The sequence below is a fragment of the Terrimonas pollutisoli genome (assembly GCF_029360765.1).
In the GTDB taxonomy this organism is placed as follows: Bacteria; Bacteroidota; Bacteroidia; order Chitinophagales; family Chitinophagaceae; genus Terrimonas_B; species Terrimonas_B pollutisoli.
Genome location: NZ_JARKNA010000005.1, coordinates 229708 through 345050, shown reverse-complemented (window position 1 = coordinate 345050; position 115343 = coordinate 229708). Strand labels below are relative to the sequence as shown.

At 41.0% G+C, this 115343-nt stretch carries 97 protein-coding genes and 1 other RNA gene (2 of these 98 only partly in view); 58 read left to right on the top strand and 40 right to left on the bottom strand.

The window, feature by feature from the left end; genetic code table 11:
• A protein-coding gene (locus tag P2W73_RS12095) for a M20/M25/M40 family metallo-hydrolase (protein WP_276502304.1) crosses the window boundary here: on the bottom strand, positions 1–328 show its start. The gene continues 1229 nt to the left of window position 1, outside the view; only the first 328 of its 1557 coding nucleotides appear in the window; it begins with the start codon at positions 326–328; the stop codon falls past the left edge of the window.
• 215 nt (positions 329–543) lie between these two features.
• Between P2W73_RS12095 and P2W73_RS12090 the strand changes: the two genes are divergently transcribed.
• Positions 544–2481: a T9SS type B sorting domain-containing protein gene (locus tag P2W73_RS12090; protein WP_276502303.1), complete on the top strand. Its 1938-nt coding sequence runs from the start codon at positions 544–546 to the stop codon at positions 2479–2481.
• 7 nt (positions 2482–2488) lie between these two features.
• Here the strand turns inward: P2W73_RS12090 and P2W73_RS12085 are convergent, their stop codons facing one another.
• Positions 2489–2734 (bottom strand): YneF family protein, encoded by a 246-nt coding sequence (locus P2W73_RS12085; protein ID WP_276502302.1) that lies wholly within the window; start codon positions 2732–2734, stop codon positions 2489–2491.
• Between the two features lie 93 nt (positions 2735–2827).
• A complete protein-coding gene (locus P2W73_RS12080; RefSeq protein ID WP_276502301.1) occupies positions 2828–3301 on the bottom strand; it encodes an LEA/WHy family protein in 474 nt (157 codons plus the stop codon).
• Between the two features lie 326 nt (positions 3302–3627).
• Between P2W73_RS12080 and P2W73_RS12075 the strand changes: the two genes are divergently transcribed.
• A complete protein-coding gene (locus tag P2W73_RS12075; RefSeq protein WP_276502300.1) occupies positions 3628–4020 on the top strand; it encodes an AraC family ligand binding domain-containing protein in 393 nt (130 codons plus the stop codon).
• 45 nt (positions 4021–4065) lie between these two features.
• Here P2W73_RS12075 and P2W73_RS12070 read toward each other — a convergent pair whose 3' ends face one another.
• The gene (locus tag P2W73_RS12070) at positions 4066–4551 is read right to left on the bottom strand and encodes a YbhB/YbcL family Raf kinase inhibitor-like protein (protein ID WP_276502299.1); all 486 of its coding nucleotides are present in this window, start codon (positions 4549–4551) and stop codon (positions 4066–4068) included.
• 222 nt (positions 4552–4773) lie between these two features.
• On the opposite strand from P2W73_RS12070, the gene P2W73_RS12065 reads away from it, so the two are divergent.
• Positions 4774–5541, top strand: a complete 768-nt coding sequence (locus P2W73_RS12065) for a LytR/AlgR family response regulator transcription factor (RefSeq protein WP_276502298.1) — start codon at positions 4774–4776, stop codon at positions 5539–5541.
• Between the two features lie 14 nt (positions 5542–5555).
• Here P2W73_RS12065 and P2W73_RS12060 read toward each other — a convergent pair whose 3' ends face one another.
• The 9 genes from P2W73_RS12060 to rbp all read right to left on the bottom strand — a co-directional run bounded on the left by P2W73_RS12060 (position 5556) and on the right by rbp (position 12787).
• Positions 5556–6077, bottom strand: a complete 522-nt coding sequence (locus tag P2W73_RS12060) for a dihydrofolate reductase family protein (protein ID WP_276502297.1) — start codon at positions 6075–6077, stop codon at positions 5556–5558.
• A gap of 122 nt (positions 6078–6199) precedes the next feature.
• Entirely contained in the window at positions 6200–6388 is a 189-nt protein-coding gene (locus P2W73_RS12055) for a hypothetical protein (RefSeq protein ID WP_276502296.1), read from the bottom strand.
• A gap of 352 nt (positions 6389–6740) precedes the next feature.
• A complete protein-coding gene (locus P2W73_RS12050) occupies positions 6741–6947 on the bottom strand; it encodes a hypothetical protein (protein ID WP_276502295.1) in 207 nt (68 codons plus the stop codon).
• 265 nt (positions 6948–7212) lie between these two features.
• The gene (locus P2W73_RS12045; protein ID WP_276502294.1) at positions 7213–9156 is read right to left on the bottom strand and encodes a T9SS type A sorting domain-containing protein; all 1944 of its coding nucleotides are present in this window, start codon (positions 9154–9156) and stop codon (positions 7213–7215) included.
• Positions 9157–9645: 489 nt separating this feature from the next.
• The gene (locus tag P2W73_RS12040; protein ID WP_276502293.1) at positions 9646–10092 is read right to left on the bottom strand and encodes a cold-shock protein; all 447 of its coding nucleotides are present in this window, start codon (positions 10090–10092) and stop codon (positions 9646–9648) included.
• A gap of 57 nt (positions 10093–10149) precedes the next feature.
• Positions 10150–11223 carry a 3-oxoacyl-ACP synthase III family protein gene (locus tag P2W73_RS12035; protein WP_276502292.1) on the bottom strand — a complete coding sequence of 358 codons (1074 nt, stop codon included), beginning with the start codon at positions 11221–11223 and terminating at the stop codon, positions 10150–10152.
• 71 nt (positions 11224–11294) lie between these two features.
• Positions 11295–11555 (bottom strand): short-chain dehydrogenase, encoded by a 261-nt coding sequence (locus P2W73_RS12030; RefSeq protein ID WP_276502291.1) that lies wholly within the window; start codon positions 11553–11555, stop codon positions 11295–11297.
• 293 nt (positions 11556–11848) lie between these two features.
• Positions 11849–12394 (bottom strand): hypothetical protein, encoded by a 546-nt coding sequence (locus P2W73_RS12025; RefSeq protein WP_276502290.1) that lies wholly within the window; start codon positions 12392–12394, stop codon positions 11849–11851.
• A 123-nt stretch (positions 12395–12517) separates the two neighbouring features.
• Positions 12518–12787 (bottom strand): RNA-binding regulator, encoded by a 270-nt coding sequence (rbp, locus tag P2W73_RS12020; protein WP_276502289.1) that lies wholly within the window; start codon positions 12785–12787, stop codon positions 12518–12520.
• Positions 12788–13122: 335 nt separating this feature from the next.
• Here rbp and P2W73_RS12015 point away from each other — a divergent pair, with 335 nt between their 5' ends.
• The 5 genes from P2W73_RS12015 (at position 13123) to P2W73_RS11995 (ending at position 19905) form a co-directional block, all read left to right on the top strand.
• Positions 13123–13821: a 3-keto-disaccharide hydrolase gene (locus tag P2W73_RS12015; protein WP_276502288.1), complete on the top strand. Its 699-nt coding sequence runs from the start codon at positions 13123–13125 to the stop codon at positions 13819–13821.
• Positions 13822–13973: 152 nt separating this feature from the next.
• Positions 13974–14558, top strand: a complete 585-nt coding sequence (locus tag P2W73_RS12010) for a hypothetical protein (protein WP_276502287.1) — start codon at positions 13974–13976, stop codon at positions 14556–14558.
• A 260-nt stretch (positions 14559–14818) separates the two neighbouring features.
• On the top strand, positions 14819–18358 hold the full coding sequence (gene smc / locus P2W73_RS12005; protein WP_276502286.1) for a chromosome segregation protein SMC: 3540 nt from the start codon (positions 14819–14821) through the stop codon (positions 18356–18358).
• Between the two features lie 538 nt (positions 18359–18896).
• Complete coding sequence (locus tag P2W73_RS12000) at positions 18897–19469, top strand: pentapeptide repeat-containing protein (protein ID WP_276502285.1); 573 nt, start codon at positions 18897–18899, stop codon at positions 19467–19469.
• A gap of 25 nt (positions 19470–19494) precedes the next feature.
• Complete coding sequence (locus P2W73_RS11995) at positions 19495–19905, top strand: DUF1801 domain-containing protein (protein ID WP_276502284.1); 411 nt, start codon at positions 19495–19497, stop codon at positions 19903–19905.
• 4 nt (positions 19906–19909) lie between these two features.
• On the opposite strand, the gene P2W73_RS11990 is transcribed toward P2W73_RS11995, so the two are convergent.
• Positions 19910–20734: a hypothetical protein gene (locus tag P2W73_RS11990; protein WP_276502283.1), complete on the bottom strand. Its 825-nt coding sequence runs from the start codon at positions 20732–20734 to the stop codon at positions 19910–19912.
• 134 nt (positions 20735–20868) lie between these two features.
• Positions 20869–21960, bottom strand: coding sequence for a hypothetical protein (locus P2W73_RS11985; protein ID WP_276502282.1), 1092 nt, complete (start codon positions 21958–21960; stop codon positions 20869–20871).
• Between the two features lie 205 nt (positions 21961–22165).
• Here P2W73_RS11985 and thrS point away from each other — a divergent pair, with 205 nt between their 5' ends.
• The 6 genes from thrS (at position 22166) to P2W73_RS11955 (ending at position 30086) form a co-directional block, all read left to right on the top strand.
• A complete protein-coding gene (gene thrS, locus P2W73_RS11980; RefSeq protein WP_276502281.1) occupies positions 22166–24100 on the top strand; it encodes a threonine--tRNA ligase in 1935 nt (644 codons plus the stop codon).
• Positions 24101–24199: 99 nt separating this feature from the next.
• Positions 24200–24877, top strand: a complete 678-nt coding sequence (gene infC, locus P2W73_RS11975) for a translation initiation factor IF-3 (protein ID WP_276502280.1) — start codon at positions 24200–24202, stop codon at positions 24875–24877.
• A 196-nt stretch (positions 24878–25073) separates the two neighbouring features.
• Positions 25074–27602, top strand: a complete 2529-nt coding sequence (locus P2W73_RS11970; protein WP_276502279.1) for a zinc-dependent metalloprotease — start codon at positions 25074–25076, stop codon at positions 27600–27602.
• 225 nt (positions 27603–27827) lie between these two features.
• Positions 27828–28025, top strand: coding sequence for a 50S ribosomal protein L35 (gene rpmI / locus P2W73_RS11965; RefSeq protein ID WP_276502278.1), 198 nt, complete (start codon positions 27828–27830; stop codon positions 28023–28025).
• A gap of 110 nt (positions 28026–28135) precedes the next feature.
• Positions 28136–28480: a 50S ribosomal protein L20 gene (rplT, locus tag P2W73_RS11960; protein ID WP_276502277.1), complete on the top strand. Its 345-nt coding sequence runs from the start codon at positions 28136–28138 to the stop codon at positions 28478–28480.
• A 205-nt stretch (positions 28481–28685) separates the two neighbouring features.
• A complete protein-coding gene (locus P2W73_RS11955) occupies positions 28686–30086 on the top strand; it encodes a type III PLP-dependent enzyme domain-containing protein (RefSeq protein WP_276502276.1) in 1401 nt (466 codons plus the stop codon).
• Positions 30087–30145: 59 nt separating this feature from the next.
• Here P2W73_RS11955 and P2W73_RS11950 read toward each other — a convergent pair whose 3' ends face one another.
• Positions 30146–30490, bottom strand: coding sequence for a hypothetical protein (locus P2W73_RS11950; protein ID WP_276502275.1), 345 nt, complete (start codon positions 30488–30490; stop codon positions 30146–30148).
• 183 nt (positions 30491–30673) lie between these two features.
• Between P2W73_RS11950 and P2W73_RS11945 the strand changes: the two genes are divergently transcribed.
• The gene (locus P2W73_RS11945) at positions 30674–31129 is read left to right on the top strand and encodes a nuclear transport factor 2 family protein (protein ID WP_276502274.1); all 456 of its coding nucleotides are present in this window, start codon (positions 30674–30676) and stop codon (positions 31127–31129) included.
• A gap of 13 nt (positions 31130–31142) precedes the next feature.
• Here the strand turns inward: P2W73_RS11945 and P2W73_RS11940 are convergent, their stop codons facing one another.
• Positions 31143–32408 (bottom strand): hypothetical protein, encoded by a 1266-nt coding sequence (locus P2W73_RS11940; RefSeq protein WP_276502273.1) that lies wholly within the window; start codon positions 32406–32408, stop codon positions 31143–31145.
• A gap of 165 nt (positions 32409–32573) precedes the next feature.
• Positions 32574–33017: an Hsp20/alpha crystallin family protein gene (locus P2W73_RS11935; protein WP_276502272.1), complete on the bottom strand. Its 444-nt coding sequence runs from the start codon at positions 33015–33017 to the stop codon at positions 32574–32576.
• 220 nt (positions 33018–33237) lie between these two features.
• Here P2W73_RS11935 and P2W73_RS11930 point away from each other — a divergent pair, with 220 nt between their 5' ends.
• From P2W73_RS11930 to folB, 8 genes are all read left to right on the top strand, one after another.
• Entirely contained in the window at positions 33238–33654 is a 417-nt protein-coding gene (locus P2W73_RS11930) for a BrxA/BrxB family bacilliredoxin (protein WP_276502271.1), read from the top strand.
• 113 nt (positions 33655–33767) lie between these two features.
• Positions 33768–34934, top strand: coding sequence for a prolipoprotein diacylglyceryl transferase (locus P2W73_RS11925; RefSeq protein WP_276502270.1), 1167 nt, complete (start codon positions 33768–33770; stop codon positions 34932–34934).
• Between the two features lie 272 nt (positions 34935–35206).
• On the top strand, positions 35207–36064 hold the full coding sequence (locus P2W73_RS11920; RefSeq protein ID WP_038107151.1) for a sigma-70 family RNA polymerase sigma factor: 858 nt from the start codon (positions 35207–35209) through the stop codon (positions 36062–36064).
• A 266-nt stretch (positions 36065–36330) separates the two neighbouring features.
• Positions 36331–37677 (top strand): TolC family protein, encoded by a 1347-nt coding sequence (locus P2W73_RS11915; protein ID WP_276502269.1) that lies wholly within the window; start codon positions 36331–36333, stop codon positions 37675–37677.
• 39 nt (positions 37678–37716) lie between these two features.
• Positions 37717–38838 carry an efflux RND transporter periplasmic adaptor subunit gene (locus P2W73_RS11910; RefSeq protein ID WP_276502268.1) on the top strand — a complete coding sequence of 374 codons (1122 nt, stop codon included), beginning with the start codon at positions 37717–37719 and terminating at the stop codon, positions 38836–38838.
• Positions 38839–38922: 84 nt separating this feature from the next.
• Positions 38923–42117, top strand: coding sequence for an efflux RND transporter permease subunit (locus P2W73_RS11905; protein WP_276502267.1), 3195 nt, complete (start codon positions 38923–38925; stop codon positions 42115–42117).
• A 151-nt stretch (positions 42118–42268) separates the two neighbouring features.
• Entirely contained in the window at positions 42269–43216 is a 948-nt protein-coding gene (trxB, locus tag P2W73_RS11900; RefSeq protein ID WP_276502266.1) for a thioredoxin-disulfide reductase, read from the top strand.
• 142 nt (positions 43217–43358) lie between these two features.
• The gene (gene folB / locus P2W73_RS11895) at positions 43359–43721 is read left to right on the top strand and encodes a dihydroneopterin aldolase (RefSeq protein ID WP_276502265.1); all 363 of its coding nucleotides are present in this window, start codon (positions 43359–43361) and stop codon (positions 43719–43721) included.
• Between the two features lie 11 nt (positions 43722–43732).
• Here the strand turns inward: folB and P2W73_RS11890 are convergent, their stop codons facing one another.
• Together P2W73_RS11890 and P2W73_RS11885 are read right to left on the bottom strand one after the other, a co-directional pair.
• On the bottom strand, positions 43733–44542 hold the full coding sequence (locus P2W73_RS11890; RefSeq protein ID WP_276502264.1) for a glutaminyl-peptide cyclotransferase: 810 nt from the start codon (positions 44540–44542) through the stop codon (positions 43733–43735).
• Between the two features lie 366 nt (positions 44543–44908).
• Entirely contained in the window at positions 44909–46267 is a 1359-nt protein-coding gene (locus tag P2W73_RS11885; RefSeq protein ID WP_276502263.1) for an MATE family efflux transporter, read from the bottom strand.
• Positions 46268–46351: 84 nt separating this feature from the next.
• Here P2W73_RS11885 and P2W73_RS11880 point away from each other — a divergent pair, with 84 nt between their 5' ends.
• From P2W73_RS11880 to P2W73_RS11850, 7 genes are all read left to right on the top strand, one after another.
• Positions 46352–47176 (top strand): DUF3822 family protein, encoded by an 825-nt coding sequence (locus tag P2W73_RS11880; protein ID WP_276502262.1) that lies wholly within the window; start codon positions 46352–46354, stop codon positions 47174–47176.
• Positions 47164–47703: an RsmD family RNA methyltransferase gene (locus P2W73_RS11875; protein ID WP_276502261.1), complete on the top strand. Its 540-nt coding sequence runs from the start codon at positions 47164–47166 to the stop codon at positions 47701–47703. Before P2W73_RS11880 ends, P2W73_RS11875 begins: the two co-directional genes overlap by 13 nt.
• Before the next feature lie 3 nt (positions 47704–47706).
• Complete coding sequence (locus P2W73_RS11870; RefSeq protein WP_276502260.1) at positions 47707–48276, top strand: 5-formyltetrahydrofolate cyclo-ligase; 570 nt, start codon at positions 47707–47709, stop codon at positions 48274–48276.
• Positions 48266–49342, top strand: coding sequence for a tetraacyldisaccharide 4'-kinase (gene lpxK, locus P2W73_RS11865; RefSeq protein WP_276502259.1), 1077 nt, complete (start codon positions 48266–48268; stop codon positions 49340–49342). Before P2W73_RS11870 ends, lpxK begins: the two co-directional genes overlap by 11 nt.
• A 3-nt stretch (positions 49343–49345) precedes the next feature.
• A complete protein-coding gene (gene rnr / locus P2W73_RS11860; RefSeq protein WP_276502258.1) occupies positions 49346–51364 on the top strand; it encodes a ribonuclease R in 2019 nt (672 codons plus the stop codon).
• A 203-nt stretch (positions 51365–51567) separates the two neighbouring features.
• Positions 51568–51954, top strand: coding sequence for a hypothetical protein (locus tag P2W73_RS11855; protein ID WP_276502257.1), 387 nt, complete (start codon positions 51568–51570; stop codon positions 51952–51954).
• Between the two features lie 107 nt (positions 51955–52061).
• The gene (locus tag P2W73_RS11850) at positions 52062–52469 is read left to right on the top strand and encodes a hypothetical protein (protein WP_276502256.1); all 408 of its coding nucleotides are present in this window, start codon (positions 52062–52064) and stop codon (positions 52467–52469) included.
• A gap of 196 nt (positions 52470–52665) precedes the next feature.
• Here P2W73_RS11850 and P2W73_RS11845 read toward each other — a convergent pair whose 3' ends face one another.
• Positions 52666–53850: an outer membrane protein assembly factor BamB family protein gene (locus P2W73_RS11845; protein ID WP_276502255.1), complete on the bottom strand. Its 1185-nt coding sequence runs from the start codon at positions 53848–53850 to the stop codon at positions 52666–52668.
• A 94-nt stretch (positions 53851–53944) separates the two neighbouring features.
• Here P2W73_RS11845 and P2W73_RS11840 point away from each other — a divergent pair, with 94 nt between their 5' ends.
• The 6 genes from P2W73_RS11840 (at position 53945) to rnpB (ending at position 58951) form a co-directional block, all read left to right on the top strand.
• The gene (locus P2W73_RS11840; protein ID WP_276502254.1) at positions 53945–54910 is read left to right on the top strand and encodes a polyprenyl synthetase family protein; all 966 of its coding nucleotides are present in this window, start codon (positions 53945–53947) and stop codon (positions 54908–54910) included.
• Between the two features lie 65 nt (positions 54911–54975).
• Positions 54976–55212, top strand: a complete 237-nt coding sequence (locus P2W73_RS11835; protein WP_276502253.1) for a DUF433 domain-containing protein — start codon at positions 54976–54978, stop codon at positions 55210–55212.
• The gene (locus tag P2W73_RS11830; protein WP_276502252.1) at positions 55209–55550 is read left to right on the top strand and encodes a DUF5615 family PIN-like protein; all 342 of its coding nucleotides are present in this window, start codon (positions 55209–55211) and stop codon (positions 55548–55550) included. Before P2W73_RS11835 ends, P2W73_RS11830 begins: the two co-directional genes overlap by 4 nt.
• A 51-nt stretch (positions 55551–55601) precedes the next feature.
• Complete coding sequence (locus tag P2W73_RS11825; protein ID WP_276502251.1) at positions 55602–57359, top strand: amino acid permease; 1758 nt, start codon at positions 55602–55604, stop codon at positions 57357–57359.
• A 92-nt stretch (positions 57360–57451) separates the two neighbouring features.
• Positions 57452–58471, top strand: a complete 1020-nt coding sequence (locus P2W73_RS11820; protein ID WP_276502250.1) for a Smr/MutS family protein — start codon at positions 57452–57454, stop codon at positions 58469–58471.
• 71 nt (positions 58472–58542) lie between these two features.
• Positions 58543–58951: RNase P RNA component class A (gene rnpB / locus P2W73_RS11815), an RNA gene on the top strand.
• Positions 58952–59042: 91 nt separating this feature from the next.
• On the opposite strand, the gene P2W73_RS11810 is transcribed toward rnpB, so the two are convergent.
• Positions 59043–59963, bottom strand: coding sequence for a CPBP family intramembrane glutamic endopeptidase (locus P2W73_RS11810; protein WP_276502249.1), 921 nt, complete (start codon positions 59961–59963; stop codon positions 59043–59045).
• Positions 59964–60062: 99 nt separating this feature from the next.
• On the opposite strand from P2W73_RS11810, the gene P2W73_RS11805 reads away from it, so the two are divergent.
• On the top strand, positions 60063–60953 hold the full coding sequence (locus P2W73_RS11805; protein ID WP_276502248.1) for a hypothetical protein: 891 nt from the start codon (positions 60063–60065) through the stop codon (positions 60951–60953).
• A 91-nt stretch (positions 60954–61044) separates the two neighbouring features.
• Here P2W73_RS11805 and P2W73_RS11800 read toward each other — a convergent pair whose 3' ends face one another.
• The gene (locus P2W73_RS11800) at positions 61045–61614 is read right to left on the bottom strand and encodes a DNA alkylation repair protein (protein ID WP_276502247.1); all 570 of its coding nucleotides are present in this window, start codon (positions 61612–61614) and stop codon (positions 61045–61047) included.
• A gap of 99 nt (positions 61615–61713) precedes the next feature.
• Here P2W73_RS11800 and P2W73_RS11795 point away from each other — a divergent pair, with 99 nt between their 5' ends.
• The 5 genes from P2W73_RS11795 to trhO all read left to right on the top strand — a co-directional run bounded on the left by P2W73_RS11795 (position 61714) and on the right by trhO (position 69541).
• Positions 61714–62862, top strand: a complete 1149-nt coding sequence (locus tag P2W73_RS11795) for an esterase-like activity of phytase family protein (protein WP_276502246.1) — start codon at positions 61714–61716, stop codon at positions 62860–62862.
• Positions 62863–62932: 70 nt separating this feature from the next.
• A complete protein-coding gene (locus P2W73_RS11790) occupies positions 62933–65374 on the top strand; it encodes a penicillin acylase family protein (RefSeq protein WP_276502245.1) in 2442 nt (813 codons plus the stop codon).
• A 50-nt stretch (positions 65375–65424) separates the two neighbouring features.
• Positions 65425–65787 carry a hypothetical protein gene (locus P2W73_RS11785; RefSeq protein ID WP_276502244.1) on the top strand — a complete coding sequence of 121 codons (363 nt, stop codon included), beginning with the start codon at positions 65425–65427 and terminating at the stop codon, positions 65785–65787.
• A gap of 75 nt (positions 65788–65862) precedes the next feature.
• On the top strand, positions 65863–68358 hold the full coding sequence (locus P2W73_RS11780) for a DUF5686 and carboxypeptidase regulatory-like domain-containing protein (RefSeq protein WP_276502243.1): 2496 nt from the start codon (positions 65863–65865) through the stop codon (positions 68356–68358).
• Between the two features lie 148 nt (positions 68359–68506).
• A complete protein-coding gene (trhO, locus tag P2W73_RS11775; protein WP_276502242.1) occupies positions 68507–69541 on the top strand; it encodes an oxygen-dependent tRNA uridine(34) hydroxylase TrhO in 1035 nt (344 codons plus the stop codon).
• 55 nt (positions 69542–69596) lie between these two features.
• On the opposite strand, the gene P2W73_RS11770 is transcribed toward trhO, so the two are convergent.
• Entirely contained in the window at positions 69597–70718 is a 1122-nt protein-coding gene (locus P2W73_RS11770; protein WP_276502241.1) for a lactonase family protein, read from the bottom strand.
• Between the two features lie 185 nt (positions 70719–70903).
• Here P2W73_RS11770 and P2W73_RS11765 point away from each other — a divergent pair, with 185 nt between their 5' ends.
• Positions 70904–71266 (top strand): hypothetical protein, encoded by a 363-nt coding sequence (locus P2W73_RS11765; RefSeq protein WP_276502240.1) that lies wholly within the window; start codon positions 70904–70906, stop codon positions 71264–71266.
• Between the two features lie 131 nt (positions 71267–71397).
• Here P2W73_RS11765 and ychF read toward each other — a convergent pair whose 3' ends face one another.
• Positions 71398–72495, bottom strand: a complete 1098-nt coding sequence (gene ychF / locus P2W73_RS11760; protein ID WP_276502239.1) for a redox-regulated ATPase YchF — start codon at positions 72493–72495, stop codon at positions 71398–71400.
• Between the two features lie 239 nt (positions 72496–72734).
• Between ychF and P2W73_RS11755 the strand changes: the two genes are divergently transcribed.
• The 11 genes from P2W73_RS11755 (at position 72735) to P2W73_RS11705 (ending at position 90424) form a co-directional block, all read left to right on the top strand.
• On the top strand, positions 72735–74222 hold the full coding sequence (locus tag P2W73_RS11755) for a nucleoside recognition domain-containing protein (RefSeq protein ID WP_276502238.1): 1488 nt from the start codon (positions 72735–72737) through the stop codon (positions 74220–74222).
• 93 nt (positions 74223–74315) lie between these two features.
• Entirely contained in the window at positions 74316–75335 is a 1020-nt protein-coding gene (locus tag P2W73_RS11750; RefSeq protein ID WP_276502237.1) for a LacI family DNA-binding transcriptional regulator, read from the top strand.
• A gap of 80 nt (positions 75336–75415) precedes the next feature.
• The gene (locus tag P2W73_RS11745; protein WP_276502236.1) at positions 75416–77737 is read left to right on the top strand and encodes a GH92 family glycosyl hydrolase; all 2322 of its coding nucleotides are present in this window, start codon (positions 75416–75418) and stop codon (positions 77735–77737) included.
• 119 nt (positions 77738–77856) lie between these two features.
• Positions 77857–78480 carry a Crp/Fnr family transcriptional regulator gene (locus P2W73_RS11740; RefSeq protein WP_276502235.1) on the top strand — a complete coding sequence of 208 codons (624 nt, stop codon included), beginning with the start codon at positions 77857–77859 and terminating at the stop codon, positions 78478–78480.
• Positions 78481–78523: 43 nt separating this feature from the next.
• A complete protein-coding gene (locus tag P2W73_RS11735) occupies positions 78524–79078 on the top strand; it encodes a dihydrofolate reductase family protein (protein WP_276502234.1) in 555 nt (184 codons plus the stop codon).
• 314 nt (positions 79079–79392) lie between these two features.
• Complete coding sequence (locus P2W73_RS11730; RefSeq protein ID WP_276502233.1) at positions 79393–82578, top strand: SusC/RagA family TonB-linked outer membrane protein; 3186 nt, start codon at positions 79393–79395, stop codon at positions 82576–82578.
• A gap of 24 nt (positions 82579–82602) precedes the next feature.
• Entirely contained in the window at positions 82603–84336 is a 1734-nt protein-coding gene (locus P2W73_RS11725) for a RagB/SusD family nutrient uptake outer membrane protein (RefSeq protein WP_276502232.1), read from the top strand.
• Between the two features lie 107 nt (positions 84337–84443).
• Positions 84444–88028, top strand: coding sequence for a VCBS repeat-containing protein (locus P2W73_RS11720; RefSeq protein ID WP_276502231.1), 3585 nt, complete (start codon positions 84444–84446; stop codon positions 88026–88028).
• A 176-nt stretch (positions 88029–88204) separates the two neighbouring features.
• On the top strand, positions 88205–88585 hold the full coding sequence (locus P2W73_RS11715) for a hypothetical protein (RefSeq protein WP_276502230.1): 381 nt from the start codon (positions 88205–88207) through the stop codon (positions 88583–88585).
• Positions 88586–88615: 30 nt separating this feature from the next.
• Entirely contained in the window at positions 88616–89482 is an 867-nt protein-coding gene (locus P2W73_RS11710) for a pirin family protein (RefSeq protein ID WP_276502229.1), read from the top strand.
• A gap of 87 nt (positions 89483–89569) precedes the next feature.
• On the top strand, positions 89570–90424 hold the full coding sequence (locus P2W73_RS11705; protein WP_276502228.1) for a pirin family protein: 855 nt from the start codon (positions 89570–89572) through the stop codon (positions 90422–90424).
• 96 nt (positions 90425–90520) lie between these two features.
• Here P2W73_RS11705 and P2W73_RS11700 read toward each other — a convergent pair whose 3' ends face one another.
• From P2W73_RS11700 to P2W73_RS11680, 5 genes are all read right to left on the bottom strand, one after another.
• Complete coding sequence (locus P2W73_RS11700; protein WP_276502227.1) at positions 90521–92371, bottom strand: outer membrane protein assembly factor BamB family protein; 1851 nt, start codon at positions 92369–92371, stop codon at positions 90521–90523.
• Positions 92372–92434: 63 nt separating this feature from the next.
• A complete protein-coding gene (locus P2W73_RS11695) occupies positions 92435–94123 on the bottom strand; it encodes a RagB/SusD family nutrient uptake outer membrane protein (RefSeq protein ID WP_276502226.1) in 1689 nt (562 codons plus the stop codon).
• An 11-nt stretch (positions 94124–94134) separates the two neighbouring features.
• Positions 94135–97395, bottom strand: coding sequence for a SusC/RagA family TonB-linked outer membrane protein (locus P2W73_RS11690; protein ID WP_276502225.1), 3261 nt, complete (start codon positions 97393–97395; stop codon positions 94135–94137).
• 49 nt (positions 97396–97444) lie between these two features.
• A complete protein-coding gene (locus tag P2W73_RS11685; RefSeq protein ID WP_276502224.1) occupies positions 97445–98194 on the bottom strand; it encodes a DeoR/GlpR family DNA-binding transcription regulator in 750 nt (249 codons plus the stop codon).
• Positions 98195–98389: 195 nt separating this feature from the next.
• Positions 98390–98872, bottom strand: coding sequence for a hypothetical protein (locus P2W73_RS11680; protein WP_276502223.1), 483 nt, complete (start codon positions 98870–98872; stop codon positions 98390–98392).
• Between the two features lie 155 nt (positions 98873–99027).
• On the opposite strand from P2W73_RS11680, the gene nhaA reads away from it, so the two are divergent.
• Positions 99028–100209 carry a Na+/H+ antiporter NhaA gene (gene nhaA, locus P2W73_RS11675; protein WP_276502222.1) on the top strand — a complete coding sequence of 394 codons (1182 nt, stop codon included), beginning with the start codon at positions 99028–99030 and terminating at the stop codon, positions 100207–100209.
• Between the two features lie 145 nt (positions 100210–100354).
• Here nhaA and P2W73_RS11670 read toward each other — a convergent pair whose 3' ends face one another.
• On the bottom strand, positions 100355–100861 hold the full coding sequence (locus tag P2W73_RS11670; protein WP_276502221.1) for a DinB family protein: 507 nt from the start codon (positions 100859–100861) through the stop codon (positions 100355–100357).
• 118 nt (positions 100862–100979) lie between these two features.
• On the opposite strand from P2W73_RS11670, the gene P2W73_RS11665 reads away from it, so the two are divergent.
• Entirely contained in the window at positions 100980–101465 is a 486-nt protein-coding gene (locus P2W73_RS11665; protein ID WP_276502220.1) for a DUF6141 family protein, read from the top strand.
• 95 nt (positions 101466–101560) lie between these two features.
• On the opposite strand, the gene P2W73_RS11660 is transcribed toward P2W73_RS11665, so the two are convergent.
• From P2W73_RS11660 to panC, 9 genes are all read right to left on the bottom strand, one after another.
• On the bottom strand, positions 101561–103234 hold the full coding sequence (locus P2W73_RS11660; RefSeq protein WP_276502219.1) for a S8 family peptidase: 1674 nt from the start codon (positions 103232–103234) through the stop codon (positions 101561–101563).
• 143 nt (positions 103235–103377) lie between these two features.
• Positions 103378–104946 carry an OmpA family protein gene (locus P2W73_RS11655; RefSeq protein ID WP_276502218.1) on the bottom strand — a complete coding sequence of 523 codons (1569 nt, stop codon included), beginning with the start codon at positions 104944–104946 and terminating at the stop codon, positions 103378–103380.
• Between the two features lie 130 nt (positions 104947–105076).
• Positions 105077–106600, bottom strand: coding sequence for an L-piperidine-6-carboxylate dehydrogenase (gene amaB, locus P2W73_RS11650; protein WP_276502217.1), 1524 nt, complete (start codon positions 106598–106600; stop codon positions 105077–105079).
• 130 nt (positions 106601–106730) lie between these two features.
• Positions 106731–107546, bottom strand: a complete 816-nt coding sequence (panB, locus tag P2W73_RS11645; protein WP_276502216.1) for a 3-methyl-2-oxobutanoate hydroxymethyltransferase — start codon at positions 107544–107546, stop codon at positions 106731–106733.
• A gap of 69 nt (positions 107547–107615) precedes the next feature.
• Positions 107616–108512: a Ppx/GppA phosphatase family protein gene (locus P2W73_RS11640; protein ID WP_276502215.1), complete on the bottom strand. Its 897-nt coding sequence runs from the start codon at positions 108510–108512 to the stop codon at positions 107616–107618.
• A complete protein-coding gene (gene ppk1 / locus P2W73_RS11635) occupies positions 108493–110580 on the bottom strand; it encodes a polyphosphate kinase 1 (RefSeq protein ID WP_276502214.1) in 2088 nt (695 codons plus the stop codon). The genes P2W73_RS11640 and ppk1 overlap by 20 nt, the downstream gene beginning before the upstream one ends.
• Before the next feature lie 93 nt (positions 110581–110673).
• On the bottom strand, positions 110674–111687 hold the full coding sequence (locus P2W73_RS11630; protein ID WP_276502213.1) for a lysylphosphatidylglycerol synthase transmembrane domain-containing protein: 1014 nt from the start codon (positions 111685–111687) through the stop codon (positions 110674–110676).
• Positions 111688–111750: 63 nt separating this feature from the next.
• On the bottom strand, positions 111751–112095 hold the full coding sequence (panD, locus tag P2W73_RS11625; protein ID WP_276502212.1) for an aspartate 1-decarboxylase: 345 nt from the start codon (positions 112093–112095) through the stop codon (positions 111751–111753).
• Positions 112096–112136: 41 nt separating this feature from the next.
• Positions 112137–112988, bottom strand: a complete 852-nt coding sequence (gene panC / locus P2W73_RS11620; protein ID WP_276502211.1) for a pantoate--beta-alanine ligase — start codon at positions 112986–112988, stop codon at positions 112137–112139.
• A gap of 106 nt (positions 112989–113094) precedes the next feature.
• On the opposite strand from panC, the gene P2W73_RS11615 reads away from it, so the two are divergent.
• Positions 113095–113910 carry a glycogen/starch synthase gene (locus P2W73_RS11615; protein WP_276502210.1) on the top strand — a complete coding sequence of 272 codons (816 nt, stop codon included), beginning with the start codon at positions 113095–113097 and terminating at the stop codon, positions 113908–113910.
• A gap of 29 nt (positions 113911–113939) precedes the next feature.
• Positions 113940–115343: the 5' portion of a DUF4270 domain-containing protein gene (locus P2W73_RS11610; protein ID WP_276502209.1), read on the top strand. Its footprint extends 60 nt past the window's final position; 1404 of the gene's 1464 nt are visible here — the first part of the coding sequence; it begins with the start codon at positions 113940–113942; its stop codon lies beyond the right edge, outside the window.

Sequence of the window (115343 nt, the reverse complement as noted above, 5' to 3'; positions counted from 1 at the left end):
CCAATGTCTTCACCCGTGGATAGACCATATCAATATGGGATACGCCTCTTTCCCAGCCACGCCATTCGCCCCATTTTTCGTTGCGGGCTGTTATTCCCCAGTCATTGTATTTGGCAATGGCCCAGTCGTGGGCTTGCTTCATTTGTGGTGAGCCCACTAATCTCGGTCCTATGCCATCCATCAACTCATGTCCTAATTTTTCCAATTGAGAATTTTCCGTTGCTTCCTTTACAATGGCCTCAATGATAACTGAGTCTTTATTTTGTGCTTTAACAATGCCTGTACTAAATGACAGGATGATAAGAAGTAAAAAGGCGAATTTCTTCATGCGTTGTTTTTTGAATCTTGCAATTTTTGTTTCGCCGAATTTAGATAATGATCAGTAAATAATCGCGGTAAGTAGGATGAACGCATTCCAGCAACGATAAGCGTTGGGGTGAATAACGGAAAAGATCGCAGCCCTTACGTTGACCTATTTAAAAGAGCACAATAAAAATTTTGGGATAAACTGGTTATATTAGTCAAATCTTTAAAGAGAAATTTGTGGTTACATTCAGGAGGACTTGTTTTTTATCTCTAATCATTTTACTAACTGTTTACAAAACCGGGGCACAGCTTTGCCAGGGCAGTTTGGGAGATCCTATCGTAAATGTTACGTTTGGATCGGGTTCCAATCCCGGCCCGGCTTTGGCAGCCGCTACTACTTCTTATCAATACATTTCAGGCGATTGTCCCAACGATGGATTTTATACCGTAAGAAATAATACGGCCAATTGTTTTGGAAACACCTGGCATTCGCTGAATGGCGATCACACCGGTAATGGAAACGGATATTTTATGTTGATCAATGCTTCCTTTCAGCCCAGCGCCTTTTATTTAGATACTGTGAGGGGATTATGCGGTGGTACAACTTATGAATTTGCCGCCTGGGTCATCAACGTATTGAAGCCAACCGCCTGTAACAACGCCGGCATTCAACCCAACCTTACGTTCACCATCGAACAGACGAACGGCACGGTATTGCAAACCTATAATACCAATAATATTTCGGCGGCAGCCACTCCGGCGTGGCAGCAATTTGGTTTTTTCTTCACCACACCAATGAACGTATCTGACGTTGTACTACGAATATTCAATAACTCACAAGGCGGCTGCGGTAACGATCTTGCATTGGATGACATTACATTCAGACCCTGCGGGCCTCAGCTTACTTCTTCGATTACAGGAAGCAATACTGATAAAGTAGTGATTTGCCACGGAGATACAAGATCTTTTACTTTCACGTCTATTGTCTCGCAAGGATTTAACAATCCGACATTTCAATGGCAAAAAAGTAACGATGGCATAAATTGGACGGATATACCCGGAGCTATAACCACCAGTTTGACACAAGACTTTACTCCCGCATCTCAAACAGGCAATTACAGTTTTCGGATGGCCGCGGCGGAAGCAGGTAACCTGGGCTCTGTTCAATGCCGGGTCGTATCAAAACAAGTTACCATACAAATAGCAGAGAACCCAACAATAACTACTTCAAACAATAGTCCTGTTTGTCAAAACACAACACTGAACCTGTCGGCTTCGGGTGGAATCCTGTATCAATGGAGCGGGGCCAATAATTTTTCAGCGACTGGTGAAAGCATTTCAATCAGTAACGTACAGGTAAATCAGTCGGGAAAATATTATATCCTTGTAACCAATGATGCAGGTTGTAAAAAGCTTGATTCCATAAATGTTATTGTCAATCCTTCACCGGTCGCAACCATTTCTCCTGAGGCATTTATTTGTGAAGGTGAAGATGTACAATTAGTGGCTGGTGGCGGAACTGGCTATCAGTGGATGCCAGTCACAGCCTTATCGTCTGACGTCATTGCTAACCCGGTGGCATCACCGGACACTACAGTGCAATATAATGTCATAGTTTCTAATAATTTTTCCTGTAAAGACACAGCTTCAGTTGTGGTAAATGTGTTAAAAAAGCCGGAAGCAAATGCAGGCCCCGATCGTTGGATGATAAAAGGTACCTCAGCACAGCTTTCGGCTACGGTGTCGGGGCAAAATATCAGTTACTCATGGACTCCTGTAACTAATATCGATAATCCCCAGTCATTACAACCTGTCATAAATCCACCGCGGGACACGGTGTATGTATTAACTGTTGTTTCCAATAATGGCTGTGGAACTGCTGCTGATTCAATGCATGTATTTATTTATGATGATGTATTTGTGCCAACAGCGTTTTCTCCCAATGGTGATGGCTTGAATGATACCTGGAATATACCGGCTTTGAATGCATATCCGGAATTTGAATTATCGGTATTCAACCGGCAAGGACAAATTGTATTTCAAAGTAAAAAAACTAATAGGGCCTGGAATGGGAAATTTAAAGGCGAGTTATTACCGGTAGGCGTCTACGTGTATATGATAGATCTGAAAGCCGGAGGAGGAATATTAAAGGGAACGGTGACTCTGTTGAGATAACGACGCCTCATTTACTGTTGTCAATTTTGCGACCAACGAAATAACCTGCTGCGGCTCCCGCTACAAGTCCAATAATAATCCAAAGAATAGAACCCTCACTACCGAAATAGCTTACAGCCAGACCAATTACTGCGCCAACAATAGCAAAAACTCCGGCCGCCTTACTGGTTGCTGTGGTTACTACTGTTTCCTCCTTGTGCTTGTATTGACGCAGATGTTCTTTATGCTTTTTTCGGTGATGTGACCTGGCCATTTTTTTTCTTTGAATTTACTAAATCCTATAGGATAAAAACGACTTATTTTCTTGTTTCAATAAGAAACCCCGGCTTTTCCGGGGTTTAGAAATTTACCTGGAGACCAGGGTTCGCAAACGCTCAATATTCTGCATGCTCTCGTGTTTGATGGCAATGTCCTTAGTAAAACCTGCTTTTTTAACCCTTGCGACTCCATCAATTCTTATCAGGGCTTCTTTTTTCTTTAAAAGATCACGTTGGTTTTTAATGGCGCCGATCATATCCAGTTTGATAACGGCTGGCACAATAAACTCTGACCTTTTTTTCACTTGAACTTTCTCGCCCAGCTCAAACCGGCCAAGGTAAGTATTGTCAACATACACGTCGCCTCTTGCTTCGGAAAGTTGCACCCCGAAATCGTTTGGATTATAGTAGATGAAGTCGACACCTGCCGTGGATTGCAGTATTCCCAACTCCAACATTTTTATATCCCGGATGTCCCGGTACTCGGGTTCCTTTACATTAGCAGTGCCACAAGACGATAGTAATACGACAGCCAGTGCAAGTGTAGAAATTATAGCTTTCATAATCTTTTATTTAGTTTAAATAAATTGTTTTTATGACTTCTGCTTTCATAAAAGGATTAGGCCAGTTTACGTTAAAAAGAACAAATGAATAGTTTTTAACAGCCCTTTAATTTTTTCCCGGATCATTCAAGGGAAGGAATTAGTGCCACTTTTGATGTAGAAAACCATTCACTTTTAGTTACAATAAGTTTTGACAGCGGTTTATTAGATTGCGCTCCTGTATTGATTTATATGGCAGAAAGACAGGTGAATTTGTAAATCACGTTTTCGGAATGATTTTTATGCATGTTTAGTTGAACCTATTAAACACATTTTAAAAATTGTTTATGGAAATAAAAAGAACAGAAGCCACACTTAATCGTCCCGAGGGGGCAAGAGCAATTGATGCTTCGTATATTTTTACGGACATAACTGCTACAATTAATCAGCTCAAAGACGAAAAAGCCTGGGATAAAAACGACCGGAATGGGATAACGGTTTTTAAGTCAGGTAATATACGCATCGTCATTTCAGCCTTAAAAGCCGGAGCCTTTATCAAGGAAAATGAAATAGAGGGTTATATGTCTATTCAAATGCTCCGAGGAAAGGCAGTGTTTACTACCAGTGAGGGGGACGTACAGCTGAAAGAAAATCAGTTGGTAACCCTTCATCCTCATGTCATTCATTCCTTCAAAGCTGTCTCAGACTGTATCGTATTATTGAGCACCTATGTTAAATAAGCCGGGTATCTCAAAAATTTTTCACAAGACACCCAGCTTTTAGATTTAGTCCTTCTGGCTTTCGCCTTCGGGTTGGGGAACTTTCTTTTTTTGATAGTATCCCATAAGTTCTCCCTGTGCCAGTATGTGGTCATGCATTCTTTCCAGCAATTCCTCTTTGGTTGCGCCAGCCATAAGGTCGAGCTTTTTATCCAGTGCATACACCCTGAAAAAATAGCGATGGGCCCCGGAAGGAGGGCAAGGTCCGCCATAGCCGGTGTGTCCAAAACTATTAGTGCCGCTTATCCCCGGAACGCTTTCCTCGGTAATAGCTTCGGTAGGAGAAATATTCCATACTACCCAGTGATCGAATGTTTGCCGCGGTGCATCCGGATCTTCCATAATCAGCGCCAGGGTTTTGGTTCCTTCCGGGATATTGTCCACCTCAATCGGAGGATTGATGTTCTTCCCGTCACAGGTATACTCCGGGGGAATGTGACCGTTGTGACTAAAGACGGTGCTGTATACTTTGAGTTTGTTTTCGCTTGTCATAATTAAAATCATTTAACAATTAGCAACTCATAAAATATGCCAGTCAGTTTTGCGTTGTTTTTTTATTCCTGCCTTTAATCTTTTGAACAACCGATAGCAAAAAGCAGCGGAGTTGTGTTGAAAATGTTGGAACTTTAATTGAGTGTTATCAGTGGCTTCATTGTAGCATTACCCTGGAAATAATGGGACGGAGTAAGTTTTCAAGCCAAAGAGTCTTTCACCATGGTAAAAGCTATTATTATTGATCAAAATGAACAGGCCTCGGCGCAATTAGCTGATGCTATTGGGAGTGTTGCTGTTGACGTAAACGTAGTCGCCTCCTTCCACAATATTGATGCGGCGATAACCTACCTCCATACCAGGCCTGCAGTCGATATTCTTTTCTGTGCAGTCAAGGTGGACAATGAATTTTCATTCAAGATTTTTGATCAGACAAATGCTTGCACGCCAGTCATTTTTGTGACTGATGAGCCGGAACATATGCTTAAAGCTTTTGAGTATAATTGCCTGGCCTATTTGTTAAAACCACTCGACCCGGACAGGCTTCACAAAGCCATCGCTAAGTACCGGATGCTATACACGCAGGATCAGGCAAATAATAGCTTACCAAGCAATCAGGGGAGTGACAAGCCGGCAACACATGTACGTCATCGTATGTTAGTGAAAAAGGGTAAAGAAAATATTTCATTGCCAATGAGCGATATTGTGCTTTTTCATACCGAGCACAGGACAGTGTATGTTATTGATAAAAGAGGCAGAGAGTACATCGTGGATAAAAACCTATGTGATATAGAGCTTGAGTTGGACAGGAGTAGTTTTTTTAGAGTCAACAGGCAATATATTGTCAATATCAATTTCATTCATGGATATAAAACACACGAAAAAGTGAAGCTGGTAATTGAGTTGACCGTGCCCAGGTTAAATCATCATTTCCTGGTAGTAAGCCAGGAAATGGCCCCCCAATTCAGGGAGTGGATGTACAATGCTTAACACACAAAATCAGGTTAAGTAGAAAGTTTGTAAGAGATCATTACAAGGCCGCTGGGATAGGTTTCGATTCCCGTTAAATTTAGCTTTTTTCGTTCCGTGATATTTTGAAATAAGGGTTTTCCGGCTCCCAAAACAATGGGATGAACAGCAAGCGACATTTCATCTACCAGGTTATTGTTTATAAAAAATGTTACAAGCTCAGCTCCTCCAAACAACCAAATGTCTTTGCCCGGAAGGTTCTTTATCTTATTAACTTCTGCAAGAAAATTACCACTAACAATAACCCGATCTCCTTCTATTTTTTTTAAAGAATTGGAGAAAACATACTCTTTTATGGACGGGAAACCAAGTGGGGCAGAGCCGCCCATGGAAAGTGCCAGCTCATAACTTTTGCGGCCGATAAAAATGGCGTCTATTTGTTGAAAGAATGCCGACATTCCGTAGTCATCATCTGTAAAACACCAATCAAATTCTCCCTTAGGCCCTTCAATATAGCCGTCAAGACTTACGGCTAACTGCAGAATTACTTTGCGCATGCCATAAATATATTATTGTAATCTAATCATTGTTGCTCACTACTCAACATAAGCAGCCAGTTGAGTGCTAGCACCGATCGGTTGCCGGGATAAAAGACTCCTTAAGTTTATATTACGGTCGGCTATAGCTCCAGGCGTTCCAACACCATCAGGGCTTCCTTCAGTTTGTTCCAGGCGGTTTGCCACTCTTCGCTGGCCTTAACTATTTTGAGATGCTCGTCCTGCTTCAATTCACCCTTGGATTTAAGATATTCTTCCAAATGCTTTAAAGATTCCCGGTTAAGTTCTTCCAGTTTTTGTTTAGTATCCATAAAAGTATTTTGAACATATACAAACAATAATGAGACCTGTTTTCCGGGCCGCGATTGGGGTGATTTATTTTCAAAAAAGATCGGGGTAGAAGAATTGCCAGATAGCTATCAAACCAGCCAATATGAGAATCAAAAGGACAATCCATTCAAGATTTCTTACAACAAACGATTTTTTCCTTTCCGGCGCCATACTCATAAGTTTCTGAGTGCTAATCAAAGATAGGATAGTACCGTGTTTTTGTCGGATTTATTTGAGACGAGCAGACCTTAAAATGAAATGACGGCGGGCAGGGTAGAGCGGCCAGTTAAAAGGCACAGTTTAAGAAAATCGATTGGCAAAAAACAGATTCGGTTAATTCTTACAAAATGCTTTTACCGAAAAGCTGGCAGCGGGGGTATCAAAAAATGTCGCTAATGCGTGGCGCCAAACATCATTAACCCGGCTCATGGAAATGATTTCCTGTAAGTACAAAGACCTCTTCCGATAATCAATATTTTCCATGATGAACCGAAGAAGTAATTTCTTGGAAGCTGTGGAGGAGGTATATGTATGCATCATAAGGTTGGTTTGCAAAAAATGGGGTAAAAATTGTGCCAGCTTTCCAACAAAAAATGGAAAGATATTAACAGGGGTGAATTATTGTTTTCAACAGATGGTTTACGTGATTTTTGGCTACCCCGGTGATCGTGTGAACAGGGCATTATAGCCTGGATGTGGCCCTATTATTATTTATTTTAATTCACTCTAACCTGGATAACAGGTGGCTGAATTAAAAAAGGAGCCATTCGGTAATGGCTCCTGTATGCAAATGGTGACAACTTTCTTATCGTGCTACCAATAATTTTTGCTGGGCTTTGAACGAACCATCGGCAGCAAAGGCCTGAATGATATAAATTCCTGGTGTCAATTGGCGGAGACTGATTTTTTCATTTTCATTCTTTAGCTGCAGGCTCCTGACTTCAGTTCCAAGATTATTGTAGATCTTCACTGACATTCCTGCCTTCATAATTTTTCTGAAACCAATTTGCAAATAATCACTTGCAGGGTTGGGTGTTATGGTGAAATCGGCCGCCAACCCGTTGTTGTTTTTTATGCTTATAGTTTGACTATAATTGACCAGGAAATTTGTGGAGGTGATCTTTAAACGATAGTAAATTTTGCCTGCATTTAGATGATTTATTTGGTCAATAGCCTGGTAGTTTTTTTCAGCTACGCTATTGCTGGTAGCGTTAATGCTACCAATGGTTTGAAAAGAGCGGTTATCAATGCTTCGTTCCACTTCATATTTGAGAACGTCTTTAGCAGTGGAGGTCCAGGTTAGTAAAACATCCGAATTATTACTTTTTGCATTCAGCTGTAAATCCTCTGCCGCCAATATCATACACCGGGTTAAGTCCTTAATAAGGACGATAGTGTCAGTTGAATAAGAGGAACATCCGCTAATCAAAGTTTGGTTAACTATATAAGTACCCGGCATATTGGCTACGATAGTTGTTCCCTCAGCAGGAGTGGTAACAATATTTCCATTTGGTGTTGACCAGGTATAAGTAGATGTTGAAAGAGGATTTGTTACTGATAACTGTGAAAATCCGGGTCCGCTGCCGCAGAAAAGGGATAGATTGCCGGTGACTGCCGCTGTTTCCGGACGGGCAATACTATAAGGGCCTACAAAGTCCTGCAGGGAAGATGTAAAAGAATTGGAGCTCCTGGTCTTTGCAAAAACTTTTCTAAATGAAAGATTGCAACTACTACCCAGAATGGTATAAGGATCCAAACCGAGTTTTGTCATATTTACCGCGATCTCCATAAAGTCAGGGCTGGCATAATTTGTAATAGATACATTGGTTACATCCACAAAGCCAAACGGACCTCCCCAGGTATTATTGGTGCACTGGTTGCCGCCATAAAAAATACCGCCGGTTTTGGGCTTGATACTCGCATATCCATATTGAGCTGATGTTCCATCTCCATCAAAGGCGCCGTTCCAGGAAAACGGTGCAGGTGTTAGTGACAGTGAGCTTTTGTCAATCCAAATGCGGGCTTCAAGCAGTTCCAGCCCTGCATTACTAAATTCAGCAGTGAAGATGACATCACCGGGTCTTGTTACATTACCCACTGCATCAAACTGCCAGGCCGTATGCCCGGCTTCTGCACCATAATTATAAAAACTGCTATCAGCTTTATTGAAAAAAATATCAGTCTGGTACAATTCAAAATCAAAATACCGGCTACCCGTACTCCCGTGTATTGATACACCTGCGAAAAACCATAATGAGTCTGTTAAAGCTGGTCCATCTCTTCTTACATGGACCATTACGTCATTAATATCATTTTTGACAGGAATCGGTGTTGTTGCGCCACTCCAAATTGCAGGGCTTTCACCGTTTTTATTACTACTGACAAAGGCTGTAGAATCGTTTTTATTATGATCCCTTACATAAAGGGCATCATACAACAATTTGCCGTTAACAGTGGAATACATGGGGTAGTTCATACCGCGGGTAAATGATTTTTTGCGCAATGTGGGATCAGCTATGTATTGGCTCATCATGGCTGCGGCACCGGTAGTATCAATAACAAACACGCCTGTGCCAGGTGTGCCGTCATTAAACCAGTCATCATTTCCGGGAGAAAGAGAACCATTAAAAAAATTGGCTTTCAGATCAGCGTCAACCCCAAAATTTGCTTTGATAAACGGAGTTACAATTTGGGCCTTAGAAAAGCAGGCCATTAATAAAAATGCGGTAAGGAGTACAGTTAGCTTCATAAGGTTAGGTATTTATACGGTATACTGCTCGTAAAAACCATCTGCGAATCAGTATTAAGCACAAAACAAGAAAAGAAAATCTACCAGTGCAAGTTTTTTACGATGAAAAATCCCTATACCAATTTCTTTTTAAACCAAGTTGAGATGTACTTGTTTGCATGTCAGTCTTTTAAGATTCATTTATTCGAATAATTTTTTTTTGGACTGATTATTTTAAGTGACAGGAGATTATGGGAAAATTACTAATGTTACTATCAGGGCCATTTAAATTATCCAGGAGATGGATCCAGCCTTTTTAACTAAATGATTACGACGGCTTGTATATTTTGGGGTAAATGCCCGGTTTATCCGGTTGTAGTTTTACTGTAATGGTGGGATTCGAAAAATGCCTTTCCAAAAACTGGAGAAGACTCTTAGGATTCATAGGAACGCTGTTGCGACAACATCAATTGAATAATTAATCTTGTCGCAACCCTAAATTGTTAAAGCTTAGCTACCGAGTTTTACGTTTACTGCCTGCAACCCTCTGGGACCTTTTTCTACTTCAAACAGGACGATACTATTTTCCTTTATTTCATCAATAGCAGAATTAACATGGACAAATATGCTTTCCATGGTTTGCTTGTCTTTAATAAATCCATATCCCTTTTCATTATTAAAAAAGGTGACAACGCCTTTTCGCAGTGAGTCGGCAGGATCTCTGTCTTTCAGCTTGGGTACTCCAATCTCAATATCTTCCGCATTGACAATAATTTTTTTACTTGGATCCGGAGGAGTAGAAGTTAGATTGCCGTTTTCGTCAAGGTATGCCATCATCTCATCGAGGCTTTTTCCTTTTTTAGCATTTTCTTTTCTCTCCAATTTTTTTTCGGCTTTATTCTTTTTGTCTAATTGTTTTTTCTTTTCTCTTTCCTTTTTATTCCAGGATGTTGCCATATTATTTTTTAAGTTTTTTAATTAAGTGAAAATTGATATCCGGTTAAAATTGGATTTTCAATACCTGTAACAAACCGCATTTATATTCATGCCTGCACCCACCGATGCAAATAAGATAACATCACCGGTTGCTAAACGATGAGAAGCCATTTCGTCCTTTCGTACCAGGTCAAACAGGGTAGGCACGGTAGCTACTGAACTGTTACCGAGCCAATGTATGCTCATCGGCATAATGTCGGTTGGTAGTTCATCGATGCCATAAAGCTGGTACAATCTTTTTATGATCCCGTCATCCATCTTTTCATTTGCCTGGTGAATAAACACTTTTTTTAATTCATGGATCGGCACGCCACATTTATCCAAACAATCTTTCATCGCAGCGGGTACGTACGTCATAGCATATTCATACACTTTACGCCCCTTCATTTTAATATACCGGATACGGGAATCACTATCGGGGTAATAGGAAGTACCAAGATTGATATAATCCAGTTCGTTCATCGAATGTGATTTTGCTGCCGACCCAAGTATTCCTGCACCATTTACACCTGTTTCCTGGTATTCCACAACAGCGGCACCCGCGCCGTCACTGAAGATCATGCTATCTCTGTCATACATGTCTATTACTCTCGACAAAGTTTCTGTTCCGATGACCAAAGCTTTTTTAGCAATGCCGGCTTTAAAAAAAGCGTCAGTTTGTATTAAACCCTGCACCCAACCGGGACAACCAAATAAGATATCATAAGCGACGCAGTCCGGATTCTGTATCCCCAGTAAATGCTTTATATGATTTGCTAAAGATGGTACAGCGTCGGTTTGTATTGTATCCTTAATTACATTGCCAAAGTTGTGTGCAACAATTATTTGGTCAATTGTTTCAGGGTCTGTTGCACTATCAGCAAGCGCCGCCTTGGCCGCGAGGCTTCCTATATCTGAAGCATTTAAGTCATCTGTTGTATAGCGTCTTTCCTCAATGCCGGTGATTTGCCTGAATTTTTCGATTACCTCAACAGGCGGCGTATTTAACGGCTGCCTGTTTTCAGTGTAAAAAAGGTGGCTGGCAAAATCAAGATTCGATTGGATATGTGGTGGAATATAAGAACCGGTTCCGGTAATAACAGATCGAAACATACTCAACACTTGATTTTATGTCACAAAAATATCAGCCGGCAGCAATCCCTGCTACTGGCGCCGGCTTCGTTTTACTTCGATTCGCTTTCTGACAGCCGGGTAAATGAAGCTCCATTGAACAAACGGGCCAGGTTCATATCCTTTGTTTGTTTCCACTGAGCAAGATTTTGATTATTGATAATCCGCCAGAAATTTTTTGATTTCAGCTCATCATAATCAACAGCGTGAATGAATAAGCCGGTCACAGTGTGCCGGTCTTTGAAGTGAATGTTAACCGATTCACCTTTTTTGATCTTGTTTGCTACAAATTTTTCAATCAATTCAACTGTCATTAACGTATTTATTTAATTAAAGTATATAAAACAAAAAAATCTACATCATGCTTAGTTTACAACTCATCCTCCGGTTTATTACCGGCTGAAAATCTTAATGGCAGGATTGGGTTTGGGCACCGGTGTATTTGAGAAGAATGCAGGTGTAATAGAATAATACGAGGTGGCAGGAAGCTATTGTTCGCTTACAAGAGCCATAAAACTCAAATTTTAGGTGCAAAGATAGGCTTAATTGGGCAAGTTGCAGCTCTCTTTTTAAGAGTAAGGTTCAATTACCTGGGAGTTTTTGGCTATCAGGCTACCACGCATGCCCGGTAGATGCCGGTTTCCGTATCCGGTAAATGTTTAAGCATTTGCTCCAATTCTTCGGCGTGTATGGCCGGTACAATAAATTCCATGATATGGCTGTAAAGACAGCTTTCATAGTAGGCTTTGTAAATATTGAGATGGAGGTATAAGGGAAGTCGGCGATAATGATCAAGGCCTGTGTCGTAGATATTTATGCAGGCAATCAACCGGACTTCTTCTTTTGTTTGCTTGTGTCCTTTTTTTAACTCAAGCGGAAGGTAGCCGCCGGCATTAATCACCCTTACGGCATGTTCGGGAAAGAACTCGGAAGTTCTTCCTTTCATGAAGCTAAAATAAAAATTGTCCTCGTCGCATTCATGTTGTGAAATATAGCGAAACCTGGTTATTGTTTTTGCCATTTTCTCCTGTAGCGCCGGCCTGAATTGCTCAACGACGAGTTTTTGAGCAAAATATTTCCACTTCGGTATAAACTCCGCTGCATCAAGATTGGTGACGAAACAAACAAACTGTACAATAGTATCATTGCTCATTTTTACCGCTTGCTGGAATTGGTGAAAAATATACCGGTTAAATCATATCAGGCTCCACGATCAAAGATTCACCGGCAAAAGAAAAGGAAATTTATAACCCTTCTTTTGCCGGCAGATGGTTGGTTACCATCTTTTATTATCTGGCCTTGAGCTTTTTTCTCTTGCGACAGAAACACTCATCGCCCTGCCATCGATTTCTTTATTATCAAGAGCTTTGATAGCTGTGTTTGCATGGGTATCTGATGGCATTTCGACAAAGCCAAAACCACGACTACGGCCGGTTTCCCTGTCTGTAATGACTTTTGCTGAAGAAACTTCACCAAATTGACTAAATAATTTTTTCAGGTCTGCATCTGATGTAGTAAAACTCAGGTTTGAAACGTACATGTTCATAAAACAAAAATTTAATAATACAATAAATTGAATGTGAAAAAGGACTACAGCAAAAAGTAGAGAGGAGAATAACTATTACTAAAGCGGAAGAGTAAAAATTGAGACTGATCCGGACTGAATGTTGGAAGAACTTTTTATCACGGAATGAAGATAGGCTTTAAATCCGGGAATGGGATAATTAATTTTTTCAGCGAAATACAAAGGCAGCAGGTTGATGAAAGGCAGATTAACAAATACAGCTCCGATTTTTATTCGAAGCTTATCTGAAGGTATTTACGAAAAATTAACTCATCTGCCTTTTCATTAACTTTCCTGCAATAAAAAAAATTTAATAAATGAAGAATGGCATTATAAAAATCCTGGCAGGCTTAGCAATTCTTTTTTGTACGTTCTCTTCTTTTGCACAATCGTATAGTCTTTTCAATGGCAAGGATCTAAGCGGCTGGCATATTGATATTCCCGAAATGGATACCAATGCTGCAGCCATCAACCCATTTATCGTTCGCAATGGTTTATTGGTGAGTCTTGGAAGGCCATTGGGACATCTTATCACCGATTCTGTATATGAAAATTTCCGGTTGGAAGTAGAATATCGGTTTGCTGCCAAACCTGGAAACTGCGGTGTGCTGGTGTTTGCTTCTACTCCACGGGTTCTTTATAAGATGTTTCCTAAATCAGTAGAGGTACAACTGATGCATACAAATGCAGGCGATTTTTGGTGCATTGGTGAAGACATTATGGTACCAGATATGGAAACCCGCCGTGGACCAAAAGCGAACTGGGGCGTTACCGAAGGCAAAGAACGGCGTGTAAAAAACCTTACGGATAGTTCTGAAAATCCGCTGGGAGAATGGAACAGGATGACCATTGAATGCGTTGGTAATTCTATTAAGGTTTGGGTTAATAAAGACCTGGTAAATTATGGTTTTAATGCTACTGCCAGCAAAGGCAATATTGCCTTGCAGGCCGAAGGCTCAGAAGTAGAGTTTCGTAAGGTGGTGTTTACATCTATAACAAAATTTACCGGAAAATAACAGCAACACCATTGTGAAGGCCAGCATTAATTTTGGAGCTGACAGTGCAAGCAATGATTTTGAAACAGACTGTTTCGTTGTTGTGAAAACAAGGTTGTATTCCCGAAAGGTTTATAATCATTCTTTGAAAGTTTATAGTATATTTTTACTGTATGGCTAAATATACAATGGAGAAAACAGCCGGCGTTTATCACCTGCAGGAAGTAAAGACAACCGCATCTGGTTTTAAGCTGAATCCTGATGGCAGCTTCCTGTTCTTTTTTAGCTATGGCGCTATTGACAGGTACGGTTCAGGCAACTGGACCATCGATAATGATCATGTTGTTTTGCAAAGCAGGCTCTGGAGCGGAAAAGATTTTGCATGGGTAGGAAGTAAAGAAAATAATCAAAATTTTATTACGGCAAAAATTGTGGGTGGTAATCCCGTATTGCTCCGGCATGTATTTTTTAGTTTAAAGAGCGGGGAGACCGGATCGTGGATAAAAACAAATGAAAGGGGAGAAGTGGCATTTCCTCTGCAGCCGGTAACTACAGTTTCTATGGTATTTGAATTTTGCCAGGAACGGTTTACACATTTTAGTATAACTAATCCTACGCATAACTATTTTGAATTCCGTTTTGAGCCATGGCTGATGGAAGTGTTCTTTAATAACTTTCAATTGAAAATATCGAAGTATACTTTATCAGGAAAACACCCGCTGATGAAAGGGGAGAAGTTTGTGTATGAGAAGGGGTGATGTTCGGGTCATACTGTAATAATCATATTTAATCAAGAGGCGGATCGGTATAAAAAACTTGCTGCCATGAAAACGGAACGTACAAGGGAGTGACACAGCAGTCGATGCCATGAAATACTATTGCTGGTAAACCAATCCTTCGTCAAGCTCAGGATTCTTCTCCCCATTTTTACCAATCCCTTGTGAATAAATGCTTGTTAGCTAAAACCTGTTTTACCCCTCTTTACCTTAAATTCGCCGCTACTTAAAACCTGAAAACAGTGAGATTAAAGAGCTTAGAAATCAAGGGATTTAAAAGTTTCGCCGATAAAACGATTGTCAATTTTGACGAAAATATCACCGGTATTGTAGGGCCGAACGGTTGTGGTAAGTCCAATATCGTGGACAGCATCCGATGGGTGATAGGGGAGCAAAAGATCAGTCAGTTGCGAAGTGAGAACCTCGATAGCCTTGTATTCAACGGCTCCAAAAGCCGTTCTGCTAGCGGTTTGGCCGAGGTGAGCCTGACATTTGAAAATACCAAGAACCTGCTGCCGACTGAGTTTAATACGGTGACGGTTACACGTAAGTTCTACAAAAGTGGCGAGAGCGAATATCGACTGAATGATGTGCAATGCCGGTTGAAAGATATCCAAAACCTTTTCATGGATACCGGGGTAAGCACCGACTCTTATGCCATCATAGCCCTCGACATGGTGGACGACCTGATCAAAGACAAAGACAATAGCCGCCGTCGCATGCTGGAGCAAGCCGCTGGAATTTCCATTTATAAAACAAGGAAGAAAGAAGCAAAGCAAAAGCTGGATGCTACCGAAATGGACCTGGCCCGTATCGAGGACCTTTTGTTTGAGATCAACAACCAGTTAAAATCACTGGAAAGCCAGGCGAAAAAGGCAGAAAAGTATCATGAGATCAAAAAAGATTACCGCGAAGTAAGCATCGAATTGGCAAAGGCGGCGCTGGAAGGCTTTAATCTCACTTATAAAGAGCTGAATGAGCAGCAGGAAATAGAAACAGATAAGAAAGTAAGACTGGAGGCTGAAGTGGCTACCGAAGAAGCTGCATTGGAGCAGGAGAAGCTGGCTTTTATTGAAAAAGAAAGAGCCCTGCAAAGTATGCAGCATGTGTTTAATGAACTAGTGCAAACCGTGCGGACCAAAGAAAATGAAAAGAATCTTTCTGCGCAGCGCCTCGAGTATTTAAAAGAAAGAGAAGGGAGCCTGAAAGAGTTTTTGCAAAAGGCCGAGGGACAGTTAAAGGGTATTGATGAAAGCATCGCCTTTACAAGCCTGCAGGTAGAAGAGGAGGAAAAATCACTGACCGGTTTAAGTGAGCGATTAGCACAATTGCGGGAAGAAGCGGATACCAAGAGAAATGTAGTGGATGAAAGAAGAGCTGCGGTTGATTCCTTCCGTACATCCTATCAGCAAATCCAGCGTAACCAGTTTGATGCAGAGAAAAAAGTAGCAGTAGCCGATACCTCGGTCCAAAACATCCAGAGAGCCATCACTCAAATAGAAGAAGAAAGAGCTCAGCGTGATGAGCAACGCCATCGCCTTGACCAGGAAAGAATGCTACATGAAAAAGAGCTGGAGATAAAAAAAGTAGACCTGGAACAGTTGCAACAGCACAATGAAAATACCAAGGAGCAAATATTACAAACCCAATCTATACTTGATTCATTGCGCAATGAATTGGCTGAGGAAACAAGAAAGCTGGATGCGAAGAAGAACGAACATGACCTGCTGAAAAGTATGATCGACTCGATGGAAGGTTACCCGGACAGTGTGAAGTTCCTGCATAATAATAGCAATTGGAGCCATGAGTCACCAATTCTGTCTGACGTATTATACGTAAAAGAAGAATACAGAACGGCACTGGAAAATGTATTGGAGCCTTACCTGAGTTATTACGTAGTGAATAATTTGCAGGAAGGTTTGCAAGCGGTGCACCTGCTGGATGAAAATAAAAAGGGGAAAGCCAATTTCTTTTTGTTGGATAAAGTGGCCGAAAAAGATTCTGCATCCGGAGATGGTCACCAACTGGAAGGCGGAATTCCTGCGATGAGTGTGATAGAAGTAGATGACAAATACAGGAAGTTGGCAGAGCATTTATTGGGTAATGTTTTTATCGCAGATAATGAAGATGCTTTGCAGAATAGCAATGGTTTTGTGATTATTGAAAAAGGCGGCAAGTATGTAAAAGGAAAATATTCCCTGACCGGCGGAAGTGTCGGACTCATTGAAGGGAAAAAGATCGGCCGTGCGAAGAACCTGGAGAAATTGCAGGATGATATTTCCGCACAGGATAAAGTGGTTGATTCGCTGCGTGCTGATATCCAGGCGAGACACAACGAAGTAATTGCTTTTAATGAAGATTTGCGTGAGTCAGCAATTCGAGAAACAGAAAAAGAAATTCAACACCTGACCAACCAGGTTTTTGCCCTGCATAATAAACTGGAGAACCTGCACTCATTGCAAGCCAGTAGTCAAAATCGTTGGGAAGAATTGACCCAGCAAATGGAGCAGACACAACTCTCCGTGGAAAGTGTTCGCTTGCAATTGGCAGAGTTGAATGAAGAATTACAAGCCAATTCATCCCGGCTGGCAGAAGCTGATGAAGCCTTTAAATCAGTAGAGGCAGAATACAGTGAAGCTACCCGCCAGTACAATGAGTTTAATCTGAATGTTACCCGACAGCAGAGTAAGATCAATGCGCTGAGACAGGAGTTGACTTTTAAAAGCAACCAATTAAATGATCTGAAACTGCAAATTGAAAACAATACAACTCAATTGGCTGATACCGGTAGTAATATCGGTCAGTCGGAAGAATCATTGAAGGCAATCGAGGAAGGATTGATTGAATTGATGCGCCGCAAAGAAGATGAGGAAAGGGCCTTGAATGAAGCCGACCAGGCCTACTATAATATACGTAACCAATTAAGTGAAAAAGAAAGTGAGTTGCGCCATAAGGTAAAAGACAAAGAGCAGATTGAACATTTACTGGCGGCAATTAAAGACAAACTGAATGAGTTGAAATTGCAACTGGCCGGAACAAAAGAAAGATTGAATGTGGAGTTCCGTATTCAACTGGAAGATATTCTTGACCAGGAGCGGAATACCGAGACTACTGTTGAAGAGCTGCAGGAGAAAGCCGACCGGATGAAAAAGCGTTTGGAAAACCTTGGTGAGGTAAACCCAACGGCAATCGAGGCGTTTACCGAAATGAAAAAACGGTATGAATTTATCGTAGAGCAAAAGAATGACCTCGTAACTGCCAAGGAAAGTTTGTTGAAAACAATTGAAGAAGTAGAGGCAACCGCCAATCAAAAATTCCTTGAAACATTTACGACGGTAAAAGAAAATTTCATCAAGGTATTCAAAACATTATTTACAGAGGATGATCAATGCGACCTGGTATTGGAAAATCCGGAGAATTTAGCGGAAACCGGTATTGACGTAATAGCCAGACCTAAAGGTAAACGGCCTACTTCTTTAACACAGTTGAGCGGAGGAGAAAGAACACTGACCGCGACGGCGCTGTTGTTTGCCATCTACCTGATCAAACCGGCACCATTCTGTATTTTGGATGAGGTGGATGCACCGTTGGATGACGCCAATGTGAGCAAGTTTACCAATATGATACGCCAGTTCAGTGATAATTCGCAATTTATCATTGTAACCCATAATAAAACGACGATGAGTACGGTAGATGTGATCTATGGTGTGACAATGCAGGAGCCGGGAGTGAGCAAACTGGTGAGTGTTGACTTTAGAAATTTGAATCAAAGCCAGAATTAGCGAGTGAGAAGTGAATAAGTTTTATAAATTAGTAAGTCCTGTTTTTACGGGACTTTTTTTATTACAGCCTGTTATTCTTTTAAATGTTCCAAAATAACCAAAACAATGGCAATAAGAAATGGGGAAAGAAATAATGCTGCCCCTATGTAGGTGTAAAAGGGATATTTAAATTTTTTTTGAATTAGCTTGAAGTCCTCTCTGGTGAGGCGATTAAATTTTAGAGAATTAATTCTGAAGTTGCAGTTACTGCAACTTGCAAAGCCATCTTTTTCAAACGGAAAGATGGGTACATACCAAAAATGATAGTACTCTCCATACAAAGCAAAATCCACGGTGTTCAATTGCTTACATTCCGGGCATTGAAAGGGAAATGGATCGTGGAGGCCCAGCATTATCTTTTTTGTTCCGTATTTATGAGGTACAAACATTTCTAAAAAAATGTAATAGAAAATACAAGAATAACATGTTTTTTTAGTTTTTCATATATCACAATTCTGATTATTTTAATTTATCGGCTTGGTAAAATGAAATAGCTATTATGGAAAAAAAATACATCGAAGACCAGATTTTTGATAAGATTGATTTTACAAAAGGTGAGTTTGGTGAAGGAGAATACGATACCTGCAAGTTTATAAATTGCAATTTATCAGGTGTTGACTTGTCGAGTTTTCATTTTTTTGAATGTGAATTCTCAGGCTGCAATTTGGGCGGAGCAAAGTTGGTTAAGACAGCTTTTAAGACGGTTCATTTTAAAGATTGCAAAATGACGGGGCTGCACTTCGATCTTTGTACCAGTTTCCTGTTTGCTGTGGGGTTTGATGATTGTATACTCGATCTGTCTTCTTTTTATAAAGTGAAATTAAAAAACACCCGGTTTAACAACTGCAGGCTTCATGAGGTAGATTTTGTCGGGGCGGATCTGACCCTTGCGGTATTTGATAATTGTGATTTGGCAAAGGCTGGTTTTGAAAACACCATATTAGAAAAAGCTGATTTCAGAACCGCTTATAATTATGCAATGGATCCCGCTATAAATAACTTGAGGAAGGCCCAATTTTCACTTCCTGCTGTAACAGGTCTTTTAAGTAAATACGAAATTGAAATAAGTTAAGGAGCGTAACCGAAAAAATTATTTCATGAAAACAAGTTCTTTTCCAAAAGTAAGAAGCATTGTTCAACTCTATGAGCTCGTTCCGGAGCATGAGAGAATAATTGTCGATATGCTAAGGCAAATTGTGAGTGAATCTTTGCCTGCTTATTGCAAAGAAAAAATAGCCTATAATGTTCCTTTTTTCTATGGCAACAGAAGTATTTGTATTATCTGGCCTGCAAGCATTCCAGGAGGAGGAATAAAAGAAGGAGTGTTATTAGGATTTTGGTATGGCAACAGGCTGGCCGATGATGATCATTATCTTGAGCATGGCACAAACAAACAGGTTTTTTATAAGATATTTAAATCCGCAGAGGATATTGATGAAAAGCCTATTGCCAAAATACTAGCAGAAGCTGCAGCACTGGATAAAACTTTTCCAGGTAAGAAAAAATAACCATTCATTTTGGTTTTTCATATATAAACCTGACCATCGCATTTTTTTTATTGTCTGAAGTCAGGTATACCTGGTATCTTTTTTCATTGGCATCGACGATCATCAGCGCTGTATTTGGCGGGATGGCGCCCAAATTTTCTCCCACCATCACCATTTCCTGCCGTTGTTTGTTCAATTCAATTTTTACATAGATCGTTATGGGTTTTGTCGCCAGCACCTGTCTTGAAACAACTGCTACATCATTTACATACACGGAAATTGTATCTCCATCAATGACGCCATTATCATAAAAATCAAGCCGGAGGGTTCCGGTGTCGCACTTGATTTCTTTTACAAGGTCTAATTTTCTTTCGATCAATACAGGGGGTACCTCTGGTTTGAAGGCTGATTTTTGTATACGGGTAAGCACAATGGTACCAGATGGGCAAATGCTCTTGCCATCCATGGTTTTGCCTGTCCACGATCCTCTTAATTGCTCTTCTTTTCCATCTGTATGGTAGGTAAGAGTATATTTTTTTATGCAGGGGATGCAATCAGCCGGGATGCGAAATACAGATACTTTTTGTTCGTCAATGCTTAATGCCTTACCTACAGAATCAAACAAACCTTCAAACTCTTCTTTAACATAGTTGGTGGTGTCGGAGTAGTGATAGGAATTCCCCCGTATTTTATTCCCCTCTATTTGTAATTGAAATTCGATATTATAAACGGGGAAGCAGCCACCAGGTTCCATTACCAGCATGCCTTTCCAAAAGCCATTTATCTGTTGTGATAAAACGGAACCGAAAGAGCAGGTGAAAAAGATAATTATTAACAGGTAACGTCGCATCGAAAATGAAAATAAATGAAAAACCGGAAGGTGAAATAAAATTTACAGAAACGGCAGAAAGGAAAAAGGTACAAGGCGCAAGAGCTAACCTGCCTTACTATTTCTCACTGTTCCAGCTTCTGCGAACTGTCAACTCAATTGGGTTTTTGATACTTAAACCGGACTACTGCATTTTTCTGTTCTGATGAAGTGATACGAACTTCGAACCGTTTATCACCTGCTTCCACTATCATAAGTGAAGTATTTGGGGGAATGCGTCCAAGATTTTCGGCTACCATTGTTAGCTCCTGGTCCTCGTCATCCTGCATGGATAAGCTTAATTTGATAGGAGCGGCTGACAATCTTTTATTGGATAGAATAAGTTTTTTATTGAGATAGACTGAGATAGTGTCATCATCGATCTCGCCGTTATCATACAGTTTAACAGTTACCTCGGGATCGCTTACAATGATAGACTGGGCTAATTTATTTTCCCTTGTTTTTAATACTGATGGGGTAATGACGATTGGTTTTGTTGTTGGTTTATTGATTTCCGGCGTCGACTTTTTAGTGCTGTCAACAAGGATTTTTGCCGGCGGAGTATCTGGTTTCTTGGTTATGACCGTCCTGGGGGTTGTTGTTTTTGGAGTTGTTTTTTTAACAACGGGTGGCGGAGTAAGTGGTTTTTCAATTGATTTTTTAACAACAGGAGGATTGCTTTTGGGTTGATTCTTTTTTGGTCGCAGCGAAGGTTCAATGTAAAATTCAGAAGTAGTCACTTTTCTAAGAAAAACTTTGCCACCTCCGCAATCACCCCAGTTAAAAGGATTTGGGCCTTCTTTTACTTCCTGTTTTCCCAGGTAGGTACCTTCTAAAAACTCCTCGTCACCAGATCGGGAATACTGCAGGTTGTAATTCATAATGCAGGTACCGCCGCCAAGTCCACCGGTTCTGACTTCGACTGTTTTTATTTCTCTTATTCTGAAATTTTGCGAAGAGCCGATATAGCTACCAGTCATAGTGGCCTTACCATAAAAACGAATATCATCCTGCCATGAGTAAGAAACTCCTGCTACCGCCGCACTAGGATTTTGCTTTACCTGGAACTCTAACTTGTATTGATAACCATTGTCGGCAATAAAATAGCCCCGCCAGATACCTGTAACGCCTTGCGAAAAGGAGGTGACAGAGAAACAAAAAACAGATAATAAAAGAATTAGCCGGCTCTTTTGTCGTACCAGTTTCATGGAGCATCAAAACTAACGAATTAGTTCGTATGCCCTGATTGTTCTGCGGCAATAGTTTGTTAATTTTGCCCACTCTAAAAAGCAGGTTACCAGTTTCCTGTTACTGGTATTCCAGTTTTTAAAAAGAAGTAACGTAGTTTTTTAATCAAGAAAAATTTCAGGTTTGAGACCGGCAACAGGTAACCGGGAACCTGTAACATAAAGAATGATCAATATTACATTTCCGGATGGTGCAGTACGTCAATATGAAAAAGGAGTGTCTGCATTGGATGTTGCAAAATCAATTTCAGAAGGGCTGGCAAGAAAAGTGTTGGCAGCAAATGTGAATGGCCAGGTTTGGGACGCCACAAGACCTATTAATGATGATGCAACAATAAACCTCCTGACCTGGAACGAAAAAGATGGTAAGAGCACTTTTTGGCATTCATCGGCACACCTGATGGCTGAAGCAGTTGAGTCCATGTTTCCCGGTGTAAAATTTTGGGTGGGCCCGCCGGTCGAGAATGGATTTTATTATGACATGGATCTTGGGGATAGAAAGATGACGGAGGAGGATTTAGCCAAGCTTGAAAAAAAGATGAATGAACTGGCGAAGCAAAATAATGTTTACATAAGGAAGGAAATTTCCAAACCCGAGGCCATTCAATATTTTACGCAAAAAGACGATGCTTACAAGCTTGATTTGTTGCAAAACCTCAATGATGGCGAAATAACTTTTTATACCCAGGGGAGTTTTACCGATCTCTGCCGTGGCCCCCATATTCCCAGTACCGGTTTGATAAAGGCGATAAAGCTCACCAGCATTGCCGGCGCTTACTGGAAAGGTGATGAGAAGAATAAGCAGCTTACCAGGGTGTATGGCGTTACATTTCCTTCTCAAAAAGAATTGGATGAACACCTTGCATTGTTGGAAGAAGCTAAAAAGCGGGATCACCGCAAACTGGGAAAGGAACTTGGCATTTACACCATGGATGATGATGTTGGCCAGGGCCTGATCATGTGGATGCCCAATGGTACTGTGGTAATTGAAGAGTTGGAAAAGTTGGCGAAGGAAACAGAAAACGCAGGCGGTTATAAAAGAGTGGTTACACCACATATTGCAAAGGAAAGCATGTACCTGACGAGCGGACACTTGCCATACTATGCTGACAGTATGTACCCGCCAATGGAGATGGAAGGAGAGAAATATTATCTCAAGTCCATGAACTGCCCGCACCATCACAAGATATTTGCAGCAGAGCCCAAGAGCTACCGGGATCTTCCTTATCGTATTGCAGAATATGGAACCGTATATCGCTATGAACAAAGCGGTGAGTTATTTGGTTTAATGAGAGTACGGTGTCTTCATATGAATGATGCCCATATCTATTGCACCAAAGAACAGTTCAACGACGAGTTCAGGGCAGTGAATGATATGTACCTGAAGTATTTTAAAATATTTGGGATAGAAAAATATGTGATGCGCTTATCATTGCATTCTCCTGAAAAACTTGGCGTGAAATATGTGAATGAACCTGAGCTTTGGAAGGAGACCGAGACAATGGTTAGGAATGTATTGACAGAATCCAATATACCTTTTGTAGAAGTGCAGGATGAGGCGGCATTTTATGGACCAAAAATTGACGTTCAGATTTTCAGTGCGATAGGCCGGGAGTTTACCCTGGCTACCAACCAGGTAGATTTTTCACAAGGGAGGAGTTTCAAACTGCAATACACCGGCCAGGACAATAAAGCCGAAACACCCCTGATCATTCACCGGGCGCCACTGGGAACACACGAACGTTTTATTGGCTTTTTGCTGGAGCAATATGCCGGTAAATTTCCAACCTGGCTTGCACCTTTACAGGTAAAAGTGTTGCCCATCAGCGACAAGTTTTTGGATTACGCCAAAACTGTTACGCAGAAGCTGAAAAATGCAGATATTCGTGCTGAGGTGGATGACCGTCAGGAAAAGATAGGAAAGAAGATCCGCGATACGGAAATGATGAAAGTACCCTATATGCTGGTAATTGGTGAAAAGGAAATGAACGAAGGAAAAGTAGCCGTCAGAAGGCAGGGTAAAGGAGATATCGGTGTAAAAGCAATTGAAGAATTTTTATCTGATATCACCATAGAAATAAAAGACAGAAAAGCAGAATAAAATTGTATTTTCAAGAGCCTCAAATCCTGTATGAGGTATTATTAATAAAGTAAGATTTAAGCCCCCCTTCAGGGGAGGGGGTTCACTCAAAAAACGTAAATGGCAGTACCACAAAAACCCGGAGGCGGGTTCAACAGACCACCCGGAGGCGGATTTAACAGGCCGGCCGGCGGTGGTGGTTTCAACAAAGGAGGCTTTAACAGGAACAAATTTGGTCCACGCAGAGAAGCCGAACATCGTATCAATCATTTTATCAGAGTTCCGCAGGTTCGCCTTGTTGGCGACAATGTAGAAGTAGGCATTTATCCCACCCAGGAAGCGCTGCGTATGGCACAGGATCAGCAATTGGATCTTGTTGAAATATCGCCGACCGTAGATCCGCCTGTGTGCAAAATCATCGATTACAATAAATTCCTTTACGATAAGAAGAAGAAGGAAAAAGAGATGAAAGCTAAAAGCAAAGTCTCTGAGGTAAAAGAAATCAGGTTCACGCCAAATACCGACGATCATGACTTTGATTTTAAGGCAAAGCATGCCGAAGGTTTTTTGAAGGATGGAAATAAAGTGAAAGCTTATGTTCAATTCAAGGGCCGTGCTATTCAGTTCCAGGACAGGGGTCAGTTATTACTACTAAAGTTTGCCGAACGTCTTTCCGAGATTGGCGTTTTGGAAAGCATGCCCAAACTGGAAGGAAGAAGAATGCTGGCTATGTTTGCTCCAAAAGGAAAAAAGAAGGCTGAGAAAACTGAGAAGCCGGATGCAAGTCCTGGCAAATAATAGCGTCTAAACGATGTTAACCCCGCTTAGGCGGGGTTTTTACTTTGGTTAAGATTAGTAGAGGTAACTCAATATTTTTTTTTGCTGCTCATATGAGTTGTTCGCCGCTGGTACAAAATCAGCAATGGCAAAATATCCCGATTCAACCTTTGCGTATCTTACACCGCTTTATTTAATTAAAAAATAATATCTCTGCATGCACCCATTTTTTTCCCGCCTGGCTGTAAGTTTTATTGCAGTTACAACCTGTGCTCTTGCCATCGCACAACCACGAACTGATACGACCAAATCGTCATTAGGCGGAGGCCCCCGTCAGCCGTCATCCGGACCGAAAGCTTATAAAGATGTAATTACTGCAAAAGCGATAACAGATGAGGGTTTGTTTAGTGTTCATAAATTAGATGATAAATACTTTTTTGAAATTGGTGACACCCTATTGGGACGGGACATACTGATAGTAAATCGTATTGCAAAAGCAGCTGCAGGAATGCGCAATGGTTTTTTTGGCTATGCGGGAGATCAGATCGGGCAAAACGTTATTCGATTTGAGAAGGGGCCAAATAATAAGATATTTCTCCGCAATGTTTCTTTTGCCGAGTACTCAAAGGATTCTACTTCACCCATGTTTACGGCTGTTAACAAATCAAACGTTCAGCCTATTGCTGCCGCATTTGATATTAAAGCATTTTCAAAAGATTCCATGGGAAGTGTGATTGATGTTACTGATTATGTCAATGGTGATAACGACGTGTTGTTTTTTAACAGCCAGCTAAAAACATCTATGCGAATCGGCTCGCAACAGTCTGATAAATCTTATATCGTTGGTATCAGGTCCTTTCCATTAAATATTGAACTCTCATCAGTAAAAACATACAGCAGAATGGCAGGACCTCCAACAGGGATAGGCGGAGGTACGCCAGGAGGCAACCTGACAATTGAAATGAATAGTTCATTTGTACTATTGCCAAAAGAGCCAATGCAGCCAAGACATTTTGATCCAAGGGTTGGTTATTTTGCCGTTGGCTATACCGATTTTGATGCGAACCCTCAAGGTGTGGAGACAGCCCGCCTGATAAAGAGATGGAGACTTGAACCAAAAGATGAAGACATCGAAAAATACAAGAAAGGTGAATTGGTAGAGCCTAAAAAACCGATCGTATTTTATATTGACCCGGCAACACCGAAAGTTTGGGTTCCATACCTGATACAAGGCATAAATGATTGGCAGGCTTCATTTGAAAAAGCTGGGTTTAAAAATGCCATTATTGGAAAAATAGCTCCTTCAAAAGAAGAAGATCCTGATTGGAGCCTCGAGGATGCCCGTTATTCTGCCATTGTTTACAAACCATCTGATGTGGCTAACGCCAGCGGCCCCAGCGTTAGTGATCCACGGAGTGGGGAGATCATGGAAAGCCATATCAATTGGTATCATAACGTAATGGAACTGATCCACCATTGGTATTTTGTACAATGCGCCCCTGTTGATACTGCTGCAAGAAAAATGATTTATGATAATGAGTTGATGGGGCAACTCATTCGCTTTGTTTCTTCGCACGAAGTAGGTCATACATTAGGACTTCGTCACAACTACGGTTCCAGTTCGTCGGTTCCGGTTGAAAAACTTCGGGATAAAGCGTGGGTGGAGAAGCATGGTCACACACCTTCCATTATGGATTATGCCCGGTTCAACTACGTAGCGCAACCTGAAGATAAAATAAGTCGGGCAGGTCTTTTCCCCCGCATCGGCGACTATGATCATTGGGCTATTGAGTGGGGCTATAAACTATTTCCACAGTTTAATGATGCTGAAGCTGAAAAAACTTATTTGAATAAATGGGTCATGGAAAAATTAAAGGATAATCGCCTGTGGTTTGGTACGGAAACAAACCCCGATGATCCGCGGTCGCAAAGAGAGCAGGTAGGAGATGACGGTATGAAGGGAGCAATGTATGGCATCAAAAACCTGCAGCGTATTGTTCCTAACCTGGAGGATTGGACAAAAATGCCCAATAAAGATTACAGCAATCTCAGGAGTATGTACAACCAGGTAACTAACCAGTTTTCAATGTACCTGAGTCATGTTGCCAAATATGTCGGTGGCATTATGGAAACTCCGAAAATGGTGGAAGAAAAAGGGCCGGTGTACGAAGTTGTTTCAAAAGCAAAGCAACGGGAAGCAGTCGATTTTTTAAATAAGCAACTATTTGCAACACCTTCATGGCTGATCAATAAAGATATTTTCGATAAGACAGGTATTAACGCCATAAGCACTGTCGGTAGTCTGCAGGATAATGTATTAAACCGCCTGTTAGCTACCCGCAGTCTTTCCAAATTGATTGATGCGGAGGCAGAACAAGGTTCCGCAGCATACACCATTACCGACCTTTTCAGCGACCTTAAAAAAGGTATTTGGACGGAACTGCCGGCTCGTTCAAAAATTGATGTCTATCGCCGAAACTTGCAAAAATCTTATGTCGGTATTTTGAGTGATCTGATCAATCCGCCAAAAAGCGGTAGCGGTTCTGGTATTGTTATCATGGTGCTCGGGGCCGGCTCTACTACCAATACTGAGAAGTCTGATATAATAAGTGTAACCCGGGCTCATCTTGCTGCGCTCCGTAGCGAAATCAAAGCCGCTTTAGGCGGAATTAATGATGTTATGAGCCGTTATCACTTGCAGGATCTTGTAACGAGAATTGACAACTCTTTGAATCCTAAACCATAGGAAGTAGGAATTATAGAAAACAGGATAAAAATGGGGGCTTATCCAAGTCTTCATTTTATTTTCGGGAAGCCTTTGCCACTATTAGTTACACCATTATCTTTGCAGCCCGAAAATAAAGTTCTTTCTTTTCCCTTGCCCGGCAAGGGCGGACATTTCCTGAAGAGGTTCGACAAGGATCCCCCGGTGGGGAACGCCTCAAGGGTATAATTATTAATACTGGGTAAAATGCCTAAAGTAAAAACAAATTCCAGTGCCAAAAAACGCTTCAAAGTAACGGCAACCGGAAAGATCATGCACCAAAAGAGTTTTAAACGTCACATCCTGACAAAGAAATCCAAAAAACGTAAACGCAGCCTGAGAATGGATGGAACTGTATCCAAGACTCACGTTGATTTTGTAAAACGTCTTTTGAGATTGAAGTAAGAAATCTGAAGTCAGCTGTCTGACCTTCAATTTCCCTTCAATATTTTCTAAAACACTTTTGATAACTCTGTCAGTTCGTACTTCGTACTTCTGACCTCAAACTTAAAAATATGCCTCGTTCAAAAAATGCAGTAGCTTCAAAAGCTCGCCGCAAAAAAATATTAAAACAAGCCAAAGGTTTCTATGGCAAACGTAAAAATGTATTAACCGTTGCCAAGAACGTAGTAGAAAAAGGTATGACCTATATGTTTGTAGGTCGTAAATTAAAGAAAAGAGAATACCGTAGCCTGTGGATTGCCCGGATCAATGCAGCAGTTCGTGCAGAAGGTTTGACTTATTCTGAATTCATCAATAAGCTGAATAAAAAAGGTATCACCCTTGACCGTAAGGTATTAGCTGACCTGGCTATGAATAATCCTGAAACTTTCAAAAGCCTGGTTGACCAGGTTAAATAAAGGTTAAGTGATCGATAGAATTTGACCGTTCCGCCTGTTTGGGCAGGACGGTTTTTTTATTTTCTGAGATTGAATAAACAAGTCGTTTTAACAGGCGGAATAATAGATTGAGCAGGCTAAATAATTTTAGTCTGAAATTTCTCCAAAATTCTACTTTTGTCCCGTTAAAAAAATTCGGTGATCAACAACTCCCATTAAGTTCTAAATGACAAACTCTTACCAGGACCTCGTACAACAGACATTTAATTTTCCGCAGGAAGGCTTTGAGGTGAAAAATGAGTATCTACAATACAATGGTGTGGATATAAAAGCGCTGATTGATAAGTATGGAACTCCTCTTAAGCTGAGTTTTTTACCTAAGATCGGCATGCAGATACAAAAGGCGAAAACTATGTTTGCCAACGCTTTTAAAAAACATAAATACGAGGGCAAGTATTTTTATTGTTATTGTACTAAGAGTTCGCACTTTTCTTTTGTGGTAGAGCAGGCGTTAAAGAATGATATCCACCTGGAAACTTCCTATGCTTACGATATTGAGATCATTAAAAAGCTATACGAAAAAAAGAAGATCACAAAAGATATTCATATCGTCTGCAATGGTTACAAGCAAAAGGAATATACACGACGGATTGCAAACCTTATCAACAGCGGCTTTACCAATGTGATCCCGGTTCTTGATAATAAAGAAGAATTGAAAGAGTATGCGAAGACGGTAAAGGCTCCCTTTAAATTAGGAATCAGGGTAGCCGCCGAAGAAGAGCCAAGTTTCCCTTTTTATACTTCCCGGTTAGGTATTCGGGCTAAAGATATTCTGGAGTTTTATGTAGACAGGATAGAAGGGTATGAGAGCAAATTTCAATTGAAAATGCTTCATATTTTTCTGAATAAAGGTATCAAAGACGATATCTATTATTGGAGTGAACTAAATAAGATCATCAACCTCTACTGCCAGTTGAAGAAGATATGCCCCGAGCTGGATTCCATTAATATCGGCGGTGGGTTTCCAATCAAGCACTCATTAGGCTTTGAATATGACTACCAGTTCATGATCAATGAAATTGTTCGCAACATTAAAGTTGCCTGCAAAAAAGCAAAGGTGCCGATGCCGAATATCTTTACTGAATTTGGAAGTTATACAGTGGGGGAGAGTATGGCACATATATACAGTGTGATTGGCGAAAAGGTTCAAAATGATAGAGAGACATGGTACATGATCGACTCTTCATTTATCACTACGCTTCCTGATACCTGGGGCATCGGTGAAAAATTCCTGATGCTGCCTGTCAATAAATGGGACCAGGATTACCAGCGGGTCGTATTAGGTGGTATCACCTGTGATAGTCATGATTATTATGATTCAGAAGAGCATATCAATGAAGTGTTTCTGCCTAAGATAAATAATGGCGAGCCTTTGTATGTTGGTTTTTTCCATACAGGTGCGTACCAGGATCAAATAAGCGGCTATGGTGGCATTAAGCATTGCCTGATACCTTCCCCAAAGCATGTACTTGTGGACTATGATAAAAATGGAAAGATAGTTGACTGGGTATACGCCAAGCAACAAACTGCTCAAAGCATGTTGAAGATATTAGGCTACATGAAATAGTTATCTGCAAAAATGATTTTAAAAGCCCTTTGCAATTGTCGCATCGGGCTTTTTAATTTCTACCGACGGTAATGTCCCCTTTTATAATACCTTTTTGATCCATGTTTCCAAGCATCATACTGTCGCCTGTCATAATGAACTCTTCGGATATATGATCTGTCAAGATAATACAGGTTATCGTATCCCCGCCAGTATGTATATCCATAGGGATTACGGTAATAATACCTTCCGTCATGATAGCGGTGGATGACCATTCCGGGGGAAGAACTAATGATCAAAGAAAAGTTTGCCTGCCGGGGTGGGTAAGGTTCTCCATAGGAGTTTCTGCGGCCTGAGCTGCAGCTTGCCAATAAGGCCACTGCCGCCACTAATAAAGCCGCTTGTACAATTCTCAGTTTTTTCATAACGAATTATTTTAGTTTAGAGACGTCATCGATTTTAAAACAAAACCTTAAGCATTGTTAATATGAAATGAGTCAAAAAAATTTCGAGCTATTTTAACAAGTGAGCGATGAAAATTTTATGGCGAACCTGTCTGCCAACAGGCAAGATTACATCTGGCAATTAAAAAAATAAAAAATATGCAGATGAAGCGTTTTTTACTATTGTTAACGTTTGGATTTTTTATCGGTAAACTGCAGGCACAAACGGCCGAAGATTCAATTAAGACGACCATCAATACGCTATTTGCGGCAATGAAAAATGGAAATGGCACTGCCTTTAAAGGTGTTTTTTCAGATAGTGCAATCCTCCAAACAATCACTCGCAATAAAGAAGGCAAGGCGCTGGTAAGAACAGAAAACGTAAGCGAGTTTGCGGCTTTTGTCAGTAAACTAAAAAGAGATTCGGCTGATGAGCGAATCAGTTTTGAAACAATAAAAATAGATGGACCTTTAGCTATTGCCTGGACTCCTTACAATTTTTTCTACAACGGTTCATTTAGCCATTGCGGCGTCAACTCTTTTCAATTGGTGCGATTTGAGGGAGTATGGAAAATACAGTACCTGATCGATACAAGAAGAAGGGCTGGATGCCAGCCCTGATTTTCGTAGTTGATTATTTTTTCTTGAACCGGTACTTCTTATTCACTCTTGAACTATTGAAGTAATCATTCAGTTCCTTTTCGGTCATATCGGGTGGTACCATTTCCAACGGCACATCTACCAATTGTATTTGTACCTGTCTCAGTTCTTCACGGAGCTTAGCGGTTTTCTTTGTGATATCCGGATCTCTTTCTCCGATGAGCATATTATCCGTCACCATGTACTGCAGGCGTTTGATGGCTGCACGAATTACCGTTGCCTGGTTTTGTTCAACTGATTTATTCGGCGCAGTCGCTTCTTTGATGGGTGTCAATGCTACGCCAACACTGGGTAATACTTTACCGGTATTTTGTGACGATTTGCTGGATGATGTATTCAATATAGTTCCCGTTAAGGCAGAGCTGGCTGCGGTAAGATCAAATCCTGTACGGGCTCCCTTGGTCTTTCTTACTTTTTTGTCAAGCTGAAAAAAAACATACTGCAACTGCATGACATAAAACCGTACATTATTTGACACGGCTGCATGCTCCTGCACCGCAAAGGGGTAATTCAACGCATCTTTCACACTTATTTTTATAACTGCCGTGTCCCTGACTTTAAAACGGGTAGTACCCACAAAATTGAGCAGAACAGTTTTCTGTTTACCGGTGTCTGTGTCGGAAACAAAATCAAACGGAGGTGTCCATGAAAACTGGTCATCGCAATGCTTGACAAGTTTATATCCGCTGATCGGGATGCTGCTGCTAAACAAAATATCTTCAATTGCGAAATTACCGGCTTCGCACACCACTCCAAATTCAACGGGCCTGCCTTCTTCAACGGTTAGATTATTAGATACGGTAAATTTTACTTTGGGTTGCACCACTTCGGTATTATAAAATACCAATGTAACACTGGTGTCAATTTTATCAGCAGGGTTGGACAAATTCTGAACTCCCAGCTTAATGGAATATTCTGTATCGTATTTTAGTTTACCTGAAAGAAAAAAAGATTTTTCTGCTTTAAAACTAAGCAAGCCATCCTTACTTATTTTCATGCCTGCTGGCGAGTTACGCAAATACCAATAATATTTATCCTCATCCTTATTTATAATTAGCTGGTAGGATAAGGTGGAATCTACCTGCACCGTGAAGTACGGGTTAAGATTTGTAATTCGGAGCGGTGTATCTACAATAGCAGGTGAAGTAATGGCTGGTATAGTATCAGGTACCTGGCTAAAGGCAAAGGCCTGTACGGATAATAGGGTAACAAGAAAAAAGCAGAACCTTAGTTTCCTCATCCTTAAAAATTTGATAGATAATGTACTAAAAGACGCAAATCTAAATCTTTTGGTTGTAAATATGGCTGCGGATAATGATGTGTAAATAAGAAACCCCATCGTAGAAACGACGGGGTGTAAACCAAAACCAACTGCTTATGAGAAAATCTTAATTTATTAAAGAACTTATTGAATAGTTATTTCTTTTACTGCTGGTTTGACTACTTCTTTTTTCGGAAGGTTTAATGTCAAAACACCATTAACATATTTTGCATCGATGTTGGTGCCATCAGTTTTGTCATCCAATGTAAAAGATCTTTTGAACGAACGATAGCTATACTCACGGCGAATATTCTTTTCGTTTTCTTCTTTCACTTCATCTTTCTTCTCAGCCGAAATAGTGAGCAACTGTTGATCAAGGCTTACCTTAAAATCTGTTTTTTCAAAACCAGGAGCAACTATTTCAATGCTATAGCTTTTTTCGTTTTCCTTAATGTTTGCCGGTACCGAACCAGTCCATTTAGGATAAGCTTCGTTTTTTGAAAAGACGGGGAACTCTGTAAAAAGGTCGTCTATTAAACTGTTAAAGGTTCCTTCAAATGGTTTGCGGTTAAATTTTACGAGTGTCATAGCTATTTATGTTTTTTGTTTTAAAAATTTACAGGAAGTGATTTTCAAACGCTGTACCACTAGCTTTTTCCCACCCTTTCTATGCCACCTGATCAGTTTTCAAATCTTACCTTGTGACATTGTTTCATATTTTTGATTTTCTTACTGACATAATTTCATTATTCAGCGGGAGATAAACTTTTTGTCTACTTTTGCGTTCTTTAAAAAAGACTCATAAAATATGTATCCAGAAGAAATAGTAATTCCAATGAAGGAAGAGTTAACTGATAATGGCTTTTCCGAATTATTGACGCCTGCCGATGTAGAAGCCCAGCTATCCAAAGAAGGGACAACTCTCGTTATGATCAATTCAGTTTGTGGCTGTTCGGCAGGATCAGCCCGGCCCGGCGTTTTAATGGCGGTTGCCAATGCGAAGGAAAAGCCGGATTATATAACTACAGCCTTTGCGGGTTATGATATTGAAGCGGTGAAAACTTTGCGTCAACATTTGGCGCCATATCCGCCCTCATCTCCGGCAATCGCTTTGTTCAAAAATGGTCAGTTGGTTCACTTTATCGAAAGACATCAAATCGAAGGCAGGTCGGCACAGGTTATAGCAAATAATCTGATTGGAGCATTTGCAGAATACTGTAATTAAGACTTTTATTATATTCATTCAGAATAGCTTCCCTATTAAGGAAGCTATTATTATTTGAGGACGACCGATTTTTCCATTGTATATTCGCCTGCTCAAAAAACAATCACCGGCAAATGTATCCTAATCTATATTTCGCTTTTAAAGACCTTTTTGGCGTAGAGTGGTCTTTTCTTCGTTTTGTGAATTCTTTCGGATTTTTCGTAGCTATATCATTTATCCTTGCCGCAATCGTATTGGCCGCCGAGTTGAAGAGAAAGAGCAGCGAAGGCCTATTGCACCCCACCGAAATGCAAGTAATGGTCGGTCGGCCCGCAACTGCCGGTGAATTAATATTAAACTTCCTGTTGGGCTTTTTATTGGGGTTTAAAATTATCGCTCTATTCATCATGGACAGCTCCGCTACGGAGGATCCGCAGGCCTTTATTTTTTCAGGAATAGGGAGCTGGCCCGCCGGTATAATCGTGGGTTTGCTTTTCGCGGGGTTGAAGTGGTATGAGAAGAATAAACAAAAATTGCCGAAGCCAGAAAAAAGGACCGTGAGAATCTGGCCACAGGATAGAGTGGGAGAAATGACAATCCTGGCCCTTGTGTTTGGGCTTATCGGCGCTAAGCTGTTTGATATTTTTGAAAATTGGAGTGATTTTTTAGAACATCCGTCTTCGTACCTGCTTTCTCCATCCGGGCTTACTTTCTACGGTGGACTGATCTGTGCTGCCATTGCTATCTGGATTTATGCTAAAAAGCATAATATCGGCTTTTGGCATCTTAACGATGCTGCCGCTCCGGCTTTGATGCTCGCTTATGGAGTAGGTAGGGTAGGTTGCCAGGTTGCCGGGGACGGTGACTGGGGAATCGTAAATACAAGCCCAAAGCCCTTTTCGTGGTTGCCGGATTGGATGTGGACCTATACTTACCCTCACAACGTGAATGAAGCCGGGGTGAAAATGGCCGGCTGTACCGAAGCAAAATATTGTTATGAATTGCCTGCAGGGGTTTATCCTACTCCGCTTTATGAGATCGTCGTTTGTTTAGTCCTTTTCGGCTTGCTATGGGCCGTAAGAAAAAAATTGAAGACACCTGGAACCCTTTTTGCCTTATATCTCATGCTAAATGGGCTGGAAAGGTTTTTTGTCGAGAAAATAAGGGTAAACACGAGGCTAAACATTTTTGGCTTCCAACCAACCCAGGCAGAGGTAATTTCCACTTTACTTTTTATTTCCGGACTAGTTTTATGGATTGTTTTAAAAAAGAAGAAGGAGCCAACGAAATCCACATTATAAGCCCTTGAGGCCTGTCAACTTTTCCAATTTATTTGTTCTTTAGCAAATCCGCCGAAAGTGCCGCCCCTAGATGATTTCAGCGAATCAATCATTTTTTGGAAACGTTTGTCCTCGGTTGAATTTCAGTTAATTGTTCACAACTATTATGATTTTCGGTCGATGCGGCGTACCTTTGCAAGTAGACCCGGACGGTCTCCTTATCTGCCCTTCGCAATATTCTTTAAACCAGGATTAGCACTTATTTGTTTAATAATTAAACAGCTTAAATTACTATGAGGCAACTCAAAATTGCTACCCAGATTACCAATAGGGACTCACAGGCGGTAGAAAAATACCTTCAGGAGATATCGAAAATATCGATGATCACACCAGAAGAGGAAACAACATTGGCCCAGCGTATCAAGATGGGTGATCAAAAGGCATTGGACAAATTAGTGCAGGCAAACCTTCGTTTCGTGGTGTCAGTTGCAAAACAATACCAACACCAGGGTTTGTCATTAAGTGACCTTATCAATGAAGGTAATCTTGGTTTGATTAAAGCAGCGCAGCGTTTCGACGAAACAAAAGGATTTAAATTCATCTCTTATGCCGTATGGTGGATTCGTCAGTCCATCTTGCAGGCTTTGGCTGAACAGGGAAGATTGGTTCGCTTACCACAAAACAAGATCGGAACTTATAATAAAGCTAATAAAGCGTACATGGCTTTCGAACAGGAACACGAGCGGGAGCCTAGCACAGAAGAGTTGGCGGAGTTACTTGAAATGAGTGAGACCGAAATCAACAATATTTTTCAAAGTAACACTCGTCACACCTCATTGGATGCACCCGTGCATGAGGCAGAAGATGTGGCAATGGGTGATTTGCTCGAAGGTGGTGATGATACTGACGATGACGTGATGAAAGACTCGTTGAGAAATGAAATCCGCAGAGTTTTAAAATCATTGAGTCCCCGTGAGGCGGAGATAGTGAATGCTTATTTCGGTTTGGATGGCGAACAAGGTGTTACGATCGAGCAAATAGGTCAGAAGTACGATCTTACCAAAGAACGTATTCGCCAGATCAAGGAAAGAGCAATCAAACGTTTACAAAAAGCCCGTTATAGTAGTGCTTTAAAAGCCTACCTGGGTTAACATAGCAAAGTCTCCTGGTTATGCCGGGGGAAAATTGGTGGGTTTATTTACAAAAGCAGCTCCGGTCGTTGAACGGGGCTGTTTTTATTTAGTACCATTCATCCTTCAAAGGCTTCTTTAAAAAAAAGTCAGCAGATTTTGACTTGTGCTACCTTTAATTTTGAAATCCCGTTAAATATTGAACAATTTCTGACGGCTCTTGTTGTTCATATCTTTCGGGACCTATTCATTCGATTCCTGCCATAAAATACAAAGTCAAACTCTTTATGTCGAATAATTCATTCGTTAGGAAAAAGTTTTTCCCTGGCTCTACCTTTTTATTGGTATCAACCTTTTTTGCATCATTGATCCATGCACAAGCAACAACTGATAGTTTGCTACAACAGGCAGACCTGCCAAATATTATTCAGTATGCGTTGAAACGGCAGCCCGTCATCCAACAGTCACTAATTGATGAAAAAAGCATCGACCTGCAAATCAAATCAAAACTTGCCGATTGGTACCCGCAGGTTAATTTCAATTATCTCTATCAACATAATTTCCAGGTTCAAACCAGTATAATTGGTGGTAACCCGGTAAGGTTAGGTGTTAATAATACCTCTGCGCTTCAGTTTGAAGCATCACAGTCTATATTTAATCGTGACGTACTATTGGCAAGTCGTACAAAGACAGACGTTCGTACCCAGGCAAAGCAACAAACAGAAAATACGAAGATTGATGTAGTGGTAAATGTTTCAAAAGCATTTTATGACCTGCTGGCTACAGAACAACAAATAAAAGTAACTGATGAAAATATTGTCCGCCTGGAGCGTAGTTTGAAAGATGCCCGTGCTGCATACGATGTCGGCGTTGTTGACAAAACGGACTACAAAAGAGCTACGATTGCTTTAAATAATGCAAGAGCAAGCCGTAAGAGTAACGAAGAAGCTTTAAAAGCGAAAACGAACTTCCTGAAATCGCTGATCAACTATCCTGAAGCGGCTAACCTGAATATTGTTTATGATAGTGCTACGCTGGAAAATGAAATTGCATTGGATACCCTCCAGTTAATCGATTATTCCCGGCGCATTGAATACCAGATTTTGCAAACACAGTTGAAACTGCAGGAAGCAAATGTGAAATATAATAAATGGAGTTTTATTCCAACAATATCTGCCAATGGTGGATATAATCTTAACTACCTGAATAATGATTTTGGTAAACTGTACAACCAGTCTTTTCCGAATTCTTTTGCAGGGATAACATTAGGCTTTCCAATTTTTCAAGGGGGAAAAAGAAAGTACGAGATCAAATTGGCCGAAGCTCAATTAACCAGAACCAGTCTGGATTTAGTGAATTTAAAAAATTCGGTGAATACGGAATACACATCCGCATTGGCCAGTTATAAATCGAGCCTGTATAATTATTTAGCGGTGAAAGAAAATGTGCTGCTCGCACTGGATGTATACGACGTAATCAACCTTCAGTATCGCTCTGGTATAAAAACTTACCTGGAAGTGATAACAGCAGAAACAGATCTGCGTACATCACAGATCAATTATTTTAACGCATTATACCAGGTATTGAGCAGCAAGATCGATGTACAAAGAAGTTTGGGAGAAATAAAATTTTAATTTTCAAAAAAGAGGTTTTAAGATCAAAGTTTAAAGACCATGCAAGTCCAATCAATTAAAGCTAATGTTGCGATAGTAGTAGTCATGTTGTTTTTATATTCCTGCGGTGCCAAACAACAGCAACAGCAAGGACCACCACCGCCTGTCCCTGTGACAGTAGAGGGAGTAAAAACAAGCGATGCGGCCTATTATGATGAGTATCCCGGTACGGTTGTGGCATTGAATCAAACGGAACTAAGAGCCCAGGTTACTGGTTATGTCACCGGTATTTATTTTAAAGACGGAGCCAAAGTAAGTAAGGGGCAGCGGCTGTATTCCATCGATCAGCAGTTGTACAACGCCAACTATCAACAATCAATCGCTAACCTGCAAGTACAGGAAACTAATTTGCTGAAGGCACAAAAAGATGCAGATCGTTATCATGAATTGGACAAAAAGGATGCTATTGCAAAACAACAAGTGGACTATGCCGATGCAGCACTCGAAGCAGCGAAAAAACAAGTGGCCGCTGCAAGAGCGAACGTCAATGCGGTAAAAGCCAGTGTAAATTTTGCGACAATTACGGCACCTTTTACCGGTACTATCGGGATTTCGCAGGTTAGATCAGGAACATCTGTTGTGGCAGGACAAACCATATTAAATACAATTTCTACTGATAATCCAATTGCCGTTGATTTTACGGTCGATCAGCGTGAAGTATATCGATTTAGTCAGTTGCAACAGTCGCAAAAAGACGGTGACTCCACTTTTTCCATAGCGTTTGGAAGTGATGTATATCCATATAATGGCAAGATCATATTAATAGATCGTGCGGTGGATGCGCAAACAGGAACCATTAAAACACGGTTGTCATTTCCAAATGATAAAAACATGTTGAAGGCCGGCATGAGCACTACTGTAAGGGTATTGAATAACGCTTCGCAAAAATCAGTGACGATTCCTTATAAAGCAGTAACAGAGCAACTCGGTGAATATTTTGTTTACGTAGTAGGTGATAGCAGCAAAGTATCGCAAAGAAAAGTGGTATTGGGAAAACAGATATCTGCCAATGTAATTATAAAAGACGGTTTATCGGAAGGAGAGAAGATTGTTGTGGAAGGAGTTCAAAACCTTCGCGAAGGAGCAGTTATCACTACCGCAGCCCCTGCTGCAAAAAAATAATTTTTCAACTGAAGAGTATCAAATATCAAAAACCAAAATCAAGGAGTACTGTACTTCTCTTATCAGTATTCTGATTCATAAAAAATGATAGCAGAAACTTTTATAAAGAGGCCCGTTACCGCCATTGTTATTTCGATAGTATTGGTATTGGTAGGGATTATTTCACTGATCAATCTTCCTATTGCCCAGTATCCGGAAATTTCACCACCCACTGTTTCCATCTCAGGAAACTTTTTAGGTGCTGATGCTCAAACGGTGGAGCAAACAACTACTACAGCTATAGAAACCCAGGTGAATGGAACACCCGGCATGACCTACATGAGCAGTAATAGCACCAGTAGCGGTCAGAGCAGCATTACCGTAAACTTTGCAGTGGGCACGGACATTAATATTGCCACATTAGATGTGCAAAACCGGGTAAGTGTTGCCGAGCCAACTTTGCCTGATGCGGTAAAACGATTGGGATTGACTGTAAGAAAACGTAATCCCAGCATCATGATGGCATTGGCCTTTTATTCACCTAATGGCTCGCATGACATTACCTTCATTGGCAATTATGTAAACCTGTATGTAAAAGACGCATTGCTTCGTGTAAAAGGAGTTGGCGATATTTTTTCCCGTGCAGATGATTTTAGTATGCGTATTTGGCTAAACCCTGAAAAACTGGCGGCACTGGGAATGACACCTGCCGAAGTCAATGCTGCTTTACAGGAACAAAATCTGCAAATCGCTGCGGGAACTGTGGGTGGAAATCCGCAGCCTGGCGTGCAATCATTTGAGTATAGCATCCTGACCAATAGCCGTATCAATACAAGAGAGCAATTTGAAAACATTATAGTGCGTAGCCGGCCTGCCGATGGCAGCATCGTTTACCTGAAAGATGTTGCAAGAGTAGAGTTGGGCAAATTTGATTATACGACCAATGCATTTGTAAACGGTAAACCGGCAGCATTCGTTTTGATTTACCAGGCACCGGGCGCCAATGCTCTTGACACGTATAAGGGGATCAACCAGGCTTTGGAAAATATGCGAAAAAATTTTCCAAAGGATATCGACTTTTTGGTGCCTTTGGAAACAGCTACCGTAGTAGAGGTTTCTATTAACGAGGTGGTGCATACATTGGTTGAAGCTTTGATATTGGTGGTATTGGTTGTTTTCTTGTTTCTTCAAAATTGGCGTGCCACTCTGATTCCTGTGTTGGCAATACCTGTTTCACTGATTGGCACATTCATTTTATTTAATACGCTGGGCTTTACGATTAATACACTTACCCTGTTTGCGTTTGTGCTGGCCATTGGAATTGTGGTAGATGACGCCATTGTGGTAGTTGAGGCAGTACAGCATAATATCGATCATGAGAAAATGTCTCCAAAAGAAGCTACACTTAAAGCTATGCGAGACATATCGGGTCCGGTCATTGCTATTGCCCTGATCCTGGCGGCTGTATTTGTTCCTGTCGGTTTTATTCCGGGTATTGTTGGAAGACTTTACCAACAGTTTGCTATTACCATTGCAGTTTCGGTTATAATATCAGCTTTTGTGGCCTTATCGCTTACGCCGGCCCTGTGTACAATTATGTTGAAACCATCCAAGGGCGAAAATGAAAAGAAGAATATCCTGGAAAAATTCTTTGCTTCATTTAACAGGTGGTTTGGCAAACTAACACACGGATATACGAGGGGAGTGGCTCTATGGATCAGGAGAACACCTTATGTGCTGATCATGATGGTTGTTTTGGTGGTAGGTTTGTTTTTCCTTTTTAAAAATAAGCCAACAGGTTTTATACCGACGGAAGATGAAGGCCGGATGTTTGTGACCTATGAAATGCCTGAAGCAACTTCCACTACCCGGAGTGTAGCGATGTTAAAGGAAATTATGGGTAGGGTAGGCAAGCTGCCTGAAGTAAAAGTTGTGGGAGGATTGGCTGGTTTGAACATTGTAAGCTTTTCCAATAAATCGAATGTGGGAACCATGTTTGTTAGTTTGAGACCATGGGATGACCGTAAGGGAAAGGAACATCATGTACAATCAGTGATAGGCAAGATCAGGGCCGTCACGGCTGATATAAAAGAAGCCCGCATCTTACCTATTGCTCCACCGGCTATTCCGGGTCTTGGCGCTACTTCTGGTTTCACGTTTGAATTGCAACAGACGGGTAGTACGGATAGTATTCAGCAGTTTGAAAAAGTAGCCCGTGATTTCCTGGCTAAATTAAATCAACGGCCAGAGATAGGAATGGCGTACACGTTTTTCAACTCCCGTACACCGAGCTACCAGGTAGATGTAGATAAAGAGCAGGCGAAAAAATTAGGCGTTCTTGTTTCGGATGTTTATCAAACTCTTTCTACTTTCCTGGGTAGTAGTTATGTGAATGACTTTAACCTCTATGGCAGAAACTTCCGGGTCATGTCGCAGGCTGATAGTTCATACCGTGGTTCACTTTCCAATATTGAAAAATATTATGTCCGCAATAACGTGGGCGGTATGGTTCCGCTCGGATCGCTTGTCACCAGCAAAGTGATAGAGACACCTTCCGTTATATCGCATTATAATATTTATCGGACCATTGAAATAAATGGATCACCAAAAGATGGATACAGTAGCGGCCAGGCAATTGAAGCATTAAGAGAAGTGGCGAAAACATTACCTGCCGGCTATGGCTATGAATTTTCAGGTATGAGCCGCGAGGAAATAGCTGCCGGCAACCAGCAAACAACCATCTTTGCTATTTCTTTAGTGTTTGTATTCTTATTCCTTGCAGCATTGTACGAAAGTTGGTCAGTTCCATTCTCAGTTTTATTTGCCGTACCGATTGGTGCATTTGGTTCTATACTTACCTTGACTTTCATTCCAAGTCTTAGCAATAATATTTATGCGCAAATTGGTTTGATTACCCTGATCGGTCTGGCTGCTAAAAATGCGATCCTGATCGTAGAGTTTGCCAAAGAAAGGGTGGACAGGGGCATGGATATCATTCATGCTACATTGCAGGCGGTGAACCTTCGTTTGCGACCTATTGTAATGACATCTCTGGCATTTATCCTGGGAGTGCTGCCGTTGGCATTTGCAAGTGGTGCGGCTTCTGAAAGCCGCAACACAATAGGATGGACAGTATTTGGTGGTATGCTTGCCGCAACTACCCTGGCTATATTTGTCGTGCCTGTTTTGTTTGCACTGATCACCAGGCTTTCTTATGGTAAAAAATTGAAACGACTACAGGAAGCTCATAAAAAAGAAGAAGAGATCGACAAAGAAATTGTTGATCATAAACTGGGATAATACTAAAATGATCAATAGTCAAAGCCATTCCATATGGGTTGGCTTTTTTCGTTGACAAACGGTTTACATTTTGCCGCTGGTGATTTTGGCATTTTGGGCAAATAAACTTTCTTTTGCAGGGATTGTTTTTTAATAGGGATATTTAAAAATTATGACAGACAAAGAAGTAGAAAAAGTTAAGGTGTTAATTATAGGAAGCGGACCGGCAGGATACACGGCAGCTATTTATGCATCAAGAGCTAATTTGAAACCCGTTTTATACCAGGGGTTGCAGCCGGGAGGCCAGCTTACCATTACTACAGAAGTGGAAAACTACCCGGGTTATGCAGATGGCATCCAGGGACCCGAAATGATGGTTGATTTCGAAAAGCAGGCTAAAAGGATGGGAGCGGATATACGTTATGGTATTGCTACCAAAGTTGATTTTTCCGGCTCTCCGTTGAAAGTACAAATAGATGAAGAAAAATGGATTGAGGCGGACAGTGTGATCATTTCAACGGGGGCATCTGCAAAATGGCTGGGATTGGAAAGCGAACAGCGTTTAAACGGATTCGGCGTCAGTGCCTGTGCTGTTTGTGATGGTTTCTTTTTCAGGGGTAAGGAAGTAGCTATCGTAGGCGCAGGCGACACGGCTGCAGAAGAAGCATTATATCTTTCCAAACTTTGCACTAATGTTCACATGTTTGTTCGTAAGTCTGAAATGCGGGCCAGCAAAGTGATGCAGGATAGAGTACTGAATGCTTCCAATATAAAAGTGTACTGGAATACAGAAACCGACGAAATCATCGGCGATAAAACAGTGACAGCAGTGCGCATTAAAAATAATAAAACAGGTGAAAAACAGGAGATACCTGTTAATGGTTTTTTTGTCGCCATTGGCCATCAGCCTAATTCAGATATTTTTAAGCCGTATATCGACATGGATGAAGCTGGCTATATCAAAACTATACCCGGAACCTCCAAAACCAATGTAGAAGGCGTATTCGCCTCCGGCGATGTGCAGGATAAGATCTATCGCCAGGCGGTGACCGCGGCTGGTAGTGGTTGCATGGCAGCCCTGGATGCGGAGCGATATTTAAGTGTAAAGGGAATTCATTAATTGTTCAAATTGAAAATTGAACATCGGGCTTTGAACATTGAGCATTAAGGCAGGTATAAATATTCAATTTTCAATGTTCAATGCTCAAATAAGGGAACTACTTCAAACTATTCTTGTCTCTATTTATTGTCAAATAAGCAGCGTGGCTAATCTTCTTACCATCTCTCTCAATAACGTTCGCTTCAGGGCTTACCATGGGTTATATCCGGAAGAGAGACAGAAGGGAAATGACTTTGTTGTGAATATGGAGGTTGGTTATGTTCCCAAAAGCGGAGCAATTCTTTTCCTGGAGGACACGATTGATTATGCGGCGCTATTCGATATCATTAATGTGACTATGCAAAAACCGGTTGACCTGCTGGAAACACTTGTGCAGACCATAGCTCATGCTGTACATCATCAATTTCCACAGGTAAAGCAAATTAATGTATCAGTAGAGAAACTAAATCCTCCTATCGATAAATTTACAGGCAGTGCAGCCGTGAGTTATCAAGTCGGTTTTTAGAGTAAGATATTTTAATAGGCGAAGGATATCTCGTAAATTTTGGGCCACATTTTTCCTGTTATGTAAGTCTTGTTATTCAGCGAATCATAGGCAATTCCATTCATTTTCAAAGAACCCGGATACAATGATTTTACTTCGTTAGCAAGTGATGAAAGGTCAAGTTTAGCAACGACCTGTCCGTTCCCGGGATCTATTTTAATAAGCTCATTGGTGGTATATACATTCGCATAAATGAATCCTTTTATAAATTCCAGTTCGTTCAAATAGGGAACCGATCCCCTTGCATCAGACACTGTAATCGTCTTCCTTACCTGTAATGTTTCCGGATCAAGATAGGTCAATTGGCTGGTTCCATCACTCATGATCAATCGATGTCCATCTGTCGTCATTCCCCAGCCTTCCTGTGACGGAATAGTAAATTCACTCAGCTTTCGGAAAGTTGTTGCATCATATATAAAACCAATTTTGTTTTTATAAGTTAGCTGGTATACTTTGTCGTTAAAAAAGACGATTCCTTCTCCAAAATATTTTTTTCGATCCAGTTCTACTTTTTTGCTGATCAAACCAGTCTCTAAACTTAACACACCGAACAACGAACGGGTACCCGGTAAATCATCAGGTGATCCGGTGCTTTCGTATAATTGCCCTTTATGAAACAGTAAGCCCTCAGTAAAAGAGGTGGTATCGTGTGGGTGTGTTTTTTTTACAACATAGTTGATCGCGGGAGTTTCGATTATAGAACCCTCCTTATTGTCTTCGCTGTCAGCATTATTACAGGAAATGAACACTAAGAGAATGGCGATGCCTGATAATATTTTCATTTATCCAGATTAAAAGATTAGAATAGGCAATATATAAAAGATATAGAATAATTAATTTAAGTCGCGTCTCGTTTTGAGGAGCGGCCTCGGAAAAAATGCGTTGAGAAAATTTTCCTGAAAGGCGTTAAAATGAAATAATGTTCTATTGCCAGGCTATGGTCTTAGCTCACAAGTCGCACAAATGCCTGGCTTTGTACTATCGATTGAACTATTTCATTTTAGCCGGACAGGGAAATTTTTAGCATTTTTTCCGAAGCCTTGACTTTTTTTGTTTTTTTTGTGTTAAGACAAAAAAGTAAATAGTGTATTCTGGATTGATAAGACCTTGCGGTCTAGGTTAATTGTCCATAAAAGATATCTTCAAATCTATATCACCTTATTTCTCCATTTTCCACTTTTCAAATAAATAAAGGACAAGCTGAACAACACTGTCCAGTAAAGCATTTCAGACGCCCAGGCCCATACCAATGATAACTTCCATACTTGAAGAACAAAATAGACGTAAATGCTATACAACAGTATTGCTACTATTTCAATTCCCAGATTGATCTTAGTATTGCCTGTTCCCGTTACTCCATTTAGCCATACTGTGGAGATACACATGAACAATAAACCAACCGATACAATCCGAATAACCGGTATTGCCTCCTGGATAAATCCTTCGTCACGGCCATACAATAACAGGAAAGTGCCAGGAAAAAGATTAATCACTAAGCAAAGGCTTGCCGTAAAAATAAAACTGAGCCTCGCAATTTTCCGGATAAGAAACAAAACCTGGTCCTTTTTTCCCTGGCCAATGATATTGCTGACCATGGCATTGCTGGTACTGGCAAAGGACCATACAAAAATGCCGAACACTGCGAAGATATTTCGCATGGTATTACTAATCGCCAGCGGCCTTTCCCCATAATGTTCGATAAGAATATAAAACAATAACCAGGCAGACACGCTTAGCACATATTGCATCACCAATGGCGAGGATTGACGGAAGATCAGCCCGGAGATTTTACTGTCAAATTTCAAATGACCAAACAACAAAAAACGCTGATGAAATTTTTTATAAAAAATAATCAGGTAAACAATCAAAAGGCCGGATGCCTCAGCTATAATAGATGCAACAGCAGCGCCATTAAACCCTAAATTCGGCATTCCAAAATGGCCATAGATCAGCGAATAATCGAGAAAAATATTTATCACAGCCTCAATAAAAAATCCATATTTCATGTACCGGCTGTTGTTGGTACCTACCAGCATTGCATTTCCCATCTGGAACAAATACAGGAATGGCAGCCCCCATATACGGATCTTGATAAACCCGATGGCTTCGTGCTGCACCCTGTTACTCGCCAACGCCGTGGAAAGAAATGCCGGCGCAATAAGGTAGGTGATGAAAATACCGGCTGCTGCAAAAAGCAGGGCGATCCAAATCGATTGCGAAAACATTTTCCCTATTTCATGCGGTCTGTTTTCACCGGCTCTGCGGGCTATCAAAGCTTGCAGGCCACTGTTGAGGCCATTGCCCACCAGGGCAAATACCAGGTAATAGACGCCTGTAATGCCAGCTGCGCCCAGTTCTGTTTCACCCAATCCACTCAAAAAAACCGTGTTCGCCACAAAATTGACCTGGGGCACAAGCATAGCTATAGCAATCGGCAGGGCGATCTTTAATATTTGTTTATTGGATATTTCTACCTGTAAATCTGTATTTGGAATACTGTTTGCCATACGATTGTCGTCGTTTCGGAAAGCCGGGCGGCAAACCTACAATAATTATTTTTGCATATCATTGCAGGTAATAAAAGGGAAATAGTGAAACAGGTATATCATATCATATCAGAAAAAAGGGCAGAGGCTGCACAACAGGTTTTATCGATCAGGGTGGGTGAAAGACATTTTGGATTTGCCATTACTTCCCCGCATGCCGGTGAGCTATACAAACTAAGCTGGTACACCGACACGGAGATAAATAAGGCTACGCTGGATGAAATTTATATGAAGCACCCTGAGCTCCATCATACTTATCAAAACACTTTTATTTGCTATGATTATCTGCAGAGCATTATGGTGCCGATGGATCAATATGACAAAGACGATGCAAAGCTTATGCTGCAAACCATGTTTGGAATAAGCGGGAAAGATGCCATTGTCAACGAGCCGGTTTCCGGTTGGCAAATGCACAACGTATACGCGGTGCCAAAAGAAGTGTATGACTGGGCCTGCGAGCATTTTAAAACAGGCAACTACTGGCACGCCTACACAATAGGTATAAAGAACATCATCACTACTGACTTCGAGGGATCGCTTGCTGCAGACTTTCGCACCGACGACTTTTCCCTTGTTGTTACCAAAGGAAATAAATTGTTGCTCACGCAAACATTCCCTTATTCTACACCTGCTGATTTTATTTATTACCTGCTGGATACCTGCCGCCAGTTTTCTTTTTCGCAAGAGACGGTAAGGGTATACCTGTCTGGGTTGATCGATAAAGAATCCACTTTGTATAAAGAGTTGCATCAATATTTCCTGCATATCCATTTCAGGGAGACTGAATGGAAAATTTCACCTGCAGAAGAGTTGCGTTACCCCGCTCATTTTTTTACCTCACTCAACGATCTTGCTAAATGCGAATTATAGGCGGTGAACATGGCGGCCGTAAGTTTAACCCGCCTTCCAAAATGCCTTACACAAGGCCCACGACTGATATTGCCAAAGAGGGTCTTTTTAATGTCCTGCAACATCAGCTTGATATTGAAGAATTGAAAACATTGGATCTTTTTGGCGGCACCGGAAGCATTAGTTATGAGTTGGCTTCAAGAGGGGCCAGGGATCTTACAATTGTGGAGAAGGACAATGCCATGTATGAGTTTATCAAAAAAACAAAAAACGAACTGCGTATCGACAATTTGAAAACGATAAAGATGGATGTTTTTAAGTTTATCGATCAATGCACAGACAAGTTCGATTTTATTTTCGCTGGTCCGCCATATGCGCTAACTACCATTGATGACCTGCCCAGGAAAATATTTGAAAAGCAACTGCTCAATCCAGGTGGTTGGTTTGTGCTGGAGCATACGCCCCGGAATGATTATAAAAGGTTTCCTTTTTATAAAAATGAAAAAAATTACGGCACTACGATATTTTCCATTTTTGTTAATGAATAAGTAATGCAAAAAAAGGAGGCAAGAAAGCTATATAGAGAAAAACGATTGGCTCTTTCAGAAAAGGAAAGGGTAAAACTGGATGACCTGCTTTTGATACAATTCCAGTCGGCCGACCTGCCATTTATTGATGGCTTGCTCACGTACTGGCCCATCGAAGAAAATCATGAACCTGATACGCATTTATTTACCGAGTTTCTCCGGTTTAGAAACCCCGAAATGAAAATTTGTTACCCCGTGGCTGATTTTACTACAGGTGTCATGCATGCCGCTATCACTGATATCGATACACCATTTACCAAAACAGAATTGAATATTTATGAACCGCAGACCGCTGATTTTTTACCCGCCAATGAAATCGATATGATCTTTGTGCCGCTGCTGGCATTTGATAAAAAAGGATTCCGGATCGGCTATGGTAAAGGTTTCTATGATAAATGGCTGGCACATTGCCGGCCCGATTGCATTAAAGTAGGTTTCAGTTATTTTGAGCCACTTGATAAGATTGAAGGTCTACATGAATTTGACCTACCTTTAGATCTTTGTATCACACCGCATAACGTGTATGTTTTCTAATTTTTTTCTCAAGTCCTTTCGCATTCTCTTATTGCCATTTGCTTTGATTTATTGGCTTGTCATTGCAGTCCGTAACTGGATGTATAATAAAAAATTATTGCGGAGCACATCGTTTGGGTTACCCTTGATATGCGTGGGTAATTTATCAGTAGGTGGTACGGGCAAGTCACCAATGGTAGAGTGGTTGATTCGATTGTTAAAAGACCAGTTTAAAATTGCTACATTAAGCCGCGGATACAAACGAAGAACAAAAGGATATGCACTAGCCAATGAAAGATCAACAGCGCTAGATATTGGTGATGAGCCCATGCAGTTTCATCATAAATTTCCTGATGTGCCGGTAGCGGTTGGCGAAGAAAGGCTGGTTGCCATTCCGCAACTATTGCACGACCGGCCGGAAACAGAAGTAATCATCCTGGATGATGCTTTTCAGCACAGGGCCATCAGTGCGGGGCTAAATATTATATTGACCGAATACTCTAATCTTTTTACCCGTGATTTTTATTTGCCGACAGGTGATCTGCGTGATCTTAAGTCAGAGTATAAAAGGGCTCATATTATTGTTGTGACAAAATGCAGTCCTGAACTTACCCTTCCTGAAAAACAAAAAATTATTGATGAAATCAAACCGGTGGAAGGTCAGTCCATATTTTTTGCTGCCATGGAATATGGTCAACCCTATCATATTTTAAATAAAACCGGTTTTTATTTCATGGAAAGCACCGAAGTACTACTGGTTACCGGTATCGCCAACCCGAGGCCACTCAAATCAATGCTGGAGAAACACAGCAAGACCTACCATATGCTGCAATATGCCGATCACCGCATTTTTACCATTGATGACCTGAAGGAGATCAGGAAAAAATTTGCAGCCGTTGAAGCGGTTGATAAAATTATCCTGACAACTGAAAAAGATGCTGTACGTTTAGAAAAATTCAATGCGGAAATTGCCGACCTGCCTTTGTTTGTAATTCCTGTCCGGCATCATTTTTTATTTGATGAAGAAAAGCGGTTTGGTGAACTCGTGATAGATTTTATCCGAAATACCAGGGCAGCAAAAAATTAATTTATGGGTAAAAGAAATTCATCCAGGAAAAAGCAAAAAGATCATTCCTCTTCCGGCAAAACCCTCAGAGGCAAGCTTGATATCACCCGTTCAGGTATGGGCTTTGTTATCGTACCTGAGCAGGAAACCGATGTACTGATTCGTCCTTCGGATTTTAATACGGCGATGCACGGCGATACGGTGCGGATAAAAATAAAAAGCGGTTTTGGCCGTCGTATGCAGGGTGAAGTGATCGAGGTGCTGGAACGAAAACGTACCGAGTTTATCGGTCACATACAACTGAATAAGGACTTTGCTTTTTTTGTAACCGATACGGAAAAGCCAATGCCTGATCTTTTTGTACCATTGAGTAATCTCAACGGGGCGAAAGATAAGGATAGGGTGGTAGTGCGGCTGGTGCGCTGGGAAAAAGGCGACAAACGACCTGTTGGGGAAGTGGTGACAGTCATGGATCCGGAAAACAGTAATGATGCTGCGATGAAGGAAATTCTGCTGGATAACGGCTTCCCGCTGGAGTTCCCGGATGATGCACTGGAAGTAGCGGGACGCATACCTGATGCAATAAGCAATGACGAGATAAAAAAGAGGCGTGATGTGAGAGATATTCTCACGTTTACGATTGACCCTGTAGATGCGAAAGATTTCGATGATGCGATCTCTGTAAAAAAAATCAAGGATGGTCTTTACGAGATTGGCGTGCATATAGCAGATGTAAGTCATTATGTAGAGGCGGATAACCCGCTGGATAAAGCGGCCTATCAAAAAGCGACATCCGTTTATTTGCCTGACCGGGTGAATCCCATGTTGCCCGAACATATATCCAATGTTCTTTGCTCACTTCGTCCCAATGAAGATAAGCTGACCTTTTCCGCTATTTTCCAGGTCAACTCAAAAGCTGAAGTAAAACAGTATTGGTTAGGCAGGACAGTGATGCATTCTGACCGCAGGTTTACCTACGAAGAAGCCCAGGATATTATTGAAACAAAGGCAGGCGATCATGCAGAAGAAATTTTGTTGCTGAATGAACTGGCGCAGAAAATGCGTAAAAAAAGATTCAATAAAGGTGCTATCAATTTTTCGTCGCAGGAAGTTCGTTTCAAACTGGATGAAAAGGGTGATCCGATAGGTATCATGGTCAAAGAAAGCAAGGAGTCGCACCAGTTGATCGAAGAGTTTATGCTGCTGGCCAACCGGTATGTGGCGGAGAATATTTCCAAATTAAAAGTAAAGGGGAAACCACTGCCATTTCCTTACCGGATACATGACACACCCGATGAAGAAAAGCTTTTACCGTTTATTGCATTCGCCAATAAATTTGGTCACAAGTTTGATTCATCGACGCCGGAGGCAATCGCCGCTTCGTTTAATCAATTGCTGAAAGATGCACATGGCCGGCCTGAGCAGCATGTATTGGAGCAGTTAGGTATCCGTACTATGGCCAAGGCAAAGTATACGATTGAAAATGTGGGTCATTATGGATTAGGTTTTGAACACTATTGCCATTTTACTTCCCCCATTCGCCGCTATCCCGACATCATGGTGCATCGCATTTTACAGGAAGTGCTCGATAGTCAATTTATCGTTGATAAAAAACTGGAAGAAAAATGTAAGCATTGCAGTGAACGGGAGAGAGCCGCTATGGAAGCAGAGCGATCTGCCAATAAGTACAAGCAGGTGCAGTATATGCGTAACTACCTCGGCGAAGATTTTGATGGTGTTATCAGCGGTGTTGCCAGTTTTGGTTTTTGGGTGGAAACAGTAGATCATAAATGCGAGGGACTGGTAAGCATCAATAGTTTATTGGAATATGATGAGTTTCGCCATGTAGAATCTGATTATGCATTAGTAGGAATGCGCAGCGGTAAAAAATTCAGGATGGGCGATAAAGTGCGGATAAAAGTGGCGGCCGCTAATTTGATCAAACGGCAACTGGATTATGAATGGGTATTATCTTCCGAAACAGCGATAGAAAGCAAAGACATTGAGGAAATAAAAAGAGTCAAAAGAAAAAAGAAGCGATAAGGCAAACTCCCGGACATGATCGCTTACTTATTTGAAGATTCTGTTGCCGTGATGTGGTCTCACCTGTCTATGTGAAGTGTTTTAAGGTAAAGTAGCTGGTTCGTGGGGGACACGAGCCAAGGCTGCGGAACCTTATGTTAAACCCTTTGTTCCTAAGGGTACGTACAATACAAATACAAACAGTTCACAGTCAAATTTCACATATGAGTAGAGTTAAAAAGTGCGTATTATTTTCAATATTCTTATTTTTTCTTTTGGGATGCGAAAAAAAAAATAGGGTGTTTGATGCTAAGATTGTAGCAAATGAATACTGTAATTGTTTAAGGAAACAAAGAGAAAAATACGATTTTTTTGATGCTATAATAATTTGTGACAGCAAATTGATATTGAAGAATCGGTTTGCCAGGTTAGATCGTGGAAACGCCGTTTTTGGGAATAGGCTATCTAGGCTTCCAAAAGCTACTAGGGATAGCGTGCTAGAGTTCAGTAATGCATTTTATGAATATATCTCTGAGAATTGTGAAAAAGATGTTATTGAGGAAGAAAATATAAATCCGAATTTTCCTAATCGGAGCAATAACAAAAACTAATTAAAGATTGATAGGTATTAGAAATCATAGTTAAGTTACATTTGGAAAAGACGTGTTTATAAATCTATTTTTAGGACAATGCAATACTTCACAAATCAATTGTACTTATGGGATATAAGCCAAAAGCTTGCATGGCGTTGCTATTGCTGCTGCTATTTTTTGGTTGTAAGGGAACAACTGAAGATTTTAATCCAGAAGCCGTGGCTAAGGAATATTGTAATTGTGTGAAAGAACAAATCCAAAGCAACAATCTTTTAGACGCGAGGGTGATTTGTGATAGTAAAATGTCCTTGAAGAATCGCTTTTTTAGATTACAGCAAGGACATATTATGTTCCCAAACAGGTTATCCAAGCTTCCCAAAGAAACTGCAGATAGCGTATGGAAGTTTTATGATACATTTACTGACTATATTTTCAAAAATTGCAGGGAGATTCTGCCAAAAGATGTCAATTTCGACATAACTTTTCCTGAATTGATTAAGACGGATACTCTTAGAAGCAAAGTCGAGCCTTAACATATGTATTGTTGTAGCTGTCCCCTATTATTTGTAGCATGGATAAAGAGGTAGTACCCAGCTTTTCGAGACGTGTGTTGAAGTTATACGAAGCGTCCGTTGCCTTGGTTGTTGTCAGTTTGAAAAGTAAGCCCGGCACATGTCTACATCACTTCTATGTGCAAATCTGGATATTTTGAGAAATCTGACTAAGATTTTACTTCAGCTTTATACAATAAAAATAACCATTCGCATCGCCAAAATAAATCGTGTCATTTTCGATTAACGGCGATGAAAGAATAGCGCCCAACCCAAGTATCATTTTTTCTGATTGCTCCATATTGTTTCCATACAGGTTGAAATCGTCTTTGAATTTATCACTGTCAGCATAAACGCTGTTATACCTGGCCCGGCTTTCAGGAGTTTGAAACAGGTATTCTACTTTTCCTGATTGATGGTCCGCGCCATAGAGCTTGCCGTTAAAACATCCGAAAAATATTTTATTCTTGTTCATTGCCGCCTGGCCATAAACCCTCATACTTAAAGGCAGCGTCCATTTGATATCGCCGCTACCCGCATCCATGCAATAAAACCTGTGCGAATCGGATGTTCCAAAATAAATGGCGTCGTTGTGAACGAATGGGGTGGCAACTATCCAACTTCCACGTTCTTTCATATTCCATAAGCCGGTTCCGGAGTTTATATCCAATGCATAAATGTTATAATCGCGGCTCCCGAAAATAACCGAGTTTTTATATACAGCAGCGGCGTTGGCTATTTCACCTTTCGGGAAATAAGCATCCCCGATGGTATTGAATTTCCAAATAAGTTTGCCGGTCCTGTGATCCAGTGCATAAAAATAGCCGTCAAAACTTCCGATCAGAATTTTCTTACCGGCAATAACAGGTGAGGCATGCACAATGTCCATTGTTTTATATTTCCAAACCAGCTTGCCGGTTTCCGCTTTCAATGCATACACACAGCTATCGCCGCTACCGATGTAAAGCAGTTCCTCAACAACCACCGGCGATGAAAGATAATAATCCCATAAGTCATAGGTTTTTTCAGCCTTGGCTTTGAACCGCCAGGCCAGGCTGCCATTATTTTTATCAAGCGCATAGATCCACCCGTCGCTGCTGTTGAAAATAACGGTTCCTTGATAAATACAGGGTTGCGATTTTAGTTGCCCTTTTGTTTTATATGACCATTTTTGGGCGCCGGTATTTTTATCCAAAGCATAAAAACTGGAATCATTGCTTCCAAAATAAATAATGCCGTCATCAATTACGGGTGACGAATAGATGGCCGACCGGGCTGCAAACTTCCACAGCAGTGAGTCTTGTGCTTTGGTGGAGAAAATACAAACGCTAAAACAAATTAATAGTAGTATTGGTCTTTTCATGCAGTTTTATATTCAAGGGGCGTGAAGATACAAAACAGGGCATTTGGTGTTGCTGGTCAGAGCATAGAAAAAAATCTTCCATTATCTTCGCCCCATGCATTCATTCGAACAGCTATCGCAGCAATTTACCAGCTATTTCGATCAATCTCTTTTTCCTGCTGAACCCGCTACGCTCTATGAAGCGAATAACTATTTCCTGAAAATGGGAGGCAAGAGGGTTCGACCGGTTCTTTGCCTCATGGGCAATGAAATGTTTGATGAAATAAGACCCGATGCCTGGGAAGTAGCTATTGCAATTGAGCTGTTTCACAATTTTACGCTTATTCACGACGACATTATGGATAAAGCCCCGCTGCGACGGGGAATGGAAACCGTGCATAAAAAATATGGCGAAAGTACCGCGATATTAGCCGGCGATGTGATGCAGGTTATCGCCTACGATCACCTCAATAAAATTCATGTCAATTTTCTTCACCAGATACTGGGTCTTTATAATGCCACGGCAAGGCAGGTGTGTGAAGGTCAGCAACTCGATATGGATTTTGAAGCGAAAGAAACCGTTAGCCTGGAAGAGTATCTCAGGATGATTGAATTAAAAACATCGGTGTTGCTGGCGGCCAGTTTAAAAATGGGAGCGATTTTGGGTGGTGCCGGTGAACGAAATCAACGATTGCTGTATGAGTTTGGACGTAAGCTTGGCCTTGCGTTCCAGGTGCAGGATGATTATTTGGATGCCTTTGGCGACCCGGAGAAATTCGGTAAACAAGTAGGCGGCGATATTTTAGCCAATAAAAAGACCTTCCTGTTGATTCATGCAATGGAGACAGCTTCTCCGCTACAATTAAAAGAGATCCTGTCATTGATGAAGAATAATCCTGGAGATAAGGTTGCGAAAGTGTTACAGTTATTCCATGATTGTAAAGTTGATGACTGGGCGCTGCAATTAAAAAACCAGTTTTTAGATGAAGCATTCAATCACCTGGAGGATATAGCTGTATTGTCAGGCCGTAAACAACCAGTAAAAGATCTGGCGCAGTTTCTAGTACAAAGGGAATATTAAAGAGATCGGAAAGTATGGTAAGTCAGTGGAAATTAAATTGTAATTTCATACACCAATTTAATAGTATGGCAACCTCATTTTTAGACAGAATAACTATCAACCCTGAAATAGCGCATGGAAAGCCGACTATACGTAATAAACGTTATACAGTGGAGGGATTGCTGGAATATCTGGCAGGGGGTGATTCAATTGAAGAGTTGCTAAAAGAGTTTCCAGATCTGGAAAAAGAAGATTTCCAGGCCTGCCTGCAATATGCTGTTTTAAATATGAAACATAAATATGCAGAAATTAAAGCAGCATGAAGTTTCTTATTGATGCCCAATTGCCTCTTTCTCTTAAAGATTTTTTTATTTCAAGGGGTTTTGATTGTTTGCACACCCTTGATCTGGAATTTGGGAATGAAACACCTGATAAAATAATTAACGCAATATCTATAACCGAACAACGAATTGTGGTTACCAAGGATAGCGACTTCCTTGATAGCTTTATTGTAAAGAAAGAGCCTTTTAAGCTGATACTGGTAAAGCTTGGCAATACTTCCAAAAATGACCTTCTACAGTTTTTCCTGGATCATTTCAATGAAATAATCGAAAAAATAAAAACAGAGGACATGCTGCTTTTAACTAAGGAGGATAAATAAATTTTTCCTGACACTTTTTTCCTATTTTGAGGGCTTCAAACCAAACCGGCGATGGCAAATTCTTTGTTTCGGAAAAAGGCGATCAAATCGATATTAGCTGAAGGTAGCGAAGAGGGGCATGAGACAGGATTAAAAAGAGTATTAACAGTAAGAGATCTTACTTTTTTTGGGATTGCCGCTATCATTGGCGCCGGAAGTTTTAGCAGCCTGGGTGAGGCTGTTTTTAAAGGAGGTCCCGGAGTAGTAGTACTTTTTATTATCACAGGAATTGCATGTGCTTTTACCGCTTTTTGTTATTCAGAGTTTGCCAGCCGCATACCCGTCGCCGGAAGCGCTTACACTTATTCCTATGCCAGCTTTGGTGAATTGTTTGCCTGGATCATTGGTTGGGCGCTGATCATGGAGTATTCCATAGGGAATATATATGTCGCCTTTAGTTGGAGTGATTATTTTACCTCTTTCCTGCATAAAGTAAATCTTCACATTCCGGATTATCTTGCTACGAGTTATAAAGAAGCACATAAAGCTGTTACACAGGGTTCCTCCAACCAGGAGTTATTAAATGCCTGGAGTTCGGCTCCCATGATCGGCGGATTGCGGATCATCTTTGATTTGCCCGCCATCGTTATCAACCTGCTGATCACTTATCTTGTTTACAGGGGAATAAAGGAAAGTCGAAATTTTAGCAATGCCATGGTTATATTAAAACTTGCTATTGTCGCATTGGTGATCCTGGTAGGAGGTGCTTTGGTGTTTTCAAACGGATTAACGTTTAACTGGCAGCCTGCAAACGATGAAGGGATAAAATCTTTCATGCCTAATGGTTTCAGTGGCGTTATGGCGGCGGTTAGTGGTGTGTTCTTTGCTTATATCGGCTTCGATGCCGTAAGTGTTTTAGCGGAGGAAAGTAAAAACCCACAACGTGACCTGCCTAAGGGGATGATCTATTCGCTTGTCATTTGTACCGTTGTTTATATTTTACTCTCATTGGTGTTAACGGGGGCCGTGCATTATAAAAATTTCGATGGAGTAGGAGATCCGTTGGCTTTTATCTTTGAATCACAAAACCTGAATATCGGCTGGATGCAGTTGCTGGTCTCTGTTTGTGCAGTGATTGCGATGACAAGTGTGCTATTGGTTTTTCAAATGGGGCAGCCGCGTATTTGGATGAGCATGAGCCGCGATGGTCTGCTGCCACCGGTATTTCAAAAAATTCATCACAAATTCAAAACCCCATCTTTTGCTACTATCGTAACAGGTCTTGTGGTTGGTGTGCCGATTTTATTTACCGATAAAACTTTTGTACTTGACTTTACCAGCATTGCGACCCTGTTTGCTTTTGTACTTGTTTGCGGGGGCGTATTGTTAATTCCGCAAAAAGAAAAGACACCCGGAAGATTTAACATGCCCTATATCAACGGGCAATTTATTTATCCGCTCATCATCGCCCTGGCTCTTTTCCTTTTTGCACAGTATGGCAAAGGATATTTTAAAAATGCGTTTGATTTTGATTTTTCGGCTGATAAGGACTACCTGTCAGGCGATGCTTCTTTTATGGACCTGGCAACGCCTAAAATATCCATTATCATTTTTTGGGCAATTTGTATTGTATTAAGCGTACTCAGTTTTATAAAAAAATTCTCTCTTATTCCTTTGATGGGCGTTACTACCTGTCTCTATTTGTTGACAGGTATGACCAAAAGCAACTGGGCGTGGTTCCTTGGTTGGTTGTTGCTTGGATTGGTCATTTATTTCCTATACGGTTATCGCAATAGTAAACTGGCGCCACAAACTACCGCGGTTGTATAGATGTTCGGCACATTCATCACTCACTATGCCGACGCTGTCGGTCGGCATCCCGACATGTATCGTCGGGATTCACCTCTTCCTATCTTTGCAGCATGAAATACCAGGTTGGAGACATTGTATTGGTACTGCATTCGAATGAAGAAGGTAAGATCGTCGATTTTATCAACGAAGAAATGGCGATGGTGGAAATAAGAGGTGTGAGATTTCCGGTTTATATGGATCAAATTGACTTTCCTTATTTCAAGCGATTCACGGAGAAAAAAATTGTACCGCCGAAAAAGCAAAAGAAATATGTAGATGATGTGAAGCGGGAAAAACCGACGCAGGTTGAAAAAGTCGTGGATGGTGTTTGGCTCACTTTTCTCCCGGTGATGGATACGGATGAATTCGGCGATCTTGTCGTCGAGCAATTGAAAGTTCATTTGGTCAATCGAACGGAGACGCCGTATAATTTTATTTATAAGCTGAACTTTTTTGGTGAAACAGATTTTGATCTGAAAAATAAGATCAACTCGTTTGAGGATTTTTATCTCCATGATATCCCTTTTGAAGACATGAATGATAATCCTTCGTTCGATTTTGAATTTTCATTGGTGCAGCCGGAGAAAAAGAAGGCGGATTATTATGAGTCGTCGGTAAAGCTAAAAGCCAAACAGCTTTTTGCAAAGATTGAAGAGGTCAAAGAAAAAAACCTCGCCACGTTTTCCTACAAATTGTTTGATAAGTATCCTGATAAATTGATAGAAGATAGGATAGAACTGGGGAAACTGGCCGCCAAAGGATTTAAAGTGTATAATGCAAAAGAAGCAAGACAGCATTTGGAGTCGCCCCGAACAGTGATTGATCTGCATGCTGAAAAGTTGACGGATGAATGGCAAAACATGAGTAATTACGAAATCCTGAGCCTGCAATTAAAGACCTTTGAAAAATATTATGAGCTGGCTCTGTCCCACATGCAGCCGTCACTAACCGTTGTCCATGGAATGGGGACAGGGAGATTAAGAGATGAAATTCATGATTTGCTACGCTTAAGAAGGGAGGTTAAATCTTTTGTGAACCAGTATCATCCTCAGTTTGGCTATGGGGCTACGGAGATATTTTTTCAGTATTAATTCTCTTTTAATCTATAGACGCAGATTTTCTTAACTTATAATTATTTTTGCAGTTAGTCTTTGAAATTTTTGCTACAAGCCGGGTTATCGCTTCATGTAAATTGAGGAGGAAAGTCCGGACAGCGCAGAGCAATGCACCGGTGAAGAGCCGGGTTCAAGGTGGTTTGTGGTGACACAAACCACGGCGAAACAGATAGTGCCACAGAAAATAACCTCACCCCAATCCCTCTCCAAAGGAGAGGGAGACGGAGTGGAAGGGTGAAAATGTGAGGTAAGAGCTCACGACTGGTGGTGGTAACATCATTGGTGGGTAAACCTTGCATGCTGAAATGCCACATAGGTCAGCGATTGAGGGCGGCTCGTCCGATGCTGATGGGTAGGCAGATTGATTCCGGGAGGTAACTTTCGGAACAGATAAATGATAACCGTTCCGGCTTTCAAGCCGGGAAACAGGATCCGGCTTACAGGCTTGTAGTAATTGATTCACACGATGCCGGTCTTTTACATTGTTAATCGACCGGCATCGCCATTTTATAGAATGCTTGCAAATACCGATACGAGCCCTAACCATTTATTTCATAAGGTTGCCGATATAACCGCCCAACTCCATTAGCCAGGCAATACCTAAGTGTACAATTAAACCTCCGTAGATAGATCTTGTATTGTAGGAAACGATGCCCAATAATAAGCCTCCAAAATAAGAGCTGATACATTCGCCCAACGGTTTTCCAAAATGTATAGAGCAATAAAAACATGCCATGGGCAAAATAGCATCTTTGCCGACCCATTTTATAAAACCAACAATGAGAAAACCACGAAAGAAAATTTCGATTAAAAAAAAATCAGTACCGTAAGAAAGTTCAAACAAAAGTTTATAGAACCATGTTGGGCTGGCTTCGGCAGGCAAAGGCAGCACCGTTTTCATTTTGGGATAGGTAGCCAGGAAGTCCGGTTGCGTTGATGCAGCTGCAATTAACGGCGTCATCACCAACAACATAATCAGATAAGGAACATAGCTTAGCTGTTTGTCCGAAAGGCCATAGAATTTTTTTTCCTTTTTGTGAAATACCTGCTTGCAAATAAAAAGCATCACCACCAGCACCATCATTCGAAGGGGCCAGTAAATGATATCGTTCCAGTAGTTGTTCCATTGATCATCTGAACTGATAAAAATAGCCGTATTCATTCTCACTTTTATCGCAAACAGCAGTGGTGATAAAACGATGCAGGTCAATAACCAGGGATTTTTGAATTTTCCACCTCTTTCCCGCATAGCGATAAAAAGATAGGGAACCAGGAAGGCGAGGAGGTAAATTAGAAATTGGTCAGTGAAACTGTTTAAAAAAATTGCCTCGTGATTAATAAGTCTTTCCTCAAAATGATAGTGATAGTTAAGCCCGATAAACAACGCTATGAAGGCGGTACAAGTTAAAATAACGGGTTTATTTACCTCGTAATAGTACGCTATTATAAAGCCAATTATCTGCTTCATTCAAAACAATGGATAAAAAAATTAAGGCCGCGTTAAACTTTGACGTTTTTAGCAGTTCCAAAGATGCAGTAATAATTCACAAACCCTAAAAGTAATTATATGAAGCTTTTGACCATCAACCGTTTCTCCTTAGCCACCATCATTCTTTCACTAAGTCTTTTCTTTTTCTCGTGTAAAAAAGAATCCAGCCAGCCATCCAGTCCTGCCGTATCCGAAACAGAAGCAGCCGAGTATTCTGCAGAAGGAATGGAAACCGAAGCCAGTTATGATGACGTGCAGGATATTAGTATGACTGCCGCTGATGAAGAAGGCATCCTGAGTGCAGGCCGTGCAGAGGGACTACGTCCTTTTCCTTTTTTGAAACTGCGTGTTCGTATCGGAGCCAAAGCGGTGATAACTGTTACTCCTGATGACATTACTTATCCTAAAACTGTAACAATCGATTTTGGCGAAGGCTATATCTGTCCTGATGCTAAATTCAGAAAGGGAAAAATTGTTTTGCATTTCACAGGTCCTCTACGTCAGCCAGGATCGGTGGTTACTATCACGTTGGTTGACTTCCAGGTTGGCCGGGTGAAAGTTGAGGGCACTAAGGTCATTACTAACCTGAGCGAAAATGATAACATCAAATTTTCAGTAGTTGTAACGGGAGGAAAAGTAACATTCCCCAACGGCCGTGGTTACACCTACGAAAAAATAAAGTATGTCAAACAAATAGCTGGTGCTGCTACCACAGAAATAGCCGACAATATTTATTCCATCGAAGGAGAATCAAAAACTACTTTCAAAAACGGTGTAGTGATTACTCTCAAGACAGTGGATGCACTCATCAAAAAAGTTAGCTGCGCCTGGATAAGCGAAGGAACATTGAAAATGACAATCGGCTCTTATGAATTTTTGTTGGACTATACCTATCCTAATAATGGCGACTGTGATAATAAGGCATTACTGAAATGGAATAATAAGGAAACCATCATTCTCTTGCCCTAACTTCTCTCTATAAACGGTGATTTGGAGATTCCCCAGCCTCCCCACTTCGGTGGGGAGTTTTTTTATAAAGGACTTTGCCTTGAGGGAAAAACTATTTCCCCTTTTGCAAATTCTTCCTGATCCATACAATGGCTTTTTTTACGTAGTATTCTTTATCATTTTCCAATGGAACTATTAATTTATCGATCTCAGGATGCAGCTCTTTAAATCTCGTGTACCATTCAACCAGAACCAGGGAAAGTCTTCTTTGCCAAAAATCGGGAGACTGGTTATATTTTTTTGCCAGGTCAAATATTGCTTTCTGGTGTGTTTTAAGTATCGGTTTTAGTCCCTGCATACCTATCGCATCACAAACTGCCCAGCTACCAATATTTTCTGCAAATAATTGTACCAGTTGGAGCGAACGGGCCGGGTCTTTTTTTGCAATCTTCCCCAAAATTTTTACGGCCAATACTTTTTCTTCAAGGGCTCCCGCTCGCCAGAGTTCCTCCACCAAATTAAATCCGCCTGTTTTATATTGGTCGGCTAACTTGTTCAGGTATGGCATTCTTACGCCATATATCTTTTCTTTTCCCGGAACAAATTTTTGGTGAGCTGCCTTTGCTTCAGGGCTGCTACTGGCGATTAAAAGTTTTTGTATGACGGATAGTTCTCCTGCCATAAGATATGAATTGATATTGTTGATGCTGAAATTAATTCATTTCTAATCGTAGCAGAAAAATGGGACCGGCATCGTAGTTTTGACGCAAAAAATATTTTGATGCGGAATTATTGGGTTATTTCTTTTGGCATTCTCTTCATCAGTAGCTGTACCTCCTCTAAAAAAATTTCAACACGATCAAAGTATACTATCAACGGACTAAAGTTTGTGAATGAGTATATCGTTCCGAATGGCTGCGAATACCAGGGCACTGTCGTTGGAGGTTTGTCAGGTATTGATTATGATAAATCGAAGGATGTGTATTACATGATCTGTGATGATCCTTCTGTAAAAGGTCCGGCAAGATTTTATACTGCAAAGCTTTTACTGAATGAAGATGGCATTGATAGTGTTGTTTTTACTGGTATGACGCCAATATTAAATCCGAGCGGCGTTCCCTATCCGGACATTACTAAAGACCTTCTTCATTCTGCTGACCTCGAAGCAATGCGTTTTGATACTATACACCAATTGTTCATCCGTGGCAGCGAAGGTCAAAGAAGAGTGAGGGATAGTAGACAGGATATCCAGCAACCTGATATTGTCATCATGGATAATAAGGGCCGGTATATTGATAGTTTACCGTTACCCTCCAATATGCATTTGCAGGCTGTTGAAAAAGGTCCGCGTCACAACAGTGTGTTTGAAGGTTTGGATTTTGCTGATGATTACAAGAGCTTATTTGCATGTGTTGAGGAAGCTTTGTACGAAGATGGATCAAAAGCAGGTCTTGGCGACTCCACCTCCTGGGTGAGATTTTTAAAGTTTGACATGTTTTCAAAAAAACAAGTGGCGCAATACGCCTATGAGATCGATGCCATTCCTTACCCGGCGAACCCTCCGGGAGCATTTAAGATAAATGGTGTGTCTGACATTCTTTATCTCGGGAATGAAAAGTTTATCGTTATAGAACGAGCTTATTCTACCGGAAGGATACCAACTGACATAAAAGTATACCTGGCAGATGCGACGGGTGCCGAAAATATTGCTGAAATACCTTCGTTGAAAGTTCAGCCAGCCAGGAGACCTATACAAAAAAAACTTTTGCTGGATGTGAACAATACATTGAAGCGGGATATTTTCAATGTAGAGGGAGTAACCTTCGGCCCGACGCTTCCAAACGGAAGAAGGAGTCTTGTATTGGTGACGGACAATAATTTTAATGTTAAAGAGAAGACTCAATTTTTGCTTTTCGAAGTCTTACCCTGAATATTTTTTGTTGTTAAATAAGTTAACTATCCATTTTTTCTTTTTTATCTTTCTGAATATTTGATTGCTTATGAGGTTAATCCCCTTTGTTATTTCCACTGTTGTTTCAGCAGGTCTTGTAATTGCGCTCAATAAAAAATGGGGTTCAGTTCCCCCGATGGGAAAGTTTCTCAGTCCACAACACGGTTTCTGGCAAAATGCAGAAGCTGCCGATTATGATTTTAATGAAGACCTGAAGTTTGCCAGCTTAAATGGAAAAACGGCTGTCTATTTTGATGAAAGACTGGTTCCGCACATTTTTGCAGATAATGATAACGATGCCTATTTCGTACAAGGTTACCTGCATGCGAAATTTCGTCTCTGGCAAATGGAGTTTCAAACTTTGGCCACGGCTGGAAGGATAAGTGAAGTAATTGGAGAAAAAGCTATTAACTATGACAGGGAACAGCGTCGCATGGGGCTGACATATGGTGCAGAAAATATGGCAAAAGCTTTCGAAGAAAATGAAAATACCCGTGAAGCTGTGAAGAGTTATACTGCCGGGATTAATTCTTTTATTGAAAATATGAAGGAGAGTGAGTTGCCAATTGAGTACAAGCTGCTGGATTATAAACCCGAAAAATGGTCAACACTCAAGACAGCCTTGTTTATTAAACAAATGACTAAAACACTTGCCGGTTACGGTTATGCCAACGATTTTCAATATAGCGACCTGCATACAATATTTTCGGAAGCAGAAATGAAAATGCTTTTTCCTTATGCACAGGACTCCTTAAATCCTATTATCCCCAAAGGCACGCCTTATCCGTTACCTTCCGTTAGCGCAATAGCTCCTCCAAATTCAGACTCGGTCTACCTGCATAAGAAAGACAGCTTGGAAATAAATAAAACGGATAAACCTACACCGGGAGTCGGTAGCAATAACTGGGCAGTCAGTGGCATCAAAACTCAAAGCGGCTTTCCTATTTTGTGCAATGATCCCCATCTTGATCTCACTGTTCCTGCCATTTGGTATGAATTGCAGATGAATACTCCTTCCTTTAATGCGTATGGCACATCGTTTCCGGGCATTCCCGGCGTGGTCATTGGATTTAATGATAGTGTCGCATTTGGCTTTACCAATGGAGGAATTGATGTAATGGATTTCTATGAAATAAAATTTAAAGATGATTCAAAACAACAGTACTTGCACAAGGGGCAATGGACGGACAGTAAGCTCCGGATTGAAGAAATAAAAGTAAGGGGAGGTAATACAGTTTATGACACCGTAGCTTATTCTGTTTTTGGCCCGGTTATGTATGATAAGAGTTTTACGAATGTGAGCTCGGAAGGCAAAGCTGTTGCGATACGATGGAAAGCTCACGATCCTTCCAACGAGTTGCTGATGTGGTGGCAATTGAATAGGGCAAAAAATTATGACGATTATGCAGCTGCCATAAAATATTTTACCTGTCCTGTTCAAAACATTGTCTTTGCCTGTAAGAGGGGTGATATTGCACTCTGGCAACAAGGAGAAATACCATTGCGCTGGCCTGAACAGGGCAAGTACATAATGCCCGGCGAAGATGATAGTTATAGTTGGCAGGGAATGATACCGCAGGAAGAAAACCCGCATTCCGTCAATCCGGAAAGAGGTTTTGTCAGCAGTGCCAATCAATTGGCAACGGATTCTACTTACCCATATTTTGTTCCGGGCGACTATGCCGTTTACAGGGGGTATGCAATTAATAAAAGATTAAGCAGTATGCAGCAAATAACCCCTAAGGATATGATGGAGCTGCAGAATAATAACTTTAATACGAAGGCAGAAATTGTTCGTCCCTTTTTGCTAACTCATATCGATGAAACAAAATTGAACAGCGATGAAAAGAGATTGCTGGACTTATTCAAAACCTGGAACCTTGAAAACAATCCGGAAGAAAAAGGACCTGCTATTTTTGATGTGTGGATGGATAGTCTTGAAAAACAAGTCTGGCATGATGAATTTGCTAAAGCAAAAGATCCAATTTATCCTCATGAATCTACTTTAATTGATGGATTGCTTAAGGATTCCCTGTTTCAATATGCTGATGATATTAACACACCACAAAAAGAAACGGCTGTTGATGTAATAACTGCGAGTTTCAAATTAGCTGCCCCATTTTTACTTTCGAAGGAAAAGGAAAATAAACTCGGCTGGGCCGAATTTAAGAATACCACCATCTATCACCTGTTGCGGACAAATGCATTGCCGTTTGCTGTTACCGGTATTAAGAATGGTGGTGGCAAAGAGATCATCAACGCTACTTCACATAGCAACGGGCCAAGCTGGAGAATGATCGTCCATTTGTCGCCTGTTACGGAAGCCTATGGCGTTTATCCTGGTGGACAAAGTGGCAACCCTGGCAGCCGATACTATGATAATTTTGTTGATACCTGGGCAAAAGGCGAATATTATCGGCTGTGGGTAATGAAAAAATCAGACGCCATTGATAAGAGAGTGAAGTGGACAATGAAATTTTCGAAGGGATAGTCTTAGTAACTGATGTATTTAATAGGATTAAAGAAGTTTAAAAATTACGTATGAAATTTTTAGCAGCATTGATATTAACAGCATTGCTTTCGTTTATTGCCGGACTGTATCTGCCGTGGTGGGGTATTGCCATTGCTGCTTTTCTTGTAGGCCTGCTGGTGATACAAAAGGCAGGACTTTCGTTTTTAGCAGGGTTTTGCGGTGTTTTATTATTGTGGAGCGGACTTTCCTTTTGGATTGATATCAAAAATGATGGGATATTATCCGCCAGGATAGGAGAATTGCTCGGCATTGGACCTAATTCATTTCTGTTAATACTTATTACCGGGTTTGTTGGTGGCCTTGTAGCTGGCTTTGCGGCTATGAGTGGAACTTTTTTACGCAGCACTAAAACGACCCGTTCCACAAGCTAGCACCACTGCTGCTGACATCACACTTTGGGTTTTTTGTAACATCCGCCAGAGTATTTTCGTTTCATTATTCTGCGTATGAAACCAATTCTACTCTTTTTTCTTTTTCTATTTTATTGTTTTTCTTCAAACGCCGGGAGAGTTTCCGGGGTGATTACTGATGAAAAAGGTAACGTGTTACCCTATGCGTCTGTTAGTATTAAAGGAAGCAACAAAGGCGCCAATGCCAATAGCTCCGGCAGGTATTCTATTTCACTGGCAGCAGGTCAATATACGCTGGTAGCCCAGTATGTGGGTTATGCCAGGCAGGAGAAAACAATTTCCGTGGTGGATGGCGATCAGACAGTCGATTTTAAACTATCAATACAGGAACTTACACTGAGCGAGGTGATTGTTAAAAAAGGAGAAGACCCCGCCTACGAAATCATCCGCAATGCAATTAAAAAAAGAGATTATTACAATAGCCAGGTTGATTCTTTTTCGGTAAATGTTTACATCAAAGGTCTGATGCGTTCAGGCGCTATGCCCAAAAGAATATTTGGGAAAAAAATAGAGAGGGATGCTAACGACGGACTTGATTCATTGGGTAAAGGCATTTTGTTTTTATCCGAATCGGTTACGCAAGTCGATTTCTCCAAACCCAATAATATAAAGTACCGGGTTATTTCGTCCCGTGAAAGCGGAGGTGGTTATGGGTTAAGCTTTCCATTCTTTATCAATTTTTATCAAAATAATGTTTCAGTTTTCGGCAATAACATTAATCCAAGAGGGTTTATTTCACCCATTGCTGATGGAGCTTTGAATTACTACCGGTACAAGTATGAAGGCAGTTTTGTCGAAGATGGAGAAATGGTCAATACAATCCGGGTAATACCACGAAGAAAGAATGAACCCTTATTTAGTGGCAGCATTCAAATTACTGAAAATGATTGGCGCATTTTCAGTACAGATCTCATTACTACCAAAGAAAATCAGCTGGAGTTGCTGGACACCATGCGCATTACACAACTTCATGCTGCGGTAAAGCCAGGTATATGGAAAATAAGAAGCCAGGTAATGTATGTGGGTATAAAACAATTTGGCTTTCATATCACCGGCAACTTTGTCAATATTTATTCTGACTATAACATTAATCCCGGATTTGCCCGCAAGCATTTTGGCCGTACGATTATGCGGTATGACACTGCATTCAATAAAAAGGATACAAATTATTGGAATGACGTCCGGCCCGTTGCACTGGAATCGGATGAAAAAAGAAATTTTGTTTTTAAAGACAGCATTTCAAAACTGATGCGTGATTCCCTGCGGTCAAAACGGTCGATTGATTCGCTGCGAAAAAATCAAAAACCAATTTCCATTAAAGGTGTCTTTTGGTCGGGACAAGGACATAATTGGTATGGTAGAAAATCTACGTTGAACTGGCGACTCAAGCCCCTTATATCCCAGGTTGAGTATAATACGGTGGAAGGCGTATCAATAAATGTTGAACAAAGCTTTTCGTACTCCCATATTAAAAGTAAGTACAATTATCAGCTCGATTGGAATACGAGGTATGGATTTAGCAATACACATTTGAATTCCTATGCTGATTTCATGATCAAGCCTAAAAAGCATGGTTATCGTGAAAGATATTTGAAGCTGTCCGGCGGCAAACGCCTCTCTCAGTTTAACCATGACAATCCGATTGATCCACTCACAAACGCAGCCTATACGCTGTTTGGGAAAAAGAATTACATGAAGCTGTATGAAAATTGGTTTGGACGTATCGAGTATAACAATAAATTGGAAAGTGGCTTCACTGTTAATGTTTACGCTAGCTATGAAGACCGGTTGCCATTGAAGAATACAATGGACTATTCCTTCTTCAACAAAGGGGATAGCTTATTACCCAATCATCCCTATGAGTTGGCCAGGTTGTCTTTCAAAAAACACCAGGCATTGGTGGCGGGAGTTAGTATAAGCTGGCAGCCCGGTCAACGTTTTATTGAATATCCCTGGGGAAAAATGCCATTAGGTTCCAATAAGCCCATCTTAACACTGTCTTACGTCAAAGGATTTAAGGATCTCTTTGGATCGGATGTCAATTTTGATAAATGGGAATTCACGGTAGCTGATAAGATGAATTTCAAAATGGGTGGAGAGTTCAAATACAGGTTCGGCATCGGCGGATTTATCAACGATAAAAGGGTTTCAATTCCTGATCTCAAACATTTTAACGGGAACCAGACTTTTTACAATATTAAATACCTGAATAGTTTCCAGTTGGCGCCGTATTATCGATACAGTAATGCCGAACAATTCTATGCGTTTGGTCATGCAGAGCACCATTTCAATGGATTGCTGACAAATAAAATTCCCTTGTTTAATAAGCTTAAGTGGAACCTTGTTGGTGGCGCCAATACGTTTTATGTGAACCGTAATAATTATTATGTGGAAGTTTTTGCCGGCCTTGAGAATATCTTTAAAGTGTTCCGCGTTGATTTTGTTAATGCATACCAGCCGGGATTGGGAAATAAGTTCGGTGTGAGAATTGGTTTTGGTGGCTTAATAGGAGGAAAGGTGCAGTTTAAATAAAGTTACCCCGTTACCAGATCCTGGTTACCGGTAACTGGCAACAGGTAACGTTCTCTTCCTTATCTTTGCGACCGAAATTTGGTTCAGCCTGCAACTGACCAATTAATAAAATTTCCCGATGCGAGATCGGGATCAAATTTCAAGAATTATGGCATTACATAATCGGGTCTCCCGGCAGGAGCTAAAAGATCGTATTAAGCAAGATCCAACACCCCGCACCACTATTTCATTTTATTGTTATTTTAAAATACAGGAGCCCGACATTTTTCGGGACGAGTTATACCGTCAGTTAAGTGCAATCGGCGTGTTGGGGCGCATTTATGTGGCGCATGAAGGCATCAATGCCCAGGTAAGTGTACCTGCTACCAATTTCGGGGCTTTTAGATCTTACCTGTATTCTATTCAGCCGCTGAATGGGCTCAGGTTGAATATTGCCGTGGATGATGACGGAAAATCATTTTATGTTCTCGACATAAAAGTTCGGAACAAAATTGTTGCGGACGGCATTCATGATCCCAGCTTTGACATGGATAATAAAGGTAGGTATGTAAATGCAGAACAGTTCAATGCATTGACTGCTGATCCCAATACGGTGGTGATTGATATGCGAAATCATTACGAGTATGAAGTTGGACATTTTGAAAAGGCAATAGAAGTCCCCAGTGATACTTTCCGGGAACAATTACCAATGGCGGTTGAGATGATGAAGGAAGATAAAGATCGCAATATCATTATGTATTGTACGGGCGGTATTCGTTGCGAAAAAGCTTCTGCGTTTATGCTACACAAAGGATTTAAAAATGTTTTTCACCTGGAAGGTGGCATTATCAACTATACTAACCAGGTAAAAGAAAAAGGACTGGAAAATAAATTTCACGGGAAAAACTTTGTCTTTGATCAGCGCCTGGGGGAGAGGATTACCGATGAGATTATTGCCAATTGCCATCAGTGCGGCAAACCAGCGGATACACATGTTAATTGCATCAATGATGCCTGTCATCTTCTGTTTATTCAATGTGATGAGTGCAGGGAAAAATATGAAAACTGCTGCAGCCAGGAATGCCAGGATTTTATTCATCTGCCGCCTGAGCAGCAAAAGGAATTGCGCAAAGGCATCGATAAAGGACGAAATGTATTTAACAAATCAAGAAGCCGGATGGCGGAATTAAAAAACAAAGGCTAGTGAAACAATATGGTTACCGGTTACCAGTTTCCGGAAACATGGTAACCGGTAGTAACTACTCTTTTGATATCCATTTTAAACAAACGGGCTTGCCTACTTCAATGCGTTTTCCGGTATCTGCTAACAAGCCGGTTTTCAGGTTTCGTTTGAAAATTACGATCTCATCATTTGCCTGGTTACCCACTAAAAGATAATTGCCCGATGGATCAAAGTTGAAATTACGAGGCCCGGCACCCAGTGTTGGTTGAAATCCAATTATACTTAGCTTTCCCGTGTTAGTATCAACTTTATAGATCGCAATGTTGTTGAAATCGCCGCGATTGGAGGCATATAAAAATTTACCGTCGGGCGATACATGTATATCGGCACTGCCGGCAAAACCTTTTTGACCACGGGGCACCGTGCTTATTCTTTGCAGTTGTTTTAATTTACCTTTTCCATATTGATAAGCTACTACATGCCCGCTAAGTTCTTCGATGAGATAAGCAAATTTTCCATTGGGATGAAAAGTGAAATGTCGTGGACCGGCACCAGGTGTGGAGGCGGCGAAAGGCGTTGATGCCGGAGTAAGCTTGCCGGTTTTATCATCAAAGCCATAGATCATCACTTTATCAATACCCAGGTCAGGAACAAAAAGCCATTTATTATCGGGTGATATTAAAGTACAATGTACATGCGGCTTTTCCTGGCGATCTTTATTTTTTCCAGATCCGGTATGATTGATATGGCTGGTCGCTTCACCCAGGCTGCCATCAGTATTTACTGGCAACACGGATAAACTTCCGCTGCTGTAGTTGCCTGCAAAAACCCATTTACCGGTATTGTCTACCTCCACATAGCAAGGATGATCGCCTTCGGTTTTTTGTTGGTTGATATAAGTGAGTTCACCTTTTTTCTTATCAAAAGCGAAAGCTGATATCTCACCGCCATTGCCACCTTGTGCATTTTCATGCACTGCATAGACAAATTTTTTATCAGGAGAAATAGCAACGAAGGAGGGATTAGAAGTTTTTATATGGCTTATTTCCCTAAAACTTCCTTCGTCACTGTTAAACGTATACACGTAAATACCTTCACTTTTACCACCGGTATAAGTGCCTACAATAAGATAATTTTCTTTGGGACCTTTCGTCAGGGACAAAAAAGGCAGTGCAAGTGTCAGCATTAAGTATTTCATACAACTAATATAATGGATGTCTTAACAACTTTGTACAAATTCTTTAACAAGTATCCAATAACCGGACAGGAATTTTAATTCATTTTAACAAGCGTTCTATCAACCTTGTATCACATCGCATAGTCTTATCACTATGAAATTAATTAACGCCATATTTTAAAATTATTAACCTTAACTCAAATACCATGAAAAAGTTTTTTACTATCTCAGCATTATTGATCTTATCAGCGGTAATATTTGTTGGCTGTTCTAAAAGAGATTACAGTTATGACCAGGACTATTGGTTAAGCAAAGAACGAGGTGAGGTAGTGTACAGTGATTCTTATTGTCCCTATTTTGTTGTAGAAACATATAACGGTTATACCATCATCCGATCGACCACCGGGTTTACACCATATGAAGGCAGTGTGATTTATGGTGACCTGAGCAGGAGGGGGCATATGGAGTTTTATAATCGTTCCAACAATAGTATTATTCGTGGTGAGCTCACCGATTACTGGCTCACTTATGATGAAGCGCAGTACATGGTCGATAATTTGTGTTATTAAAAGAAATACCTATGAACTAAAAAGCCCGGTAATCCAGGGCTTTTTTTTAGCATCAAATTCTTTAGGGAAACCATATAGTTACAAACAATCTCCTAATAATCCATCAAAATCCTCCCAATCGTGGTTCTGACTTATACATTAAACCTGAAATGCATCACGTCACCATCTTTCACGATGTATTCTTTTCCTTCAATGCGCAAACGTCCGGCGTCGCGGGCGGCAGCTTCGGAACCGTACTGCACAAAATCATTATAAGCGATCACTTCTGCCTTGATAAAACCTTTTTCAAAATCAGTATGGATGACACTGGCGGCTTGAGGGGCTTTCCACCCTTCGTGTATGGTCCAGGCTCTTACTTCCTGTACGCCGGCAGTAAAGTAGGTGTAGAGATTTAAAAGTTTGTAGGCCGAATGGATCAACCTGTCAAGAGCAGGCTCGGTCATTTTATATTCTTCCATGAAGAGCTGCTTGTCTTCCGGGTTTTCCATTTCCGCTATTTGTGCTTCAATGGAATTGTTCATGATGATCACATCAGCCTTCTCGTTTTTTACTGCTTCTTTCAATGCGTCAGAATATTTGTTGCCGGTATGCATCGAAGGTTCATCCACATTGGCAACATACAAAACAGGTTTGTCAGTCAGGAGGAACAGGTCTGCAATCGCTACTTTTTCTTCTTTGGAAAGATCAAGTTCACGGATGCTCTTTCCTTTTTCGAGGTGATCTTTACAGCGCAACAAGACTTCCAACTCCGGTTTTAGTTTCGGATCAACTCTTACCTGTTTTTCTGTCCTGGAAATTTTCTTTTCCACGCTCTCAAGATCCTTTAGTTGCAGCTCAGTATCGATGATCTCTTTATCGGCAACAGGGTTAATGGCTCCTTCATCACGCAATACATTTTCATCTTCGAAACAGCGGATCACATGAATGATAGCATCCACCTCCCTGATATTACCTAAAAATTTATTTCCCAAGCCTTCACCTTTACTGGCGCCACGCACCAGCCCGGCGATATCTACTATTTCGATCTGGGTTGGTACAATGCGATTTGGTACCACCAGCTCAGCCAATTTGTTCAACCTGGGATCAGGTACATCCACCAAACCCACATTGGGGTCAATGGTACAGAAACGATAATTGCTTGCCTGTGCTTTTGCACTATTACTCACCGCATTAAATAAGGTCGATTTTCCAACGTTTGGTAATCCTACAATCCCTGCTTGTAAAGCCATTTTTTCTAAAAATTTTCAGTTTGCAATTAGGCAGTTCCCCAATTGTTTTTTTAAAAAATTTTCAGCTTGTAGTTGATGGCGATTAATGGTAATTGCCCACTGCAAACTGCTAATTGTTTTCGGGGCGCAAAGATAGGTGAAATGGGGGCAGGCTGGCACATAATATCAAACTTTCCATTACCTTCAACCCCAGTCTTTTAAAATGTACTTACACTAAAAATTACAAAAGAAAAACCAATATGGCTCTGAGCAGGATATGGTCGGCTTTTATCATTATTGCTTTTTTGGTTGCGGGTTTCAGAATGCTGAAAGGAGATGAAAAGATATTTACCCGCATGGTGGTCGGCAAATCATCTGATAAGTATGACAGCATCTACTATGTTACGGTTGGGTCGCCACTGAATCAAAACCTTTCGCCCAAATATGCAGAATTTTTAAGAGAATATGGCTATGCCAAAAGAGACTCTGCACATAAGGCAACTGTTCTTCTCACAGATGACCTGGCAAAAGATTCCGTCAACATCATTAAAGCTGCCAATCCTTCCATACAAACCTTCACTTATACATCGGTACAAAAAAAATTAGAAAGAAAGGTCGATGGCATTATTGAAACAGCAAAAAATGCAGTCATTGATATTATCATCCCCTTGATTGGTATTATGGCGTTGTTTATGGGTTTTCTCAGTATTGCCGAAAGGGCGGGCGGTGTAAGGCTTTTGTCAAGAATGATATGGCCATTTTTTTCACGCATTTTTCCCGACCTGCCAAAGAATCACCCGGCCATGGGACACATGATGATGAACTTTTCCGCCAATTTATTGAATCTGGACAATGCAGCGACGCCATTTGGATTAAAGGCTATGGATAGCTTGCAGGAATTGAACAGCAATAAGGCGGTAGCATCTAATTCACAGATCATGTTCCTCGCATTGCATGCATCGGGACTGACATTGATACCAGTTACCATCATTGCTTACCGCAGTGGGTTAGGAGCTCAGAATCCCACTGATATTTTTATTCCTTGTATGATCGCCACTTTTGCAGCGACTGTGGCCGCTATGTTTATCGTTTCGTTCAGACAAAAGATCAACATATTTCAACCGGTAATATTGGCGTGGGTCGGTGGCATCTCTGCATTGATCGCCCTGTTGGTTTGGTATGTGATACGCCTGGATGCAGCCGAAGCGCAATTGTTTTCCGGCATATTAAGCAATGGCATTATTCTTACTATTTTCTTTTTAATTGTATTGGGCGGACTGTATAAAAAGATTGATGTATTTGATGCATTTGTTGAAGGAGCCAAGGGCGGGTTTGAAACCGCGGTCAGGATCATTCCATATATTGTCGGTATGCTGATTGCAATCAGTATGCTGAGAACAAGCGGTACTTTTGACGTGATCATCAATGGAATGAAAACTTTGTTTGCTGCATTAGGAACCGATACAAGATTTGTTGACGGTTTGCCGACTGCTTTAATAAAACCCATGAGTGGTAGTGGAGCAAGAGGAATGATGCTGGACACAATGAAAACATTTGGCCCGGATTCGTTTGCCGGCAGGCTATCGTCCATTTTACAAGGCTCTTCAGATACTACATTCTATGTGGTAGCCGTTTACTTTGGATCAGTTAATATCCGCAATACCCGCTATTCTATTGGTGCTATGCTGTTGGCCGACCTTGTTGGCATCATTACAGCAATTGGCTTATGTTATTTATTTTTTGGCTAATAAATTTTACCTGGCTTAATTTCATCTTACTTTGACTGCTAAATAAGTGCTTATAATGAGATCAATATGACTTATTGAATTAAAAAATAACAAATGAAAAGGGTCTCTTTAAAAGACGTTGCGAAAGAAGCAGGCATTTCTCCGTCAGCGGTGTCATTTATTTTAAACGGGCGGGCCACCGAAATGCGAATAAGCAAGGATCTTGAAAAAAGAGTTCAGGTTATTGCCGAACAGTTGGGTTATGTTCCCAACCAGGTAGCCGTTAGCCTTCGCACCGGTCAATCGAAAATGCTCGGACTTATTGTGGAGAGCATTTCAGGACATTTCTTTGGAATGCTTGCGCACATTATTGAAGAAGAAGCGGAAAATGCTGGTTATCGCCTGTTGTATAGCAGCACGGAAAATAAAGCGAAAAGAGGAATTGACATTCTGAGAATGTTTTCCCAACAACAGGTCGACGGTTACCTCATCACGCCTGCCAGGGGAATGGAGAAAGAAATAGACGCCATTGCCAAACACAATAAACCCCTGGTTTTAATAGATAGCTATTTTCCCACTGATAATATATCCCATGTGTTGGTAGATAATTACAATGGAATGATGATGGGGATGAATCATTTGCTTAAAAAGGGATATAAAAATATTGTCTTTGTTACCGTGGATCTGCACCTGGTACAAATGGAAGAAAGAAAGCATGCTTTTAAAGATGCAATGAAAAAAAAGAAGGTTAAAAAGATTGATGAACAAATATTGGAAATAGCTTACGGCACAAGCCAGGATGATATTATCAAACAACTAAAAAAGTTTTTAAAAGCGAAGCCTGAAACCGATGCTATTTTCTTTGCAACCAATTACCTCGGAATCCCTGGATTGGAATGCATCCAGCAAATGGGATTGAAGATGCCGGAAGATATCGCTATGATCTGTTTTGATGATCACGACCTGTTTCGCCTCTTCCCCGGCGGTATTACAGCTATCCGGCAACCTATCGATGAAATTGCGCGGCAATCAATCAAACTTATTATCCGCCAGCTAGAGCACGGGAGGGCATCCAAGATCCCGGTTCAGCGGATCAAACTTCGTCCACAACTTATCCAGAGAGGATCAACCTGAAGTATTGCTAAACCGTTTTAGTTATATATTTGAGCAATTGTTTGCTAAACACATTTTATAAGCAGTACACTATATTTTTTATGAAGCCTAGACTCGTTCTCCTGGTTGCATTCGTCTTTTCATTCACCCAATCAAAAAGTCAGTTAGTTACCCGTGTAAGTGATCCTGTTGAATGGATAAATCCATTGATGGGCACCGATTCCAAACCGTCCTTATCGAACGGCAACACTTATCCATCTATTGCAGTTCCCTGGGGTATGAATTTCTGGACACCACAAACGGGAAAAATGGGTGATGGCTGGGCGTATACCTATGCAGCCGATAAGATAAATGGCTTTAAACAAACACACCAGCCTTCACCCTGGATGAACGATCATGGTCAGTTTGCCATCATGCCGGTTACAGGTTCTCTTAAATTCAAACAGGCTGACCGGGCCAGTTGGTATTCTCACAAAGCTGAAATAGTAAAACCGTATTACTACAGTGTTTACCTGGCCGATTATGATGTGACGACCGAAATTGCTCCTACTGAAAGGGCTGCAAAATTTCGTTTCACTTTCCCGGAATCCGATAGTTCTTTTATTGTAGTAGATGCTTTTGATAAAGGCTCGTATATCAAAATTATTCCGGCTGAAAAAAAGATCATGGGTTATACCACCAAAAACAGTGGCGGAGTAGGATCCAATTTCAAAAATTATTTCGTCATCTATTTTGATAAACCTTTTCAAGTGGGACATACCTGGCATGCAGGTGATCTTGCAAAAGACACACTGGAATATACTGCCGATCATACTGGCGCCATCGTTCAATTTAGAACCAGCCGGCTGGAAAAAATAAATATGTCAGTGGCCTCATCTTTTATCAGCTTTGAACAGGCAGATATCAATTTGAAGAGAGAACTGGGTAACAGCAGTTTTGATGATGTGGTAAAAAAGGCAAAAGCAAGCTGGAATAATGTGCTTGGTAAAATAATGGTTGAAGGTGGAACTATTGAGCAAGTTCGTACGTTTTATTCCTGCTTATACCGCACTTTATTTTTCCCACAAAAAATGTATGAGCTGGACGCTGCGGGAAAAGTAATACACTATAGTCCTTACAACAGCCAGGTAATGCCGGGTTATCTATTTTCAGGAACCGGCTTTTGGGATACGTTTCGTGCACTGTATCCTTTTTTAAACCTTGTGTATCCGGATATTAATCTGGAGATGCAGCAAGGACTTATTAATGCATATAAAGAAGGAGGATTTCTTCCTGAATGGTCGAGCCCCGGATATAGAAATGTAATGATAGGCAATAACTCTGCATCAGTGGTGGCAGATGCCTATATCAAAGGATTGCGGGGTTATGATGTTAATACGCTTTATGAAGCGTTACTAAAAGATGCCAATACGGAAGGGCCATTAACGGCGGTTGCAAGAAAAGGGGTGGAGTATTATAACACACTTGGTTATGTTCCCTATGATGTGGACATTAATGAAAATGCGGCAAGAACATTGGAGTATGCTTATGATGACTTTACGATCGCCAAGTTGGGCGAAGCATTAAAACGTCCCAAATCAGAAATAGGGTTGTACTTAAAAAGATCGCAGAACTATCGCCATCTTTTTGATGCAGAAACAAAATTGATGAGGGGTAAAAACAAAGATGGAAATTTTCAAAAACCATTTAACCCGTTTAAATGGGGTGATGCCTTTACCGAAGGTAATAGCTGGCATTATAGCTGGAGTGTGTTTCATGATATAGAAGGACTCAAAAAATTAATGGGTGGCAATGAGATGTTTGCTGCTATGCTGGATTCCGTTTTCATCATGCCACCTGTATTTGATGAAAGTTATTATGGCGGTGTTATCCATGAGATCCGTGAAATGCAGATCATGAACATGGGGCAATATGCTCATGGTAACCAGCCGATACAGCACATGATCTATTTGTATAACTATGCCGGTCAACCCTGGAAAACTCAATATTGGATACGCCGGGCAATGGACCAATTATACAAACCTACACCAGATGGATATTGCGGCGATGAAGATAATGGTCAAACCTCTGCCTGGTATGTTTTTTCTGCCATGGGTTTCTATCCGGTATGCCCGGCTACAGATCAGTATGTGTTGGGAACGCCGTTGTTTAAAAAAATGACGATCACATTGCCTACCGGAAAAAAACTGGTGATCAATGCTCCCGCCAATAGCAGTGATAACAAATATGTGCAATCATTGCAATGGAATGGCAAAACCATTACCACCAACTGGATCAGTCATTCTTCATTAAAGCAAGGCGGTTCATTAAACTGGACAATGGGCAATCAGCCCAATAAAAGAAGAGGAGTGGATGCATCAGCCTATCCTTATTCATTTTCTAATGAGTATCCTGAATTGGCTAAAAAGCCATCCTATAAATAATTGGTTAAACCAGGTGTTCACGGTGCCTAACTTTAAGCATCGATTAAGCTTCATTATAAGCGAGCAGATATGCTGCAAGGATAAAACAGTTAAACACGGACATTTGATAATGGTGTTCCGTGTTTAACTATTTTTGGATATTGTTCAACCTGATGACAACCGAATTACTATTAAAGCATATTGCCCGTCATGTTCAGCTTACTGCGGAGGAAGAAGATTATTTTGTATCCCTGCTTCACTTTAAAAAGATCAAAAAGAAGCAATTTCTTTTCCAGGAAGGAGATGTTTATTCAACTACCAGTTTCGTAACAAAAGGCTTGCTTCGCCTTTATTCTATTGACAAGAATGGGTTTGAACATATTTTGCAATTTGCTCCTCCAGGCTGGTGGATCGGTGACATGCACAGCTTTCTGAAACAACAACCCGGTACCTTATCTGTTGATGCTATTGAAGAGAGTGAAATCATTTTAATGCAGAAACCGGATCTTGACAAGCTTTATACAAGGATACCCAAGTTTGAACGTTTTTTCAGGATACTGGCTGAAAATTCTCTCGCCACTTACCAGCATCGCCTCGTTAACAATCTCAGTTTGCCGGCAGCAGAACGATACAATACGTTTTGTCAATTATATCCTTCGCTGATACAAAACCTTTCGCAGAAATATGTTGCTTCGTATATCGGAGTGACGCCGGAGTTTTTGAGTAAGATGCTGAGTGGACCATTGGGGAAAAACACTAAATGAAGTATTGGGTAGAAAGGTTAAACTCGCTTAAAATAACTAAGAGATGAGAAAGATAATATTGAACCTCGCCGCATCATTCGATGGTTTTATTGAAGGACCAAATGGTGAAATAGACTGGATTGTATTTGACCAGGAGGGTGGCTCGGAACTGAACGATTTTCTCAATGAAATCGATACCGTTTTGTATGGAAGAGTCAGCTATGAAATGTGGGGAAATTATCCAATTACAGATAGCAGTTCAGATTTTGAGAAAAATTTCTATGGTGCTTTAAATAGGATGAGCAAATATGTTTTCTCTACCACAAAAGAAAGTTTTGAAGGCAACCCGATAGTAGTACGATCCAATATTAAAGACGTCATTCGAACATTAATGCAGCAACCCGGGAAAGATATTTGGCTATATGGCGGGGCTGGATTGATTTCAACTTTTATCAATTTGAACCTGGTCGACGAATTTAGAATAGCTGTTATGCCAGTGATACTGGGAAAAGGAAAACCTTTATTTAAAGAAATTAATAACAGGTTAAACTTGAAATTAGTGTGGGTTAAAACTTCAAAATCAGGAGTCATGCAGGTGTGTTATAAAGCTATCCAATAGCATTTCTTCGGTTTAAAATATTTAGAACAAAACAGTAATTGATTAATTGCAACCCCAGTAATTGATTAATTGCAACCCCGGTCTGGTTGCCTTGCTTGTAGCTACAGGGCATTTTCTGTCCACAAAAATCAATATCAAATAAATGACCTCAGGTTCAAAGGGTTGAGAAGCTATTTGTCTTGCCAACATAGTATTTTTTGAGATCTTTAATGATACTATTTTAACAGATGCTGTGCTTATTCCGGCAAATGTATTATTGACATTTATAATTTTCGTAAATTTTATAAAGGAAAGATCCCTTAAACCTGCTATATATGCTTGCCAAACTAACTCAACTAAAAAAAGCAATTTTTTCAGGCATTTTACTGGCCGTTATGGCAACTGCCTTTGCCCAACAAAAAAAAGTAGAAGGTAAAGTAACGGGCCCTGACGGTAATCCTGTCTTTGGGGCCACGGTTTCGGTAAAAGGAACTACTATAAGCACCACTACAGCAACAGATGGTTCTTATTCAATCACCCTTCCGGCCAATTCGTCTGTTTTAGTGGTTTCCTATGTAGGTAATCAACCTGTTGAGTTGGATGTCAGCGGTAAAAGCGTTGCCGATGTTACCATGCAATTGCAATCCGCCAGTTTAGATGAGGTGGTTGTAATCGGTTATGGTACCGCCAAGCGTAAAGATCTCACTGGTTCGGTAAGCAGTGTAAATGCTGCTACCATTGAAAAAGTACCTGTTATTTCAGCCACGCAGGCTTTGCAGGGCCGTGCTTCCGGTGTGCAGATCATCAATAACGATGGTGCACCGGGTGGCAACATCTCTGTACTGATAAGGGGTATTGGTAGTCTCGCCTCCGGAGGAAATAATCCTTTATATGTGATTGACGGGTATCCGACCACCGGAGGTATTAATAACATTAATCCCAATGATATTGCTTCCATAGACGTCCTCAAAGACGCATCAGCAACAGCCGTGTACGGTATTCGTGCGGCTAATGGCGTAATAATCATCACTACCAAAAAAGGTTTAAAGAACCGTGTACAGGTTTCTTTGGATATGTATGAAGCTTTTCAAAGCAAACCAAAAACATATGACCTGTTAAATGCCCAGCAATTTGCCACCCTGTCAAACGAGGTGGAGACAACGGAGCCAACTTATCATGGCTTGCCCATATGGCATACACCAAACGCACTGACTACAGTGGATTGGCAGGACGCACTTTATCGCACAGGGTTGACACAAAATTACAGTGTGGCTATCCGCGGCGGTAATGAAAAAATTCAGTCAGCGGTTTCATTTGGATATTATAATCAAAAGGGTATTGTGCTGGGTTCTTTTTTCAAGCGATTTACAGTAGGCCTTAACCTGGATTACCAACCTGTTAAATGGCTTAAATCTTCTACAAGCGTTAAATACGGTTACCAGGATGCCAATACTCCGCTTGGTACTGGTGGACTCTTCCAATTGGTGGTAAATCCCCCAACGCTGGATAGTGGTAACAGGCTCACCAACCAGATAAAGGACGGTAAAGGCAATTACGGTTTTTATAATCCTATCAATCCCGCCGTATTTAAATTTGGTAATCCTGTTTATGATATCGAAACAAGAGAATCAAAAAACATAACGAATTATGTATTGGCCAATTCCTCTTTAGAAGTCACTGTTTACGATGGGATCAAGCTTAATACCAATGCCGGCGTAAACGTCAACAATTTTTCAGGTTCGTTTTTTCTGCCGGCAGATAATAGGGCCAATACGCAATATCCCGGCGCCATCGTAAGCAAAGCGTTTTATCATCAAAACCTGAATAACAATTTCGAGTGGCTATGGGAGAATACGATAGCATATGATAAGACCTTTGGTTCGCACACCATCAATTTTGTTGCCGGTGTTTCTGCCCAGAAAAACACAACCAATCTAATGGGCGCTGGCGGTGAGCCACCGAATAACGTGATACGGGATATCGCACAAGTAGCTAACCTGCAATTTGACAGGTTTGGCAACGGACGGGTTATTTCAAGTCTTGCGTCGCAATTCGCAAGATTAAACTACCAGTTTGCTGATAAATATATTTTGACCGGCACTATCAGGCGCGATGGATCATCCAAGTTTCCCGAAGACAATCGCTACGGCGTTTTTCCTTCCGGCGCCGTTGCATGGAAAATAAAAAATGAAGGGTTCTTACAAGATGTCAGCTGGTTGGATGATTTGAAATTACGAGGAGGTTATGGTGTAGTAGGTAACGAGCAGCCGATTGGTTTATTCCGGTACCAGGCTTTATATGCAGGAAATTTTGCTCCGAATGTAAATGGTGGTGGGCAGGATAATCTCGGTTATCCATTTAACAGTGTTTACCAGAATGGTATCGCACAAACCCAACCTGCTAACCCTGATCTGGAATGGGAAACAGACTATACCACTAATATCGGCGTAGATGCAGCATTTATGAAAGGCGCTCTTACGTTGACGGTAGATTGGTTTAAGAGAAGATCAAAAGATTTCTTACTGACCATTCCGGCATCTCCGCAAACCGGCTATAATTTTATCACACGCAACGTAGGAGAGATGGAGAATAAAGGTGTGGAGATTGCGGTCAATTACCGGGGAAGTAAAGGACGTGATTTTCAATATGGCGTGGGCTTAAACTTGTCAGCTATTAAAAACAGGCTCACCGACATTACTTCCGGCGTTAAAAATTTAACCAGTGCTAATTTCGGTTTTGGATTGACCGGGCAAGGTTGGGGTGAATTTAGCCAATCAGTAATTGGTGGTGAAGTAGGAGAATTTTATGGGTACCGATCACTCGGTATTTTTCAAACCCAGGCAGAGATTGATGCACTGAATGCAAAGGCTCCCGGCGGTATATATTACAGGGCTGCTACAAAACCGGGTGATCGTTATTTCGCAGATGTAAGTGGTCCGGAAGGCAAGCCCGATGGTAAAGTAGATGCAAATGACCGGGTGAGCATAGGCAGTCCCCAACCTGATTTATTCGGCGGTCTTAACCTGGATGCCAGTTACAAAGCGTTGGATTTCAATCTCTTTTTTTATGGATCGTTTGGAAACGAAATTCTCAACTATATAGAAAGTCATTTGCAGTCTTTCCAGAAAAGGGGCTCAGAAGGCGTTCAAAATGTAAGTATCGAATATTATCAGAACCGCTGGACAGCTTCCAATCCATCTAATGAGTTTTCCAGGGCACTGGCGAATGATGAGAGCACATTGAATAATGTTCCATCCAGTCATTGGGTAGAAAAGGGTAGTTACGTGAAATTAAAAAACCTTACCGTTGGCTATACATTACCAAGCTCAATAGCAGACAGATTTAAAATATCAAGGTTGAGGGTTTATGTTTCTTCCCAAAACCTTTTCACGATCACCAAATATGACGGGCTTGATCCGGAAATTGGAATTCAGGGCGGCAACCCAATTTTTAATGGTGTCGATAATGGTGTATATCCTTCATCCAGATTTTATACCGTTGGTTTAAACGTTACATTCTAAAACTAACTGCGAAAAATTCTCAATATGAAACGAATTAAATTTATTATTATCATAATAGCCCTGGTTGTTGCGGTTTTTCCTTTGGCTTGTAAAAAAAGATTTTTGGATCAAACCAACACATTTGAAGGTACCGGTGATGCTACTTTCAATAAACCCGGTGATGTAATAGCTATAGTAAATGCTATATACGACACTTACCAGAACAGTGATCTGCTGAAAAAATGTATCTGGTACAGGGCCAATTTCAGCTCTCATGATTTTTTTAATTGGGGCGCTGACGTATTTTGGAATAATTACCAGATCCCTGCAACTTTTGGCGGAGTAACTACTTTCTGGAACCAATCTTATATTGGTATTGCGAGGGCAAATGCCGCGTTAGTGGTAATTGAGCAAACAAAGGAAAAAGGCATCATTGACGATGCGTTAGCGAACCGTTTAGCCGGCGAAGCTTACTTTTTAAGGGGCATGACTTATTATTACCTGGCTGCCTCTTTTGGTGGCGTGCCTTTGGAATTAAACGCCGTGAGTGACGGTTTAACGCCAAGAGCTTCCCGTGATTCAGTGTTCAGGCAGGTAGTGGCGGATATGCAACTTGCAGAAAATTTATTGCTGTCAAAATCAGCGCTGCCGGCCTCCGAATTAGGAAGAGCAACTAAAGGCGCCGCTTATGGCTTTGAGGGAGCGGCCCGCATGTGGCTAAAAGACTATGCAGGCGCTTTAGCTGCCTTCAATAATCCTGAGCTAACCAACAACCACCATTTATTATCCAGCTTTGCCGATGTACATGAATACAACCATCAAAATAATGATGAGTCTCTTTTCGAAGTTCAGTTTCAATTACCGCCCAATGGTTCGCAAAGCTGGGACGGAAGCTGGCAACCACCGGGCGCTGAATTAGGGTGGATAGATAGCTTTAGCTGGCCCGAAGAAATAACCCAGCAAGGCTATGATTATGGCAATCCGGCACTTTGGAATTCGTTCCAGGAAGGAGATAAACGTAAACTGCTGACGATAGTAGGTCCCGGCGATCCGCTGTTAAGCCCGGGAATTATAGCTAAATGGGGAGGATTAAAAGGTTATATCCCCGTGGTATCAGGTTTTGCCGCCGGCGATCCAAAATACACAGGCGATGATGGGAAGATATTAAACACTGTAGGGACGTTAACAAGGCCATGGTATGGAAATGATGGAGGTCGCACCGGATATTTTTGCGCCAAAAAATGGAGAGACCCCAATCTTACAGGAAACTATGGTCCTTCAGCCATCTTTGGCGATCAAAACCAGATTCTTTTACGCTATGCAGAAGTTTTGTTGTCAAGGGCGGAATGTAAAGTACGCACCGGTGATGCGGCAGGAGCAATGGCCGATATCAAATTAGTGAGGGATAGGGCCTGGGGCGGAACAGCGCCTGCTGTTATGAAAGACAGCGCTAATTACGATGGTACTCCCGGCGTAGCAATAACTGATCCGCTGCAAATGGTGCTGAGTGAATACCGGCATGAACTAACCGGTGAATATTCCCTGTTTTATAATCTTTGCAGGGCAGGCGATGATGTAGCCATAGCATTTATAAAAAAGGCTAATGGAACAGTCGATGGCAGTTATGAACCGGTTGTCAACCCCGCGCCTGGTCCAACACATGACAATAAGAAACATGGTTTGTATAACACAACTCCTACGGTGAACAACCTGCTTTTGCCGATACCACAATCGGCCATTGCCCTGAATCCTAATTTGACCCAAAACCCCGGTTATTAGAATAAATCTTTATTGAAAGAAAGGCTTTCCTCTGGAACGGAAAGCCTTTCTTCTTATCGGTCGTTTCATTACTAACTTTATAGATTATTTCATTGATGGTATATACTATGAACCTATTTAGATTACTGGTTATTTGTTTATCTATTTTCTGCCTGTCTGCCTGTGAAAACAAGCATACTTTATTTGACAAAATTTCTTCATCACATTCAGGCATTCATTTCAATAATAGCATTACGGAAAGCGACTCTATTAACCCGATGAATGTTGTAAATATATATAACGGCGGTGGGGTCGGCATCGGCGATTTTAATAATGATGGATTGCAGGATATTTATCTTACGGGCAACCAGGTCTCCTCCAAATTGTACCTCAACAAAGGCGATTTCAGGTTTCAAGACATAACTGATGAGGCAGGCACGGAGGGATCAGGGCGATGGGCAAGGGGAGTAGCTATAACAGATATCAATAATGACGGGCTCATGGATATTTACATCTGTAACACTATTTATAACGATTCCCTTAAACGACGTAATATTTTATACATCAACCAGGGGATAAATAAAAAAGGCATTCCACAGTTTAAGGATAAGGCTGCCGGGTATGGATTGGATATTAATGTACAATCCACCATGGCTTATTTTTTTGATTATGATAATGATGGTGATCTTGACATGTATCTATCCGTTAATGAAGCATCTTCCGTAAACGAAAACCAATTTGGTAAAAACGCAAATAGAAATCCTAATAGCACCAAAGGCAGCAAAGGAAGACTATTCCAGAATAATTGGGATGCCGCGGTTAATCATCCTGTTTTCCGGGATGTATCCGTCCAGGCCGGTGTTACTATTGATGGGTTTGGACATGGCGCTACCATTGCCGATATCAACCGGGATGGATGGAAAGATATCTATGTAAGTAATGATTTTCTGTCTGAGAACATCCTGTTCATCAACAATCACGATGGCACTTTCACCAATCAGTCGAAAGATTATTTTAAGCATACTTCTTTCAATTCAATGGGACAGGATATTATTGACATTAACAACGATGGCCTGGAAGATGTAGTGGAATTAGATATGAATCCGGAAGACAATTATCGCAAGAAAATGATGATGCCCGCCAACAATTATAATACTTTTCAAAACTTCGATATTTATGGCATGCAATTCCAATATATCCGGAATACACTTCAATTAAACCAGGGGCCAAAGATCCTGGAAAATGATTCCATCGGAACGCCTGTATTTAGCGAAATCGGTTTTATGAGCGGTGTGTCTCAAACCGATTGGAGCTGGGCGCCTGTGGTAGTAGACCTCGATAACGATGGATACAGGGATATGATTGTTACTAATGGTTTTCCAAAAGATGTGACCGATCATGATTTTATTGCTTACAGAAAAAGATCTGTCGCCGGCGAAAAGCCTATGCAAATGATTGATAAAATACCGGAGGTAAAACTGGCCAATTATGCTTTCAGGAATACCGATGGTATCACGTTCAGCGATGTTTCCGACGAGTGGGGTTTATCCGATCGGAGCTTTTCCAATGGCGCTGCGTATGCCGATTTTGATAATGATGGTGACATGGACATAATCATCAATAATATCGGTGACGAAGCATTACTGTATAAAAGCACGTTGCGTTCAAAAGGAGATACGACTACTCATTTTTTGCAAATAAAATGCGTAGGAGATAAAATGAATGTGGACGGGATAGGAGCATGGATAGATATTTATTATGATGGGGGAAAACACCAGGTGTATGAAAATACTCCCTACAGGGGCTATTTGTCCACCTATCAAAACATAGCCCATTTCGGATTAGGCAAAACCAACTTGCTTGATTCGATAATAATAAAATGGCCGGGCAATAAGAAGCAGACGCTTACAAAAGTTGCCGCGGACCAGTTGCTCAAGGTGAATATTGCTGATGCCAAAGAAATCTGGTTCCCGCATCCCTACCAATTAAATGAGCAGCCACTATTCAGGGAAGTAACTGCATCGTCCGGTATCAGCTATCTGCACAGGGATGAAGAGTTTATTGATTTTAATGTTCAAACCACCTTACCTCACAAACTGTCAGAATACAGTCCGGCTTTGGCTGCAGGTGATGTTGATGGTAATGGCCTTGATGATATAGTTATAGGCGGCAATACTTTTAAACCGCCCACACTTTTTTTGCAACAGCCCAATGAAAAATTTATACAAAAAGAATTTCTGGTGAAAGGAGACAAGATCAATAAAAACTCGAAAGATGAGGGCATCCTCTTGTTCGATGCGGATGGTGACGGCGACCTTGACGTATATGCAGCAAGCGGAGGATATAAATACGATCACAACAATGTTAATTACCAGGATATATTATATACAAATGATGGCAAAGGAAACTATACAAAAGCCGAAGCTGCATTACCGGTAAATCATACCAGCAAACTCTGCGTCAGGGCATCTGATTTTAATAAAGACGGAAAGCTGGATTTATTTGTGTCGGGCCGGGTTGATCCATGGAATTATCCAAAACCTGTAAGCAGTTTCATTTTTAGAAATGACACCAAAGACAACATCGTTAAATTCACTGACGTAACGGATGAAGTAGCTCCTGAATTAAAAAACATCGGGATGGTTTGTGATGCGCTGTTTACGGATTTTGACGAGGATGGGCAAACTGACTTATTATTGACAGGTGAATGGATGCCGGTAATCTTTTTAAAAAATATAGCTGGAAAGTTTAAAAATGTCAGTTCTGGTTCAGGAATTGATAATAAGCACGGATGGTGGAATTCAATTGTAGCAGGAGATTTCCGGCATACAGGCAGAACCGATTATATTGTTGGAAACATTGGTTTAAATACATTATTCCAGCCAAGCGATCAATATCCTGTATACTGTACGTCGGGTGATTTTAGTGGCAATGGCAGCTATCAGGCCATTATTTCACTCTTTCTTAAAGATCAGCACGGACAATTAAAAGAATTTCCCGCCCAGGGAAGGGACGCTATTATAGAACGGCTGCCGGCTTTGAAAAAACAGTTTGACAACTATAATAAATTTGCCACTGCCACGATGGGTGAAATATTTCCACCCGATAAAATGAAAGGGGCTCTTCGTTTACACGCAAACATGCTTCAGTCATGTTTTATCCGGAATGACGGCAATGGAAAATTCACCATGATACCATTGCCGCAGGCTGCACAAATTTCTGCGCTGAATGGAATGGTAGCAGATGATTTTGATGGCGATGGAAACCTGGATGTTTTGATAAATGGGAATGATTATTCAACCGAAGTTTCAATTGGCCGTTATGATGCGTTGAATGGATTATTATTAAAAGGAGATGGCAAAGGCGCATTTACACCGCTTTCCATTTTGCAGAGTGGCATTTATATTCCCGGTAATGGGAAGGCGTTGGTTAAGCTGCAATCGGCTAAAGAAGGCTACCGGGTGGCTGCCAGCCAAAACCAGGGGCCCTTAAAATTGTATGAACTTAAACGCAATGTACAGACCTTGAAGATCAACCCGGATGAAGTGAGTGCAATAATTATGTTTAAAAATGATAAAATTCGAAAAGAAGAATTTTACTACGGCTCATCATTCCTGTCACAGTCAGCGAGATTTTTAAGTGTAAATGAAAACGTTGCTGCAATCCATATCACAGACAAAAAAGGGAGAATAAGAAAACTACTTTTTAATTAGCAGCGGTTTCAATCACAATTTCCAGACTGCTGATTGATAAACTAAATCACCACCGGCAAACCCTTGCTACGATGGTTTGGTTTTTTCTTAACCTACATTAAGTTTTTCACTTAATCTACATTATTGGAGAAGGGGTTTGCAAGCTGGTATTTTTGTACCTCATTTAAGGAGGATTTATGAATAAAACAGAAATACTTATTGTAGGCAACACAAGAGAACCAGTTGAAAAAACAGTTGGCATTCTTAACGAGAGCGAGGAATGGAGTGGCGTAGAAGCATTTACTGATGAAGAAGCTATTACAAAATTTCAGCAATATCAGATTGACATCGTGCTGCTGACAAAAGATGTGAGCGATGTACAGGAAAAGAAACTGCGGAAGCTATTCTCTTTTCAAAATTCGGATACAGTTGTTGCCCGGTTTGAAGGCAATGATGAAATAACATTGCACAATACGATCAATGATATTTTGGAAACAGAAAAAGCAGGAAAAGAATTTTCATTTGTGGTGATAGATGATGCTTTGAAAAATGCCGGATTGAATATTCGTATACAGTAAAAAATTGACTTAAAAAATAAAGGAAGTAAAATGAAAAAGCAAATCGAAAAGATAGTTCCACGGGCTGCAAGGCCGGGTATGGTAGGTGATGGATTCAGAGTTTTCAATTATATACCCGGCTCTGTTGATCAGCGAAGGATTAGTCCATTCCTGATGCTGGACTTCAATGCTGAATATGATTTCGGCCCATCCAACAAAATCAGGGGCGTTGATGTGCATCCGCACAAAGGTTTTGAAACGGTGACTATTGCTTACAAGGGCAGTGTGGCTCATCACGACAGTACTGGTAACAGTGGTGTGATTAACCCGGGTGATGTGCAATGGATGACCGCCGGCGCCGGTATTCTTCATAAGGAATACCATGAAGAGGAATTTTCTAAAAGAGGTGGACCATTTGAAATGGTACAGCTTTGGGTCAATTTGCCAAAGAAAGACAAATCAACGCCGGCTCATTACCAGGCCATCACAGCCAATCAAATGGGCAAGGTAGAATTGCCTGATGGTGCAGGATTTGTTAATGTCATTGCGGGAGCAATGGGAGATGTAAAAGGACCCGCCAGCACCTATTCACCCGTCAATCTTTTTGATATAAAATTGAAAAAAGAGGGTGAAGTGACAACAAGTATTCCTGCAACACACAACACAGCGTTACTAGTGATCAATGGCGCTGTTGAAGTAAACGGCGAAAAAGCTGCTGAACATAGTTTTGTTTTGTTTAGGAATGACGGCGAAGAAATTGTTATCAAAGCTGAAGAAGATAGTGTGATCTTATTGCTCAGCGGTGAGCCCATCAATGAACCAATTGCCAGTTACGGTCCTTTTGTAATGAATACGCAGGAAGAAATATATGAGGCGATACAGGATTTCCAGGCTGGCAAGTTTGGTGTGTTAAATTAGAAAGCAGTTGTCAGTTAATTGTCATGCTGAGCTTGTCGAAGCATGACAATTTAAATAAGATATTTATTCATCCCGATAAATTTGTTTATGCAAAAGAAAATTGATCACATTCTTACAGGTAGGGAAAAGCAAATCACGAAAGAAGAAATAGTATTACAACCGCTGCCGCATAAGGATTTTCGCTTCGCCAATCCATTTATTGTGATACATCATTTAAAACCAGAGACCATAAATGCGGGTACTGAATTTCGCATACACCCGCATCCACATCGGGGCTTTGCTCCCGTCACTTTTATGTTGCAGGGTGAAGGTTATCATAAAGACAGTGCCGGCCATGATGCTATCATAAAAGCAGGCGAGGTGCAATGGATGTTTGCGGGTAAAGGCATCCTGCACAGTGAAGGACCTTCAAAAAAAATGTTGCAGGAAGGCGGTGTACAGGAATTTATCCAGCTTTGGATTAATGTACCCAGGTCTTATAAATGGAATGAACCTTCGTACCAGCAGGTTACAAAAGAAGAACAGCCAATAGTGATGGAGCAGGAAGGAGTGCAGCTCCGTCTCGCCAGTGGAAGTTATGATGGTAAAACAGGTCCCTTAAAAAGTTTCACACCTGTTGTTTCTATCGCTGGAACAATAGAAAAAGGCAGGAGAGTTCAGTTTATTGCCACACCGGGATATTGGACCTTGCTATATATTGCTAAAGGAAAGCTGTGTGTAAACCAGGAGACAATCGATCAATATCAGTTGGTAGTGTTTGAAAAAGATAATGAAGAAATATTGGTCTCGGCGGAAGAAGATACGACAATTCTTTTTTTATCGGCTGAACCCATCGATGAACCAGTCGCCGCTAAAGATAATTTTGTAATGAACACACAGGAAGAAACAGAACAAGCCATTGCAGATTATAAGAACGGTTTGTTTGGACAATTAGAATATTAAGTCTGAACAAGTATTGGGGGTGGATTTAGGGGATTAAGAGGATATCCCTGTTTCCCATAAATTCAATGCATCTCACATCATCTCAGTTCTGACGAATTAGAATTTCAATAGGGAAACTTTTCCATCCATTGTTGTTACCAGCAATTGACTCTTTGTCACGGGAAGCAAATTGGTGATTAGCCCGTTTGAGATTTTATGTTTCCATAGAACAGTTCCGCTCTTTCTGTCCAAAGCCACTGCAACACCGGATTGAGTGGGAACGAAAACGATGTTATTGTTTTCAACAATAGCCGTCGGGCTAATTTCATAACCAAGGGAAACATCACTTTTCCAAACCGGTGACATTTCATTAGCTGATGTAGAAATTCCATAAACATTTCCATCCATTGTTTTTACAAACACCAGGCTGCTGTCTTTTGAAAGTCCCATTGATTCTCTCACCCGTAAGTCAGGCATCTGTTTTCTCCAGATCACATTGCCGGTATTTGCATCCAGCGAGGTCATATAACGATCCGGTGCAACAATAAAAACCCGGTTGCCTGTTGCCACCGGGAAACAGGCTGCAGGTGATAGCATTCTTCCCGAACTTCCATTATTCCATTTCCATCTCAGCTTGCCTGAAGTAATATCGAGGCAATAAAAATCATTATTCCAGCAGCCAAAATAAATATGTTGGTTGTAAATAAGCGGCCGGGTTACAACAAAGCCTTTTACTTCATTAAAATCCCAGTGAAGCCTTCCATCTTTTAAACCAATAGCACGAAAATGCCCGTCTGATGCGCCGATATAAACTACCCCATCCCTGATCAGCGGATTTCCCAATACCGCTTTTTCTGCTTGGACCTTCCATATCAGTTTACCTTTCTTCGCATCCAATGCATAAATAAAATTGTCAGACGATGCTGTGACAACAATATTGTCGTTGACAGCAGGCATAGCATATATTTTACCTTGTGTCAAAAATCTCCAAACAGGTTTGCCATTCTTTTTATTCAATGCCACCACTTCACCATTTGTATTGGTAACAAATACTAGGTTTCCATTGGTAGCTGTCCCTGATCCAATATCGCTGTTATCCTGGTAGGTCCATTTTTCTTTTACACCCGGAAAGCTTTTATTGATTTCATACGAGGGGCGATAATACGAAACTGTTGAATTTCTGAAGTCAAGGTTTTTAATTTCAACAGTGGCCCAGGCTGACTTTGTTTCCACGCCGGGTGTTCTTTCCTGGTAGCTGACAATATTGTTTTTAATCGTTACAATATTATAACCGCCAATTTCTTTTTTTGCCCGAAGATTGGAACGTCCCATTACTGTTGGAATGGCTTCAAAATTTAATTGACGATTAGCATGGCCATGTCCACAAAGAATCAATTGAATATTTTTTTGTTTCAACCGGTCGATGGCTTCAAACCAGTTGTTCAATGAAGAGTCTTGCGGATAATGATTGACAAAAATGACCGGCGTGTTATCATCCGTGGCTTTTAAAATTGAATCGAGCCATACAATATTTTCCCTTGGTATTTGACCCGGGCTCATACGCATATTGGGTCCGGAGTGAGTGCCGAGAAAAAGATAGGGGCCTGCTTTGAAAGAAAATGTTTCACTGCCGAAAATTCGTTTGAAAGTATTTGAGCCACTTTCCGACCAGTTGCTATCATGATTACCGGGAACGATATGCCAGGGTTTATTTAAGCTGTCGAGAATCTGTTTGGCTAATTTAATTTCTTCATCCGATCCAAACTCGGTGATGTCGCCGGAGATAACAACAAATTGGATTGTTGGATTTTCATTGATGTCTTTAACTGTTCTCCGAAGATCTTCAGCACCAGTATTGCTGCCAATATGGGTATCGGAGAGATGGACAAACACCAGCGCATCATCCTGCTTCGCGAAGAGACTTACAACAAAAAATGAGGTGACAATTAAAAGAGAAAATTTTTTCATGAGTCAGGTAAGTGATGAAAATAAAAATCGGGAGCAATGCCCCCGATTTTAAAACAAAGAAAATTATTGCCAGCCGGGATTTTGCGATAATGTCGCTCCTATATCACTATAGAGCTTTATCTGGTCGAGCGGTAGGGGACTCAGGTACACTTTTGGATCGCTGAATATCCTTTGTGTTTCTGGTTTCCAAGCCGGGATGATATACCCTTCTGCAGCATCGTTTTCAATCTTCACATCTTTCAAATTTGGATAGTCAGCCTTTTTGATCCACGCACCACGGTTAATGTCAGAATTTGTAGTGGTGGTATATTCCAGCTTCTTCCATCTTCTCAAATCATCCAATCTGAATCCCTCAAACAACAACTCAATTCTTCGTTCTCTTCTTATTTCCCAGATCAAAGAAGGAACAGTTGGATCTTTGTCAGGATCATCATAAGTCACACCGTTTACTGCTGGTTGGTCGCCAATAACCTGTAGTGCTGGCATAGCGATGCCGGGTCTGGACCTTAGTTTATTGATCGACTTATCCAAATCTGCTTGTGACAATGCACCCAACTCAACAGTAGCTTCAGCATAGTTTAACAAAACCTCCCCATACCGAATCACCGGGGCGTCGGTCGTATTTAGGTTGCTACTTCCCTCTGGCAAATCTTTCAATGCATCGTTAAAGAACTTACGGGTTGAATAGCCGGATGTGGAGTAGTTTTTAGCATAGCCACTGAGCCTTAGTTCAGGTACGATTGTTTCAATTAAGCGCTGGTCACGGTCGGTCATTACATTTGCAAAAGTTTTGTCGCCTTTATATAATGGGGACAATGAAATTGGTAAACCGTCCTTAGCCAGAAAAGCATCGATTGCATCTTTTGATGTGCCGCTTTGCGCTTCACCGTTTACATAACTATGCAAGCTATGCGTCAGCAGGCCAGATTGGTAGCTGCGATAAAGAATGATTTCTTTTTTACCTGCGAGATCCAATGAATTGAAAACCGTTCTGAAGTTATCTCCGATTGAATACTTGTTTGAATTGATCACTTCGTTGGCAGCCCATTGAGCAGCCTGCAGGTATTCGGTTGCTTTTGTTGCATTAATAGTATGGTATTTAAAATAAGTACCATGGTAAAGAAATACTCTTGACATCAATGCAAGCACCACATTTCTATTTACCGTCAATCCATCATTGCCATCAATCACTCTTACATTCTCGGCAGCATATTTGAAATCAGCCAACACACTGTCCATGACTAATACACGGGAATCTCTTGGTTTGTATAAATCAGGATCCGTTTCTGTCATTTCTTTTCCATACCAGGGTACATCACCAAACGCTTTTACAAGGTCGTTGTATTCAAGTGCCCGGAAAAACCTTGCTATACCTGTCCAATGCTTAATGGCTTCTTCATTCATCGGCACTCTTTGAATCCTGTTGATAAAGAGATTGGCTTTTCTAACCCAGGCAAATGACCAACCACCCCCGGAGGCCGGAACATTTTGTGTAAACTGGCTTGGGCTTGAGGGTGCAAAATCATCATTTAATGGTTGGCCAGAAAAGAATTTGCCCCAGGTATAGCCTGAACCATAACCATCAAAATAAGCAGGATAGAAGGCCCAGGCAAATGTTCTCACATTCGTTTCACTGGACCAATATGACTCATCTACGAGCGTATCCTGCGGGTACCTTTCCAGATAATCTTTTTTACAACTTGCCAATAATAGTATGGCGAGTGAAAAAAGAGAAAATATTTTAATCTTCATATAACTTTAGTTTAAAGTGTTACTTGAATTCCCATTGAAATGGATTTACGATATGGATAAACCCGTCCAAATGTATTGGGATCATTCAAACCTGGTGTAGTGTAGTTCACTTCCGGGTCAATGGGTTCTTTTAAATTATCAATAGTGAAAAGATTTTCACCGCTGAAATAAATACGGGCAGTTTGTAGTTTGGCCCTTTTCACCAGTTTTGCCGGCAACGTGTAACCTACGTTCAGGTTTTTAATCCTGGTGTAAGCCATATTCATCAAATACTTTGTTTGTGGCAAAAAGTTTCTGGTAGTGTTTGACTGAGCTTGGTCTGTAGGACGAGGATAATAGGCATTTGGATTTTCTTCTGTCCAATAATCAAGCTGATGAGCATACCAGCCTTCACCGGGTCTGTAACCGGGAATAACTACCGGACCATTGGCCCACATTTCACGTTTAGCAACTCCTTGTATGAACACGTTTATATCAAAACCTTTCCAGTCTGCTCCTAAACGAAAACCATATTGATAACGAGGAGTCGAGTTACCAATGATTTTTTGATCACCCGCATCACCAACCGTATTAGTGCCGATATCTATTTTGCCATCTCCATCCAGATCTTTATATTTGATATCACCGGGACCATAAAAGAACCAACCGGATTCCCATCTTTTTTGTGTAGGAACACCCGCTTTCATGATGTATTTGCCGCTGGCATCTTTAAGCAAATTGCCATTGGCATCCGTTTCAAAATCTGATTTGCTGAAAAAACGATCTGTTTCATAACCCCAGATCTCACCAAGGATTTTACCCTCGTAGTTGGAGGAAATAAGCTTTGTAGTATTTGCAAACTTTGTAATCTCTTCTTTAAAATCAGACAGCACGCCTGTCACGTTAAAATTGATACCGTTATCAAAGTGGTGGTTCCAATCAACTGCCAGTTCCCAACCTGTAGTTTGCATTTCGCCGTAGTTTCTTGCCGGTGCACTTGTTCCTAATGTACTGGGTACTGTTACACCGCTTGTGATCATATCACTGGTGGTTCTTTTATACCAATCAAATGTGACTCCGAGTTTATTGTTAAAGAAACGGGCATCAGCGCCAAAATCAAGTGTAGTGACGGTTTCCCATGTTAATGATGGAGAAACAAGAGGGGGAGTTGAAACGGTCACCATGTTGTTGGATCCTATATACCATCCGGAGCCAGATGAGCTCATAACACTCAGGAAACGATTTCCACCAACTGCCTGGTTACCGATAGAACCCCATGAGCCGCGAAACTTCAATGATGACAAGATGGGCTTTGCAAAATCCATAAAGTTCTCCTGGGTGATAATGTAGCCTGCAGAGACAGATGGGAAAAATGCCCATTGATCCTTCACAGGGAAACTGGATGAGCCATCATAACGGCCATTGGCTTCCAATAATAATTTGTCTTTAAAAGAATAGTTGATGCGTCCGAAGAAGCCAGCTGTTGACCAATGTCCGCGAGAGTTGTTACCAAACTGGTCACCTGTTGCCAGTTTGGGCTCACCCATATCCGGGTTCAGCAAGCTTCTTCTTTCAGTCGTTTGTGACCAGTACTGATAAAGTTCCACATCAGAGCCGGCAATAAATTTGAAATCATGATTCTCGCCTAATTTCTTATTGTAGGTTGCAAAAGCTTTTACTGTGTTACGGTCATTCCAGTCAGAAATATAAATGGCTCTGTCATAAGAGGCACTGGTATATTTTTCATACGTCAAACTTCCGCCCCAGAAATTATAAGCACTTACGCTACCGCCAGTTTGATGTTCGTGATAGTTATTATTCGCATAAGTATAGTCAAGATCAAAAGTCAAGCCTTTAGCCAGCTTAAATGTTCCCCCGATTTGTATGCGGCCAAAAGTGGTTTCTTCAGGGGTCATCTTTGCCTGTTGCACTTCTGTCAACGCACTTCTGAATGGTTTGCCTTCGTATGTACCGTACGGATAGTAACCCCACCATCTCGTCAGGTAATACCAGGGATCATATGTTTCACTCGAGAAATAGTAAGGCCTTGTTCTCGTCGCTTTTGACAAAATCACTTTTGCTCTTGCATCTAGCCAATCCGTGACACTTGTTGTTACACCCAGGTTTATATTGAATCTTTCAAATTCATCGGGGTTTACTTTCAATACGCCTTTTTGGCCTAGATAGCCCAGACCTAAACTATATCCGGTTTTAGCACTGCTACCACTTATGGTGAGGTTGTGCGTTTGTTGAGGTGACCAGTCTCTTAAATAAAGATCCATTGGATCCCAGGTGCGATAGAAATATAAACGACCGCCATTCGCAGTGTCAAAATCTCTTCCACGTACCATATCCAATCCTAAATCCTGGCCGCCATACTTTTGTTCCCATTCCTTCATTTTAGCAATGGATGCCTGGTCAACATATAAACCCAGAGCAGAAAAACCTGTTTGGGTAGGAGTGATTCTTTGATAGGCTTTCAACGCCATTTCTGCGCCTTCCGCGGCAGGTGCCACCCGGGGCATTGTAGTTGGCTGGCTCCAGGAAAAGTTATTATTGTAGTTGATCCTGCTTTTTTCGCCACCTTTTTTACCTGTTTTGGTGGTAATTAATATAACACCCCATGCACCTCTGGTACCATAAATTGATGTAGAAGCTGCATCTTTTAATACAGATATTGTTTCAATATCATCCGGGTTGATCATTCGAAGATCCGGCAACTCTACGTTGTCCACCAGTATCAATGGTTGAGCACCTGATCCATTCAACGAACCACTTAATCCTCTTAAGCGAATGGTGGGATTTGTTCCAATATCACCACTTGGTGTTGTAATGGTTAAGCCCGGTACGGCGCCTTGCAAGCCACGGCCCAAATCTGTAATAGGACGTGAGCCCAATGTTTTCGAAACATTCACTGTAGAAACGGCGCCGGTAAGGTTGGCCCTCTTTTGTGTAGCATAACCAACAACGACGACATCATTTAATGTTTCTTGTTGTTGTGAAAGTGAAATGTTGATAGTTGCATCTTGTGCAACTACTACTTCCTGCAAACCGTAGCCAACAAAGGAAAATTGAATAGTCTGACCGTTGCGGGCATTAATGGAAAAATTTCCGGCAGCATCTGTTTGGGTGGAATTGCTAGTGCTTTTGACACTCACTGTTACACCTGGTAAAGGTGTTTTACTGTCGGAAAGGACAGTACCTTTTATGGTCTTTTCCTGGGCGAATAAAGCCGGTGGAAGGAAAAGCGCCATAAGAAGAAATGCTACAGAAAATCGAAGAACTTTTCTCATGACAGTTTTAAGTTTTAAATAATAAAAAAGGGTTCTCGTATATGTTGACTTATAATAACTCTATCCCTGCATTAGCATAAGGTTTCAACATAGGATCATCCGGGTTCAGTTCTGTGATTAGTACATCGATCTTATTCAACGGGCAAATTTGTATCGGCTGAAAAGTGTTGATCTTTTCTGCAATAGCAAGGCACACTACTTTTTGAGAGGATTCAATCATTGCTTTTTTCAACTGCACCACTTCCCAGTCATTGTCGGTTACACCATTGTTGAGATCAAGGGCATTGGTGCCGAGGAAACAGATGTCGGCTTTCATCTGTCTTACTTTGGAAATAGCTTCTGAGCCAACTGTGATCTTGGAACTTTTTGAAACCCGGTCGCCGATCAGGATCACTTCGATATTGGGATGGTCCATGTATTCAAGAATAGCGGCGATGCTTCCGGAAACAAAAGTGGCTTTCAACTCGGACGGTAGTAGCCTCGCCATTTCCACGATCGTGGTGCCACCCCCTGTTAATACAAACATGCCATCACTGATCAGTGCAATGGCTTTTTCAGCAATTACTTTTTTTTGATCCTGGGAATAAACCCCGTTGCTGGGTATATGAACATTGCTAAACGAACGGGAGAGGGCTCCGCCGTGAACTTTTAGCAGTTTGCCTTCGGAAGACAATTCCTGGAGATCCCGGCGGATGGTATCTTCCGACACATTGATTTCAAGGCTGAGCGAAGAGGAGAGAACCTTATTGTGAAGATTGACCTGTTGTAAAATATAAGACTGCCTTTCTTTCTTAAGCATAAGCATGCGTTAGTTGTTAAAGAAGTCTAAATATACGGGAAGAAAGTGCAATAAAACGCACAAAGTTTAAAATATGTGCATTAATTTAGGTGAATCAATGCATAATTATGCGGTATTGTAAGAATTAGCTAGTACCGACAATAAAAAACCCCGCAGTTCTGCGGAGTTTAAATAAAAAGTTATGCGATTTTATTTTTAGAAAGTAAATCTTGCTGTAAAACCGACTGCTGCCGGTTCGAAGTTGATATCACTAACCAAATTGAGTTCGGGTTTCCAATCCAATGATAAATTCAACGGAAGATTCGTGAATTTATAATCCAGGCCAATTACACCCTGTGCCCCCACATTAACATCTGTCTCGTTGCGGTTTTTATTGGGGTTCCATGTTTTTACAAAGCCGAGGTAGCCACCCCCGCCATAAAACCATTGCAAACCTTCTGAACTAAATGGCTTGTGCACTTCATATAAAGCTCCAATGGCGAGCGGATCACCAAATGAAAATAATGCTTCGATGGCCGATCGTTCATTTAAAAAATGTTTCAGTGAAATAGAATTATTAACCATGGCCTGGCTGCTGCTTAACCGCACACCCACACCTGTTTTATAGGATTGAGCAGAAACAGAAGTGGTAAAAACAATGGCAGCAAGAAATAATGAAACGGATATTATTTTTTTCATGGTGATTTATTTTGTTGTTATTGAACGAAAAATAATGCCAGTAAAGTTTAAAAGAAATGCAAAAGTCTGTGATTAACTAACATAAAGACAATTCAAAAAGATAATTCCCTCTTTTTTTTATCACTTATTTTTGTGAATCACATCAATCTTACCGGATGCGAATAACCAAACTGCTGAAAGAATTTTTAGATAGTGAGAAAGCGGGTGGCCTGGTGCTGCTTGCTTGTACCATCATTTCATTGATCATAGCCAATAGCAATTGGGGAGAGCCCTATACCAGTTTTTGGCATCGCTATGTTGATCTTTCGGTTGGATCAATTAGTTTGAAATACTCCATCGAACATTGGATAAATGATGGCTTGATGGCTATTTTCTTTTTGCTGGTAGGATTAGAGATAGAACGTGAATTGTATATCGGAGAGTTAAAAGATCTGAAAGTAGCCGCTTTACCTATTGCTGCAGCTATCGGCGGCATGCTGGTGCCGGCGGCCATTCATTTTTTATTTAACAATGGCTCCGCTACTCAACCGGGCTTTGGGATACCGATGGCAACTGATATTGCCTTTGCATTAGGGATGCTGTCGCTATTGGGCAACAGGGTACCTTATTCTTTAAAAATATTTCTCACTGCACTGGCCATTATTGATGACCTCGGAGCTATACTTGTTATTGCCGTCTTTTACAATGATGGTATATCCTGGATTTATCTGTTATCGGCGCTGGGTATTTTTGCCGGGCTGTTTATATTGGGGAAATTAAAAGTGTACAACCTGTTATTTTATGTTCTTCCCGGCATCGTGATGTGGTACTGCATGTTGAAATCAGGTGTGCATGCTACGATAACCGGCGTGTTACTGGCCTTCGCTATTCCGTTTGGCGGAACTGACTACAAAAGTCCATCGTATCGCTTACAGCATTTTCTTCATAAACCTGTTGCCTTTGTTATTCTTCCAATTTTCGCTCTTGCCAATACCGGTTTGATTCTTTCAGACGGATGGATCAATGAGTTGACCACAAACAATAATCTTGGTATCATATTGGGGCTGGTGATAGGGAAACCAGTAGGTATTATACTGTTCTGTTTCTTACTGATCCAGTTAAAATGGGGGAGCTTGCCTTCCGGAATAAAATTGAAAGATTTAACCGGCGCAGGAATCCTGGGAGGTATTGGTTTTACCATGTCAATTTTTATTTCCAACCTTGCTTTCAAGAATGCCGAAACCATCCAGTTTTCAAAAGTGTCCGTGCTGATAGCCTCGTCAATAGCCTGTGTAGCTGGACTAATCTGGTTGGCTTTTTCTTTGAGAAGAAACCAGGAAGAGTTGAGTGTGGAGTAGAGGATATCAACAACTGATATAAAAAAATGGTCTATTAAGTTTCGACCCTAAAAGAAAATTATTTAAAATATCCTTCTGAATCCTTGTGTTTGAACCAGTGATTTAATTGATCAGCGGATTTAAAACAAGGTTTTTAATAGTCCTCTTACAAATACCTTTCTTTTACAATCTTTTGATGGTGTATAGCATGACCAATAATAATAAAGCCAACAGCTAACACATAGTTCGGGCTGTTGGAAGATATACCGTTGGAGTCTAATTGCTCTTCGTCGAAAGAATTAAATAATAATTCTGAGGATCGTCTTACAACTTTGAACTCCTCAACCAGTTTATCCCAACTCCTGGTATTAGCCTTGGAAGCGGCTGCAAATTGGTTTTCATTAAAACCCGGAAGAGGAGTTGCGTCTTTTCTCGCAAAACGGAGAGCACGGTAGGCAAAGACTCTTTCCGAATCTATAATGTGTTGCAACACTTCTTTAATGGTCCATTTGCCAGCGGCGTAACGATAGTCATATTTGTCCGGAGGTATTGTTTCCAGGAAACGGACAAACGAAACACTTTCTTTTACAAATGCCCCGGATAATTCATCCTCTGGTACTAGGTTAATATAGTTGTGGTACCAACTGCCAACACGGGAAAGATCAGGTCGCATATATATGAAGTTTATTGTTTGAAGTTTGTGTTTAGCGGGGGAAAGTTAATTTTTTTTCAGTAAACGCAGTTTGAGACTATGAGGAACATTGCTTTTATTCAAAGCTTAAATTTGTACGATGTCTACTGAAATACTGTTTGAAGAAATACAGGGTTCCGATAGGAAGAAAACGAGGAGTTTTTTTAAAGTGATGGCGGGGATTTTTATATTGGCTTTACTCTTTAATTTTTTTATACAAAAGGGGAGCTTTGGCGATATAGCTGCCTCGTTGTTGGTGGGGTTGTTGATATGCATAGTAGTAATTATTTTCAGTGATCTCAGGTTAATTACTCAAATCAGGACAGACGGTATTTATGTTCGCTTCACTCCTTTTGAACAATCGTTTAAAAAGTATTCATGGGATAGTATACAGGAAGTTTTTGTAAGCAAATTTAATCCGGCTACTATTGGCATCGGCATTCGTTTTGGACCCAGGGGAAAAGCCTATATCTTTTCGGGTGACACGGGATTACAAATTATTTTTACAAATGGTGAGAGGCTTCTTATCGGAACCCGACATCCTGACGAAATGAAAAGTGTCCTCAGTAAATTAGGTCGCGGATGAAGGCAATCATAGAGCTTTCGGATAGTCATAAATAAACCCGGCATCTTAGATTAATAAATCCTACAATGCCGGGTATTCTGTAAATACTTAAAAATTTATTGTTTTACTTTTTCTGTCACTTTGGATTTAACAGGCTTGGTATTTTTAATTGTTTCTGGTTTTAATGTTGAAGCAAGTTTGATCGCTTCGTAAGCATTGATCACGCCACCTGTTTTGCTGAGGTCTGACAGATCAACTTCTTCGCCGGTTCCCGGATCTTTTACTTTTACACCTGGGTTCTGCGCTGATTTTTCAATCACTGCTTTTACCTGCTCAGGACTAAGTTTTGGATAATATTGAAGGATAAAGGCTGCCAATCCCGCGACAACAGGTGAAGCCATACTCGTTCCCTGCAAATTTTGATAAGTATTGCCACCCGGAACTGTCGAATAAATTTTTACGCCGGGAGCAAACACATCTACTTCTTTTTTACCATAATTCGAGAAACTAGCTGTCAGGCCACCAGCTTTTGGATCGCCGCTGGCGCCTACTGTAATCCAATTAGAGGCTCTCTTACCGTCTTCAAAAACTACAGTCGGATAGTTTTCAGTGCTGTCAAGGTTTTGATGGCTGTTACCTGCAGCATGAATCAATAATACCCCCTTGCCTTCTGCGTATTTAACAGCGTCATCTACCCATTTTTTTTCAGGAGAGAAACCTTTACCGAAACTCATATTGATCACTTTTGCACCATTATCGGCGGCATATCGTATGGCCAAAGCAATATCCTTGTCATGCTCATCACCATCCGGAACGGCACGAACTGTCATAATCCTAACATTATCCGCTATACCATCCATTCCAACACCGTTATTCCTGATGGCTCCGATAATTCCTGATACATGGGTTCCGTGTAAGGCGGCATTTTTGCTGACCATTACATTGCTGTTGCCATAAAACCTGTCGTTGATGTCGTTATAATTATCCTTAACGATTTCATTGCGATAATCTTTAGGCGCCCGATCAACAGCTTCAAATTTATTGATGTCAGCTTCCAGTTCATCGAGGATCATTTGATTGGAAATATCATCACTATCATTGCCTTTACAAATTGACGACAGAATGGTTTTTACTTTTTTTGCTTTGTCGCTTAACGGTGTATAGCTGCTGAGGTCTTTACAATTGTATTCTTCTTTGCTGAGATCTTTGCGGATAATGGAGTCTCCGAGTTTCAGATCCTTGTACATTCTTTTTACCTGGATCACTTCAAAGGGATTAATATCGCCCACCACATCAAATTTTGCTTTCAACCACATTTTGTATTCTTTCGTATCGTCGACAGAAAGGGTACCGGAGGCAGCATCTTTTTCTTCCCATTTGCTTTTGAGGCGATGATAGACCCGTGCCGCCTCATAAGAATCTTTTTCTACGTTTCTGCCGTCACGACCACCCAGGAAGTTCCAGCCATAAATATCATCCACATAGCCGTTATTATCATCATCGATACCATTTCCGGGAATTTCTTTGGGGTTTTTCCAAAGAATCGATTTGAGATCTTCATGCAGGGTATCAACACCTGAATCGATAACTGCAACGATAACCGGGGAACTTTTTAGATTTTTTGATTTAACGAACTCGTAGGCTTTATCTATGCTGATCCCATAATAACCATCTTTTTTCTGATCCAGCAAATGCCATCCTTTTGGCACTTCGTTTTTTTGGGAGAAGGCAGCAACGTTAATCAAACCTCCTATGGCAATCAAAAGGGTACGACTCAGTAAACTCTTCATTTTCTTACTTGTTATTATATTTTATTACAAAATTGGGTAAAGTCTCAAAAATAGTACTTACCATTCATACTATTAGATAATAAAAACCCTGCAACTTCTCGGTCTGCAGGGTTTTTTATGATTTTTTTGACGTTGTTTCGTCGCTATTGGTTGCTTAGTTTCAATTCAACACGCCGGTTTTCAGCTCTTTCGGCCGGGGTTTTGCCCGAATTCAAAGGCCTGTCCGGGCCAAATCCAATGGCTGTCAACCTGCTGGAATCGATTCCCTTTGCCTGTAAATACTCTTTTACAGTATTTGCTCTTTTTTCAGACAACTTCATGTTTACTTCATAACGACCCTCACTGCTGGTATGTCCTTCAATAGCAACCTTGATGTCAGGATTATCTTTCAAAATGTTTGCTACTTCATCCAGCACTTTAAATGAGCCTGATTGCAGTTCGGCACTGTTGACTTTAAATTGAATCCGTTTGGCAGCGTATTCAACTTTTTCTACAATTTCTTTTTTGATCTCTTCGGGGCAGCCATTTCTTTCGGCTACACCTTTTACATCGGGGCATTTATCTTCTTCATCGTTGATGCCATCGCCATCTGTGTCCGGTACCGGGCACCCCTGGTATCGTTCCAGGCCAGCTTGTTCAAGACACTTATCTTCTTTATCAATAATTCCATCTTTGTCAGTGTCAGCGTATGGACATCCCGCATTGTCTTTTGCTCCGGCTATATCAGGGCATTTGTCATCTTTATCCAATACGCCGTCATTGTCATTGTCAAGATAGGGGCAGCCATTGTTTTCCACAGATCCAGCTTCGCCGGGACATTTGTCGTCACCGTCCGTGATGCCGTCATTATCTGTATCCGGACAGCCTAAAAGTTTGGCAGATCCGGCAATGTCAGGACACTTATCTGTTTTATCGGGTGTTCCGTCACCGTCCTTATCTTTTGGAACCGGAGGCGCTTGCTTGCCGAGGAATATTCCTAAAGTGGCCCCCTTTACTTCATGCTTGTAATTGCTGACACTATAATCTGGCTCATGAAAATCTTTTAAACCCCGGCTATAATTGGCCGTTAGAAAAAAGCGACCGTATTCGAACCCCGCTAATCCATTTACACCAAGGTTAAGTGTAGAGAATTTTCCTTTACCTTTTCCTACAGGGAGATCAGAATTATCTTCAACAGTTTTTACGCTTACGTCAACCACCATGTCTTCGGTTTTGTAAAAACCATTATAAAACAGGGAAAAATAAGGCCCTCCACCTATGATAAAGCTTGCCTTTTTCCCCAGTTTTAATTTATAAACAATATTTAAAGGGATTTCGATGTAGTTTATGTACTGTTTTTTTTCCTGGAAATATTTTGTATCAACTATGGAGTCAGTTATAGTAACCGTAGAATCATCATGCACTGTTCGTATTTTGTAGATAACTGTTGAATCAGTAGAAGGGCTTTTATATTTTCTTCCTTTATTAAAAAATTGAACAGATGGCTGGAAATAAAAGTTCGAATTTGGAGAAAGGCGAATGTCGGCCAGAAAACCAAAATGAGCGCCATTTCTACCCGAATAGTTCTGTTTTATACTATCCCAACCGGGTAGACTATTATCCTCCAATATTTTTGACTGATGACCACCACCCAACATGGCCACACGTACTTGCGAATGGGAGAGAAGAAAACACAGAAAGCTTAACGCCACTACAAGAGAGATCCTTTTCATGGATAACAAACAGTTAGTTTTAGAGGATATTGTTTTGCTGTAAAAATTATTAATAATTAGCAGAAAACAAAGGAATTAGCAAAGTATATCCCGATAGAATATACCAACGTAGTACTTTGCTTTTTAGTATTTAAACGGTGAATTTTATTCCTTGTGCCAAAGGTAGATTTGTGCTGTAATTGATCGTGTTTGTCTGCCTGCGCATATAAATCTTCCAGGCATCGCTGCCGCTTTCCCGGCCGCCGCCCGTTTCTTTTTCGCCGCCAAAAGCCCCACCGATTTCGGCACCAGATGTACCAATATTTACATTGGCAATACCACAATCGCTACCGGCGACAGACAGGAATTGCTCCGCCTCCCGCAGGTTCAGTGTCATGATAGAAGAAGACAACCCCTGCGGCACACCATTTTGGATAGCGATGGCTTCTTCCATGGTTTTATATTTCAACAAATAGAGAATAGGGGCAAAGGTTTCATGCTGCACGATTTTAAAGTCAGGTTTTGCTTCAGCCACACATGGTTTTACATAGCAGCCACTTTCGTAACCATTGCCTTCCAGCACACCACCCTCTACTAAAAATTTTCCGCCTTCTTTTTTGCAGGCCTCAATTGTATCGAGGTACATTTTTACAGCGTCTTTATCAATCAACGGGCCTACATGATTTTTTTGATCAAGCGGATCGCCGATTGAAAGTTGTTGATAAGCACTGATCAATTTAGACTTTACATTTTCATAAACATCTTCGTGAATGATCAGGCGACGTGTAGAGGTACAACGCTGGCCTGCCGTACCAACAGCGCCAAAAAGCGAACCGAGAATTGCAATATCGAGATCGGCATCTTTAGAAATGATGATGGCGTTATTGCCGCCCAACTCTAATAAGGCTTTTCCTAAACGGGCACCTACCGCAGCACCGACCGCTTTCCCCATTCGGGTTGAGCCTGTGGCCGATACCAATGGGACTCTTGGATCATTGCTCATCCATTCGCCAACTTCACGCCCCCCGATGACTAAACCACTTACACCTTCCGGCACATCATTTTTGGCAAACACTTCTTTTATAATATGCTGGCAGGCAACTCCACACAAAGGTGTCTTTTCTGAAGGCTTCCAAATGCACACATCGCCGCAAACCCATGCCAGCATAGCATTCCAACTCCACACTGCAACGGGGAAATTAAAAGCAGATATAATACCCACAATACCTAATGGATGGTATTGCTCATACATTCTGTGGCCAGGGCGTTCACTATGCATGGTAAGACCATGAAGTTGTCTTGACAACCCAACTGCAAAATCGCAGATGTCGATCATTTCCTGCACTTCGCCATATCCCTCCTGTAAACTTTTTCCCATTTCATAGGATACCAGCTTTCCCAATGGCTCTTTGTACTGTCGTAAAGCTTCACCTATTTGTCTCACAATTTCGCCTCGTTTAGGAGCCGGCCAGGTACGCCATTCCAAAAAAGCCTGTTCGGCTTTTTTGATTACCGTTTCATAGCTTTCTTTATCAGCAGCGACTACCTTTCCAATTAATTTTCCATCCACCGGAGAAAAGGAACTGATCGTTTCCCCATTTGATTTAATCCAATTGACACCTGTTCCGACGCCGGCATTTATATCGTCTATCTTTAAGACTTTCAGAAAATCCATAGAAAAATTTTTGAAGTGCAAAGTTAGTGAGAGTATCTAAGGTTTAATGTTTAATGTTACTGTTTACCGCAAATGGCCATCCGTCAATGCAGTTGGTAAATCACCTTAAATTTTACTCCTTAAACCAGTCTCAATATTGTTCTGATTCGTTAGGGAAGTCGTTTGACTTTACATCCGTGATATATTGCTGTACGGCTTTTGTAGCCTGTTCATGTATGTTCAGGTATTGACGAAGGAACCGTGGTTTAAATTCGGTATTGATGCCTAACATATCATGCATTACTAAAACCTGCCCGTCGCAATAACCACCAGCGCCGATGCCAATAGTGGGAATGTCTAAGCTTTGTGACACCTCCTTTGCAAGCATGGCAGGGATTTTTTCCAATACGATCGCAAAACAACCTACCTCTTCCAGCAATTTCGCATCTGTTTTCAACTTCTCGGCTTCGGCTTCTTCTTTAGCTCTCACTGCATAAGTACCGAATTTATAAATAGATTGAGGTGTAAGTCCTAAATGGCCCATAACAGGGATGCCTGCTGAAACTATTTTTCGAATGGCATCCAGGGCTTCTGCACCGCCTTCGAGTTTGACGGAATGCCCACCCGTTTCTTTCATGATGCGTATCGCAGATGCTAATGCTATATCTGAATTAGATTGATAAGAGCCAAAAGGAAGATCCACTACCACCAGGCATCTTTCAACAGCCCTGATCACGGAAGAGGCATGATAGATCATCTGGTCCAGTGTAATGGGCAATGTGGTTTCATGACCGGCCATTACATTGCTGGCTGAGTCGCCAACTAATATGACATCTATCCCTGCAGAGTCAATTATCCTGGCAAACGAATAATCATAAGCCGTGAGCATGGAGATTTTTTCTCCGGCCTCTTTCATTTTTTGCAGCGTGTTGGTCGTGATTCGTTTTACTTCTTTGTTTACAGGCATGGAACCAGGATTGAAAGAATTTTAAAATGATTGGCGAAAGATAAATGATTTCCTTTTAATCCTTTTCAATCATACTAATCGTGGTTCTCTTACTTCCTCGTAAAGTGTATGAATAAGACCATCGGCCAACCCTATCTTAGGAACAAATATCTCTTCTGCATCAGCCCAACGCATGACATTAATATAAATCAGCAAGGCCGGCACAATTACATCGGCCCTGTCTTCCCTGAATTTATACAGGCTCATGCGCTGATCTAAAGAAATGCTGCTAAATTCTTTATAGTAATCCCGAAGTAATTCAAGCGAAAGAGGCTTTCCATCTTTGCGTTTTGAAATCGAAAATACTTTATTGATATTACCGCCGGAGCCAATGGCGGATACATGGTGATAGCCTTTGGTTTTTGTTTTAATGAATTCCTTCATGGTGTCCCAGGTCGTTTCTGATACCTGGTTTTTTAATAACCGGATCGTACCGATATTAAACGATTCTTTAAAGATCAACTTGCCATCACTAAAAAAAGTAAGTTCAGTACTTCCACCACCTACATCAATGTATAAGTAGGATTCGTCGCGGGTGAGACCTTCAGCAAAATGATTTTCGTAAATAAAAGAGGCTTCTTCCTGGCCGCTGATAATTTTAATATCAATTCCTGTTTCCGCTTTCACTTTTTGAATGATAGCCTTGCCATTGGATGCATCCCGCATGGCCGACGTAGCGCAGGCTTTCAGGTGTTTTACGCCATATACATCTAACAATAATTTGTAGGATAGTATTGTTTTGACAACATTATCGGCTTTAGTTGCTGATATCTCTCCTTTGTCAAATACATCAAATCCAAGGCGTAGTGGTACACGTACGAGAGCTACTTTCAAAAATTCGGGAGTGTTGCCTGGAGCGTTGGCAATCACATCGCTGATCAGCAGTCTTGCCGCATTACTTCCTATATCAATGGCTGCCAGTCTCAATGGGTGTCAATGTTTTTTTGTATAAATAATCATATGTTTCAACCTGTGAACGAATTTTCTTTTTGGTGCTTTGTACGTATTCATTCTTCAATTCATTGTCGAGCCATCTTGCCTTTACATTGTCCTGCAGCTGAATATTTAAAATATCTTTTAGCTCTTGTTTGATCCCCGGATCCCAAATAGGACAAGTGACTTCTACACGATGCTCCAGGTTGCGCAACATCCAGTCAGCCGAAGATATATAAACTTTTTCTTTGCCCCTGTTGTGAAATACCCACACCCGTGCATGTTCCAAATATTCATCTACAATACTGATGGCCTGTACGGGGCGTTTAAATTTTTTACTCTCCGACAGCATACAAAAAATACCGCGAATGATCAGTTTAACAGCAACCCCTTCCCGGGCGGCTTCGTTTAATTTTTCGATCATTCCTTCGTCAGAAAGTGAATTCATTTTTAAAATGATGCCGGATGGTTTATGCTTTTTTGCGTTCTTGATTTCATTGTCGATCAACTTGTAAATTTCTCTCCGGATAATATGCGGACTGGGAATTATGATCTTGCAGCTTTTTAATGACTGGCCATCCATTCTATAATGCTCAAGGTAATTGAACACCCTGCTCACATCTGCCATTATTTTTGGATTAGAAGTAAGCAGGCAGTGGTCCGCATATACCTTTGAGGTTTTTTCATTCAGGTTGCCTGTACTTACAAATCCATATAAAACATTTTTATCCTTGATTTTCTTACGGATCAGGCAGATTTTCGCATGCACTTTCATATTTGGCATACCTACCAACACTTTTGCCCCTTCATCTTCCAATCTTGTTTTCCATTCCAGGTTTGCTTCCTCATCAAAACGGGCACGGAGTTCCAGCATAACAATCACTTCCTTTCCATTTCTTACGGCATTAACCAATGCGTTAATGATTTTTGACTGAGAGGCCAGCCTGTAACAAGTAATCTTGATAGTGCTGACATCCGGATCAATAGCTGCTTCACGAATAACGTCTATAAGGGGAGTAAAAGAATGATAGGGCAGGTGAAGCATGATGTCCTTTTCCAGCACCACATCAGATATCCGTCTTTCCATCAATAGCGGGTGATAGAACGGGTCTTTCCTTGGCTTCTTTATTTTAAAAACCTGCTCCGGGAAATCCATAAAGTGCCGGAAGTTGTGAATGCGGCCACCGGGAATGAGATTGTCTTTTTTAGAAAGATTTAAGCGACGGGTAAGATACTCGAGCAAACCCGGGTCCATCTCTTTATCGTAGACAAAACGAACCGGTTTGCCCTTGCGCCGGTTTTTCAAACCCTTTTCAATTTTTTGAATAATATTCGTTGACACGTCGCTATCAATATCCAACTCAGCATCTCTCGTCACTTTAAATACATGTGCAAAATATTGGTCGTACCCAAAATAGGAAAAAATCTCAGGCAGGTTAAACCGGATCACATCTTCCAATAAGATGATACGATGCTCTTCGGGTTTGGAAGGAAGGATGACAAATCGTCCCAGTACCCGGCTTGGCACTTCAATCAATGCATATTTTTTCTTCAAAGCACTTTCCTTCTTCCACATTACAACAGCGAGATAAATAGATTTATCTCTTAGATTAGGAAGCTGTGGGATATTTTCAATCATCAGCGGGATGACATTTGAGCTTACTTCCTCATCATAGTAGTCCCTGACGAATTCCTGCTGTTCGGGTGTAAGCTCTGTTTCCGTTACCAGGTGAATTTTCTGGTGTTTCATCTGCCGCTGCACATCATCCCAAATCCTGGCAAACTCACTTTGCTGGTTTAATACCGTCATTTGAATATCATCCAGTATCTGTTGGGGGTCTGCTTCCAGATGCATATTGGCCTTTCCGCTGACCTGCATCATTCTTTTTAATGTGGCCACTCTTACACGAAAAAACTCATCGAGATTGTTTGAAAAAATTCCCAGGAAGCGTATTCTTTCCCGAAGCGGCACTGTATGATCTGCCGCTTCCTGCAGAACCCTTGCGTTAAATGAAAGCCAGCTTATATCTCTTGCAATCGTCTTTTGTTTTACATGCGTCATTGAAAATGCCGATTTACGATAAAATTAAATAACAAGAACAAGAGATTGTATTAAGATTTCGAGAAATGGAGATAATTCTTATTGTAGAAAAAATCAAACAGCAGTTTTCATTTTTTTCTTATTGTACCAGGGAAGCGTAGCGAAACTAAAAACACCAGCAATAAAAATGACAACGGTTTGCGCCAGCCAAAGTAGCCATCCAAATGCGACAGCAATACTTTGCTGCAGCCCATACATTTGCATAGTGGCTTCAATTAAATAGGCATAAGCACCGATGCCACCCGGTGTAACGATCATGCCTATGCTGCCGGCCGAAAGAACGGTAAAAGCCTCCTTGATTCCATAATGCTCAGTTTCATGTAAGGCAAGAAATCCTATATAGCCACCGGATAAATAAAGACACCAGAGCATTAATGTAAGGAAGAGAAACCGGCCCCTTTTTTTAAGATGTTGAATAGTACTAAGTCCTTGCCAAATCCTGCTGCCAATTTTCCGCATGGCAACGCCAAGATCTTTGAAGGTTTTCTTTTTTAGAATCATCCACAGCCCGATCAAAAGAACAATACCTCCTACGGTAATCAAGGCGATAATATAACCCGGCATTTTTTTAGACTCATCCTTTACATCGCCGTTAAAAATTGTATCGATAATTTGGGAATACAAGCCTGGCTGAATAGCAAGTGTAATACAAAACACCAGCAATAGTGAAAGGGCGTCAATTAACCTTTCAAGAATGATGGTGCCGACTAATTTGTCAGCCGGTATCTTCTCGTAACGGGCCAGGATCGTACATTTTAGTACCTCTCCAAGCCTTGGCAGCGCCTGGTTAGCCAGGTAGCCAACCATCACTGCAAAAAACATATTCAACTTATCGGGATGGTAACCCAGCGGTTCCATCAACAGCCGCCAGCGCAATGTTCTTACATAATGACTAAGTAATAAAATGATAAAAACCGGGGCAAACAGGTAAAGCCGGGCGTTGGTAAGTGCGGAGCGGATTTCAGATAATTTTTCATTATCAATATCCTTTATAGACCACCATACCAGGAAAGCCGCCAGGCCAAGCAAAAAAAGATATTGGAGTATAATGAAAATCCTCTTATTCATAGCCTCAAAGTAAAACTATGTCACCAACAAATCAATATCGTTTTGGTAAATAAATGGTCAACATTAAAGTTTATTTCCATCTTTTGGAAAAACAATCCATGGTTTAAATTTTTTTGCTTCTTCAAAATCCATGGTGGCATAAGAAATGATGATCACAATATCACCCACAGCGACCTTGCGGGCTGCCGGTCCATTCAGGCAGCAGGTACCTGAGCCCCGCTTACCTTTTATTACATAGGTTTCCAGCCTTTCGCCGTTATTAACATTTACTACCTGCACTTTTTCGTTTTCAATAATATTCACCGCATCCATCAGGTCTTCATCAATCGTTATACTACCAACGTAATTTAAATTGGCTTCTGTAACAACTGCGCGGTGAATTTTTGACTTAAATACTTCTATCTGCATCGTACAAAATTAGACCTTTTAAAAACAGTAGCAGGCCAGGTTTAGTTCAGTATGACATTATCAATAAGTCTGACGCTATTCATAAAAGCAGCGGCGAGAGCTACTAATTTTTCTTTGCCATCCCAATTGTCTTTTATTTGAAGTGTGTCAGCATTAGCGATTTCAACGTAGTCCACTTTGAATCCTTTTGCTGAAAGATTATTGGAGGCTTGCTTTTTTAATGTTGTCAGATCACCTTTTTGGAGATTTTCTTTTACAAAGGTTAATGCCTGGATGATTCCTGTTGCTTTTGTTCGCTCATCTTTTGTGAGACGCATATTCCGGCTACTCATAGCCAGGCCATCTGGTTCACGAAGGGTGGGAGAGATGTTCAGCTTCGTTAAGTTGTTAAAACCTGTTAACTCAATCAATTTTTTTATCACCATACATTGCTGGTAATCTTTTTGACCGATATAGAGATTGTCGGGTCTTACAATTTCAAGCAGTCGGTGAACGATCATGCATACGCCCTGGAAATGACCGGGCCTGTATTCGCCTTCCAGGATTTCCTCCAGGTATCCCAGGTCATAATGCTTAGTGCCGGTTGCCCCATCAGGATACATTTCAGTGATGGAAGGGAGCAACAAAACGTCGGTGCCGGCAGACTCCAGCAGCATTATGTCTTGTTCCAATGTGACCGGGTATTTTTCAAAATCAGCAGGATCGTTGAATTGTGTTGGGTTTACAAAAATGCTGCAGGCAGTGATATCATTTTCTTTTTTTGAGCCGTTTATAAGAGACAAATGCCCTTTATGCAAAGCTCCCATGGTAGGCGCAAAGCCAATTTTTTTCCCATTTCTTCGCTGTAAGTCAAGATAGTTTTGAAGGTCTTTTACCTTTTTAAATAGAACCATGGTTGGGTAATTAGTGCTAAAAATCGGCGCAACTTAATTATTCCTTGTAAAAAATAGTACCTTCGCCCACGTTTTCTAAAAAAACGTTTCATTTAAACGGGACTACATGTCAGCAAAAAAACGGATTTTATTTATTGCCAACGAAATGTCACCCTACCTGGAGTTGACAGAATTTTCAGAGATCGTCAACAAGTTGGCAATAAAAGCGAACGATAATGGATTTGAAGTTCGCTGTATCATGCCTCGCTTTGGAACCATTAATGAACGTCGCCACCGGCTCCATGAAGTTGTACGTTTATCGGGTATCAATGTTTCTGTTGACAACGATGATATGCCGCTCCAGATAAAAGTAGCGTCGCTACCCAGTGCCCGGTTACAGGTTTATTTTCTTGAAAATGAAGAATTATTTAAAAGGAAATATATTTTTCATGACGAAAACGACAAATGGTTTGACGATAATGGGCTAAGGACAATTTTCTTTTGCAAAGGAGCCCTGGAAACCGTGAAAAAATTTGGCTGGCCTCCCGATATTATTCATTGCAGCGGCTGGATGACAGGCCTTATTCCAGCCTACCTGAAAACGATTTATAAAAAGGAACCTGTGTTTGCGCATAGCAAAACAGTTTTTACTATTGGTCAAAATACATTTAAGGAAAAGCTCGGTCCCGACTTTTTGAAGAAAGCTCTTATACATCCTTCTTTGAAAGAAAAAGATTTGGAAGTGTATAAAGAAGCCACCAATACCGCTATGTTCAGGGGTGGAGCAACATTTGCCGATGCTATTACTTTCGGCGCCGATAAAGTTGAGAAGAAGCTGTTAGAAGAGTTCACCAAAGTAAGGGGGAAGAAAACTTTACTTCATAATGAAGAATCTGATTTAACAGAGTATTTACAACTCTATGGCGATCTTGCGGGGAAGTAACATTTACTAATTACGGATAAATTTTTTTTGTGAAGCATAAATACCTGGCACTTACGCTTGGAGTTATTTTTACCAGCATCATTTTATTGGTTTCCTGCAAAAAAATTAATGAGTCCACATCTCTCGGTGGCGATTTAATTCCGCCCGTGGATAACATCAATACATTCGATACGACCCTGGAAGTTCAAGCCTTCAATGACACGTTCACCGTTCTGACAGATACACTACGCTATAGTAGTGCTTATACAAACTTTTTAGGCCAGATCAATACAGATCCTTTCTTCGGTAAAACCGATGCGAAGATTTTTCTTGAATTGAAGCCACCGAGCTACCCTTATACCTTTGCTAATAAACCGGATAGCCTGCATATTGATTCGGTAGTGCTGGTGTTAAACTATGTGGAGACATATGGTGATACGTTAACTCCTCAGACTGTCAATGTATATGAAATACCGCAGAGCAGTGATTTTGGCGATACTTCTTATACGCTTAGAAAAAGTGATTATGCAAAAGGGACTTTGCTTGGTTCCCGAACTTTTGATCTGCGCACATTAAATGATTCAGTAAAAGCTTTCGAGGATACTACAGCCAACCAGCTGCGCATTCGCCTTGACGATTCGTTTGGTCAGCGCCTTTTGAATTATGATACAATCAAAGGTGGCCTCAACGGAGCTTATAGCACCGATACGGCTTTCCGTACTTTTTTCAAAGGATTTGCTTTAGAATCAGTGAGTGGGGATGCCATTATGGGGTTCGATCTTACCGGTACCAACACAAAGTTGGCCATCTATTACCGGTATGATAAAAATAATGTGGCGAGTGCTGACACGACGGTGGCATATTTTCCTTTTTCCGGGAATACGGCAGGATCGGCATCGGCTAATTTCGTAAAGAGAGATTATGCAGGAACACCGTTGGAAGCGTCGGTAGGTGGAACCACGCCGGATGATCTTGTTTACATACAGAACTCTCCGGGTTCTTTTGCCACCATTAAAATTCCGGGTCTTGCCGGTTTGAATAATCGTGTAGTTCACAGGGCTGAATTGATCATGGAGCAAGTGTATGATGCGAAAGACACGATTTTCCCGTCACCAAACCTTTATGTGGATGCCTACGACTCTTCTATATCTGCATTTCGTGCTATTCCCTACGATATTTCTTTAGATATTACGGGCAATTCAAATCTTAGTTCTTTCGGCGTTAGTCCGTTTATCAATTCAAGAGATGCTTCGGGTAACAGTATTCGCACCTGGAGATTCAATCTTACGAGATACGTACAGCATGTAGTAAATGATACAGAACCGGTTTATGATCTCAGGTTGTTTGCACCTGTTTATATTGACGAGCAATACAGACCCGGAGTGGCAGGCTCATCAGGCTCATTACAGCGATTTCCTATCAATGACGCAGCCGGCAAGGGGAGAGTGAGACTT

Bases quoted from the DNA above. Each gene is read 5' to 3' on its own strand.
- trhO (WP_276502242.1), top strand. From the start codon at position 68,507: ATGGCATTACATAATCGGGTCTCCCGGCAGGAGCTAAAAGATCGTATT.
- panC (WP_276502211.1), bottom strand. From the start codon at position 112,988: ATGGTTCTATTTAAAAAGGTAAAAGACCTTCAAAACTATCTTGACTTA.
- P2W73_RS12080 (WP_276502301.1), bottom strand. From the start codon at position 3,301: ATGAAAGCTATAATTTCTACACTTGCACTGGCTGTCGTATTACTATCG.
- P2W73_RS11800 (WP_276502247.1), bottom strand. From the start codon at position 61,614: ATGGCAGGAGAACTATCCGTCATACAAAAACTTTTAATCGCCAGTAGC.
- P2W73_RS11875 (WP_276502261.1), top strand. From the start codon at position 47,164: ATGCGAATTATAGGCGGTGAACATGGCGGCCGTAAGTTTAACCCGCCT.
- P2W73_RS11985 (WP_276502282.1), bottom strand. From the start codon at position 21,960: ATGAAACTGGTACGACAAAAGAGCCGGCTAATTCTTTTATTATCTGTT.
- P2W73_RS12000 (WP_276502285.1), top strand. From the start codon at position 18,897: ATGGAAAAAAAATACATCGAAGACCAGATTTTTGATAAGATTGATTTT.
- P2W73_RS11990 (WP_276502283.1), bottom strand. From the start codon at position 20,734: ATGCGACGTTACCTGTTAATAATTATCTTTTTCACCTGCTCTTTCGGT.
- P2W73_RS12040 (WP_276502293.1), bottom strand. From the start codon at position 10,092: ATGGCAACATCCTGGAATAAAAAGGAAAGAGAAAAGAAAAAACAATTA.
- rpmI (WP_276502278.1), top strand. From the start codon at position 27,828: ATGCCTAAAGTAAAAACAAATTCCAGTGCCAAAAAACGCTTCAAAGTA.
- P2W73_RS12045 (WP_276502294.1), bottom strand. From the start codon at position 9,156: ATGAAGCTAACTGTACTCCTTACCGCATTTTTATTAATGGCCTGCTTT.
- P2W73_RS11690 (WP_276502225.1), bottom strand. From the start codon at position 97,395: ATGAGAAAAGTTCTTCGATTTTCTGTAGCATTTCTTCTTATGGCGCTT.
- P2W73_RS11630 (WP_276502213.1), bottom strand. From the start codon at position 111,687: ATGAATAAGAGGATTTTCATTATACTCCAATATCTTTTTTTGCTTGGC.
- P2W73_RS11915 (WP_276502269.1), top strand. From the start codon at position 36,331: ATGTCGAATAATTCATTCGTTAGGAAAAAGTTTTTCCCTGGCTCTACC.
- P2W73_RS11730 (WP_276502233.1), top strand. From the start codon at position 79,393: ATGCTTGCCAAACTAACTCAACTAAAAAAAGCAATTTTTTCAGGCATT.
- P2W73_RS11885 (WP_276502263.1), bottom strand. From the start codon at position 46,267: ATGGCAAACAGTATTCCAAATACAGATTTACAGGTAGAAATATCCAAT.
- nhaA (WP_276502222.1), top strand. From the start codon at position 99,028: ATGCGAATAACCAAACTGCTGAAAGAATTTTTAGATAGTGAGAAAGCG.
- P2W73_RS11745 (WP_276502236.1), top strand. From the start codon at position 75,416: ATGAAGCCTAGACTCGTTCTCCTGGTTGCATTCGTCTTTTCATTCACC.
- P2W73_RS11735 (WP_276502234.1), top strand. From the start codon at position 78,524: ATGAGAAAGATAATATTGAACCTCGCCGCATCATTCGATGGTTTTATT.
- P2W73_RS11950 (WP_276502275.1), bottom strand. From the start codon at position 30,490: ATGAAAAAACTGAGAATTGTACAAGCGGCTTTATTAGTGGCGGCAGTG.
- P2W73_RS11995 (WP_276502284.1), top strand. From the start codon at position 19,495: ATGAAAACAAGTTCTTTTCCAAAAGTAAGAAGCATTGTTCAACTCTAT.
- P2W73_RS11725 (WP_276502232.1), top strand. From the start codon at position 82,603: ATGAAACGAATTAAATTTATTATTATCATAATAGCCCTGGTTGTTGCG.
- P2W73_RS11930 (WP_276502271.1), top strand. From the start codon at position 33,238: ATGTATCCAGAAGAAATAGTAATTCCAATGAAGGAAGAGTTAACTGAT.
- P2W73_RS11765 (WP_276502240.1), top strand. From the start codon at position 70,904: ATGAAAAAGTTTTTTACTATCTCAGCATTATTGATCTTATCAGCGGTA.
- P2W73_RS11935 (WP_276502272.1), bottom strand. From the start codon at position 33,017: ATGACACTCGTAAAATTTAACCGCAAACCATTTGAAGGAACCTTTAAC.
- lpxK (WP_276502259.1), top strand. From the start codon at position 48,266: ATGTTTTCTAATTTTTTTCTCAAGTCCTTTCGCATTCTCTTATTGCCA.
- P2W73_RS12055 (WP_276502296.1), bottom strand. From the start codon at position 6,388: ATGGATACTAAACAAAAACTGGAAGAACTTAACCGGGAATCTTTAAAG.
- P2W73_RS12025 (WP_276502290.1), bottom strand. From the start codon at position 12,394: ATGAGCAATGATACTATTGTACAGTTTGTTTGTTTCGTCACCAATCTT.
- P2W73_RS12065 (WP_276502298.1), top strand. From the start codon at position 4,774: ATGGTAAAAGCTATTATTATTGATCAAAATGAACAGGCCTCGGCGCAA.
- P2W73_RS11795 (WP_276502246.1), top strand. From the start codon at position 61,714: ATGCGGAATTATTGGGTTATTTCTTTTGGCATTCTCTTCATCAGTAGC.
- ychF (WP_276502239.1), bottom strand. From the start codon at position 72,495: ATGGCTTTACAAGCAGGGATTGTAGGATTACCAAACGTTGGAAAATCG.
- P2W73_RS11655 (WP_276502218.1), bottom strand. From the start codon at position 104,946: ATGAAAAGGATCTCTCTTGTAGTGGCGTTAAGCTTTCTGTGTTTTCTT.
- panB (WP_276502216.1), bottom strand. From the start codon at position 107,546: ATGCCTGTAAACAAAGAAGTAAAACGAATCACGACCAACACGCTGCAA.
- P2W73_RS11920 (WP_038107151.1), top strand. From the start codon at position 35,207: ATGAGGCAACTCAAAATTGCTACCCAGATTACCAATAGGGACTCACAG.
- P2W73_RS12070 (WP_276502299.1), bottom strand. From the start codon at position 4,551: ATGACAAGCGAAAACAAACTCAAAGTATACAGCACCGTCTTTAGTCAC.
- amaB (WP_276502217.1), bottom strand. From the start codon at position 106,600: ATGGATTTTCTGAAAGTCTTAAAGATAGACGATATAAATGCCGGCGTC.
- P2W73_RS11890 (WP_276502264.1), bottom strand. From the start codon at position 44,542: ATGAAAATATTATCAGGCATCGCCATTCTCTTAGTGTTCATTTCCTGT.
- panD (WP_276502212.1), bottom strand. From the start codon at position 112,095: ATGCAGATAGAAGTATTTAAGTCAAAAATTCACCGCGCAGTTGTTACA.
- infC (WP_276502280.1), top strand. From the start codon at position 24,200: ATGGCAGTACCACAAAAACCCGGAGGCGGGTTCAACAGACCACCCGGA.
- P2W73_RS11710 (WP_276502229.1), top strand. From the start codon at position 88,616: ATGAAAAAGCAAATCGAAAAGATAGTTCCACGGGCTGCAAGGCCGGGT.
- P2W73_RS11810 (WP_276502249.1), bottom strand. From the start codon at position 59,963: ATGAAGCAGATAATTGGCTTTATAATAGCGTACTATTACGAGGTAAAT.
- P2W73_RS11685 (WP_276502224.1), bottom strand. From the start codon at position 98,194: ATGCTTAAGAAAGAAAGGCAGTCTTATATTTTACAACAGGTCAATCTT.
- P2W73_RS11820 (WP_276502250.1), top strand. From the start codon at position 57,452: ATGAAATACCAGGTTGGAGACATTGTATTGGTACTGCATTCGAATGAA.
- P2W73_RS11695 (WP_276502226.1), bottom strand. From the start codon at position 94,123: ATGAAGATTAAAATATTTTCTCTTTTTTCACTCGCCATACTATTATTG.
- P2W73_RS11785 (WP_276502244.1), top strand. From the start codon at position 65,425: ATGAAATTTTTAGCAGCATTGATATTAACAGCATTGCTTTCGTTTATT.
- P2W73_RS11770 (WP_276502241.1), bottom strand. From the start codon at position 70,718: ATGAAATACTTAATGCTGACACTTGCACTGCCTTTTTTGTCCCTGACG.
- P2W73_RS11755 (WP_276502238.1), top strand. From the start codon at position 72,735: ATGGCTCTGAGCAGGATATGGTCGGCTTTTATCATTATTGCTTTTTTG.
- P2W73_RS11940 (WP_276502273.1), bottom strand. From the start codon at position 32,408: ATGAGGAAACTAAGGTTCTGCTTTTTTCTTGTTACCCTATTATCCGTA.
- rnr (WP_276502258.1), top strand. From the start codon at position 49,346: ATGGGTAAAAGAAATTCATCCAGGAAAAAGCAAAAAGATCATTCCTCT.
- P2W73_RS12085 (WP_276502302.1), bottom strand. From the start codon at position 2,734: ATGGCCAGGTCACATCACCGAAAAAAGCATAAAGAACATCTGCGTCAA.
- P2W73_RS11830 (WP_276502252.1), top strand. From the start codon at position 55,209: ATGAAGTTTCTTATTGATGCCCAATTGCCTCTTTCTCTTAAAGATTTT.
- P2W73_RS11660 (WP_276502219.1), bottom strand. From the start codon at position 103,234: ATGAAGAGTTTACTGAGTCGTACCCTTTTGATTGCCATAGGAGGTTTG.
- P2W73_RS11750 (WP_276502237.1), top strand. From the start codon at position 74,316: ATGAAAAGGGTCTCTTTAAAAGACGTTGCGAAAGAAGCAGGCATTTCT.
- P2W73_RS11825 (WP_276502251.1), top strand. From the start codon at position 55,602: ATGGCAAATTCTTTGTTTCGGAAAAAGGCGATCAAATCGATATTAGCT.
- P2W73_RS11715 (WP_276502230.1), top strand. From the start codon at position 88,205: ATGAATAAAACAGAAATACTTATTGTAGGCAACACAAGAGAACCAGTT.
- P2W73_RS12010 (WP_276502287.1), top strand. From the start codon at position 13,974: ATGGCTAAATATACAATGGAGAAAACAGCCGGCGTTTATCACCTGCAG.
- P2W73_RS11855 (WP_276502257.1), top strand. From the start codon at position 51,568: ATGAGTAGAGTTAAAAAGTGCGTATTATTTTCAATATTCTTATTTTTT.
- P2W73_RS11615 (WP_276502210.1), top strand. From the start codon at position 113,095: ATGTCAGCAAAAAAACGGATTTTATTTATTGCCAACGAAATGTCACCC.
- P2W73_RS11845 (WP_276502255.1), bottom strand. From the start codon at position 53,850: ATGAAAAGACCAATACTACTATTAATTTGTTTTAGCGTTTGTATTTTC.
- P2W73_RS11700 (WP_276502227.1), bottom strand. From the start codon at position 92,371: ATGAAAAAATTTTCTCTTTTAATTGTCACCTCATTTTTTGTTGTAAGT.
- rplT (WP_276502277.1), top strand. From the start codon at position 28,136: ATGCCTCGTTCAAAAAATGCAGTAGCTTCAAAAGCTCGCCGCAAAAAA.
- P2W73_RS12030 (WP_276502291.1), bottom strand. From the start codon at position 11,555: ATGACAGTTGAATTGATTGAAAAATTTGTAGCAAACAAGATCAAAAAA.
- rbp (WP_276502289.1), bottom strand. From the start codon at position 12,787: ATGAACATGTACGTTTCAAACCTGAGTTTTACTACATCAGATGCAGAC.
- trxB (WP_276502266.1), top strand. From the start codon at position 42,269: ATGACAGACAAAGAAGTAGAAAAAGTTAAGGTGTTAATTATAGGAAGC.
- P2W73_RS11790 (WP_276502245.1), top strand. From the start codon at position 62,933: ATGAGGTTAATCCCCTTTGTTATTTCCACTGTTGTTTCAGCAGGTCTT.
- P2W73_RS12035 (WP_276502292.1), bottom strand. From the start codon at position 11,223: ATGTTTCGATCTGTTATTACCGGAACCGGTTCTTATATTCCACCACAT.
- P2W73_RS12050 (WP_276502295.1), bottom strand. From the start codon at position 6,947: ATGATGCATACATATACCTCCTCCACAGCTTCCAAGAAATTACTTCTT.
- P2W73_RS11955 (WP_276502276.1), top strand. From the start codon at position 28,686: ATGACAAACTCTTACCAGGACCTCGTACAACAGACATTTAATTTTCCG.
- P2W73_RS11680 (WP_276502223.1), bottom strand. From the start codon at position 98,872: ATGAAAAAAATAATATCCGTTTCATTATTTCTTGCTGCCATTGTTTTT.
- P2W73_RS11835 (WP_276502253.1), top strand. From the start codon at position 54,976: ATGGCAACCTCATTTTTAGACAGAATAACTATCAACCCTGAAATAGCG.
- thrS (WP_276502281.1), top strand. From the start codon at position 22,166: ATGATCAATATTACATTTCCGGATGGTGCAGTACGTCAATATGAAAAA.
- P2W73_RS11925 (WP_276502270.1), top strand. From the start codon at position 33,768: ATGTATCCTAATCTATATTTCGCTTTTAAAGACCTTTTTGGCGTAGAG.
- P2W73_RS11970 (WP_276502279.1), top strand. From the start codon at position 25,074: ATGCACCCATTTTTTTCCCGCCTGGCTGTAAGTTTTATTGCAGTTACA.
- P2W73_RS12075 (WP_276502300.1), top strand. From the start codon at position 3,628: ATGGAAATAAAAAGAACAGAAGCCACACTTAATCGTCCCGAGGGGGCA.
- P2W73_RS11850 (WP_276502256.1), top strand. From the start codon at position 52,062: ATGGGATATAAGCCAAAAGCTTGCATGGCGTTGCTATTGCTGCTGCTA.
- P2W73_RS11870 (WP_276502260.1), top strand. From the start codon at position 47,707: ATGCAAAAAAAGGAGGCAAGAAAGCTATATAGAGAAAAACGATTGGCT.
- P2W73_RS11905 (WP_276502267.1), top strand. From the start codon at position 38,923: ATGATAGCAGAAACTTTTATAAAGAGGCCCGTTACCGCCATTGTTATT.
- P2W73_RS12060 (WP_276502297.1), bottom strand. From the start codon at position 6,077: ATGCGCAAAGTAATTCTGCAGTTAGCCGTAAGTCTTGACGGCTATATT.
- ppk1 (WP_276502214.1), bottom strand. From the start codon at position 110,580: ATGACGCATGTAAAACAAAAGACGATTGCAAGAGATATAAGCTGGCTT.
- P2W73_RS11705 (WP_276502228.1), top strand. From the start codon at position 89,570: ATGCAAAAGAAAATTGATCACATTCTTACAGGTAGGGAAAAGCAAATC.
- P2W73_RS11910 (WP_276502268.1), top strand. From the start codon at position 37,717: ATGCAAGTCCAATCAATTAAAGCTAATGTTGCGATAGTAGTAGTCATG.
- P2W73_RS11670 (WP_276502221.1), bottom strand. From the start codon at position 100,861: ATGCGACCTGATCTTTCCCGTGTTGGCAGTTGGTACCACAACTATATT.
- P2W73_RS11780 (WP_276502243.1), top strand. From the start codon at position 65,863: ATGAAACCAATTCTACTCTTTTTTCTTTTTCTATTTTATTGTTTTTCT.
- P2W73_RS12015 (WP_276502288.1), top strand. From the start codon at position 13,123: ATGAAGAATGGCATTATAAAAATCCTGGCAGGCTTAGCAATTCTTTTT.
- P2W73_RS11665 (WP_276502220.1), top strand. From the start codon at position 100,980: ATGTCTACTGAAATACTGTTTGAAGAAATACAGGGTTCCGATAGGAAG.
- P2W73_RS11840 (WP_276502254.1), top strand. From the start codon at position 53,945: ATGCATTCATTCGAACAGCTATCGCAGCAATTTACCAGCTATTTCGAT.
- P2W73_RS11805 (WP_276502248.1), top strand. From the start codon at position 60,063: ATGAAGCTTTTGACCATCAACCGTTTCTCCTTAGCCACCATCATTCTT.
- P2W73_RS11945 (WP_276502274.1), top strand. From the start codon at position 30,674: ATGAAGCGTTTTTTACTATTGTTAACGTTTGGATTTTTTATCGGTAAA.
- P2W73_RS11720 (WP_276502231.1), top strand. From the start codon at position 84,444: ATGAACCTATTTAGATTACTGGTTATTTGTTTATCTATTTTCTGCCTG.